General features: G+C 70.8%; 107 protein-coding genes, 3 tRNA genes and 1 riboswitch (2 of these 111 cut by a window edge). Of the genes, 62 read left to right on the top strand and 48 right to left on the bottom strand.

Annotated features, from left to right (window positions below; genetic code table 11):
• Both Q9R26_RS06010 and Q9R26_RS06015 read left to right on the top strand, forming a co-directional pair.
• Positions 1 to 282, top strand: the 3' portion of a protein-coding gene (locus Q9R26_RS06010; protein WP_311226790.1) for an ABC transporter permease subunit. It extends 633 nt beyond the left edge of the window; only the last 282 of its 915 coding nucleotides appear in the window; its start codon lies beyond the left edge, outside the window; its stop codon occupies positions 280 to 282.
• The gene (locus Q9R26_RS06015) at positions 279 to 1,349 is read left to right on the top strand and encodes an ABC transporter ATP-binding protein (protein ID WP_311226791.1); all 1,071 of its coding nucleotides are present in this window, start codon (positions 279 to 281) and stop codon (positions 1,347 to 1,349) included. Before Q9R26_RS06010 ends, Q9R26_RS06015 begins: the two co-directional genes overlap by 4 nt.
• Before the next feature lie 180 nt (positions 1,350 to 1,529).
• Here Q9R26_RS06015 and Q9R26_RS06020 read toward each other — a convergent pair whose 3' ends face one another.
• The gene (locus Q9R26_RS06020; protein ID WP_182066599.1) at positions 1,530 to 2,009 is read right to left on the bottom strand and encodes an NUDIX domain-containing protein; all 480 of its coding nucleotides are present in this window, start codon (positions 2,007 to 2,009) and stop codon (positions 1,530 to 1,532) included.
• Between the two features lie 60 nt (positions 2,010 to 2,069).
• On the opposite strand from Q9R26_RS06020, the gene nagB reads away from it, so the two are divergent.
• Positions 2,070 to 2,855: a glucosamine-6-phosphate deaminase gene (nagB, locus tag Q9R26_RS06025; RefSeq protein ID WP_259579072.1), complete on the top strand. Its 786-nt coding sequence runs from the start codon at positions 2,070 to 2,072 to the stop codon at positions 2,853 to 2,855.
• A 15-nt stretch (positions 2,856 to 2,870) separates the two neighbouring features.
• Here nagB and Q9R26_RS06030 read toward each other — a convergent pair whose 3' ends face one another.
• Entirely contained in the window at positions 2,871 to 4,046 is a 1,176-nt protein-coding gene (locus Q9R26_RS06030; protein WP_182066598.1) for a MalY/PatB family protein, read from the bottom strand.
• Positions 4,047 to 4,090: 44 nt separating this feature from the next.
• The gene (locus Q9R26_RS06035) at positions 4,091 to 4,663 is read right to left on the bottom strand and encodes a TetR family transcriptional regulator (RefSeq protein WP_311226792.1); all 573 of its coding nucleotides are present in this window, start codon (positions 4,661 to 4,663) and stop codon (positions 4,091 to 4,093) included.
• 77 nt (positions 4,664 to 4,740) lie between these two features.
• Between Q9R26_RS06035 and Q9R26_RS06040 the strand changes: the two genes are divergently transcribed.
• On the top strand, positions 4,741 to 5,631 hold the full coding sequence (locus Q9R26_RS06040; protein ID WP_220456626.1) for an SDR family NAD(P)-dependent oxidoreductase: 891 nt from the start codon (positions 4,741 to 4,743) through the stop codon (positions 5,629 to 5,631).
• Between the two features lie 101 nt (positions 5,632 to 5,732).
• Entirely contained in the window at positions 5,733 to 8,189 is a 2,457-nt protein-coding gene (locus Q9R26_RS06045; RefSeq protein WP_311226793.1) for a GH92 family glycosyl hydrolase, read from the top strand.
• 33 nt (positions 8,190 to 8,222) lie between these two features.
• Here the strand turns inward: Q9R26_RS06045 and nagA are convergent, their stop codons facing one another.
• The 7 genes from nagA to Q9R26_RS06080 all read right to left on the bottom strand — a co-directional run bounded on the left by nagA (position 8,223) and on the right by Q9R26_RS06080 (position 13,541).
• The gene (nagA, locus tag Q9R26_RS06050) at positions 8,223 to 9,389 is read right to left on the bottom strand and encodes an N-acetylglucosamine-6-phosphate deacetylase (protein ID WP_311226794.1); all 1,167 of its coding nucleotides are present in this window, start codon (positions 9,387 to 9,389) and stop codon (positions 8,223 to 8,225) included.
• Positions 9,386 to 9,793, bottom strand: a complete 408-nt coding sequence (locus tag Q9R26_RS06055; protein WP_182066594.1) for a YrdB family protein — start codon at positions 9,791 to 9,793, stop codon at positions 9,386 to 9,388. Before Q9R26_RS06055 ends, nagA begins: the two co-directional genes overlap by 4 nt.
• 8 nt (positions 9,794 to 9,801) lie before the next feature.
• Complete coding sequence (gene purU / locus Q9R26_RS06060; RefSeq protein ID WP_182066593.1) at positions 9,802 to 10,662, bottom strand: formyltetrahydrofolate deformylase; 861 nt, start codon at positions 10,660 to 10,662, stop codon at positions 9,802 to 9,804.
• Between the two features lie 125 nt (positions 10,663 to 10,787).
• A complete protein-coding gene (locus tag Q9R26_RS06065; RefSeq protein WP_311226795.1) occupies positions 10,788 to 11,000 on the bottom strand; it encodes a hypothetical protein in 213 nt (70 codons plus the stop codon).
• Between the two features lie 107 nt (positions 11,001 to 11,107).
• A complete protein-coding gene (locus Q9R26_RS06070; RefSeq protein WP_311226796.1) occupies positions 11,108 to 12,472 on the bottom strand; it encodes an MFS transporter in 1,365 nt (454 codons plus the stop codon).
• Between the two features lie 110 nt (positions 12,473 to 12,582).
• Entirely contained in the window at positions 12,583 to 13,017 is a 435-nt protein-coding gene (locus tag Q9R26_RS06075) for a MarR family winged helix-turn-helix transcriptional regulator (RefSeq protein ID WP_209135362.1), read from the bottom strand.
• Between the two features lie 56 nt (positions 13,018 to 13,073).
• Positions 13,074 to 13,541: a MarR family winged helix-turn-helix transcriptional regulator gene (locus Q9R26_RS06080; RefSeq protein WP_311226797.1), complete on the bottom strand. Its 468-nt coding sequence runs from the start codon at positions 13,539 to 13,541 to the stop codon at positions 13,074 to 13,076.
• A gap of 74 nt (positions 13,542 to 13,615) precedes the next feature.
• Between Q9R26_RS06080 and Q9R26_RS06085 the strand changes: the two genes are divergently transcribed.
• Positions 13,616 to 14,488, top strand: coding sequence for an NAD(P)H-binding protein (locus tag Q9R26_RS06085; RefSeq protein ID WP_311226798.1), 873 nt, complete (start codon positions 13,616 to 13,618; stop codon positions 14,486 to 14,488).
• 43 nt (positions 14,489 to 14,531) lie between these two features.
• Here Q9R26_RS06085 and Q9R26_RS06090 read toward each other — a convergent pair whose 3' ends face one another.
• Positions 14,532 to 15,005, bottom strand: coding sequence for a DUF2017 family protein (locus Q9R26_RS06090; protein WP_182066588.1), 474 nt, complete (start codon positions 15,003 to 15,005; stop codon positions 14,532 to 14,534).
• Entirely contained in the window at positions 15,002 to 15,307 is a 306-nt protein-coding gene (gene clpS, locus Q9R26_RS06095; protein ID WP_182066587.1) for an ATP-dependent Clp protease adapter ClpS, read from the bottom strand. Before clpS ends, Q9R26_RS06090 begins: the two co-directional genes overlap by 4 nt.
• Positions 15,308 to 15,345: 38 nt before the next feature.
• Positions 15,346 to 15,430: riboswitch (ZMP/ZTP riboswitch) on the top strand.
• A 78-nt stretch (positions 15,431 to 15,508) separates the two neighbouring features.
• On the opposite strand from clpS, the gene glyA reads away from it, so the two are divergent.
• The 4 genes from glyA to Q9R26_RS06115 all read left to right on the top strand — a co-directional run bounded on the left by glyA (position 15,509) and on the right by Q9R26_RS06115 (position 18,953).
• Positions 15,509 to 16,816, top strand: a complete 1,308-nt coding sequence (gene glyA / locus Q9R26_RS06100; protein WP_182066615.1) for a serine hydroxymethyltransferase — start codon at positions 15,509 to 15,511, stop codon at positions 16,814 to 16,816.
• Positions 16,817 to 16,839: 23 nt separating this feature from the next.
• Positions 16,840 to 17,751 (top strand): tetrahydrofolate dehydrogenase/cyclohydrolase catalytic domain-containing protein, encoded by a 912-nt coding sequence (locus Q9R26_RS06105; protein WP_182066614.1) that lies wholly within the window; start codon positions 16,840 to 16,842, stop codon positions 17,749 to 17,751.
• 216 nt (positions 17,752 to 17,967) lie between these two features.
• Positions 17,968 to 18,420, top strand: coding sequence for a hypothetical protein (locus tag Q9R26_RS06110; RefSeq protein ID WP_259579102.1), 453 nt, complete (start codon positions 17,968 to 17,970; stop codon positions 18,418 to 18,420).
• Positions 18,417 to 18,953, top strand: coding sequence for a hypothetical protein (locus Q9R26_RS06115; RefSeq protein WP_311226799.1), 537 nt, complete (start codon positions 18,417 to 18,419; stop codon positions 18,951 to 18,953). The genes Q9R26_RS06110 and Q9R26_RS06115 overlap by 4 nt, the downstream gene beginning before the upstream one ends.
• A 14-nt stretch (positions 18,954 to 18,967) precedes the next feature.
• Here Q9R26_RS06115 and galK read toward each other — a convergent pair whose 3' ends face one another.
• Together galK and galT are read right to left on the bottom strand one after the other, a co-directional pair.
• Complete coding sequence (gene galK / locus Q9R26_RS06120) at positions 18,968 to 20,107, bottom strand: galactokinase (protein WP_311226800.1); 1,140 nt, start codon at positions 20,105 to 20,107, stop codon at positions 18,968 to 18,970.
• The gene (gene galT, locus Q9R26_RS06125; protein WP_311226869.1) at positions 20,104 to 21,207 is read right to left on the bottom strand and encodes a galactose-1-phosphate uridylyltransferase; all 1,104 of its coding nucleotides are present in this window, start codon (positions 21,205 to 21,207) and stop codon (positions 20,104 to 20,106) included. Before galT ends, galK begins: the two co-directional genes overlap by 4 nt.
• 58 nt (positions 21,208 to 21,265) lie before the next feature.
• On the opposite strand from galT, the gene Q9R26_RS06130 reads away from it, so the two are divergent.
• Positions 21,266 to 22,120 (top strand): DeoR/GlpR family DNA-binding transcription regulator, encoded by an 855-nt coding sequence (locus tag Q9R26_RS06130; protein WP_311226801.1) that lies wholly within the window; start codon positions 21,266 to 21,268, stop codon positions 22,118 to 22,120.
• Positions 22,117 to 23,049, top strand: coding sequence for an aldose 1-epimerase family protein (locus Q9R26_RS06135; RefSeq protein WP_311226802.1), 933 nt, complete (start codon positions 22,117 to 22,119; stop codon positions 23,047 to 23,049). The genes Q9R26_RS06130 and Q9R26_RS06135 overlap by 4 nt, the downstream gene beginning before the upstream one ends.
• Positions 23,050 to 23,135: 86 nt before the next feature.
• On the opposite strand, the gene Q9R26_RS06140 is transcribed toward Q9R26_RS06135, so the two are convergent.
• The 4 genes from Q9R26_RS06140 to Q9R26_RS06155 all read right to left on the bottom strand — a co-directional run bounded on the left by Q9R26_RS06140 (position 23,136) and on the right by Q9R26_RS06155 (position 24,878).
• On the bottom strand, positions 23,136 to 23,456 hold the full coding sequence (locus Q9R26_RS06140; protein WP_027466636.1) for a hypothetical protein: 321 nt from the start codon (positions 23,454 to 23,456) through the stop codon (positions 23,136 to 23,138).
• A 176-nt stretch (positions 23,457 to 23,632) separates the two neighbouring features.
• Positions 23,633 to 24,469, bottom strand: a complete 837-nt coding sequence (locus Q9R26_RS06145; protein ID WP_311226803.1) for an SGNH/GDSL hydrolase family protein — start codon at positions 24,467 to 24,469, stop codon at positions 23,633 to 23,635.
• 121 nt (positions 24,470 to 24,590) lie between these two features.
• Positions 24,591 to 24,663, bottom strand: a tRNA-Lys gene (locus Q9R26_RS06150).
• A 53-nt stretch (positions 24,664 to 24,716) separates the two neighbouring features.
• The gene (locus Q9R26_RS06155; RefSeq protein ID WP_017888098.1) at positions 24,717 to 24,878 is read right to left on the bottom strand and encodes a hypothetical protein; all 162 of its coding nucleotides are present in this window, start codon (positions 24,876 to 24,878) and stop codon (positions 24,717 to 24,719) included.
• Positions 24,879 to 25,005: 127 nt separating this feature from the next.
• Here Q9R26_RS06155 and Q9R26_RS06160 point away from each other — a divergent pair, with 127 nt between their 5' ends.
• From Q9R26_RS06160 to Q9R26_RS06170, 3 genes are all read left to right on the top strand, one after another.
• Positions 25,006 to 25,635, top strand: a complete 630-nt coding sequence (locus Q9R26_RS06160; protein ID WP_311226804.1) for a DNA-directed RNA polymerase subunit beta — start codon at positions 25,006 to 25,008, stop codon at positions 25,633 to 25,635.
• A gap of 497 nt (positions 25,636 to 26,132) precedes the next feature.
• A complete protein-coding gene (sigK, locus tag Q9R26_RS06165; protein WP_027466633.1) occupies positions 26,133 to 26,732 on the top strand; it encodes an ECF RNA polymerase sigma factor SigK in 600 nt (199 codons plus the stop codon).
• On the top strand, positions 26,729 to 27,604 hold the full coding sequence (locus tag Q9R26_RS06170; protein ID WP_311226805.1) for an anti-sigma factor: 876 nt from the start codon (positions 26,729 to 26,731) through the stop codon (positions 27,602 to 27,604). The genes sigK and Q9R26_RS06170 overlap by 4 nt, the downstream gene beginning before the upstream one ends.
• Before the next feature lie 195 nt (positions 27,605 to 27,799).
• On the opposite strand, the gene pstB is transcribed toward Q9R26_RS06170, so the two are convergent.
• From pstB to Q9R26_RS06200, 6 genes are all read right to left on the bottom strand, one after another.
• On the bottom strand, positions 27,800 to 28,579 hold the full coding sequence (pstB, locus tag Q9R26_RS06175; protein WP_182066810.1) for a phosphate ABC transporter ATP-binding protein PstB: 780 nt from the start codon (positions 28,577 to 28,579) through the stop codon (positions 27,800 to 27,802).
• Positions 28,580 to 28,628: 49 nt separating this feature from the next.
• Positions 28,629 to 29,714, bottom strand: coding sequence for a phosphate ABC transporter permease PstA (gene pstA / locus Q9R26_RS06180; RefSeq protein ID WP_182066809.1), 1,086 nt, complete (start codon positions 29,712 to 29,714; stop codon positions 28,629 to 28,631).
• A gap of 13 nt (positions 29,715 to 29,727) precedes the next feature.
• The gene (pstC, locus tag Q9R26_RS06185; RefSeq protein WP_110861811.1) at positions 29,728 to 30,678 is read right to left on the bottom strand and encodes a phosphate ABC transporter permease subunit PstC; all 951 of its coding nucleotides are present in this window, start codon (positions 30,676 to 30,678) and stop codon (positions 29,728 to 29,730) included.
• Between the two features lie 142 nt (positions 30,679 to 30,820).
• Positions 30,821 to 31,927: a phosphate ABC transporter substrate-binding protein PstS gene (pstS, locus tag Q9R26_RS06190; RefSeq protein ID WP_182066808.1), complete on the bottom strand. Its 1,107-nt coding sequence runs from the start codon at positions 31,925 to 31,927 to the stop codon at positions 30,821 to 30,823.
• 368 nt (positions 31,928 to 32,295) lie between these two features.
• Entirely contained in the window at positions 32,296 to 33,243 is a 948-nt protein-coding gene (locus Q9R26_RS06195) for an NUDIX domain-containing protein (protein WP_311226806.1), read from the bottom strand.
• Positions 33,240 to 35,405: an RNA degradosome polyphosphate kinase gene (locus tag Q9R26_RS06200; protein WP_182066806.1), complete on the bottom strand. Its 2,166-nt coding sequence runs from the start codon at positions 35,403 to 35,405 to the stop codon at positions 33,240 to 33,242. The genes Q9R26_RS06195 and Q9R26_RS06200 overlap by 4 nt, the downstream gene beginning before the upstream one ends.
• Positions 35,406 to 35,612: 207 nt before the next feature.
• Here Q9R26_RS06200 and Q9R26_RS06205 point away from each other — a divergent pair, with 207 nt between their 5' ends.
• From Q9R26_RS06205 to Q9R26_RS06235, 7 genes are all read left to right on the top strand, one after another.
• On the top strand, positions 35,613 to 35,894 hold the full coding sequence (locus Q9R26_RS06205; protein WP_027466625.1) for a hypothetical protein: 282 nt from the start codon (positions 35,613 to 35,615) through the stop codon (positions 35,892 to 35,894).
• Between the two features lie 107 nt (positions 35,895 to 36,001).
• Complete coding sequence (locus Q9R26_RS06210; RefSeq protein WP_311226807.1) at positions 36,002 to 41,416, top strand: DUF6531 domain-containing protein; 5,415 nt, start codon at positions 36,002 to 36,004, stop codon at positions 41,414 to 41,416.
• 62 nt (positions 41,417 to 41,478) lie between these two features.
• Positions 41,479 to 41,739 (top strand): hypothetical protein, encoded by a 261-nt coding sequence (locus tag Q9R26_RS06215; protein ID WP_182066804.1) that lies wholly within the window; start codon positions 41,479 to 41,481, stop codon positions 41,737 to 41,739.
• Between the two features lie 42 nt (positions 41,740 to 41,781).
• On the top strand, positions 41,782 to 42,210 hold the full coding sequence (locus Q9R26_RS06220) for a hypothetical protein (RefSeq protein ID WP_311226808.1): 429 nt from the start codon (positions 41,782 to 41,784) through the stop codon (positions 42,208 to 42,210).
• Between the two features lie 406 nt (positions 42,211 to 42,616).
• Positions 42,617 to 43,057, top strand: a complete 441-nt coding sequence (locus tag Q9R26_RS06225) for a hypothetical protein (protein ID WP_311226809.1) — start codon at positions 42,617 to 42,619, stop codon at positions 43,055 to 43,057.
• A 575-nt stretch (positions 43,058 to 43,632) separates the two neighbouring features.
• Entirely contained in the window at positions 43,633 to 43,908 is a 276-nt protein-coding gene (locus tag Q9R26_RS06230) for a hypothetical protein (protein WP_311226810.1), read from the top strand.
• 39 nt (positions 43,909 to 43,947) lie between these two features.
• Positions 43,948 to 44,229 (top strand): hypothetical protein, encoded by a 282-nt coding sequence (locus tag Q9R26_RS06235; RefSeq protein ID WP_311226811.1) that lies wholly within the window; start codon positions 43,948 to 43,950, stop codon positions 44,227 to 44,229.
• Positions 44,230 to 44,547: 318 nt separating this feature from the next.
• On the opposite strand, the gene Q9R26_RS06240 is transcribed toward Q9R26_RS06235, so the two are convergent.
• Positions 44,548 to 45,099, bottom strand: a complete 552-nt coding sequence (locus Q9R26_RS06240) for a hypothetical protein (protein ID WP_311226812.1) — start codon at positions 45,097 to 45,099, stop codon at positions 44,548 to 44,550.
• A gap of 415 nt (positions 45,100 to 45,514) precedes the next feature.
• Here Q9R26_RS06240 and Q9R26_RS06245 point away from each other — a divergent pair, with 415 nt between their 5' ends.
• The 3 genes from Q9R26_RS06245 to Q9R26_RS06255 are packed head-to-tail and all read left to right on the top strand — an operon-like array spanning position 45,515 to position 53,875.
• Positions 45,515 to 48,151, top strand: a complete 2,637-nt coding sequence (locus Q9R26_RS06245; RefSeq protein WP_311226813.1) for a hypothetical protein — start codon at positions 45,515 to 45,517, stop codon at positions 48,149 to 48,151.
• Positions 48,148 to 49,566, top strand: a complete 1,419-nt coding sequence (locus Q9R26_RS06250) for a hypothetical protein (protein WP_182066797.1) — start codon at positions 48,148 to 48,150, stop codon at positions 49,564 to 49,566. The genes Q9R26_RS06245 and Q9R26_RS06250 overlap by 4 nt, the downstream gene beginning before the upstream one ends.
• Before the next feature lie 37 nt (positions 49,567 to 49,603).
• Complete coding sequence (locus Q9R26_RS06255) at positions 49,604 to 53,875, top strand: FtsK/SpoIIIE domain-containing protein (protein WP_311226814.1); 4,272 nt, start codon at positions 49,604 to 49,606, stop codon at positions 53,873 to 53,875.
• Positions 53,876 to 54,006: 131 nt separating this feature from the next.
• On the opposite strand, the gene Q9R26_RS06260 is transcribed toward Q9R26_RS06255, so the two are convergent.
• From Q9R26_RS06260 to Q9R26_RS06270, 3 genes are read right to left on the bottom strand one after another with little or no spacing between them, the layout of a single operon-like run.
• Positions 54,007 to 56,025 (bottom strand): serine/threonine-protein kinase, encoded by a 2,019-nt coding sequence (locus Q9R26_RS06260; RefSeq protein WP_311226815.1) that lies wholly within the window; start codon positions 56,023 to 56,025, stop codon positions 54,007 to 54,009.
• Positions 56,026 to 56,073: 48 nt separating this feature from the next.
• On the bottom strand, positions 56,074 to 56,895 hold the full coding sequence (gene mshD / locus Q9R26_RS06265; protein ID WP_311226816.1) for a mycothiol synthase: 822 nt from the start codon (positions 56,893 to 56,895) through the stop codon (positions 56,074 to 56,076).
• On the bottom strand, positions 56,895 to 57,578 hold the full coding sequence (locus Q9R26_RS06270) for a response regulator transcription factor (protein WP_017888078.1): 684 nt from the start codon (positions 57,576 to 57,578) through the stop codon (positions 56,895 to 56,897). The genes mshD and Q9R26_RS06270 overlap by 1 nt, the downstream gene beginning before the upstream one ends.
• Positions 57,579 to 57,707: 129 nt before the next feature.
• Here Q9R26_RS06270 and Q9R26_RS06275 point away from each other — a divergent pair, with 129 nt between their 5' ends.
• From Q9R26_RS06275 to Q9R26_RS06285, 3 genes are all read left to right on the top strand, one after another.
• A complete protein-coding gene (locus Q9R26_RS06275; protein ID WP_209135304.1) occupies positions 57,708 to 57,989 on the top strand; it encodes a hypothetical protein in 282 nt (93 codons plus the stop codon).
• A 136-nt stretch (positions 57,990 to 58,125) separates the two neighbouring features.
• Positions 58,126 to 58,728 (top strand): FABP family protein, encoded by a 603-nt coding sequence (locus Q9R26_RS06280; RefSeq protein ID WP_182065342.1) that lies wholly within the window; start codon positions 58,126 to 58,128, stop codon positions 58,726 to 58,728.
• A complete protein-coding gene (locus tag Q9R26_RS06285; RefSeq protein ID WP_182065341.1) occupies positions 58,728 to 59,810 on the top strand; it encodes a folate-binding protein YgfZ in 1,083 nt (360 codons plus the stop codon). Before Q9R26_RS06280 ends, Q9R26_RS06285 begins: the two co-directional genes overlap by 1 nt.
• A gap of 95 nt (positions 59,811 to 59,905) precedes the next feature.
• On the opposite strand, the gene Q9R26_RS06290 is transcribed toward Q9R26_RS06285, so the two are convergent.
• Positions 59,906 to 60,679, bottom strand: coding sequence for a class I SAM-dependent methyltransferase (locus Q9R26_RS06290; RefSeq protein WP_182065340.1), 774 nt, complete (start codon positions 60,677 to 60,679; stop codon positions 59,906 to 59,908).
• Positions 60,680 to 60,723: 44 nt separating this feature from the next.
• Between Q9R26_RS06290 and Q9R26_RS06295 the strand changes: the two genes are divergently transcribed.
• Positions 60,724 to 61,470 (top strand): phosphoglyceromutase, encoded by a 747-nt coding sequence (locus Q9R26_RS06295; RefSeq protein WP_182065339.1) that lies wholly within the window; start codon positions 60,724 to 60,726, stop codon positions 61,468 to 61,470.
• A 64-nt stretch (positions 61,471 to 61,534) separates the two neighbouring features.
• Here the strand turns inward: Q9R26_RS06295 and Q9R26_RS06300 are convergent, their stop codons facing one another.
• Together Q9R26_RS06300 and phoU are read right to left on the bottom strand one after the other, a co-directional pair.
• Positions 61,535 to 62,083, bottom strand: coding sequence for an AAA family ATPase (locus tag Q9R26_RS06300; protein WP_182065338.1), 549 nt, complete (start codon positions 62,081 to 62,083; stop codon positions 61,535 to 61,537).
• Positions 62,084 to 62,114: 31 nt separating this feature from the next.
• A complete protein-coding gene (gene phoU, locus Q9R26_RS06305; RefSeq protein WP_027466613.1) occupies positions 62,115 to 62,783 on the bottom strand; it encodes a phosphate signaling complex protein PhoU in 669 nt (222 codons plus the stop codon).
• Between the two features lie 146 nt (positions 62,784 to 62,929).
• On the opposite strand from phoU, the gene Q9R26_RS06310 reads away from it, so the two are divergent.
• Both Q9R26_RS06310 and Q9R26_RS06315 read left to right on the top strand, forming a co-directional pair.
• Complete coding sequence (locus Q9R26_RS06310) at positions 62,930 to 64,096, top strand: cell wall metabolism sensor histidine kinase WalK (protein WP_182065337.1); 1,167 nt, start codon at positions 62,930 to 62,932, stop codon at positions 64,094 to 64,096.
• Positions 64,093 to 64,773 (top strand): response regulator transcription factor, encoded by a 681-nt coding sequence (locus Q9R26_RS06315; protein WP_027466611.1) that lies wholly within the window; start codon positions 64,093 to 64,095, stop codon positions 64,771 to 64,773. The genes Q9R26_RS06310 and Q9R26_RS06315 overlap by 4 nt, the downstream gene beginning before the upstream one ends.
• Positions 64,774 to 64,897: 124 nt before the next feature.
• Here Q9R26_RS06315 and Q9R26_RS06320 read toward each other — a convergent pair whose 3' ends face one another.
• Positions 64,898 to 65,554, bottom strand: coding sequence for a hypothetical protein (locus Q9R26_RS06320; RefSeq protein ID WP_311226817.1), 657 nt, complete (start codon positions 65,552 to 65,554; stop codon positions 64,898 to 64,900).
• Between the two features lie 141 nt (positions 65,555 to 65,695).
• Here Q9R26_RS06320 and Q9R26_RS06325 point away from each other — a divergent pair, with 141 nt between their 5' ends.
• The 4 genes from Q9R26_RS06325 to rlmB are packed head-to-tail and all read left to right on the top strand — an operon-like array spanning position 65,696 to position 69,971.
• Positions 65,696 to 66,178, top strand: coding sequence for a CarD family transcriptional regulator (locus Q9R26_RS06325; RefSeq protein WP_017888066.1), 483 nt, complete (start codon positions 65,696 to 65,698; stop codon positions 66,176 to 66,178).
• Positions 66,179 to 66,194: 16 nt separating this feature from the next.
• The gene (gene ispD, locus Q9R26_RS06330; RefSeq protein WP_396136817.1) at positions 66,195 to 67,490 is read left to right on the top strand and encodes a 2-C-methyl-D-erythritol 4-phosphate cytidylyltransferase; all 1,296 of its coding nucleotides are present in this window, start codon (positions 66,195 to 66,197) and stop codon (positions 67,488 to 67,490) included.
• 32 nt (positions 67,491 to 67,522) lie between these two features.
• Positions 67,523 to 68,932, top strand: coding sequence for a cysteine--tRNA ligase (gene cysS, locus Q9R26_RS06335; protein WP_209135291.1), 1,410 nt, complete (start codon positions 67,523 to 67,525; stop codon positions 68,930 to 68,932).
• 28 nt (positions 68,933 to 68,960) lie between these two features.
• A complete protein-coding gene (gene rlmB, locus Q9R26_RS06340; RefSeq protein ID WP_182065333.1) occupies positions 68,961 to 69,971 on the top strand; it encodes a 23S rRNA (guanosine(2251)-2'-O)-methyltransferase RlmB in 1,011 nt (336 codons plus the stop codon).
• A gap of 285 nt (positions 69,972 to 70,256) precedes the next feature.
• Here rlmB and Q9R26_RS06345 read toward each other — a convergent pair whose 3' ends face one another.
• Both Q9R26_RS06345 and Q9R26_RS06350 read right to left on the bottom strand, forming a co-directional pair.
• Entirely contained in the window at positions 70,257 to 71,564 is a 1,308-nt protein-coding gene (locus tag Q9R26_RS06345) for a DUF4032 domain-containing protein (RefSeq protein WP_182065332.1), read from the bottom strand.
• 84 nt (positions 71,565 to 71,648) lie between these two features.
• Positions 71,649 to 72,749 (bottom strand): ABC transporter ATP-binding protein, encoded by a 1,101-nt coding sequence (locus Q9R26_RS06350; RefSeq protein WP_182065331.1) that lies wholly within the window; start codon positions 72,747 to 72,749, stop codon positions 71,649 to 71,651.
• A gap of 242 nt (positions 72,750 to 72,991) precedes the next feature.
• Between Q9R26_RS06350 and Q9R26_RS06355 the strand changes: the two genes are divergently transcribed.
• Positions 72,992 to 73,924, top strand: coding sequence for a DsbA family protein (locus tag Q9R26_RS06355; RefSeq protein ID WP_259579132.1), 933 nt, complete (start codon positions 72,992 to 72,994; stop codon positions 73,922 to 73,924).
• 216 nt (positions 73,925 to 74,140) lie between these two features.
• Here the strand turns inward: Q9R26_RS06355 and Q9R26_RS06360 are convergent, their stop codons facing one another.
• Positions 74,141 to 75,034, bottom strand: coding sequence for a neutral zinc metallopeptidase (locus tag Q9R26_RS06360; RefSeq protein ID WP_311226819.1), 894 nt, complete (start codon positions 75,032 to 75,034; stop codon positions 74,141 to 74,143).
• Positions 75,035 to 75,148: 114 nt separating this feature from the next.
• Here Q9R26_RS06360 and Q9R26_RS06365 point away from each other — a divergent pair, with 114 nt between their 5' ends.
• Positions 75,149 to 76,291, top strand: coding sequence for a glycerol dehydrogenase (locus Q9R26_RS06365; protein WP_311226820.1), 1,143 nt, complete (start codon positions 75,149 to 75,151; stop codon positions 76,289 to 76,291).
• A 19-nt stretch (positions 76,292 to 76,310) separates the two neighbouring features.
• On the opposite strand, the gene Q9R26_RS06370 is transcribed toward Q9R26_RS06365, so the two are convergent.
• The gene (locus tag Q9R26_RS06370; RefSeq protein ID WP_262139242.1) at positions 76,311 to 77,114 is read right to left on the bottom strand and encodes an NAD(P)H-hydrate epimerase; all 804 of its coding nucleotides are present in this window, start codon (positions 77,112 to 77,114) and stop codon (positions 76,311 to 76,313) included.
• Here Q9R26_RS06370 and Q9R26_RS06375 point away from each other — a divergent pair.
• Entirely contained in the window at positions 77,113 to 77,898 is a 786-nt protein-coding gene (locus tag Q9R26_RS06375; RefSeq protein ID WP_071244025.1) for an alpha/beta fold hydrolase, read from the top strand. The genes Q9R26_RS06370 and Q9R26_RS06375 overlap by 2 nt on opposite strands.
• Before the next feature lie 53 nt (positions 77,899 to 77,951).
• Positions 77,952 to 78,983 (top strand): aldo/keto reductase, encoded by a 1,032-nt coding sequence (locus Q9R26_RS06380; RefSeq protein ID WP_262139240.1) that lies wholly within the window; start codon positions 77,952 to 77,954, stop codon positions 78,981 to 78,983.
• 216 nt (positions 78,984 to 79,199) lie between these two features.
• On the opposite strand, the gene Q9R26_RS06385 is transcribed toward Q9R26_RS06380, so the two are convergent.
• Positions 79,200 to 79,275: transfer RNA gene (locus tag Q9R26_RS06385), tRNA-Thr, on the bottom strand.
• 37 nt (positions 79,276 to 79,312) lie between these two features.
• Positions 79,313 to 79,720 (bottom strand): peptide-methionine (R)-S-oxide reductase MsrB, encoded by a 408-nt coding sequence (gene msrB, locus Q9R26_RS06390; RefSeq protein WP_027466599.1) that lies wholly within the window; start codon positions 79,718 to 79,720, stop codon positions 79,313 to 79,315.
• Between the two features lie 65 nt (positions 79,721 to 79,785).
• Between msrB and Q9R26_RS06395 the strand changes: the two genes are divergently transcribed.
• The 7 genes from Q9R26_RS06395 (at position 79,786) to Q9R26_RS06425 (ending at position 85,709) form a co-directional block, all read left to right on the top strand.
• On the top strand, positions 79,786 to 80,259 hold the full coding sequence (locus Q9R26_RS06395; RefSeq protein WP_311226821.1) for a GNAT family N-acetyltransferase: 474 nt from the start codon (positions 79,786 to 79,788) through the stop codon (positions 80,257 to 80,259).
• A complete protein-coding gene (locus Q9R26_RS06400; RefSeq protein WP_311226822.1) occupies positions 80,259 to 81,260 on the top strand; it encodes a DUF2332 family protein in 1,002 nt (333 codons plus the stop codon). Before Q9R26_RS06395 ends, Q9R26_RS06400 begins: the two co-directional genes overlap by 1 nt.
• 96 nt (positions 81,261 to 81,356) lie before the next feature.
• Complete coding sequence (locus Q9R26_RS06405; RefSeq protein ID WP_259362763.1) at positions 81,357 to 81,698, top strand: DUF3263 domain-containing protein; 342 nt, start codon at positions 81,357 to 81,359, stop codon at positions 81,696 to 81,698.
• Positions 81,695 to 82,300: a LytR C-terminal domain-containing protein gene (locus tag Q9R26_RS06410; protein ID WP_111235678.1), complete on the top strand. Its 606-nt coding sequence runs from the start codon at positions 81,695 to 81,697 to the stop codon at positions 82,298 to 82,300. Before Q9R26_RS06405 ends, Q9R26_RS06410 begins: the two co-directional genes overlap by 4 nt.
• Positions 82,301 to 82,503: 203 nt before the next feature.
• A complete protein-coding gene (locus tag Q9R26_RS06415) occupies positions 82,504 to 82,707 on the top strand; it encodes a cold-shock protein (RefSeq protein ID WP_017888049.1) in 204 nt (67 codons plus the stop codon).
• Positions 82,708 to 82,964: 257 nt separating this feature from the next.
• A complete protein-coding gene (gene groL / locus Q9R26_RS06420; protein ID WP_071404070.1) occupies positions 82,965 to 84,587 on the top strand; it encodes a chaperonin GroEL in 1,623 nt (540 codons plus the stop codon).
• Positions 84,588 to 84,983: 396 nt separating this feature from the next.
• On the top strand, positions 84,984 to 85,709 hold the full coding sequence (locus Q9R26_RS06425; protein WP_311226823.1) for a DUF559 domain-containing protein: 726 nt from the start codon (positions 84,984 to 84,986) through the stop codon (positions 85,707 to 85,709).
• A 149-nt stretch (positions 85,710 to 85,858) separates the two neighbouring features.
• Here the strand turns inward: Q9R26_RS06425 and Q9R26_RS06430 are convergent, their stop codons facing one another.
• The 5 genes from Q9R26_RS06430 to Q9R26_RS06450 form a co-directional block, all read right to left on the bottom strand.
• Positions 85,859 to 87,559 (bottom strand): HAMP domain-containing sensor histidine kinase, encoded by a 1,701-nt coding sequence (locus tag Q9R26_RS06430; protein WP_311226824.1) that lies wholly within the window; start codon positions 87,557 to 87,559, stop codon positions 85,859 to 85,861.
• A gap of 79 nt (positions 87,560 to 87,638) precedes the next feature.
• A complete protein-coding gene (locus tag Q9R26_RS06435; protein WP_017888045.1) occupies positions 87,639 to 88,334 on the bottom strand; it encodes a response regulator transcription factor in 696 nt (231 codons plus the stop codon).
• Between the two features lie 51 nt (positions 88,335 to 88,385).
• On the bottom strand, positions 88,386 to 90,083 hold the full coding sequence (locus Q9R26_RS06440) for a DNA repair helicase XPB (protein WP_311226825.1): 1,698 nt from the start codon (positions 90,081 to 90,083) through the stop codon (positions 88,386 to 88,388).
• Positions 90,084 to 90,131: 48 nt separating this feature from the next.
• A complete protein-coding gene (locus Q9R26_RS06445; protein WP_311226826.1) occupies positions 90,132 to 91,898 on the bottom strand; it encodes a helicase-associated domain-containing protein in 1,767 nt (588 codons plus the stop codon).
• Positions 91,899 to 91,926: 28 nt separating this feature from the next.
• Positions 91,927 to 92,226 (bottom strand): multidrug ABC transporter ATPase, encoded by a 300-nt coding sequence (locus Q9R26_RS06450; RefSeq protein ID WP_182065320.1) that lies wholly within the window; start codon positions 92,224 to 92,226, stop codon positions 91,927 to 91,929.
• A 55-nt stretch (positions 92,227 to 92,281) separates the two neighbouring features.
• Here Q9R26_RS06450 and Q9R26_RS06455 point away from each other — a divergent pair, with 55 nt between their 5' ends.
• Positions 92,282 to 92,659: a cold-shock protein gene (locus tag Q9R26_RS06455; protein ID WP_017888041.1), complete on the top strand. Its 378-nt coding sequence runs from the start codon at positions 92,282 to 92,284 to the stop codon at positions 92,657 to 92,659.
• 4 nt (positions 92,660 to 92,663) lie between these two features.
• Positions 92,664 to 93,518: a DUF3027 domain-containing protein gene (locus tag Q9R26_RS06460; protein ID WP_311226827.1), complete on the top strand. Its 855-nt coding sequence runs from the start codon at positions 92,664 to 92,666 to the stop codon at positions 93,516 to 93,518.
• 82 nt (positions 93,519 to 93,600) lie between these two features.
• Here Q9R26_RS06460 and serC read toward each other — a convergent pair whose 3' ends face one another.
• Positions 93,601 to 94,716, bottom strand: a complete 1,116-nt coding sequence (serC, locus tag Q9R26_RS06465) for a phosphoserine transaminase (protein ID WP_209135260.1) — start codon at positions 94,714 to 94,716, stop codon at positions 93,601 to 93,603.
• 184 nt (positions 94,717 to 94,900) lie between these two features.
• On the opposite strand from serC, the gene Q9R26_RS06470 reads away from it, so the two are divergent.
• From Q9R26_RS06470 to Q9R26_RS06505, 8 genes are all read left to right on the top strand, one after another.
• A complete protein-coding gene (locus tag Q9R26_RS06470) occupies positions 94,901 to 95,596 on the top strand; it encodes a metal-dependent transcriptional regulator (RefSeq protein WP_182065317.1) in 696 nt (231 codons plus the stop codon).
• Between the two features lie 243 nt (positions 95,597 to 95,839).
• Positions 95,840 to 96,811 carry a C40 family peptidase gene (locus Q9R26_RS06475; RefSeq protein ID WP_182065316.1) on the top strand — a complete coding sequence of 324 codons (972 nt, stop codon included), beginning with the start codon at positions 95,840 to 95,842 and terminating at the stop codon, positions 96,809 to 96,811.
• Positions 96,812 to 97,163: 352 nt separating this feature from the next.
• Positions 97,164 to 97,658, top strand: coding sequence for an HNH endonuclease (locus Q9R26_RS06480; protein WP_027466591.1), 495 nt, complete (start codon positions 97,164 to 97,166; stop codon positions 97,656 to 97,658).
• A gap of 142 nt (positions 97,659 to 97,800) precedes the next feature.
• On the top strand, positions 97,801 to 98,904 hold the full coding sequence (locus Q9R26_RS06485) for an alpha/beta fold hydrolase (protein WP_311226828.1): 1,104 nt from the start codon (positions 97,801 to 97,803) through the stop codon (positions 98,902 to 98,904).
• A gap of 13 nt (positions 98,905 to 98,917) precedes the next feature.
• Positions 98,918 to 98,989: transfer RNA gene (locus Q9R26_RS06490), tRNA-Arg, on the top strand.
• A 73-nt stretch (positions 98,990 to 99,062) separates the two neighbouring features.
• The gene (argG, locus tag Q9R26_RS06495; protein WP_182065314.1) at positions 99,063 to 100,505 is read left to right on the top strand and encodes an argininosuccinate synthase; all 1,443 of its coding nucleotides are present in this window, start codon (positions 99,063 to 99,065) and stop codon (positions 100,503 to 100,505) included.
• A gap of 274 nt (positions 100,506 to 100,779) precedes the next feature.
• A complete protein-coding gene (locus Q9R26_RS06500; protein ID WP_182065313.1) occupies positions 100,780 to 100,947 on the top strand; it encodes a hypothetical protein in 168 nt (55 codons plus the stop codon).
• Between the two features lie 118 nt (positions 100,948 to 101,065).
• Positions 101,066 to 101,665, top strand: coding sequence for a copper resistance protein CopC (locus Q9R26_RS06505; protein WP_311226829.1), 600 nt, complete (start codon positions 101,066 to 101,068; stop codon positions 101,663 to 101,665).
• Positions 101,666 to 101,849: 184 nt separating this feature from the next.
• Here the strand turns inward: Q9R26_RS06505 and Q9R26_RS06510 are convergent, their stop codons facing one another.
• Both Q9R26_RS06510 and Q9R26_RS06515 read right to left on the bottom strand, forming a co-directional pair.
• A complete protein-coding gene (locus tag Q9R26_RS06510; protein WP_311226830.1) occupies positions 101,850 to 103,283 on the bottom strand; it encodes an MATE family efflux transporter in 1,434 nt (477 codons plus the stop codon).
• Positions 103,284 to 103,500: 217 nt separating this feature from the next.
• Positions 103,501 to 103,938 (bottom strand): MarR family winged helix-turn-helix transcriptional regulator, encoded by a 438-nt coding sequence (locus Q9R26_RS06515; RefSeq protein WP_027466582.1) that lies wholly within the window; start codon positions 103,936 to 103,938, stop codon positions 103,501 to 103,503.
• Positions 103,939 to 104,128: 190 nt separating this feature from the next.
• On the opposite strand from Q9R26_RS06515, the gene nadE reads away from it, so the two are divergent.
• Together nadE and Q9R26_RS06525 are read left to right on the top strand one after the other, a co-directional pair.
• Entirely contained in the window at positions 104,129 to 104,956 is an 828-nt protein-coding gene (nadE, locus tag Q9R26_RS06520) for an ammonia-dependent NAD(+) synthetase (protein ID WP_311226831.1), read from the top strand.
• 178 nt (positions 104,957 to 105,134) lie between these two features.
• Entirely contained in the window at positions 105,135 to 106,592 is a 1,458-nt protein-coding gene (locus tag Q9R26_RS06525) for an SPFH domain-containing protein (protein ID WP_311226832.1), read from the top strand.
• 34 nt (positions 106,593 to 106,626) lie between these two features.
• Here the strand turns inward: Q9R26_RS06525 and Q9R26_RS06530 are convergent, their stop codons facing one another.
• Both Q9R26_RS06530 and Q9R26_RS06535 read right to left on the bottom strand, forming a co-directional pair.
• Positions 106,627 to 107,016: a hypothetical protein gene (locus Q9R26_RS06530; RefSeq protein WP_209135248.1), complete on the bottom strand. Its 390-nt coding sequence runs from the start codon at positions 107,014 to 107,016 to the stop codon at positions 106,627 to 106,629.
• A 71-nt stretch (positions 107,017 to 107,087) separates the two neighbouring features.
• Positions 107,088 to 108,038: a phosphotransferase gene (locus Q9R26_RS06535; protein WP_311226833.1), complete on the bottom strand. Its 951-nt coding sequence runs from the start codon at positions 108,036 to 108,038 to the stop codon at positions 107,088 to 107,090.
• Between the two features lie 169 nt (positions 108,039 to 108,207).
• Between Q9R26_RS06535 and Q9R26_RS06540 the strand changes: the two genes are divergently transcribed.
• The 4 genes from Q9R26_RS06540 to Q9R26_RS06555 form a co-directional block, all read left to right on the top strand.
• Complete coding sequence (locus tag Q9R26_RS06540) at positions 108,208 to 110,268, top strand: MDR family MFS transporter (RefSeq protein WP_311226834.1); 2,061 nt, start codon at positions 108,208 to 108,210, stop codon at positions 110,266 to 110,268.
• A 77-nt stretch (positions 110,269 to 110,345) separates the two neighbouring features.
• Positions 110,346 to 110,939, top strand: a complete 594-nt coding sequence (locus tag Q9R26_RS06545) for a TetR/AcrR family transcriptional regulator (protein WP_209135242.1) — start codon at positions 110,346 to 110,348, stop codon at positions 110,937 to 110,939.
• 239 nt (positions 110,940 to 111,178) lie between these two features.
• Entirely contained in the window at positions 111,179 to 112,516 is a 1,338-nt protein-coding gene (locus Q9R26_RS06550) for an enolase C-terminal domain-like protein (RefSeq protein WP_311226835.1), read from the top strand.
• A gap of 45 nt (positions 112,517 to 112,561) precedes the next feature.
• On the top strand, positions 112,562 to 113,346 hold the 5' portion of the coding sequence (locus tag Q9R26_RS06555; protein WP_311226836.1) for a sugar ABC transporter substrate-binding protein. 451 nt of this gene lie beyond the right edge of the window; only the first 785 of its 1,236 coding nucleotides appear in the window; its start codon is at positions 112,562 to 112,564; its stop codon lies beyond the right edge, outside the window.

The following is a 113,346-nucleotide window of genomic DNA, read 5'->3' on the forward strand; positions in this document are numbered from 1 at the left end:
CTGCCGAACCTGCGCCGGGGCATCACCGCCGCGTGCTTCCTCACGATCACCGTGGTCCTCGGCGAGTACACCCTCGCCGCGTTCCTCTCCCGCAGCACGTTCCAGACCGGGCTCGTGCTCGTGCAGGGGACCGACCCGTACGTCGCCGCGATCTTCTCGGTCGCCGCGCTCGTGTTCGGCTTCGTGCTGCTCGTCCTCATCGGCCGCATCGGGACCCGTCGCACGGGCCGGGTCGGCCGCACCCGCACCACCCGTCGTCCCCGCACCCAGGAGTCCGCATGACCGTCACCGCTCCGGCAGCCCCGGCCTCCCTCGCCACCACCGGTGCCGTCGTCGAACTCCACGCCGTCGAGAAGCACTACGGCGCGCACCGGGCGCTCGCGGGACTGTCCCTCCGTGTCGAGCCGGGAGAGTTCGTGTCGCTGCTCGGCCCGTCCGGCTGCGGCAAGACGACGGCGCTCCGCGCGCTCGCGGGCCTCGAGGCGATCGACGCCGGTTCGATCCGCATCGACGGCCAGGACGTGGCCGACACCCCGGTCGACAAGCGCGACATCGGCATGGTGTTCCAGCAGTACTCGCTGTTCCCGCACATGACGGTCCGGCAGAACGTCGCCTTCGGCCTCGAGATGCGCCGGGTCCCCGCCGTCGAGCGCAGGAGCCGCGTGGTCGAGGCCCTCGACATGGTCCACCTCGGCGAGTTCGCCGAGCGCTACCCGCACCAGCTCTCCGGCGGGCAGCAGCAGCGCGTCGCCCTGGCTCGTGCCCTGGTCACCCGGCCCCGTGTGCTCCTGCTCGACGAGCCGCTGTCGGCCCTGGACGCGAAGGTCCGGGTCTCGCTGCGCGACGAGATCCGCCGCATCCAGAGCGACCTCGGCATCACCACGGTGTTCGTGACGCACGACCAAGAGGAGGCGCTCGCCGTCTCCGACCGGATCGCCGTGATGCGGGCGGGCGACATCGAGCAGATCGGCACGCCCGAGGAGCTCTACCGCACGCCGTCGTCGGCGTTCACGGCGGACTTCGTCGGTCAGTCGAACCGGCTGCAGGGCGATCTGCGCGGGGGCGACGTCTTCGTGTACGGGTTCCGGGTGCCTGCCCTCGACTCCTCGGCCGCTGACGGGCCGGTGCTCGCCTACGTCCGGCCGGAGGACATCGCCTTCGCCCCCGAGGGCATCACCGGCACCGTCGTCACCTCGAGCTTCCTCGGGTCGATCCGCCGGACGACCGTCCGCCTGGACGACGACACCGTCGTGACCGTCCAGCACGAGGTCGGCGACCGCCGGGTCCCCGGCGACCCCGTCGCCGTGCGCCTGCTCGGCGCACCGGTCGCGGTCGCACCGCTCGCGTAGTCGCGGCCCCGCCCCCGCGCGGAAGCGACAGTTCTCGCCGGCCTCGGCCCGTCCTCACTGTGAAGGCGACAGTTCCCCGCTGAAGGTTCGCGGCCTGCTGTCGCTCCCGCGGGGTGGCCACGACCGACTGCGGACGGGAGGCCCGTGGCGGTCCGGCACCGCGGCTCCAGGCCGGTGGGGTCAGCGCTGGAAGCGCGCCTCGCGCTCGTCCGCCAGCCCGGCCTCGACGCGTGCCCGCATGTTCTCGGACATGTCGGGCAGGGCGTCGACCCGAGCCCAGAACGCCTCGGTGTTCTCGCCGTCGGCGGGGTTCGGCGTCCCGGAGACGTACCGGCAGGCGAAGACCAGGTCGAGGTACTGCGACCGGTCGCCGTTCGGGTAGGTCATCTCGGGCAGCACCTGCACCCACGCCAGGCGTTCGGCGACGGCGACGACGTCCGCTTCCTCGAGGACCTCGCGCTCGGCGGCGACGGCGGGTTCCTCGCCCGGGTCGACGATCCCGGTGACCGGGGTGTACGCGCCCGTGTCGGCCCGTCGCACCACGAGCAGTTCGCGGTCGGCGCCGGAGCCGCGCGTCACGATCGCGCTCACGCCGGACAGCCAGAGCGGCGCCGTGCCGATCTTCTCGCGCAGGGACAGGACGAAGTCGGGGGTCGGCATGCCCCCACGCTACCCACACGACCCCTGTCGGAGACTGGTCATGACCAGTAGGCTGGCCGTGTGGAGATCATCATCCTGCCCACGCCGGACGAGGTCGGTCGCGTCGCCGCGGCCAAGATCGCGTCCGTCGTCGCCAAGAAGCCGTCCGCCGTCATCGGTCTCGCCACCGGATCCAGCCCGCAGGGCATCTACACCGACCTGCAGCGCCGGGTGCAGGCGGGCGAGATCTCGTTCGCCGAGGCCCGTGGGTTCGCCCTCGACGAGTACGTCGGCATCCCGCTCGAGCACCCCGAGTCGTACGCGGCCGTGATCGCCCGCGACGTCGTGGCACCGCTCGGTTTCGACGCCTCGCGCGTGCGGGTGCCGGACGGCCGTGCCGCCGACCTGGAGTTCGCGGCCAAGGAGTACGACGCAGCGATCCGTGCCGCGGGCGGTATCGACGTGCAGATCCTCGGCATCGGGGCCAACGGCCACATCGGGTTCAACGAGCCGACCTCGTCGTTCGCCTCGCGCACCCGCATCAAGACCCTCGCGCCGTCGACCCGTGACGCCAACGCGCGCTTCTTCGACTCGCCCGAGCAGGTCCCGACGCACTGCATGACGCAGGGGCTCGGCACCATCCTCGAGGCCCGCGAGCTCGTCCTCGTCGCCCAGGGCGCGTCGAAGGCGGCGGCCGTCGCCGCTGCGATCGAGGGCCCGCTCAGCTCCTTCGTGCCCGGTTCGGCCCTGCAGCTGCACGAGCACGCGACCGTCGTCGTCGACGAGGAAGCCGCCGCCGAGCTGCAGCTCGCCGACTACTACCGCTACACGTACGCGAACAAGCCGGCCTGGCAGCGGTTCGAGTAGGCCCCGGGCCCGAGTTCAGGCGCGCGCGGCTGCGGCGAGGCGGCTGAGTCCCTCGTCGAGGGTCTCCGCCGAGCACCCGAAGTTCAGCCGCGCGAACCCCCGGCCCTGTCGTCCGAACGCCGGGCCGGAGCCGAGCGCCACCTTCGCGCGGTCGACGAGCTCCGCCGCGGGGTCGTCGCCCCACGGCAGCGACCGCAGGTCGAGCCACGCCAGGTACGACGCCTGCGGCTGCCGGTACTCGGCGCCGGGCAGCACGTCACCGATCCGCTCGGCCAGGGTGCGCCGGTTCGCCGCGAGCTCGGTGAGCAGCGAAGCCAGCCACGGCCCGCCCTCGCCGAAGGCCGCGACGCTCGCGGTGTAGCCGAGGATGCCGGTGCGCTCGACGACCTCGGTGGGCAGTCCGTCGAACCAGGCGCGGGCCCGCTCCGAGGCGCCGATCATCAGCGCGCACTTGGTGCCGGCGAGGTTCCAGGCCTTGCTCGCACTCGTCAGGGCGACGCCGAGCGACGCGGCCTCGGGGCAGGACTCCAGGAACGGGGTGAACACCGCGTCGGCGTGCACGAGCGGCGCGTGGATCTCGTCGGACACCACGACGGCGTCCCACTCGGCGGCCAGCTTCGCGAGTGCGACGAGCGACGCGCGGTCGTGCACCAGGCCGAGGGGGTTGTGCGGGTTGCAGAGCAGCACCGTGCGGGCTCCGTCGGCGAACGCACGCGCGAGGCCGTCCAGGTCCATCCGCCAGCCGGCCGTGGTGTCGAAGGGGTCGGCCGGGCCTGCGGGGGCGAGCAGCGGGACCTCGGTGACGGTGCCGCCGGCCTCGGACACGTACTCCCAGAACGGCGGGTACACGGGCGGCATGATGACGACCTGGTCGCCCGGCTCGATGACCCGGCGCAGCACCTCGACCGCCGCGACCGACACGTCCGTGGTGGTGCGGACCAGGTCTGGGTCGACCCGCCATGCCCACCGGCTCTCCGCGAAGTCGGCGAACGCCTCGGGCAGGGCCCGCCCGTGCCCGACGTACCCGGTGTCGCCGTTCGTCACTGCCGTGACCAGGGCGTCGCGGATCGGTTCCGCGAGCATGCTGTCCATCTCGGCGACGAACATGGGGAGCACGTCCGGCGGGTAGGCCGTGTACTTCTCGCTCGTGCGGGACCGGTACGCATCGAAGACGGACACCATGACGCTCATGCGCCCATCCTGACAGCGAGGCACGCGGGGCGCGAGGGTGGTGGTCAGGCCGGGCGGAGGCCTGCCAGCAGCACCTCGACGTAGCGCTCGGGGTCGTGCACCCGGGAGCCACCCGCCACGGCGGCCGCCCGCATCCCGCACAGCAGCCGTCGCAGGTCGTCCGCGTCGACGTCCGCACGCACGAGCCCCTCGGCCCGCGCCCGCGCGAGCAGCGCGTCGACGGACTCGACCAGGTCGCCAGCGAGCGCCGCGGTGTCGGCGCACGAGAACCCGCCGTTCGTCAGCAGGTCGCCGAGGGCGGCATCGTCGACCATGCTCCGGAACGCAGCCGTCACGACCCCCCGGAGCGCGTCCGCCGCGTGGGGCAGTGCGACGGCGACACGGACGAGGTCGAGCATGTCCTCGAGCGCGTCGATCGCGATCGCCTCGAGCAGGTGCTGCTGCGACGGGAAGTGCCGGTAGGCGGTCCCGACACCCACACCGGCCTCGTGCGCGACGGCGTTGAGGAGCGGCTGCTCGCCCCGCTCGAGGTACGACCGGGCGACGTCGAGCAGCGCGGTCCGGTTGCGCTGCGCATCGGAGCGCAGCGCTTCGGGTCGGGCCATCGCGATCGTCATACGGACACTCTATCCGCTTGTGCTAGCGTTCCGGATGGATCATCCGATTCCAGACGACGAGTGAGCAGGAGACGAGCATGGACACCTTCGAGTGGGAACCGTCAGCGATGCCCGACCAGCACGGCCGGACCGTGGTGGTCACCGGCGCGACCGGCGGGCTCGGGCTGGTGGTCGCGACCCGGCTCGCTGCCGCCGGAGCGCGCGTCATCGCGGCGGTCCGCAACCCCGACAAGGCGGCTCGCGTCCTGCCCGTCGGCCTGGAGGCGCGGGTCGTCGACACCGCGTCGGTCGCCTCGGTCACGGCGTTCGCCCGGCAGCTCGTGGCGGAGGGCATCGTCGTGGACGCCCTCGTCAACAACGCTGGCGCGACGCTGGGCGCGTTCGGGCTGACCGACGAGGGCATCGAGCGCACCTGGGCCACCAACGTCGTCGGCCCGGCCGTGCTCGCCGACGCGATGCTCCCGGTGCTCGGCGGACCGTCGCCCCGGGTCGTCCTCGTCGGGTCGAACCTGTCGCAGCGCACCCGCCGCGTGCCCGCACCGGGCGGGGTGGACGATCCGAGCGACTACTCCCAGCTCGCCGTGTACACCGACTCGAAGACGGCGGCGACCGCGCTCGCGGTCGACCTCGGTGAGCGGCTCCGCGCGGCCGGCTCGGACGTCCGCTCGGTCATCGCACACCCCGGCATCGCGGCGACGGGGATGAACGACCAGGCCGAGACCCTCACGCAGCGCCTCGGCGGCGTGATCGCCCGCAGCATGGCGCGCACCGCGGAGGACGGCGCTCGCTCGACGCTCTGGTCGGCCACCGCGCCGGACGTCGCCGAGGGGGTGTTCGTGGGGCCGGCGCTGCGCCGGGGGGACCGGCGGCTGCACGTCGTGCCCGTCCGCGGGGCCGCCGCCGACCCGGTGTTCCGGCAGCGGGTCCGCACCTTCGTCGACGAGGTCGCCGCGCGTACCGTCGTCTGACCGGGCGGGGCCGGGCCCGTCGCCGAACCCGACGTGAACAGCGGGAGAGCGCTCGGTGACGCGGGCGGCGTCCCCCGTCCGAGGGGGCTAGCGTCACGGACGTGAACCGATCTCGCGTGCACCGTCGCCCGCTCGTCCGTCCGCTCCCGCTCGCCGCGGTGGCCACGATCGCCGCGCTGCTGGGGACGGGGATGGTCGCCGCTCCGGCGGTCGCCTCGCCCTCGGCGGATGCAGCGCCCGCGGGGAGGACCGTCGCCGACCCGGCGCGGTACGTCGACCCGTTCATCGGCACGAGCGGTGACGGCAACACGTGGCCCGGCGCCACCGCGCCGTTCGGCATGATGCAGTGGAGTCCGACCGGCACCGCGGGCGACCAGACCTCGACCCCGGTCGCGAACGGCTACTCGTACGACGTGAACCGGCTGCGCGGCTTCAGCCTGACCCACCTGAACGGTGCCGGGTGTGCGCCCGGGGCTGCCGGCGACGTGCCGATCATGCCCGTCACGACCCCCGTCACGACCTCGCCGTCGGCCGACTCGAAGGACGCCGTCTACGCCGCCGGGTACTCCCACGGCCAGGAGTCCGCGAGCCCCGGCCGCTACGGCGTCACGCTCGACAACGGCGTCCGCACCGACCTCGCCGTGACGACCCGTGCCGGCATCGGCGCGTTCACGTTCCCGGCCGGCGAGGACGCGAACCTGCTCTTCCGCACCTCGAACTCGATCAACGGCAGCGAGGCCGCGGTCACCCGCGTCGACCCGCGCACCCGCACGGTCAGCGGCAGCGTCCTGACGGGCGGCTTCTGCAGCCGTCGCGCGAACGGCGGCGGCGCCACCAACCCGGACCGCCGCAGCTACTACCGCCTCTACTTCACCGCGACCTTCGACACGGCGTTCGCGAGCACCGGCACCTGGAAGGACGGCACGGTCCAGCCTGGAGGCACGTCCTCCTCCGGCGGGGAAGGCTACCTGACCGGCGCCGACCGCGCCGGACGCGGCTCCGGCGCGTGGGTGGGCTTCGACGCGCGTCGCGGAGCGACGGTGCAGGCGAGGATCGGCATCTCGTACGTGAGCGCGGCCGGAGCGGTCGCCAACCGTGACGGCGAGGTGACCAAGCGCTCGACCGTCGCCACCGTGGCGGCCGGCACACGGGCCTCCTGGAACCGTGAACTGTCGCGCCTGCGCGTCGGTGGCGGCACGGCGGACCGGACCACCCAGCTGTACACCTCCGTGTACCACGCACTCATGCAGCCGAACACGCTGAACGACCGCGACGGGCGCTACCTCGGGCCCGACCTGCGGGTGCACCGGATGGACCGCGGACACCGGGCCGTCTACGGCACGTACTCCGGGTGGGACCAGTACCGGGCGCAGATCCAGCTGCTGGCCCTGCTGCGGCCGGACGTCGCCGGGGACATGGCGCAGTCGATGCTGCGGTTCGCCGAGCAGAACGGCGGGGTGTGGGACCGGTGGCTGCACCTCGGAGCGCCGACGCACGTGATGACCGGCGATCCCTCGGCCGCGACGCTCGCCACCTGGTACGCCATGGGCGTCCGGAACTTCGACGTCCGGGCCGCCTACGCCTCCCTGAAGCGCCAGGCGACGGTGGAGAACACCGACGCCGAGAGCGACATCGGGTGCCCGGGGCAGTGCCTGGCGCAGCGGCCCGCACTCGACGAGTACCTGGAGCGGCAGTACGCGGCGAACGACGACTGCTCCTGCTGGGGTGGGGCCGCCGAGACCCTCGAGGACTCGATCTCCGACAGTGCCCTCGGGTACTGGGCGGGTTCCCTCGGACTCCGCTCCGACGCCCGGATGTTCGCGGAGCGTGGGTCCTACTGGAAGAACACCTTCAACGCCGCGGTCGGACACCAGGCCGCTCGGCAGGCCGACGGTTCGTGGACGCCGGGCTGGTCGCCGTCGACGGGGACCGGGTTCGCGCAGGGCACCAGCGCGCAGTACACCTGGCTCGTGCCGCAGGACGTGCAGGGACTGTCGACCGCGCTCGGCGGTGACGACGCAGCGACCGCTCGGCTCGACGACTTCTTCCACGACAGCACCGGTGCGTTCGCGGTGACCGGTGGCGACGCCACGAAGTTCGACCCGACGAACGAGCCCGACATCCACACGCCGTGGATGTACAACGCGCTCGGCAAGCCCTGGAAGACGCAGGAGACCGTGCGGCAGGTCGTGGACGACGCCTACTCGACCGGCCCCGGCGGGCTGCCGGGCAACGACGACCTCGGCACGATGAGCGCCTGGTACGTCTTCGCCTCGATCGGCCTGTTCCCGCAGACGCCCGGTCGTGCCGACATGCTCATCGGCAGCCCGACGTTCAGCACGGTCGACATCCGGCGCTCCAGTGGCCAGCGCATCGTCATCCGGTCCTCGGGGACCGAGCCGTACGTGCAGGGCGCCCGATTGAACGGGTGGACACACGAGCGATCGTGGGTGCCGGCGTCGTTCGTGACCCGGGGCGGCACGCTGTCGCTCCGGGTCGGGGAGACGGCGGACACGTCGTGGGCGAGCGGCGAGCGGGGGCGCCCGGTCGACCGGTGAGTCTGGGTCCACCCGAGCGCGTGGCGCCGTTCCTCAGCGCAGCTCGCGCCCGCCGCCCCACACGCGCTGCACCTCGAGCGATGGCGACAGCGCCACCAGGTCGGCGGCGAACCCCGGCGCGAGCCGACCCAGGCGGTCGCCGAGCCCCAGCGCGGCGGCCGGCACGCTCGTCAGCGCCGCCACGGCCTCGGGCAGGGTCCGCCCGGCCAGCGATACCGCGTTGCGGAGCGCCACGTCCTGCGTCAGCGTCGACCCCGCGATGGTCTCCGTCCCCGCGACGTGCGCGACCCCGTCGGTGACCGTGACGTCCAGCGACCCGAGCCGGTAGGAGCCGTCCGCAGCGCCAGCGGCCCCCATCGCATCGGTGATCAGCGCCACACGACCCGGCGTCGCCCGGAAGAGCGTGTCCGCCACGACCGGGTGCACGTGCACGGCGTCCAGGATGAGTTCGAGCGTCACGCGCTCGTCGGCGACGGCGGCACCGATCGGCCCCGGTGCCCGGTGGTGCAGCCCGGGCATCGCGTTGCAGGCGTGGGTCAGGATCGTCGCGCCGACGTCGAACGCGGCACGGGCCTGGTCGTACGTGCCGACGGTGTGGCCGACGGCGACCGTGACGCCGGCGTCGACGAAGCGGCGGACGGCGTCGAGGGCTCCGGGCAGCTCGGGCGCGATCGTGACCTGGCGGATGACACCCTCGCCCGACTCGAGCAGGGCGTCGACCGCGGCGGGCGTCGGGTCGATCAGGAACGACTCGTTGTGCGCACCCTTGTTGTGCGGGGACAGGAACGGTCCCTCCAGGTGCACGCCGAGCACGAGCGGGTCGGTCGCCATCACGGCGCGGACGCGGGCCAGCGACGCCGCGAGTGCCGGGACCGGGTTCGCGACGAGCGACAGGACGGAGCGGGTCGTGCCGTGCGAACGGTGCATGGCGAGCGAACGGTCGAACGAGTCGTCCTCGTACGCCTCGGTGGCCCCACCGTGCCCGTGCAGGTCCACGAATCCGGGCGTCAGGACCGCGTCGCCCAGGTCGACGACCCGGTCGGCCGCGGGGGCCTCGGGGCCGGAGCCGGTCGCGTGGATCGTGTCGCCGACGACCAGGACCCAGCCGTCGGCCGTGGTGCCGGCCGCGTCGACGACGCGGGCTGCGCGGACCAGCGTGCGCTGGGCCTCCTGGCCGGTCTGGAGGCCCGTGGTGCTCATGCCGTCTCCTTGCGGAACGCGATCACGCCGCTCAGGGCGGCGATCACGATGAAGACGATCCCCACGACCGGGTGGCCGATGGAGATCCAGGTCGCGCCTGCGGCGACGACCAGCGCGACCTCGACGATGGTCTTGCCGACGATGTCGGTCTCGATCGGGGAGCGCGGCGACCGGAAGAAGTACCAGACGACCGCGGCGAACAGGGGAGCCCCGACCATGAACAGGTAGCCGGGGAGCGGGAGCTGCCACGACCAGTAGCCCCAGAAGGCCAGGGACAGCAGGCCGAACACCATCACGGCGATCCGCAGGACCATCCAGGCCTCGAACCGCCGTCGCGGCTGCCGGGCGGCGGCCGGGTCGGGGACCGATTCCCAGTCGACGGGGGACTGCGGGGCGTTGGTCATGGTGCTGCCTACTTGAAGATGATGGTGCGGGCGCCGTCGAGCAGGACGCGGTCCTCCGCGATCCAGCGCACCGCCTGGGTGAGCGTGCGGGACTCCTCGTCCTGCCCGATGGACACCAGTTCGGCCGGTTCCTTGGTGTGGTCGACGCGGACGACGTTCTGCTCGATGATCGGGCCCTCGTCGAGGTCGCTCGTCACGAAGTGCGCGGTCGCGCCGATCAGCTTCACCCCGCGGGCGTGCGCCTGCCGGTAGGGGTTCGCGCCCTTGAAGCCGGGCAGGAACGAGTGGTGGATGTTCACGGCACGGCCCTCGAGTGCCGTGCAGAGCTCGGGCGACAGGATCTGCATGTAGCGGGCGAGGACCACGAGCTCGATGTCGTGCTCCTCCACCGCCTGCAGCACGCGCCGCTCCATCTGCTCCTTCGACTCGGCGTCGGTGACCGGACGGTGCTCGAACGGCACGGAGTAGAACGCGGCGAGCTCGGACAGGTCCGCGTGGTTGGACAGCACGAGGGGGACCTCGATCGGCAGCTGTCCGCCGCGCTGCCGGTAGAGCAGGTCGTTCAGGCAGTGGCCCGCCTTCGACACGAGCACGAGGGTGCGCAGCGGACGACCGACGACGTCGAGCTGGACGCGGGCGTCGTAGCGGGCGGCGACAGGGGCGAGCGCTGCCTCGAAGGCGGCACGGTCGACCGGCGCCATCACCTGCAGGCGCATGAAGAACGTGTTCGTGTCGGCGCTGGAGAACTGCTGCGACTCGGTGATGTTGCCCTGGGCGGCGACGATCGCTCCGGAGACGGCGTGCACGATCCCGGGCTGGTCGTCGCAGACGAGCGTCAGGGTCCAGTGCGTGGGGGTCGGGTCGGTCACCGGATCAGGGTACCGGCCGCGGGGGACGTGCTTCGTGAGCAGGGATGGTCGAGTGGGCAGCGGCGACTCGACCGTTCCTGCTCACGAAGCGTCAGGCGGCAGTGACGGTGCCGGCGCGCTCGGCGTCAGCGCCGGTGCGCGAGCAGGCGGCGGACGAAGTAGACCTCCATGCACAGGGCCAGGACCGTCGCGGCGATGCCGATGCCGACGTACGCGGAACCCCGGTCGGCGTTGACGATCGCCGCGATCGGGATGCCGATGCAGAGGATTCCGCAGATCACCACGTTCCAGATCGCGCCTGCCTTGGTGTCGCTGCTGAACCCGCCGCCGTTCGCCATGCCTGCGACGCTACCGGTCCGCGGGTGGCGAGGTGCTCCAGGGCGTCCGGAGGCCGTCGAGTGAGCGGAAGACGTCGGATGCGGGCGTGCGACCCGTCATCTTCTGCTCACTCGGCGTCAGACGCGGATGCAGCGGCGGTGGCGCTCCCGGCGTCGGCGTCCCGCAGGCGACGGTCGGCCAGGGTCAGCACGGTCAGGAGCACCGCGACGCCGAGGATCACCCACGCCAACACGTGCAGGTCCGGCGTCGTCGGGGCCTGGCCGAACACACCGCCGATGAGCGAGGACGCCGCGATCGCCCCGATGTACACCGCGGTGCGGGACAGGCCGGCTGCGGTGCCGATGTACTCCGCGGGGACGAGCCGGTACAGCGCCGCCTGGTTCGACACCGACGCCAGGGCCTGCGGCACCCCGAACAGTGCCGGGGTCAGCGCGAGCAGGACGACGGGTGACCCGGTGTGCAGGAAGAGCAGGAGCACACCGCCGACGATCGGCACCAGCGCGGCGACGACGAGCGGCCCGCGGACCGCGGTCTTGCGTGCGACCACGAACGAGGCCACCCCGGCGACGATCGCGGCCGGCAGCTGGATGTACCCGGCGACGTCGCTCGGGTAGCCCGCGACGTCCTGCACCCACTGCGAGAACCCGTAGGTCATCGTGTAGGCGAGCAGGTACGTCAGGAACAGGCGGCCGTACGTCCGGGACAACGCGCCGTTCCGGGCGAGCAGCCGCACGTCGACGAACGGTCGCACGGCCCGCAGCTCCCACGCCACCAGGGCGACGAGCAGCACGACGGCCACCGCGAGCAGCCACCACAGCCCGGCGGACAGGTCGAGCAGGAAGACGAGCAGCGCCGAGACGGTCCCGGTCATCAGCACTATGCCGAGCGGGTCGAGCGCCTGCAGCACCGGCAGGGCGGCGTCGTCGCGCGGGCGCAGCCGGTCGGACGGCAGCCAGAGCGTCGCCACGACGATGCCGAACACCGCGAGCGGCACGTTCACCAGGAAGATCGCGTGCCAGCCGAACGCGGCGATGAGCGCCCCGCCGAGCGGTGGGCCGGCGGCGGCGGACACGAGCGACGTGATCGACAGCGCCCCGAGCACGAGCGGTGGCGTCGGTTTCCGGATCCGGGCGGAGTGCTGCCGGAGCGTGGTGAGCGCCGCCGGGTACGCCGACGACGTCCCGATGCCGATGAGCACCCGGGCGAACACCGCACCGCCGAACCCGGTCAGGACCTCGGGCACCACCCCGGCGACGCCGACGATGACGAGCCCGGTCAGGAACACCTTCTTCGGGCCGAACCGGTCGGCGAGCTTGCCCATCGTGGGCTGCGCGATCGCACTCGCCAGGTACAGCGCCGCGACGAGCCAGATCGCCTGCGCCGCACCGATGCCCAGGTCGCGGGAGATCGGGGTGAGGGCGACCGACACCATCGTGGTGTTGATCGGGTTGAGCAGGGGCCCGACGAGCACCGGGATGAGGAGCTTCGGGCCGAAGCCGCTGCCCGTGGTCGTGTCGGGGGTGGTGGTGGTGGACGTGAGGCGCTTCTTCCGGTTGCAGGACTGGGAGCGGGGTGCGCGGGTCAGGGGTCGACGATCGGCCCGAGCAGGTCCATCGCCCGCGCGACGACGCGACGGTCCGCCTCGGGCAGGGTCGCGAGTCGCTCGGTGAGCTCGCGGTTCCGCGCGGCCCAGGCGGCCTGGCGGGCGTCCCGACCGGCCGCCGTCGCGCTGACGATCGACCGCCGGCCGTCGGTCGGGTCGGGCTGCCGCTCGGCTAGGCCGAGGTCGACCAGGGCCTGGACGGTCGCGCCCATCGACTGCGGTCGGACCCCCTCGGCTCGGGCCAGGTCGGCGATGGTGGCCGGCCCGTACCGCAGCAGGCGTCCGAGAGCGGCGGTCTGCGACGCCGTGACGTCGTCCGACTTCGAGGCCAGCAACGACCGCCGCAGTCGTCCGTGCATCGTCAGCACGGCGTCGGCCAGGTCGGTCGGGTCGGTCTCCGGTGCGTCGGTCACGTCCCGGAGGCTAGTCCGTCACCAGCTCACCTTGCAAGTTTGCCTTCCGATATCGGTCACGGAACGGCGGCACCGTCATCACCCGTGTCCGGCTCGAGCAACGGGAGCAGGGTCGCCGAGATCGGTTCCGCTCCGTCGCCGAACCACGCGTTGCTCGCCCGGACGATCGGGTGCGCGCGTGCCAGCAGCGCCTCGCCCTGGTCGGTCAGCCGCATCCGGGAGGCCCGTCCCCGGCCTGGTGCGGCGCCCCGCTCCACGAGTCCCCGCGTCGCGAGCCCCCCGATGAGCGTCGTCATGCTCTGCGGTCGGACGCCGACCGCCCGCGCCAGGTCGGCCTGGCTGCGCTCCCCGGCCACCGCGAGCTGGATGAGCGCCCCGAACTCGACGGGCGTCAACCCGAGTGGTGCCAGCTCGGCCGCGAGTCGGCGGGAGAGTGTCCGTGCGGCCCGGATCACCGTCCACGCCACGATGCCGTCGACGTCGACGTCGACGTCGTCGCGCGGGGCTGGGAGTTCCTGGGGCACGGGGCGATCGTACCGGCGTACGTTCTGGTATCAGGAAACTGATACCGGAACGGGTCAGTGGGACGGGAGCAGAGATGGGCGAGATCGTGGCGGTCACCGGCGTGACCGGGGACGTCGGGGGCAAGACGGCGGAGCTGCTGCGGGCGGCCGGGGTGACGGTGCGTGCCGTGGTCCGTCGGCCCGAACAGGTCGACGCGCTCCGGGCCCGGGGCATCGACGGCCGCCTGGCCGACCTGGACGACGAGGACGCGCTCGCCGCGGCGCTCGACGGGGTCGACCGGTTCTTCCTCGTGACCCCGGTCAGTCAGCGGCAGCGCGAGCAGGGCGCCACCGGGGTCCGTGCGGCGCAGCGGGCCGGGGTCGGTCGGATCGTGCAGCTGTCCGGCGGGGACGCCGCCGAGCACTCCCCGATGACGTGGGCGAGCGCCGCCTGGCACATCGACCGGCAGGTGCGCGCGAGCGGACTGGCGTGGACGATCCTGCACCCCTCGTCGTTCATGACGAACGTGCAGCCCTCGGCGCCGGCGATCCGACGGGGGTGGTTCCCGCACACCACGGGCCGCGGGGTGATCGGCTGGATCGACACCGAGGACATCGCCCGGACCGCCGCCCGGGTGCTGACGGAGGACGGCCACGACGGCACCGAGCCGGTGCTCACCGGGCCGGACCTGCTCGACGCGCGAGGTGTCGCCGCCGCGCTCGCCGCAGGGCTCGGCCGACCCGTGCGCCCCCTGCACCTGCCGAGCCGGGTCTACGCCGGCGCGCTGCGCCTGAGCGGCGTGCCCGCGTGGCAGGCCGAGGGGCTCCGGCAGCAGTTCGGCCGGGTCGTGCGCCGCGGCCTCGACGGCGTCGACGTCATGAGCGACGACGTCCTGCGCATCACCGGCACCGCACCCCGGAGCCTGGCCGACTGGGCGCGAGCCCACCGCGACGACCTGCTGGGGTGACCCACCGCGCCGGAGGTGATCCGGGCCTCCAGGCCGCGGACCGTCAGCGCGACGTGAGCGTGAGGACCAGGTGCTCCTGCACGGAGCCGAGCCAGTCGTAGACGTCGCGCAGGCCGACGCCCGCGTCGGCCTCGACGGAGCGCTCCTCGTCGTCGGCGTCCTCGATGCCCAGCCGGTCGGCGATCGTCAGCCGCAGGTCGGTGAGGGTGCGGAGCCACGCCTGCTCGTCCTCGGCGTCGAGCGAACCGTCGCGGGTACCCGTCAGCCAGTCGTGCACGATCGAGGCGTTCGTCGTCTTCTGCACGAGCAGGTCGGACTGCGTGTACTTCCGGAACTCCGCGCTCGCCTCGTCGTCACCCGGGTAGGCGTCCGGGAACATCCGCTCGGCGACCGGGTCCGCCGACAGGTCGCCGTCGAGCACCTGCCGGAGCTGCTCGGTGAGCGAGGCGAGCAGCTCGCGCTCGCCGGAGGACAGGCCGAGGTGCACGCCGTCGGCGCGGCGGACGAACGGGATCACGCTTCGGGGGCCTTGTCGACGGTCGCCTGCAGCCCGTAGCCGTGCATGGACTGCACGTGAGCCTCCATCGACTCACGCGGACCCGTCGCCACGATCGCCCGACCGTCGTCGTTCACCTGGTGCATGAGCCGCTCGGCGTGCTCGCGCGAGAACCCGAAGTGCCGCTGGAAGACGTAGGTGACGTACGACATCAGGTTCACCGGGTCGTCCCACACCACGGTGACCCACGGGGTGTCCGCCCGCGCACTGGTCCGTTCGTCCGTGGTGGTCCGTTCGTCCACGTCGGGCGAGAGCAGCGTCATGCACCCAGGGTGACACAGGGCGGGGTCGCTCGGTACGATCGTCACGTCGCGACTGGCGTTGGATGGGTCACCATCGGGGAGCGACAAAGACACGGTGCGCGGCCGTACGCCTGGGCTGCACCGACCGACCGTCCGAGTGCGACCAGCTGGTCGTCCGCACACCGTAGGAGTCCCGTGTCCATTGCCGATCTGCCCCCGTTCGTGTCCGAGTCGGCGGAGGCCCCCGCTGGTGCCGTCGACCAGGCCGCGGCCCGCGCCGCCTTCAACGCCCCGCTCAGCGAGGTCGACCCCGAGATCGCCGCCGTCCTGCAGCAGGAGCTCGGCCGCCAGCGCGACACCCTCGAGATGATCGCGTCCGAGAACTTCGTGCCGCGCGCCGTCCTCGAGTCGCAGGGCTCCGTGCTCACCAACAAGTACGCCGAGGGCTACCCGGGCAAGCGCTACTACGGCGGCTGCGAGTTCGTCGACGTCGCCGAGCAGCTCGCCATCGACCGGGCGAAGGCCCTGTTCGGTGCCGCCTACGCCAACGTCCAGCCGCACTCCGGCGCCAGCGCGAACGCCGCGGTCCTGCACGCCATCGCCTCTGCCGGCGACACCATCCTCGGCCTCGAGCTCGCCCACGGCGGTCACCTGACCCACGGCATGAAGCTCAACTTCTCCGGCCGCATCTACAACGCCGTGTCGTACGGCGTCGACCCGGAGACCTTCGAGGTCGACTACGACGACATCCGCGCCAAGGCCATCGAGCACCAGCCGAAGGTCCTCATCGCCGGCTGGTCGGCCTACCCCCGCCAGCTCGACTTCGCGAAGTTCCGCGAGATCGCGGACGAGGTCGGCGCGACGCTCTGGGTCGACATGGCGCACTTCGCCGGGCTCGTCGCCGCGGGCCTGCACCCGTCGCCGCTGCCGCACGCCCACGTCGTGTCGTCGACGGTGCACAAGACGCTCGCCGGTCCGCGATCGGGCATCATCCTGTCCAACGAGGAGTCGCTCTTCAAGAAGCTGAACTCCGCTGTGTTCCCGGGCCAGCAGGGCGGCCCGCTCATGCACGTGATCGCTGCCAAGGCCACCGCGTTCCTGCTCGCCGGCCAGCCGGAGTTCAAGGACCGCCAGGAGCGCACGCTCCGCGGGGCGAAGGCGCTGGCCGACCGGCTCACGCAGGACGACGCCACGGCCGCGGGCATCGACGTCCTGACCGGTGGCACCGACGTGCACCTGGTGCTCGTCGACCTGCGCGAGTCCGAGGTCGACGGCAAGCAGGCAGAGGACCTGCTGCACGAGGTCGGCATCACCGTGAACCGCAACTCCGTGCCGTTCGACCCGCGCCCGCCGATGGTCACCTCGGGTGTCCGCATCGGCACCTCGGCGCTGGCGACCCGCGGCTTCGGCGACGCCGAGTTCGCCGAGGTGGCGGACATCATCGCGCTGACGCTCATGCCGAACCCCGACATCGACGCGCTCTCGGCCCGGGTCAAGGCCCTCACCGACGCGTTCCCCCTGTACGCGTGACCGCCACGTCCTCGCTCGCGCCGATGCCGCGTGAGCGCTGGGCGGGCGAGGGCAGTGCCGTCCGCATCGACGGCACCGCCCTCGCCGCCCGCACGCTCGACGACCTGAAGACCCGCATCGACCGGCTGCACGACCACGGCTTCCGCCCCGGGCTCGGCACGATCATGGTCGGTGAGAACCCGGGCTCGGTGTCCTACGTCGCCGGCAAGCACAAGGACTCGGCGCAGATCGGGCTCGACTCGGTCCGCATCGACCTGCCGTCGTCGGCGAGTGCTGCCGACATCCGAGCGGCGATCCTGCAGATGAACGACGACCCCCGGGTCACCGCGTTCATCGTGCAGCTCCCGCTGCCGCAGGGCATCGACCCGATCCCGATGCTCGAGCTGATGGACCCCGCGAAGGACGCCGACGGCCTGCACCCGACCAACCTCGGTGAGCTCGTCCTCGCCGTACCGGGCGGCGCGGGCACGATCGACGCCCCGCTGCCGTGCACGCCCCGGGGCATCGTTGCGATGCTCGAGGCGTACGAGGTCCCGATCCGGGGTGCCCACGTGACGATCATCGGGCAGGGCCTGACCGTCGGGCGCCCGCTCGGCCTGCTGCTCACCCGCCTCGAGGCGACCGCGACCCTGACGCACTCGCTGACCGCGGACGTCGCCGCGGAGTGCCGTCGCGCCGACATCATCGTCGCCGCGGCCGGGGTCGCCGGGCTCGTGGAGCCGGACTGGGTGCAGCCCGGCGCGGCCGTGATCGACGTGGGCATCACCCGCGTGGTGAACGAGGAGACCGGCAAGGCGAAGCTGCACGGCGACGTCGACCCCGCGGTGGCGTCGGTCGCGGGCTTCCTGTCGCCGACCCCGGGCGGCGTCGGGCCGATGACCCGCGCGATGCTCATGAAGAACGTGGTCGAGGCCGCCGAGCGGCACCTGCACTAGGCGCTGCGGGCGCGGCACGGGCGCTCCCTCGCCCCGCTTCGTGAGCAGGAATGGTCGGGTCCCGGTGTGCGACTCGACCATTCCTGCTCACGAAGGGCGGCCAGGAGGCGCGGCTCGCCCCCCGCCCCGTCGGTCCGGTCGCGGGGACGGCCGGGTCCGGGACCGCCCCTCGGACGGGCGGTTCTGCTGCGGGCCGTGCCGCGCTACGGTTCGAGCATGACCACGACCGCCGCGGAGCCACAGGGCCGCGAGACGTTGTTCACGACGGACGCCCGGAAGCTCGTCTGGATCACCCTGATCTGCCTGTTCCTGCAGGCGATCGGTCAGAACTGGTCGGCCGCTCCGCTGCTGCCGGGGAGCACGCCGGAGGCCTCTCCCGGGTCGGTGCAGTTCGAGGCGCGGCCGTGGATCGGCTGGGTCGTGCTCACGCTCGGCTTCGCCGTCGCCGGCTTCGTCGTCGGCGTCGCTCGACGCGGTGCTGCGCGCTGGGACCAGGACCGTGTGCTCGCCCTCGGTCTGGCCGGGGTCGTCGGCGTGACCGTGCTGGTGTGGGTGCTGTTCATCGTGCAGTACGAGTGGGTGTACTGGGCGGTCGCGCACGGCAACCTGCACCCGTTCACCATCGGGGACGTCTCGTCGTCGATCGAGCGTCCGGGGTACCAGCCGTGAGCGCCCCGCAAGGTGCTGGCGTCCCGACCACGGGGGACACCGTGCAGACCGCGCCCGTGATGGCGCCGACCGGTCGACGGCTCCGCCCGCGCGGGTGGGGACTGGCGGTCGTCGGCATCGGCGCCGTCGCGCTGTGGCCGAGCATCACCACGTGGTCGATCTCGGCCGACTACGGCGGGACGGACACCGCCGGCAATTGGATCGACAACGCCGGCAACCGGGTCGCCAGCGCGCCGCCCACCGTGCAGGTCGAGGGGCACACGGCGCCCGTCGCGCTCGCGGTCCTGTTGCTCGTCGTGGTGGTCGGCGTGTTCCTGCCGCCGACGCTCGAACGGCACGGCCAGCGAGCCCTCGGCGACGTCATCCGGTACGCGGCGTACCTCGCCGTCCCTGTGGTCGTCGTGGTCGGTGTGCTCGTCTACACGGTGTGGCAGGGTCACGTGGTGATGGACCAGGTGCAGCACGAGGTCCTGCGTCCACACGGGTTCCCGTGGGGCGGGGTCTCGGTCACGATGGGGCACATGACCCGCTGACTGGTCGCGGGCTGTCAGTCGCGGCGGGCGCCCTGCGCGGCGTGCACCGTGAAGACGGTCGGTTCGCGGTACCCGGCATCGGCGAAGGCGGCGGTGACGGCCGCGGCGATGCCGGTACGGGCCTCCCGGTCGACCAACGCGATCGCCGCGCCGCCGAAGCCGCCGCCGGTCATGCGTGCACCGACCGCGCCGTGCGCGACGGCCGTCGCGACGGCCAGGTCGAGCTCCGGCACGGAGATCTCGAAGTCGTCGCGCATCGACTCGTGCGAGGCGACGAGCAGCGATCCGATCGCCCGCGGACCCTGCTCGCGCAGCGTGCGCACGGTGTCGAGGACGCGCTGGTCCTCGGTCACGATGTGGCGGACGCGGCGGAAGGTCTCGTCGTCCAGGAGCTCCTGCGCACGCGGCAGGTCCTCGACGCTGACGTCACGCAGGGCCTCGACACCGAGCACCTGCGCACCCTTCTCGCACGAGGCCCGACGAGCCGCGTAGCCACCGGTCGCGTGGGCGTGCTCGACGCGGGTGTCGATGACCAAGACCTCGAGCCCGTTCGCCTCGAGCGCCAGGTCGACGACGGCGGTGTCGAGCGTGCGGCAATCGAGGAACACGACGGCGTCCTGCTCGCCGAGCAGCGAGGCGGACTGGTCCATGATCCCGGTGGGGGCACCGACGGCGTGGTTCTCCGAGTACTGCCCGACGCGCGCCAGGGTCTTCCGGTCGAGGCCGAGTTCCCACAGGTCGTTGAACGCCAGCGCGACACCGCACTCGATCGCGGCACTGGACGACAGACCTGCACCGACCGGCACGTCGGACTCGATGAAGACGTCGAAGCCGGTCTTGTCGCCCAGATCGGCTCCGGCCTGCTCGCGCAGGGCCCAGGCGATGCCGAAGACGTAGGCCGACCAGCCGTCCATGGCCTCCGGCGACAGGTCGTCGAGGGACAGCGCCACCGGCTCGCTCGCGGGGTCGAAGGCGGAGGCGACGCGGATGGTCCGGTCGTCGCGCTGCGCGATGGACGCGGTGGTGCGACGGTCGATCGCGAAGGGCAGCACGTAGCCGTCGTTGTAGTCGGTGTGCTCACCGATCAGGTTGACGCGACCCGGGGCGGAGTACCGCACGGTCGGCTCGTACCCGTAGACCTGCTGGAACGTCATGCGCGCTCGACTCCCTGTCGGATGAACTCGGCCGCCTGCTCGGGAACGAGGTCCCCGATCCAGGCGCCCATGGCGGCTTCGCTGCCGGCCAGGAACTTCAACTTGTCCGCCGCACGTCGCGGCGAGGTGATCTGCAGCATCAGCCGCACGGTGTCGCGGGCGGTGTGCACCGGCGCCTGGTGCCACGCGGCGATGTACGGGGTCGGGTCGCCGTAGAGCGCGTCGAGCCCACGCGTGAGCCGGAGGTGCATGTGGGCCAGCTCGTCCTTCTCGGCGTCGGTCAGGCCGGCGAAGTCGGGGACGTGGCGGTGCGGCAGCATGTGGATCTCGATGGGCCAGCGCGCGGCGAACGGGACGAAGGCGGTGAAGTGCTCGCCAGCGAGGACGACCCGCTCGGAACCCCGCTCGTTCGCGAGGTGCTGCTCGAACAGGTCCGGGCCGAACCGCTCGATGCTCGCGAGCAGGCGCTGGGTCCGCGGCGTGATGTACGGGTACGAGTAGATCTGCCCGTGCGGGTGGTGCAGCGTGACGCCGATCGCCTCACCCCGGTTCTCGAAGGGGAACACCTGCTGGATGCCCGGCATCGCCGAGAGCGCGGCGGTGCGATCCGCCCAGGCCTCGACGACGGTGCGGGCGCGCGACTCGGAGATGGAGGCGAAGGACCCGGAGGTCTCGGGCGAGAAGCACACGACCTCGCACCGGCCGACCGAGCGGAGCTGCCGGTTCAGGCCGACGTCGCTCAGGGACTCGAGCGACTCGGGAGCGTCGTCGGCTTCGAGCAGCGGGCCGAACGACGGCGAGCGGTTCTCGAACACGGCGACGTCGTAGCGGCTCGGGATCTCGGACGGGTTGGCCGGGCTCTGGGGTGCGAGCGGATCCTGGTCGGCCGGCGGCAGGAACACCCGGTTCTGGCGGGACGCTGCGATCGACACCCACTCGCCCGTCAAGACGTCCTGCCGCATCCGCGCCGTCTCGGGCCGCGGGTCGAGCACGCGCTCGTCGATGCTGCGTTCAGCGGGCAGCGTCGAGTCGGCGTCGTCGAAGTAGAAGAGGTCGCGGCCGTCCGCGAGCTTCGTCACGCGCTTGGTGATCACCGGAATAGCCTAGCGCCCGTACGAAGCGTTGCGAAAGGCATCGGAAGCAAGCGAAACTGTCCCCATGGCGGACGCCGACCTCTCGTTCCTCGCCGGCGCGCTGCCCGCGCCCCTGCGGCAGGACCGCATCGTCGCGATCGTCGACGGCGCCCCCGGGATGGTCCGGACGGCCGCGTTGGCCGCGTCCCTCGGCACCAGCGAGGTGACGGTCCGCCAGGACCTCGCCGTCCTCGACCAGGAGGCCCGGATCCGCCGGGTGCACGGGGGCGCGGTCCGCCTCGGGGCCGGGTCCACCGAGCGCCCCTTCGAGGAGACCGCCGTCGAGCACCAGGTGGCCAAGGCCGCCATCGGCCGTGCGGCCGCTGCGCTGGTGCGCCCGGGGGAGTGCGTCGTCCTCGACGTCGGCACCACGCCGGCCGCCGTCGCCGAGGCCCTCGTGGCGCGCACCGAGCTCACCGGCGTCACGGTCGTGACGAACTCCCTCACCACGGCGCTCGCGCTCGAGCGAGCTGTCCCGCGCTTCACCGTGATCGTCACCGGCGGCACCCTCCGGCCCCTGCAGCACTCGCTCGTCGCCCCCTTCAACGGCGCGGTCCTGCCGATGATCGCCGCGGACGTCGTGTTCCTCGGTGGCACCGGCCTCGACGTCGACCACGGCCTGACGAACGTGAACCTGCCCGAGACCGAGGCCAAGCGGATGCTCGCGGCGACGGCCCGGCGTACGGTCGTGGTCGCGGACGGGTCGAAGTTCGGCCGGGCCCACATCGGGGTCGTCCGCGCGCTCGAGGACATCGACGTCGTCGTCACCGCCGGGGCCGACGCCGCCGCGGTCGCCACGATCCGGGCGGCCGGGGCCCAGGTGGTCGTCGCCGACGGCGAGGACCGCACCGAACCAGCCGGAAGGAAGAACACCCCATGACCGCAGCACCCACGGGTGGCCAGTACCGCCTCCACCACGCCGGCCCCGACGGGGTCGTCGAAGCCGTGGTCACCGAGGTCGCCGCGGGCATCCGCGAGCTCCGCGTCGCCGGCTTCGACATCACCGAGCCGTTCCCCGTGACTGAGCAGCCGCCGGGGGCGAACGGCATCGTCCTGGCACCCTGGCCGAACCGCGTCGCCGGTGGTGTGTGGGAGCTCGACGGCGAGCGGCAGCAGCTCGACATCTCGGAGCCGAAGTACGGCAACGCCTCGCACGGGCTGCTCCGGTTCGCCCCGTACCGGGTGGTGTCGCAGACCGAGACGTCGATCCAGCAAGAAGCGACGATCCACCCGCAGCACGGGTGGCCCTTCACGCTCGAGACGCGCGTGCTGCACGAACTCGTCGACGACGGCATCCGTGTCACGCACGAGGTCACGAACCGCTCGGGCGTCCGCGCACCCTTCGCCGTCGGCGCGCACCCGTACCTGCGCGCCGGTGACACCCCCGCCGACGACCTGGTCGTCACGCTCGACGCCGCGACCGCCTTCACCGTCGACGAGCAGAAGGTCCCGAACGGTTCGGTGCCGGTCGAGGGGACGCCGTACGACCTGCGCCAGGGGCGGCGTGCCGGGGACTCGGACCTCGACACCGCGTACACGGACGTCACCCCGGACGCCGAGGGGATCCGCCGCACGACGATGCACGGGCCCGAGGGCGACGGGGTCGAGCTGTGGCAGGACGCCTCGTTCCCCTACGTGCAGGTCTTCACCTCGCGCGAGTACCCGCGGGGCGACGGGAAGGGTCTGGCCGTCGCGGTCGAACCGATGACGGCGCCCGCGAACGCCCTGAACTCGGGTGAGGGCCTGCGCTGGCTCGAGCCGGACGAGACCTGGACCGGTTCGTGGGGGATCCGTCGCGTCTGGTCCTGAGGATCCGGTCGGCGTGCACCGCCGACACGAGGAAGGCCCCGCCGGACACCGGCGGGGCCTTCTGTGTTCGCGTCGGACGCCGGGCGTCAGCCGCGGCGCATCCGGAGTGCCTCGACCGCGAGGGACTCGGTCGCGTACCGGCCGACCTCGTGCGCCCACGCCGGGTCGTCGCCACGGAGCGCGATGAAGTCCTTGCGCTGCCGGCAGACGTAGCCGAGGACGGCGGTGGCCGTCGCGACCTCGATGAAGTCCTTGCGGATGTGGCGGGTCGTGACCTGGGCGTTGCGGCGGAGCGTGTCGAGCAGGAGCTCGTTGCTCATCGTCGTGTTGGTCGCTGCTGCGAGCTCGACGATGCGGCGCGCGTCACCGGTGGTGCTGGTCTGCGTGGCTTCGATGGGCTCGATCACGGTGTACCCCGTTCGTTCGTGGTGGTGCTGTGCTGCAGGATCCGGTGATCGGATCCGGGAACGACACTATCGGCGGCAGCCCAACAGTCCGCTGAGGGCGGGCTGTGGTGGGCAGGGGATCTGCCATGAGCCCGCTGGGGACGGGTTGTACCCCATCCAGGAGTGGGTGATCTTCCTCAGACGCAGCGTGCGCTGCCGACGGGCGCGGCGAGGGCGTCGAGGGATTCGCTGACGCGGTCCGCCAGGTACTGGTAGCCGGCGTCGTTCGGGTGTCCGCCGTCGACGGCGGAGTACCCCGGGCTGTTGGTCGACGTGAACCACCTGCCGGCGAGGGCGTCGACGTAGGGCACGCCGGCGGCGGCGGCACCCGCGGAGACCGACGCGGCGACGCCGACGGTCGAGTTCGCCCACGGCAGCGGTGCTGACGGGCCGAGCGCGACGACGACGGCGTCCGGCCAGGTCTGCTGCGCCGTGCGGAGGGTCCGCTCGACGGTGGCGCGGAGGGTGTCCGCGTCGACGAGCCAGTCGTTCTGGCTGCCCTGCACGATCACGAGCTGGGGGTCGAACGAGGCGTGCCGCTCGAGGCGTGGCCCGTACGTGTAGTGCGACGAACCGGTCCGTCCGGTGTCGACGTAGCCCGTGCCCGGGTACCCGTCGATCTTGGCCGTCCACCCGCGGTCCTCGCTGAGGTCCTGCGCCCAGCCGCGGAGCCCGCTGGCCGAGCCCCGACCCGAGGTGTACGAGTCGCCCACGATCAGGACGCGTGACCCGGGCTCGATCGCCGCGGCGACGCGGTCGGCCGAGACGCCGGGGGCAGCGACGGCCGAGGCCGAGGTCGACGAGGACACCGGCTGGCAGGCACTCGAGACGCTCGGCAGGATCAGCAGGAGTCCGGAGACCCCGAGTGCCATCGCCCCGAGGGCGAGTGCCGGCACCAGCTTCCGGCGGCGTCGGCGCATCGTCGCCGGGCCGGTGGGGGTGCCCGGCCGCTCGCGCTGCGATCGTCGGCCCATCCGTCGCATTCTAGACAAGCGGCGAGGCGGAGTCTGTGAAGGCAGGCCGGGAGGGGTGGGCCCCGTGGGGCTCGAACCCACGACCCTCGGATGAAAAGCCGGCGTTCAGGAAGGTGTGGTGTGGGCCCCGTGGGGCTCGAACCCACGACCCTCGGATTAAAAGTCCGGTGCTCTACCAACTGAGCTAGAGGCCCTCACCCGCAAGGCTAGCGGGTGAGGGCCTCGGGAGCAGAACCGTCGGTTCGGGTCAGCCCCGGCGTCCGGTGAGCGTCCGCAGCAGCCACGCGATGACCGCGATGATCAGCAGCACGATGCCGACGTAGAGCAGGAACTTCAGGCTCGCGGCGAACCCACCGACGAACAGCAGGATGACTGCGATCACAGCCAGGATGATGAGCAGGGCGTTCATGGAAGATCCTCTCCTTCACGTGCAGGGAGGAGCGCCTCCCTGCCGCAACACGGTACGCGTGGCGCAGCCGTTGCGTTCTGGGCGAACGGGATGCGGGCGTGTCACCGGCCGCGCCTACACTGCTGCGGTGCCTCGCGATCACCACCGTCCCGTCCACTTCACCGACGCCGAGTTCGCTGCCATCCAGGGCGGTGAGGACCCGGCGCTCGTGAACCGTGTCGCGCACGAGACCGCGAACGCCCTGCTGCACCGGGTGCGCGAGGACCCGGACCCGGCCGTGGTCGAGCGACTCGTCACCTACACCGACGTGCACGGCATCGACGCCATCGCGGAACTGTGGGCACGGGTCGGGGCGCACACCCTGCCGGGGGCGCTCTGGCGGGTGTACCTGGTCCGCATCGTGATCCGGCAGAACCCGGAGGAGATCGCGTACCTGTTCGAACGGGGCACGGCGCAGATCGGCACGATCGACCAGGCGGTCGCGGGTGTCGAGGAGCCGACGGGCCCGGCCGAGATCCTGACGCTCGCCGACCGCATCCTGCACGGCCTGTACACGGGCGACCTCGCGGTGGCGCTCGACCGCGGGGCGTCGTTCTGCCGTCTGACCGCCGCCGGCGCGACCGCCGTGGCGGACGAGTCCGACCTGGTGGCGTCCGAGCGGGCGAGCGAACTCACGACGCGGGCGCTCCGCCTGACGGAGCTGGCGGCCGACCTGACCGAGGCGGCGGCGCTCTGGCGCCGCGACAGCCTGGCTTGAGCGAGCGGCGGGGCGGACCCGCACCGGGCCTCCAGGCCGAGCGCTGAAGGCAGAGAAAGACCGGGCCGCAGAAGCGCCTCTCGGCGCGAGGCCGCTCGAAGCGGCGAATTTTGGAGCCCGGGGCTTGCTGCGGCCCGGCGACACCAAGTCTACGAGACGTCGGCTGATCACTCGACCCTGTTCACTCATGGTGGACAGAACCGGCCCGGGCGTGCCCGCGCGCGTGCCGAGTGTGCCCGCGCCCCCCTGTGCCGACCCGCCGCGCCCATCCCGCCGAGAAATGCCGACCCCCATCCAATCCACAGCGGGGACCGCGCCGAATCATCTGCGTGACGGACGGAATGCCCGTCACGAAGCGAGAGGCCCGGTGTGACCCGGACCGGCACCGCCGGTCAATTCCCTGTGGGTCACGCCGGCCCCTCGTCTCGATCGCCCATGCGGGGGCTTCGTGCTCACCGCCTGGTCAACGAAAGCAACCGAGAGGAGGGAAACCTGCAATGCTTGCCCTTGTGGATAGCGACACCGAACGCTGGAGCTCGTCAGAGCCAGCTCAGGCATCGCCGGACGACCTCCTCGCCCGGGTCGCCGCCGGTGACCAAGCCGCCTTCGCGGACCTCTACGACGCACTCTCCGGTCGGGTCCTCGGTCTGATCACGCGACTCCTCCGGGACCGCGCGCAGTCGGAAGAGGTCACGCAGGAGGTCTTCCTGGAGGTCTGGCAGCAGGCCACCCGCTTCGACCGGAAGCGCGGCACGGCCGCCAGCTGGGTCCTCACCATGGCCCACCGCCGAGCGGTCGACCGGGTCCGTGCCTCGCAGTCGTCGCACGACCGCGACACCAAGATCGGCATCCGCGACCTCGAGGCCGGGTTCGACCAGGTCTCCGAGTCCGTCGAGATCCGCATCGAGCACGAGCGCGTCGGCCGAGCGCTGGCGAAGCTCACCGAGTTCCAGCGGCAGGCCGTGCAACTCGCGTACTACGGCGGTTACTCGCACAGCGAGATGGCCGAACACCTCGGTGTCCCCATCGGCACCGTCAAGACCCGTCTCCGTGACGGGATGATCCGACTCCGAGACGAGATGGGGGTGACCTCATGACCGAACGCCACGACGACCCCGCACTGATGACGGGTTCCCACGCACTCGACGCGCTGTCCGACGACGAGCGCGCACTCCTCGAGGACGCCCTCCGGACGTCCCCCGAGCTGCAGGCCGAGAACGACTCGCTGCGCGAGACCGCGCTGCAGCTCGCCTACGCCGTCGCACCGATCGAGCCCCCCGCGTCGCTCAAGGCGTCGCTGCTGGCCCAGATCGCCACGACCCCCCAGGCCGCACCCCTCGCCGACACGACGGTCGACCAGACCCCGGTCGCCGGGACCACCTCCGTCCAGGAGGCCCGTCCCGAGCCCGCCGGGCACGTCGCCTCGATCGCCGACGGTCCCACCGCCGGTGGCCGGGCATCGTCCGAGGCCCGCCGCCGCTGGTTCCAGCGTCCGACGGTCATGCTGACGGCCGCAGCCGCCGTCGCCGCGGTCTTCTTCGGCGGACTCGGCGTCGGGTCGATCTTCGACCCGAACGGGTCAGGCACCGGCACCACGCAGGCCTCGAGCGGCCTCGACCGCATCTACGCAGCCTCGGACTTCCAGCGCACCACGACCAAGGTCGCGGGCGGCGGATCCGCGACGGTCGTGTGGTCGAACGACCTCGGCAAGTCCGCGGTGATCCTCGACGGTGTCGAACAGGCGCCGAAGGGCAAGACGTACGAGCTCTGGTACATCGGCTCCGAGGAGCAGGGCGGCACCATCAAGTCGGCTGGCCTGGTCGACGGTGCGGCCGACGGTGTGCACTCCGCTGTGCTCAAGGGTGCGATGTCCGAGGGCGCGACGATCGGCATGACGGTCGAGCCCGAGGGCGGTTCCGAGCAGCCGACCACCTCGCCGATCATGGCGGTCCCCACCACCACGGCGTGACGCCTCGGCGGTCCCGCTGGACCGCCACCGACGCAGAACGACGAAGCCGCTGTCCCACGACAGCGGCTTCGTCGTTCCGCGTCCGCCTCGGCACGCTGCCGGCGCTCCGGCGTGACCACGGAGGCCCGGTGCGCGTCCGTGGCGGACGTGCACCGGGCCTCCAGGCAGTCCGTCAGCGCGACGGACGGATGCCGATCAACCGAAGCGACCCGAGACGTAGTCCTCGGTGGCCTGCACGGACGGGTTCGAGAACATCGTCGCGGTGTCGTCGAACTCGATGAGCTTGCCCGGGGCGCCGGTGCCGGCGATGTTGAAGAACGCCGTCTTGTCGCTGACCCGCGACGCCTGCTGCATGTTGTGGGTCACGATCACGATCGTGAACTCCTTCTTGAGGTCCTCGATCAGGTCCTCGATGGCCAGGGTCGAGATCGGGTCGAGGGCCGAGCAGGGCTCGTCCATCAGGAGCACGTCCGGCTCGACCGCGATTGCGCGGGCGATGCAGAGACGCTGCTGCTGCCCACCGGACAGACCCATACCGGGCTTGTCGAGGCGGTCCTTGACTTCGTTCCACAGGTTCGCACCCTGCAGCGAGCGCTCGACGATGTCGTCGGCCTCGGACTTCGAGACGCGCTTGTTGTTCAGCTTCACACCCGCCAGCACGTTGTCGCGGATCGACATCGTGGGGAACGGGTTCGGACGCTGGAAGACCATGCCGACCTGACGACGGACGAGCACGGGGTCGACGCCGGCGCCGTACAGGTCGTCGCCGTCGATCTTGACCGAGCCCTCGACCCATGCGCCGGGGATGACCTCGTGCATGCGGTTCAGGGTGCGGAGGAAGGTGGACTTGCCGCAGCCCGACGGGCCGATGAAGGCCGTGACGGTGCGGGGCTCGATGGTGATGTCGACACCCTCGACCGCCTTGAACTTCGAGTAGTAGACGTTGAGGCCGTCGACCTCGATGCGCTTGGACACGTTGATCCTTCTGGGTGGGTGGTGTCGCTGGTTCCGCGGGGGCGGAGGGTCAGCGGCTGAGCTTGGGGGCGAAGAGACGGGTGATGAACCGGGCGAGCAGGTTGAGCAGCATCACGATCAGGATGAGCACCAGGGCCGCGGTCCAGGCCCGGTCGACGAACGGCACCGGGTTGGCGCCCTGCTGCGAGTACTGCGTGTACGCGTACACCGGCAGGGTCATCATCGGGTCACGGAACAGGTTGTAGTTCATGCTCGCGGTGAAGCCGGCCGTGACGAGCAGCGGGGCGGTCTCACCGATGACGCGGGCGATCGAGAGCATGACACCGGTGGTGATGCCGGCGAGGCTGGTGGGGAGCACGACCTTGAGGATCGTGAGGTACTTCGGCACCCCGAGGGCGTACGAGGCCTCGCGGAGTTCCATCGGTACGATCTTCAGCACCTCTTCGGTGGAGCGCACGACGATCGGGATCATCAGCACCGACAGCGCGACGGAGCCGACCAGGCCGAAGCGGGCACCCGGGCCGAGGAACAGCGCGAAGAGCGCGTAGGCGAACAGACCGGCGACGATCGACGGGATGCCCGTCATGACGTCGACGAAGAACGTGATGCCCTTCGCCAGTGCGCCGCGACCGTACTCGACCAGGTAGATCGAGGTGAGCAGGCCGATCGGCACCGAGATGAGCGCCGCGAACAGCGTGATCTCGAGCGTGCCGATCAGGGCGTGGACCGCGCCGCCGCCCTCGGAGATGACCCCGCGCATCGAGTACGAGAAGAAGTTCGCGTCGAAGCGGGCGACGCCCTTGGCGATGACCGTCCAGAGCAGCGACACGAGCGGCAGGACCGCGATGACGAACGCCGTGACGACGAGCGAGGTGACCAGGCGGTCGACCGCCTTGCGGCCGCCCTCCACGATGCGCGAGATGACGACGATGAGGACGTCGAACAGGACCGTGCCGAGGAAGATCGCGGCCACGATGTTGAAGTCCTTGACGGCGCCACCGGCGTTGAGCAGGGCGAAGACCAGGACGAGGGCGACCCAGCTGCCGACGAGCAGCAGCCACGGGACGGAGGCGTGCAGCTTGCCGTTGGCGTAGACGTTGCCGGCGGTGCCGGTCTGACGGAGCGCGAGGGACATCGGGTGCGACCTCTCAGCTGACTCGGCTGCGGACGATGTACCGCGCGAGCATGTTGATGACCAGGGTGATGACGAAGAGGATCAGACCCGAGGCGATGAGCGCGTTCAGTGCCGTACCGGATGCCTCGGCGAACTGCAGGGCGATGTTCGCGGCGATCGTCGAGGGGTTCTGCGACGTCAGCATCTGGAACGTGACGTTCGTCGAGACCGACAGCACCAGCGCGATCGCCATCGTCTCGCCGAGCGCACGACCGAGGCCGAGCATGATCGCCGACACGATGCCGGACTTCGCGAACGGCAGGACCGACAGGCGGATCATCTCCCAGCGGGTCGCGCCGAGTGCCAGGGCCGCTTCCTCGTTGAGGGTCGGGGCCTGCAGGAAGATCTCACGCATGACCGCGGTCATGATCGGGATCGCCATGACGGCGAGGACGATCGACGCGGTCAGGATCGTGCGGCCGGTGCCGGACACCTGGCCGGAGAACAGCGGGAACCAGCCGAGGTACTCGTTCAGGAACACGTAGAACGGCTTCACCAGGGGCGCCAGCACGGCGATGCCCCAGAGGCCGTAGACGACCGACGGCACCGCGGCCAGCAGGTCGATCACGTAGCCGAGGACGGGCGCGAGTCGACGCGGCGCGAAGTGCGAGATGAACAGGGCGATCCCGAGGGACAGCGGCACGGCGATCACGAGCGCGATGAGCGCGGACCAGACGGTACCGAAGACCAGGGGGCCGACGAAGTCCCAGAAGTTCGTGGCCTTGCCCGGCAGCTCGCCGACCTTGGCGGAGAAGGCCGGGATGCTCTGCCAGACGAGGAACGCGGCGACGAGCACGAGCACGAAGAGGATGAGGCCGCCGGCGATGACCGAGGCTGCGGAGAAGACGCGGTCGCCGACACGGACGACGGCCTTCGGCTTGATCGGGGTGACGGTGGCCCCTGGCTGGGCCGGTGCGGTCGTCATGGGGTACTCCTGTCGGAGGAACGCCGGGGGAGGCGACGGGTTCTGGGGTGGTGGTGCGCGTCCGGGCGGGGTGGTCCTGGACGGCTGAGTGCCCGGACGCCGGTCAGGTGGGTGGGACCGGCGTCCGGGCGCTCAGGGGGCCTTACTTGATGGAAGCGACCGCGTCCTTGGCCTTCGACGCGAGGTCGGAGGAGAGGGCGGCCGACTTGGCCTCCTTGGCAGCGGCGTCCTGAGCGGCGCTCGAGACGACGTAGTCGAGGTAGCCCTTCACGAGCTCGGCCTTGTCGGCGTCCTTGTACTCCTGGCACGCGATGGCGTAGGAGACGAGGACCAGCGGCCAGGCACCGTCAGCGGTGTCCTTGCGGTCGATGTCGATCGCGAGGTCGTTGTCCTCACGGCCGGTCGCGATCTTCGAGTCGGCGACGACCTGCGCGGCACCGTCGGCCGAGAGCTCGGTCGCCTTGTCGCCGACCATCAGCTTCGCGCGGTCGAGGTCACCCGCACCGGAGTCGTCGATGTAGGTGATGGCGTTGGTGGCGTTGCCCATCGCGGAGGCGACACCGGAGGTGCCCTTCGCGCTGTCACCGACCGAGTACGGGAAGGTCTGGCTGGGCTCTTCGGTCCAGACGTCCGAGGCGTTCGCGGAGACGTACTCCGAGAAGTTCTGCGTGGTGCCCGAGTCGTCGGAGCGGTGGACGACCGTGATGTCGGCGTCCGGCAGCTTCGCGTCCTTGTTCAGGTCGGCGATCTGCGAGTCGTCCCACTTGGTGATCTTGCCCGAGAAGATGCCCGCGATGGTCTTCGCGTCGAGGGTCAGGTCGCTGACGCCGTCCACCTTGTACGCGATCGCGATCGGGGAGATGTAGACGGGGATGTCGATGCCCTTGGTGTCCGCCTTGCAGGACTCGAAGGTGCCCGAGAGCTCCTCGTCCTTCAGCGCGGCGTCGGAACCGGCGAAGTCCGCGGCACCCGACATGAAGTTCTCGCGGCCGGCGCCAGAGCCGTCCGGGGTGTAGTTCACCGTGACGCCCGAGGCCTCGTTCTGGAAACCGGCGGCCCAGGTGGCCTGCGCGGTCTGCTGTGCCGACGAGCCGGAGCCGGTCAGGGTGCCGGAGAGCTTCGAGTAGTCGCTGCCGCTGGTGGAGGAGGACTCGGTGCTGCCCGCGTCCTCGTTCGCCGCGCACGAGGAGAGCACGACTGCGCCGGCGATCGCGATTGCTGCGATCGAACCGATTCGCTTGATGTTCACAGGGGTCCCTTCGGGAATGGAATGCAGTGGGACCACTGCGGTCCCTGGGCCGGTGCCGACCCGGGAGCGACTGTAGGGACGCGAGGTGACCGCAATCACCCCCGCTGGTGAACGGAAGGTGAACGAGGGGTTGTCGACGTCGGGGCGGCGTGCGCCGCCTCCGCGCGGGGAGCAGGATCGGGGGCACTGTGCGCTCGTTCGGAAGATGCGCACGCATGGTCGCGGACGAGCGGTCGGGAGGCCCGGATCGCGTTCCCGGGCGCGGCGCGCCCCCGTCGTGTGGCCGGGTTCCGAGCGCGTCCGCTGCGGTCCGGCGCTGTGGTGCGTGGCGCTGCGGTGCGGTGGCGCTGCGGCCCGGCGGTGGCTGGCTACGCCGGGATCGTGTTGCGGTGCGTCTCGACCGCGACGAGGGTGTCCCCGGCGATGTGCATGACGGAGAAGTCCCCGACGGACAGCATCGCGGCGCGGCGCAGGTCGAAGCGGCCGGAGTCGTCGGCGGTCGCGGTGGCGATCCGGGCGATGATGTCGGGCAGCACCGGGCCGTGCGAGCACAACACAGCGGTCTTGCCCTTGTCGAGCCGGCGCCGGACGACGCCCTTGACGTCTGCGGCTCCGCGGTCGTGGGCGTCCTGGCTGATGTCGGGGGTGCTCGAGACCCCGAGCTTCGTCGCGGCGGACAGCGGTTCGACGGTCGCGAGGCACCGCGCTGCCGTGCTGCTCACGATCTTCTTCGGGCCGAACGCCGCGACCGGTGCGGCGGCGGCCTTGGCCTGCGAGCGGCCGACCGGCAGCAGCGGACGGGTGGCGTCGGGGCCGTCCCAGTCCGAGCCGGGCACCGTCTTGGCGTGGCGCAGGGTGATCAGGGCGAACGTGCGGTGCTGCCCGGCGGCGGCGCGTTCGGCGAACCGGTCGAGGATCGCGACGTCCCGCTCGTACGTCAGGCGGTTGCGGGCGTCGTCGATCGTGACCCACTCGACTGCGGCGACCTCGTGGTTCGGGACGAATGCACCGGCGCGGGCGTACTCCTTGGCCGAGACCCGGGCCGACCAGTAGTGCACGACCTTGTCGCGGCCGTTCGGCAGCACGTACTCGGCGGTGCCGAGCGGTGCGCCGAGGTGGACGCGGTAGCCGGTCTCCTCGTCGATCTCGCGCACGGCGGTCGTCGGGACGGCCTCGCCCGGGTCCACCTTGCCCTTGGGCAGGGAGACGTCCTTGTGGTGGTCGCGGTGGATGAGCAGCACGAGGGGTGTGCCGTCCTGTTCGCGCCAGACGACCGCACCCGCAGCGACGACGGGGCCCGAGGGACCGCCGCTCACCGAGTCGAGCGCTTCCGGGCCGAGATCTTCCGCATGGTCACATTCTGCACGTCCTCGAGCGGACGGCCCGCATCGTCGGTGGAGTGCCGCGTCCACTCGCCGTCGGACTCCAGGTGCCACGAGCTGGCGGTGTCGGCCATCGCCAGGTCGAACATCTCCTGGATCTCGTTGATGTGGTCCGGGGCCACCAGCCGCACGAGCGCCTCGACGCGACGGTCGAGGTTGCGGTGCATCATGTCGGCGCTGCCGATGAAGACCGCCGGGTCCCCGTCGTTGTGGAACGCGAAGGCACGGGAGTGCTCGAGGTACCGCCCGACGATGCTCCGCACGCGGATGGTGTCGCTGACGCCTTCCATCCCCGGCTTGAGCGAACAGATGCCGCGCACCCAGATGTCGATCGGCACCCCGGCCTGGCTCGCCAGGTACAGCGCGTCGATGATCTGCTCGTCGACCATCGAGTTGACCTTGATCCGGATCCCCGAGGGCTTGCCGGCACGGGCGTTCGCCGCCTCGGTCTGGATGCGCTTGAGCAGGCCCTTCCGCAGGTGCAGCGGTGCCACGAGCAGGCGCTTGAACTTCTTCTCGATGGCGTAGCCGGACAGCTCGTTGAACAGGCGGGTCAGGTCCTTGCCCACGGTGTCGTCCGAGGTGAAGAGGCCCATGTCCTCGTAGATGCGCGAGGTCTTCGGGTTGTAGTTGCCCGTGCCGATGTGGCTGTAGTGCTTGAGCGTCCCGCCCTCTTGTCGGATGACGAGCACCAGCTTCGAGTGCGTCTTCAGCCCCACCAGGCCGTAGACCACGTGGACACCGGCCTTCTCGAGTTTCCGGGCCCAGGTGATGTTGTTCTGCTCGTCGAAGCGCGCCTTGATCTCGACCAGCGCGAGGACCTGCTTGCCGGCTGCCGCGGCGTCGATGAGCGCCTCGACGATGGGGCTGTCCCCGGAGGTGCGGTAGAGCGTCTGCTTGATCGCCAGGACGTTCGGGTCGGCGGCCGCCTGCTCGAGGAACGCCTGCACGCTCGTGGCGAAGGACTCGTAGGGGTGGTGGACCAGGACGTCGTTCGCCTTGATCGCACGGAACAGGTCGGGCTTCGTGTTCGGCTCGCCCGGCTGGAACTGCACCGGGGTCGTCGGCACGTGCTTCGGGTAGTGCAGGTCAGGACGGCTGATCTTCGCGATCTCGAACAGGCCGCCCAGGTCGAGCGGCGACGGCAGCCGGAAGACCTCTTCTTCGGTGATGTCGAGTTCGCGGACGAGCAGATCGAGGGTCACCGGGTCCATGTCCTCGGTGATCTCGAGGCGGATCGGCGGACCGAACCGGCGGCGCAGCAGCTCACGTTCGAGGGCCTGGATGAGGTTCTCGGCCTCGTCCTCCTCGATCTCGACGTCCTCGTTGCGGGTCACACGGAACACGTGGTGCTCGAGGACCTCCATGCCGGGGAACAGGTCGTCGAGGTGGTTCGCGATGAGGTCTTCGAGCGGGATGAACCGCATCCGGCCGGAGTTGTCGTCGGGGAGCTTGATGAAGCGGGAGAAGTTCTGCGGCACCTTGAGGCGCGCGAACTCCTGCCGCTGCGACTTCGGGTTGCGGACCCGCACGGCCAGGTTCAGCGAGAGCCCGGAGATGTAGGGGAACGGGTGCGCCGGGTCGACGGCCAGGGGCATGAGCACCGGGAAGATCTGCTCATTGAAGTACTCCCGCATCCGCTGGCGGTCGGCCTCGTCGAGGTCGGACCAGTGCTCGATGTGGATGCCCGCGGCATCGAGGTCCGGCTTGAGCGACCCGATGAACGCCTGGGCGTGCCGGTCCTGCAGCTCGTGGGCCTTCTTCGCGATGTCCCGCAGCACGTCACTGGGGGCACGGCCGACGTTGGTCGGGACGGCGATGCCGGTGTCGATGCGGCGCTTCAGGCCGGCGACGCGGACCATGAAGAACTCGTCGAGGTTGGACGCGAAGATCGCCAGGAAGTTTGCACGCTCCAGCAGGGGCTGCGTGCGGTCTTCACCGAGCTCGAGCACGCGCTGGTTGAACCGCAGCCAGCTGAGCTCACGGTCGAAGTAGCGGTCCGTCGGCAGCGACTCGTGCTCGATCTCGACGACCTCGTCGAAGTCGTCGAGGTCGGGTGCGACGGATTCGCCGTCGAGCTGCGGTTCGGTGTCCATCCCCACATCCTGCCACCCGGCCCCCACGGTCGGAGGGGCCTCGGTGGCCGCTGTGGAAACCCGTGGTGAACCGTCGGTGTGTGGAGGAAACGTCACGGTATGCGGACGGTGACATCTCCCCGGCTTCGTGGGTATGGTGGGCCGTGTCAGAGCCTCCGGGGGGATTCCACTGCGCGGGGGTGCAGCTACGAATGAAAGAGGTTCATCATGTCGCGTGTCCTTTCGACCGAGCAGGCCAAGACCGCCATCCGTCAGGTCCAGTCGATCATCAACGGTGGTTTCACCGACCAGATCTCGCAGCTCGACGCCCAGGGCCGGATCCTGTCCGACTCGAACGTCTGGGACGGCCCGCTCGCGGCGACGTTCCGCGGGTCCACCTGGCCGGAGACCAAGGCTGCTCTCGACAAGGCGAAGACCGAGCTCGAGCAGCTCCGCACCCAGCTCGACAAGATCTCGCAGGACATCTTCACCGCAGGTGGCGGCGCGTAAGCACCAGCCTGTTCCCGCCCGGACCGTCGCAGTCGCGGCGGCCCGGGCGTTCGCGGTCGGTGGGGCCGCTTCACCAGCACGACCAGCACGATCTCGGGGGATGAACCATGGTGGACCTGCACGGCAACGAGCCGGTCAAGTTCGACAACGGCACGGCCGATGCGCTCAGCACGGCGCTGAACGGCGCGGCCGAGTCGATCGAGGGGCAGGCCGGTTCACGGCAGTCCTACGTCAACACCGCTTCGCAAGACTTCCGCGGGCACTTCTCGGAGCTCTTCGCGCAGAACGCCGGTACCGCGAAGAGCGACGCCGAGGACATCGCCACGAATCTCCGCACCGTCGCTGGCTGGGTCGACGAGATGAAGGCGGCCGCCGAGCGCGAGAACGCCCGTCGCAAGACCGCCCGCGACTGGTACGCCGAGAACGGTGATCGGAACTTCTTCGAGTGGGTGCACGACAAGGTCGCCGGGGCACCCGAGCCGCCCAAGGTCGAGCACGAAGACCCGCCGACCTTCGCGCCGGCGAGTGCCAAGTCGACCCCACGCCAGACCCCGAACCCCGGTGCGGGTGGTGGCGGTGGCGGCGGGACCTCCTCGGCCAAGCCGGAGGACCTCCGGTCGTTCGCCACCGGGTCGAAGGCACTCAACAGCGCCCTCTCCGGGAAGCCTGCCGCCCTGCGCGGAAAACTCTCCGACTTCGCGACCAAGTGCTCGTGGGGGACGATCAACGCCGACGGCCTCGTGACGGCCTTCGACAAGTGGCTCGATGCCAACGACCAGGACGTCAGGTGGGCGACCACCATCGCCGACGCCTTCGCGGCTGCCGGGGGCGAAGGAGCCGTTTCCACGGTCTCCGATGCTGCGCTCGCAGCCGCGCTCGCCGCGGCCGGCGTCTCGCAGACCCGCACCGATCTGCAGTTCGAGCCGCCGACCGCCTACGGCGCTCAGCCCACCACCGGCTTCTCGATGGACCCGGTGAACACCACGACGGGCAACTTCCTCGAGCCGGAGCTCGACCTGGCGTTCACCGGTGCATCTGCGGCGTTGCAGGTGACCCGCATGTACAACTCCCTCGACCAGCACGTCGGGCTCTTCGGACCGGGGTGGGCGTCGATCCTCGAGATCCGCCTGCTCCTCGACGACGAAGGTGCGTCGTTCGTCGGCGCCGACGGCCGCCAGGTCCGCTTCCCGCGCGACGGAGACGGCTGGGCCCGTGGCGTCGGCGAGAACCGCTGGCTCGCGGACGAGGGCGACCGGCTCGTCGTCCGCGACAACCAGGGCGAACGCATCGACTTCTCACCGTCCGGGCTGTGGCTCGGACAGCGCGGCGGCGCGGGTACCGCGGTCCGCGTCGAGCGGGACGCCGACGACGTCGTCGTCCGTCTGGTGCACGAGCGCGGTCGCTCGATCGACGTCGACCACGTCGACGGCCGGGTGGGGGTGCTCCGCGCCTCCGACGGCCGCCGGGTCGAGTACGGGTACGACGATCGCGGCCGACTCGTCTCGGTGACCGACGCCGTCGGCACCCGGACCTACGGCTGGAACGACGACGACCTGATCACGACGGTCACGAGTGCGGCCGGCGTCGTCGAGGTCGACAACACCTACGACGACCAGCGTCGCGTGGTCGAACAGATCAGCCCGCACGGCCGTACCGTGCGCTTCGCGTACCTGCCCGGCCGCGTCACGGTGGTGTCGGACCACGACGGCTCGCGGTCGAACTCCTACATCGCCGACGCCAAGGGGCGTCTGGTCGGGGTCATCGACTCCGACGACCGACGCCAGTCGATGAGCTACGACCGGCACGGCAACCTGGTGTCGGCGACCGAGCGCGACGGGTCGGTGACCGTCCACGCGTACGACGACCGCGGCCGGAAGACCCGGACCGTCACGCCCTCCGGCGGCGACCTGACCTACGGGTACGACGACCAGGACCGCGTGACGACGGTCGTCACCGAGGCCGGTGCCGTCGTCACCTACGAGTACGTGGGCGACGATCGCGACCCGTCGGTCATCGTCGACCCGGTCGGCGGCCGGACGGAGCTGACCTGGCAGGACGGCTCCCTCAACCACGTCGTCGACCCGACCGGCGTGGTCCTGACGCTTTCCCACGACGCGTTCGGTGAGCTCGTCTCGACCACCAACGCCGTCGGCGACACCGCTCGGATCGAGCGCGACGCAGCCGGGCACCCGGTCGCCGCGATCAGCCCCTCCGGCGCACGGAGCGAGTACCGCTACGACGCAGCCGGGCTCCTCGTCGAACGACGCGACGCCGACGGAGCAGTCTGGCGCTTCGAGTACACCTCGGGTGCCCGAATCGCCGCGATCACGGACCCGCTCGGAGCACGCACGACGCTCGAGTACGCCCCCAACGGCGAGCTCGCGACCACGACCGACCCGCTGGGTCGCCGCGTCTCGCGGACGTTCGACGACCAGGGGAACCTGGCGGAGCTCGCATTGCCGGGCGGCGCGGTCTGGACGTTCGCGCACGACGCCTTGTCGCGCCTCCAGGCCGTCACCGACCCCGTCGGCGCGACCTGGCGTCGCGAGTACGACGTCGTCGGCGAGCTGACGGCGACCGTCGACCCGACGGGCGTCCGTCAGGAGTTCTCGGACGACGTCGCGACCGGCGTCGCGACGCTGCGCGACGCCTTCGACACCGCGACCGTCCGGTTCGACGAGTACGGCCGACCCGTTGAGTCCACGTCTGACGAGACCGGTTCCGAACTCGTCACCTACGACGCCGCCGGTCGTCCCGTCGAACTCGTCGACGGTGAAGGCGGCCTGACACGGCTCGAGCGTGACCTCGCCGGTCGCGTCGTCGCGTTGGTCGCCCCCTCCGGCGCGCGCTCCACGTACGAGTACGACGCCTGCGGGCGTCCCGCCGCAGCCACCGACGCCGCGGGGGCGCGGACGACGCTCACCTACGACGCGGACTCCCGAGTCGTGGCCCGGACCCTGCCCACCGGCGAGGTCGAGGAGGTCACGTACGACCCTGTCGGACGCGTGGTCACACAGACGACTCCGGGTTCCGGCACCGCGCGGTTCCGGTACGACCAGGCCGGGAGGCTCGTCTCCAGCCACGACGCACGCTTCGGCCGTCGTCGGTTCCGCTACGACGCCGCCGGGCAGCTGATCCAGGTCGTCAACGGTCTCGACGGGGTCACCTCGTTCGAGTACGACGAGCGCGGGCGCCTGGTGACGATCACCGACCCTGCCGGCGGCACCACTCGACGGGAGTACGACGCCGCCGACCGCGTGGTCGCCGTCACCGACCCGCTCGGACGGACCATCACGGCGGCCTACGACCCGGCCGGTCGCCAGATCCGTCAGACGGATCCCGACGGCCACACCACCGAGTGGACGTACGACGCAGCCGGCCGCCAGCGGGCCGTGCTCGTCGACGGTGCTGTGCAGTCGGAGATCACCCGCGACGCCGTCCACCGCACCGTCGTCGTGTCGGACCACACTCGTGGCGCCGGTCGAACGATCGAGCACGAGCTGCAGCACGACCGCCGGGGCCTGCTCGTCCGTCGTGCCCGCGGCGGCCAGTCCGTCGCGTGGGAGTACGACGCCGACGGCAACCGCACTGCTCGGGTCGACCCGAACGGCACCCGCACCACCTACCGTCGCGACGCCGTCGGCCGGGTCGTCGGGGTGGACCGTGACGGCGCCGCTGCGGGCACGTTCTCCTACGACGCCTCGGGCCGGATCATCCAGGCAGCCACGGGCGACCTGGTGCAGTCGTGGTCGTACGAGGGTGGCGCCCTCGTGGCGCACACCTCGATCACGCTCGACGGTGCCACCAGCACGCGGATCGAGCGCGATGCCGATGCGCGGATCACCGCCGTCGACGGACCGTCGGGAGCGGTGTCGTACGAGTACGACGCCGCCGGACAGCTCGTGCGCGCCGGGGACTCGACGTGGGCCTACGACGACGGTGGGCGACTCGTCGCCGAGACCGTCGGCGGTGTCGAGACGCGCCACGAGTACGACGCTGCCGGACAGCTCATCGCGACGACCACCGAGGCCGGCCGCACCGAGTACGTCCACGACGGTCTCGGCCGCCGCATCCGGCGGACCGCAGCCGATGGTTCGACCACCGAGTACGCATGGTCCGATCTGGGGTACCTCGCTGCCGTCGTCGACCGCGACGCTTCGTACGCCGAGACCGGTCGGCTCGACGTCTGGGTCGACGCGCTCGGAGAGCTCGCCGAGGTGGGTGGGGTCGCCGCCTGGTGGGACTCCGCCGCGGTCGTGCCGTCACTCATCAGCATCGCCGAGACGTCGCTGCTCGATCTGCCCGGTGGTGTCACCGCCATCGGCGATGCCGTGACGCAGCCCGCTTGGCGCAGTGCTCGCGCGACCGATGCTGCGGACCCGTGGGCTGCGCTCGCTACCGTCACCGACGTCCGGCTACCCGCGGGGGTGACCTTGACCGGCTCCGGTGGGGTGTCCGTCGCGGGGCTGGAGTGGCTCGGGGCCCGCGTGTACGACCCTGCGGCGCGGGGCTTCCTGTCGGTCGACCCGCTCGCGCCGGTCCTGGGTGCTGCGTGGTCTGGGAACCCTTACTCGTACGCCGGCAACGACCCGATGCATGCTGTGGACCCGCTGGGGCTGAAGCCGGCAACGGACGCGGACATGCAGGCCTACCGGGATGCAAATCAGGGGTTCATCTCGTCGGCAGTGAACTGGACGAAGGACAACTGGGAGTACATCGTCGCGGGGGCGGCGATCGTGGCCGGGGTTGCGCTGATGTTCACCGGGGTGGGTGGTGTTGCAGGCTTGGCGCTGCTCGGAGCATCTGGTGCTCTGATGAGTGGCGGCATCTCGGTCGCGTCCCAGAAGGCGACGACCGGACGCGTCGACTGGGGGGAGGTCGGCAAGGAGACTGCGATCGGCGCTGTGACGGGCATGATCGGTGGCGGAACCGGCGCCGCGTTCACCCGGGGCCTCGGGTCAGGGATACTCAAGCGGGCGGCCGCCGGCGCCGGTTCCGGAGCGACTGAGGGAGGCGCGACAGGACTTGCGGACTACGCAACCTCGCCGGGGCCGCACACGGTCACCGGTGCGCTCGGGGCGATAACTTCTTCCGCAGTCGTCGGCGCAGCTACAGGAGGTGCGACTGCTGGAGGGCCGAAGTGGCTCAACTTTGACGACACAAAGAAGTTTGTCGGATGGTCGTACCACATGGGTCACGTTGATGAGAGCACCGTGCTACACCGGTCGGGTGACATCGACGGCCGTCACACCGGAAACTGGTGGTCAACGGATGCGCCAACGAGCATCGAGAAGGTCCGGAGTGAGAAGGCGCTTCCAGAGACATGGCCGGGCGGAAACGATTCAAAACAAAACTCGGGGTTCACGGCGCGATTCGACCAAAAGATGCCTGCGTATCGAGGATTTGCAGCACCTCAGCGTGATTTGAACGGTTCTGTGTACCGGGGCGGGGGAAATCAGACATATGTCCCAGACGGATGGTCCCATGCCGATGTCATCAACAGCTGGCCCTTGGCTCCGTAGAAGGATGGATGATGTCAAGAAGAAATGATCGGCGCGACAGGGTGGTGACTCTAAGTCGACAAATGGCCGCATTCTTGGGGCGCATGGATATGCATTCAGCGCAATCCTTCTACCTGCAGCATGCCGACGCATTGAGTGCGGAAGAGACCATGCTGGGGCGGAGGCGAATCTATCGCACGATCTATTCAGCGGCGAATACGGGAGCAGGAGGGATGAGCGATCTCTACGTGACCAAACCAGACGGGACCGGCGATGTGCCTGCGACCAAGGCCTTTGAAGCCTGCCTCCACGCGCTGCTGAAGGAAACTCGTACGTTCCCGTGATGGTTTTGGCCCTACGTCGCTCCATGACGAGAGGTGTACTGATTGAGCGAGCCAGCCGCCGCACCGAAGCCCCCGAAGAAGGGGAATCGGAGGGCTTGGGTCATCCTGGCTGTCTGGGCTTTCGGCGTCGTCGTGTCGCTCGTAGTGCTGCTGGTATGGCCGTATTGGATGAGCGCGTACGACGAAACGCACCGGAGAACCATCTCCTGCAGCGTTTCCAGCACAGAGGTTTACGCCGGGTCCACGGTGAGTCGTACTGGTTCGGGGGCACCGTTCTCCTACGTGAAGGTAGAGACACGAGACTGCGGTGTCTTCATCTTGCAGGGAGTGAGAAAGTCCTCACAGGAGCGCGTTGCGCGGGATTTGTCCGGAGGCGGGACGTTCCAGTTCTCGGTCGGCGCATCCTCGTGGTGGTTCCGAGATGAGCTCCAGGTGATAAATCGGTATCCGACGGCCTTCGAGTACAAGTGATGAGTTGCAGCCGTAAGGATCGCACTGTTGGAGGGTTCATCCAGACTGGAGCCACCGGATTCGCTACCGGCGCGGCTGTCAGCGTTGGTTCGTCTCGACTTGGGGGGGCGGACTCATTCGGCCCGACGAGCGGCCGGCATGTGATGCTTCCCGAGCCCAGCGGTCGACACGTCTTTGTTCCTGAGCACGCGGTGCGCGGGTCGACGGCGGCGTGCAACACGATCACGTCAGAGGCCATTGATCGGTCTGCTGGAGCGGGTGGTGCTGTCTTGAACGATGTCCTCACCGGGAAGGATCCAGGTGACTACATGAAGGATGCCATCAACGGCGCCGTTTCAGGCGCAGGCGGGCCTACAGATGGTCTCCACGCCCGCTGATGAGAAACACTGGAAATCAGGAGTCGTAGTTGACGAAGTCGGCGCTCGACCGAACAACGCAGAGAAAGCTTGCGCGTAGGAGGAGGGTCTTAGCTTCCATTGTCCTGGTGTTTGTCGTCCTGTTTCCATTGCTCGGCGTCTTCGTCGGGCCGATAACGTTGAAGGCGTACGACGCGGGACATCGGGTTCGCCCGATCTGTACCATCAGCTCGGCGCACAGCAGCGTTGATTCGTCTCGTTCATTGAAGGGCGTTGGATCGTCGACATCTCAGGTTGTGTTTGAGACTTCAGATTGTGGGACGCTCGTGTTGCAGTGGGGTGTCACGCGTGACAACGAGGACAAAATTGCCCAAAGCGTGGACAAGGGAGGGCGCTACAGATTCAATGTGGGCGAAGGGTCTTACAATATGCGAGAGTTCTTGAACACGATTCGTCAGGCCGTATATGTGAAGAGCTTCGAACCTGCTTGAGTTCCACTTCCTCCTTCTGGATCGGCTTCGTCAATCAGGCCATTTAGCTCTGCCTGCCGGGACCGCGCCTTTGCGATTGAGCGCGTTGCACAGGATAGGTGCAGAGGTGGGGCGTTCCAGTTTTCGCTTGGCGCATCTTCGTGGTGTTCCGAGGTGCGCTCTAGGCGACGAATCGGTATCCGACGGCCTTCGAGTGCAAACAATGACGTGTGGCAGTCGATGGCCGCTTCAAGCGGCGGAGACAAGGCATGAAGAATCAGGGCACTGGCGAATGTGGTGGGCGACGAGAGAAGGAGAGCGTACCCGTGCCGAATACGGAGATCCGGCTTGGGGTGGACATCGCCCGGCGGCGTGCGTCTGCGGTGGAACTAGGCGAGCGCTACCGATTCACGGTCGGTGGGGGCTCTTTCAAGCTGCGTTCCGGCCTCAAGATCCTGAAGGTAGCGCCGGAGATCTACAGCTACGCCGCAGTGGCCGCCTCGGAGGCGCCCCGGCGTGGATAGCGGGACAGCCCAAACGACGAGTGAGCCGGAGCGGTGATGTTGAGACGAAGGAGCACACGGGACGAGGTCGTCGTGCTGTGCAACGAGGTGGCCGGATTCCTCTGCCGGATGGGGGCTCGTGAGGCGGAGGGCTTTTACCTCCGCCAGGCCGAGGCGCTCCGCGTCGAGGAGGGGTGGCTTGCTCGGCGGCGGATCTACCGAAGGATCTACTCCGCGTCGAACACGGGGGCAGGGGGCATGGGCGACATGTTCGTGGTCACGCCTGACGGCGCGGGCGATGTCCCTGCGACCGAAGCGTTCCAGCGGTCACTCTCAGCGCTGCTTCGGGCGACGCGCACATTCCCGTGATGGACTCGCTGTTCCAGCGCTGAAGGGGCACGGCAGAACATGACCTTGTCGGAATTGCTCAAGCAACTCGACGATCACGCCGTCGAGGACGCCGCGTCGGCTGTGAAGATAGCCGCCGTACGATCTGCCCTCATTGCCGCATTCGAGCAGGCGCCCGACCATCCGGCGTACCGCAGCGGGATACAGGGCGCCGCCCGCCTTGTTGCCGACACCTGGCCCTACGAGAGCGAGCTGGGGGCGCTGGTGCTGGCCTTTTCCGAAGCGGTGCGACGCGACATTGCCCCGCACCGCACGACGGGCACCGGGGCTGCGGTCGAGTGATCCAGGACTGAACGACTCGCACCGTCAGCTCCGCGCACAGCACTGCGGGCTCGCTTCACTCCCTGACGGCCATCGGCTCGTCGACGTCGCAGGTCGTGTTCGAGACGTCCGACTGCGGGGCGCTTGCGCTGTCTGGGTTGCGGATCGTGACAAGAGGCTGACCTGGCCGAGAGGGAGCGCTACCGGTTGGACGGCGGCGAGGGTTCCTTCACGATGCGGGCATTCCTGAACACGATCCGCCGGGCGGTGTCCGTGAACATCTTCGGGACCGCGCGATCACGGTGCTTCCGTCTGCCCAGTGCAGCAGCAGCGCGCCGCTCAGCGCCCGAAGGCCCCGACGAACTCACCCCACTGCGCGGGCGCCCGCTGCTCGAGCCATGCACAGAGCTCGGGGTAGGCGGCGTCGATCGACAGGACGCTGATCACACCGCGTTGACCGTTCACCTTGATGTCCAGGCCACCGAACCGGTTGGTGGTGGGCCGGATGCGCTTGATCGCCGCCGGGTCGACGGTCCGCGCGGCACGGAACATCGGCGTCACGACCAGCTGCGAGTCGTACGCCTCGACGCGACGGCGCTTCTGCCCGACGCCGAGGTAGACGAACAGGAGCCCGAACAGCACCATGCCGACGCCGGCGATGAGCATGCCGATCGCGTCGGGGTCGTCGAGCAGGGTGAGCGTGGCCAGGAAGAAGAACCCGCCGACGACGATGAAGACGATCCCGATGATCCGGAGCAGCAGGTAGCTGAACCGGCGAGCACGGACGGTGAAGAGCACGCCGTACGCCTCGTCGCCCACGACGGTGGACGGTGGCCGCTTCCGGTCGTTTTGACGGACGAGCGCGCTGACGGCGGCCGGGATTGCGACCATCGCCGCCAGGGCTATCACCACCGGCGATAGGTTGATGTTCACTGGTCCGCCCCCGTTCGTGCGTTCGTGCGCCGTCGTTCAAAGGGCGTGACGCCCTGGTCCCCCTGGATCATGCGTGCAGAGTATCAGCGGGCTGCGGACAGAGAAGGGCCCGCCTGCGGATGCTCTATGTTGGATTTCAGTAGCGAGCTGTGGCCCGAACGGGGGTGGCTCCCGGGGAAGACCAGCCCGGACCCGACGCCGTTCAGCAACTAGCATCGATGTGCTCGACGATTCTCTTGGGGGGAAGACCGTGATCAACCAGCGTGCCGGGAACACCGGAACACGAAGCACCACTCGCAGGCTCGTAGGGGCGGTCGCCGTCACCGGCGTCGCCGCGCTGGTGCTCGCCGGGTGCACGTCCGACGACAAGCCGGTGGCTGACCCGTCACGGATCCTGCAGACCGTCGACACGCGCCTCGCCGCGGACGGTTCGATCACGTCGATCTCGGACACCGCGATCTCGGTCGCCGGCAAGGACTCGTCGTCCGCGACGACTGAGCACGACCCCGCGAAGGCGGCGAGTGACCTGCCGCTGCGCATCACGACGCAGTACTCGACCAAGAAGAAGACCGGCACGGACCTGGCCGACCTCGACGGGTACTCGGGTCGGGTGTCGATCGACCTGACGATCGAGAACCTGACGGTCACGTCGAAGAACCTGACCTACGACGTCGCCGGCACGTCGCGTTCGACCCCGGCACTCGTGGGCGCGCCCTTCAGCATCGCGGCGTCGACCGTGCTGGCGGGGACCGCCGCCGACCGCGTCGTCACGGACTCCGCCGACTCCGGCTCGTCGACCGACGGTGTCGTGAGCACCAACGGGGACGGCGACGCGGTCGTCCAGTGGGGCCGGTTGCTCGCTCCGCCGACCTCCGGCGCGAGCAGCACGCTGCACCTCGTCGCCGACGTCGAGGACTTCACCGCGCCGACCATCGACGTCGCCGCGCAGCCCGGGCTGTCCACGAACCTGTCCTCCACGGGCGTCGTCAACGCGGCCTTCGGGTCCGACAGCGACTCCGAACTCGCGCTCCAGCGCCGCACGATCGACCTGATCTCGCAGGTGAACGAGGTGCTGGCGCGTGCCGGTGGCACCATCACCGAGGTCCGGTCGAACCTCGAGACGACGTCGGAGACCCTCGGTGTCAGGACGGCGGAACGCCTGAAGGAGAGCAGCTCCTCACTGGCCAGCACGATGCAGTCCCTCTCCGGACAGCTCGGCTCCCTGAACAGCGACCTCGGCACCACGGTCAAGGCCACGCAGTCGACGGTGTTGCAGCAGCTCCAGCAGACGACGACGAGCCTCGATGGCCTGCTCGGCGACACGTCTGCGACCGCGCCGGCAACGGTGCTCGACGGCAACGGGTGCGCGGCGACGCCGAAGACCCCGTCCGCCGGAGGCAGTGTCTACGGCAACCTCCTCCGCGTCTCGGCGCAGCTCACCGGCTACGCCGACGCCAGCGAGGCGTGCAAGCAGCAGGTGAGCGCGCAGCTGGCGGGATCCGTCGGCCCGGCGTCGCCGGATGCGGCGACGTGCGCCCCTCAGGAGGCCCGTGGTTCGTTGACCTGCGCGCTCTGGGAGTCGTCGCGTGCGGTGAGCACCTCGTTGATCGGCCTGGTCAGCACCGGACAGCAGCTCGCCGACCAGCTCGACCCCAAGCTCGCCGACACGGCGATCGAGCAGTCCGACGCCCTCCGCGCCAAGCTCGGCGAGATCGACACCGCGGTGCAGGCCCTCGGCGCCGACGGCACCGGTGAGGTCGCCCGCACCCTGCAGGCGCTGCAGGACCTCCGCGACCAGACCGCCGACGACCTCGGCCCCGTCCGCGACGCCGTCACGACGGTGAACCGGCAGGCACTCGCAGCGCGCGGGCTGGTGGGCAACGCCGGGGACGGTCTCTTCAGTACCTCGATGCAGGCGCAGAACCGCGAGGTCGCGGACCAGCTCTGTGCCCTGGCGGCGACCGACCAGCTCGACGCGGAGCAGGTGGATGCGCTTCGTGGGTACCTGACCGCCACGCCGTGCCCCGGCGCTGAAGAGGGCACCACGCTGCAGCCCGGTGGCCGCTTCGACACCCCGATGGACGAACGCCTGACTGACCAGGCGGAGCAGTGGGACGCGGTGGTCGCGGCGACCGACCTCCGCTCCGAGACCGGGATCGGTGCCGCGGTCACGACGCTGTCCGACGACATCGACGCGCTCGACGACGGCATCGCCGAGGTCCGCCGGGCGGTGCGCAACGACGATGGTTCGGTCGAGGGAGCGGCGCAGGAGCTCCGGGAACTCGTCGAGCAGGCGACGAAGTCGAGCGCCGTGGTCGGGACGCAGCTGACGGCGATCAGCACGCAGCAGACCGAGCTGCAAGACGCCGTCCGCAAGGCCTTCGCCGACGCATCGACGCAGTCCGAGAAGGACGTCCAGAAGATCATCGACCAGCAGGTACGGCAGGTCAGCGAGACCGCGAAGGGCAGCCGTGACGCGGTCATCTCGGCCTTCGACAAGTCGATTGCCGGGCTCCGGTCCACCTCGGGCGAGGTCACGAAGGACTCGAAGGGCACGATCGACGAGCAGCGCGGGACGCTCGAGCAGGAAGGCTCGGAGCTCTCGTCCGCCGTCGACCGTCAGACGGCCTCGAGCCTCGAGCAGATCGCCGCGAGCACGAGCGCCTCGACGCGCGACGTGCAGGGCGCCTCGACGCTGCTGACCGGCGACCTCAACCGGGTGATGCTCGACCTGGGCGACCGCAAGGTCAACGGCTCCGGCATCCTCGGGGCGATGGCGACGAGCGCGGCGAAGTCCGACTCCGCGGACTACCAGCTCGCCCTGGCATCGCAGAACGCCGCGGGGTACGCGAACGTCCGCGCCGAGGACGTCGCCGGGATCCTGCTCCAGCAGGAACAGTTCCGAGCCTCCCTCGACGCCGCCACGACGTTGCCCGCCTTCCAGCTCAAGGTGCCGGCCAGCGCGACCTCGACCACGCTGTACACCTTCCGGATCGGGGCGGACCGATGAGCGACCAGGCGATCGACGAGACCGATGGCACCGAGGCGGGACGTCCGCGCAACCGACGTCCGCTGGTCATCGCCGCCATCGCGGTGCTCCTGATCGCCGCGGTGGTCGCCGCCGTCCTGACCTTCCGGGCGATCGGCGGCAGCACGCCGGCCGAGGCGGTCCCGGCCACGGTGCCGGTGGAGATCACCGTCAAGCACGTCCCCGACACCACGAAGATCGGCGTCGTCGTCACCCTGGGTGACGGTGAAGGATCCGAGTGGAACGAGGCGGCACAGGGTGCCCTGGTCGCCGAGCGACGACTGGCACTCGGCGGGACCGACATCACCCTCGTCACGAAGAACGACGGCGGGACGTCCGCGGGGGCGAAGACCGCGGTGGCGTCCCTGGCGAAGAGCGGCGTCGCGGGCATCGTCGTCGCGTCCTCCGGCAAGCACGTCTCCGGAGCGCTGACGGCGGCGGCCGAGCAGCACATCCCGGTGGTGGTGCCCTACGCCTCGGCCGAGAAGGACTCGTGGTCGACCGCCCCGACCGCCGAGTCGATCGGCGCCGCGATGACGACGGCGCTCGGCGACGCGAAGTCGCCGCTCCTGGTGGACCTCGGCGGTGGTGCGCCCGCAGGCCTCCGCGTGGCGCACGTCCTCGACGGCGACGACACCGCTGACACCGCTGAGCTCGCCGCGACCATCGCCTCGCGGACCGGTGCGACCGCCGCAGACGACGGCAGCGACGAGGCCTCGGCCGAGGCCGCGGACACCGATCCGAAGGCCGCGCCGGACTCGGACGCTGTCGTCGTCAGCGGGTCCGCGCAACGTCAGGGTGCCCTGGTGGCGGCGCTGCAGGCAGCAGACGTCACCGTGCCGGTCGTCCTCACCGCGGACGCGACGAGTCCCGCCTTCGGCGCCGCACTCGTCGATGCCGGCGGCAGCCTGAGCGGCTCCTTCCGCACCGTCGGGGTGGCCGCCGACGACGCACGCGCGCTCTCCTCGGACGCCGAAGGTCGGGCGATGTCCGCGTTCCTCGGTGGGGTCCGGGTGCTCGCCGACGATCCCGACGCCCAGAACCTGACGGGCGACCGGCCGTTCTCGGCCGTGGCCGGCGCAGCGGACTCCCGCAGCCACGATGCCGTCGTCGCCCTGGTCCGCGCGGTCGGCAAGGCCGGCAGCACGGAGCCGTCCGACGTGACCGATGCCCTCGCCGCGCTCGACCTCGACTCCGCAGCGGGCATCGCCGGTCCGGCGCTCGACTTCACGCGGCAGCAGGCGCTCGATGCGTCGGCGACGGTGTTGGCGGCCTCGGCGCAGCCACTCGGGCTCCGACCGGACACCGCGTCGAGCGGCGCCGGCGGCGACGACTCCGGATCCGATGCCGCACAGTCCACCGCACTGGTGTGGTTCGAGGACTCCACCGCACGCTGACCCACCCACGCACAACCCCGAGAAGGACACCGCGAGCATGCGCCTGCTGATCGAGCTCGACGACCGACGTGAAGCGGTCGAGGTCGACGGGTGGTCTGGCGCGTCCTCGCTGGGGGAGCTCATCGCGGCGGCGATCGGTGTCGAGCTCGCGGCCGAGACGCCCCTCGCGGTCGACGGCCACCGCACCAGCGCGGGCACCCCGCTGCGTGACCTCGTCCTGCTCGAGGGGTCCCGCATCGGCCGCGCACCGCAGGAGCGGCCGCAGACGATCGACGGGTGGAGCGTCACCCTCGCCGGCGGACTCGACGCGGGTCTCGTCGTACCGGTCCCGCGCAGCCGGGAGCTCGTCGTGGGTCGGGCACCGCAAGCCGATGTCGTGCTGCCCACCGAGAGCGCTTCGTGGGAACACTGCACGATCGAGCACGAGGACGACGGGGTCCGGGTGCGCGACGCAGGTTCGACGAACGGCACCGTGATCGCGGGTGAGCGCATCGACGCTGACGGCGTGCTGCTCACCGGCACCACGAGCGTCATCGTGGGCGGAGCCGTGCTGCTGGTCCGGCCGGCGCTGGACGAGGTCCCCGTGCCGGCAGCGGGGTCGCTGGCCAACCTGACGCCCGCGGCGACCGCGCCGTTCAACCGCCCGCCCCGTGCCGGGCGGAACACCGAGACCGAGACCGTCGACCCACCCGCCAAGCGCGAGGTCCCGCAGGCCTCGAAGTTCAGTTGGATCACCGTCGCGGCGCCACTGGTCCTCGCCGGCGCGATGGTGCTCCTGCTCGGCGACGCCCGGTTCGCCCTGTTCGCGCTGCTGTCGCCGGTCACCGCGATCGGAATGTGGTTCGAGCAGAAGCACCGTCGGGCGAAGAACCTGAAGGAGGAGGACACTCGCTTCGCCGAGGCGGTGGAGTCCTTCCGCGGTGAGATCGCCGAGGCCGCAGCGGTCGAGGCCGCCCGTCGGCAGGAACTCGTCCCCGACCCGGCCACCGTCGTCCGCTGGGCCGAGCTCCCCACCACCCTGCTGTGGCAGCGGCGCTCCGAGGACGCCGACTTCCTGAGCCTGCACGCCGGCACCGGTGACGCACCGTGGCGCCCCGAACTCGATCAGCGGGCGGCGTCGTCCAAGCTCGAGGACGAGGCGAAGGCCGCCATCGCCGACAGCCGCCTCACCGCTGCGCCCGTCGTGGCGGACCTGTCCGACGCCGGCGTCGTCGGGATCGTCGGCGACCGCGAGGGCGCGCTCGCACTGGCGCGGAGTCTGCTCACGCAGGCCACCGTGCACTGCGGGCCCGCGGACCTGACCGTGGGTGTCTTCTGCGACGCCGGTCGCGCGGACGACTGGGGCTGGGCCTCCTGGCTGCCGCACGCGCGCGTGGCGGGGAGCAGTACCGGTGCCCGGTGGATGTCGGCGCAGCGCGACCAGAGCGCGGCGATGCTCCGGGGACTGCGGGAGTCGCTCGACGAACTCCCGACCCCGAACCTGCTCGTCGTGGTCGACTCCGAAGTGCTCACCGAAGGCCGCGACGCACCTGCCCGGAACCTGCTCGGCGAAGGCCGCACCGTGCCCGGACAGTCGCTCCGTCCCGGCGAGCAGCCCCGACGGGTGAGCGGCATCGTCGTCGCGACCAACGAGCAGCAGCTCCCCGCAGCCTGCACGACGATCATCACGGTCGGTGCCGACGCCGCAGCGACGGTCTACCGGCCGGAGGACCGGACCCGCGTCGAGGACGTCGTGCTCGCCGGCCTCAGCGTCGAGACGGCCGAACGGAGCGCCCGCAGCGTGGCGCACTTCGACGATCCCGAACTGCTGGTGCCGGGTGCGTCGCTGCCGTCGCTCGTCCGCCTGCCGGAGCTGCTCGCGGGGGACGACACGGTTGTGCGAACCCCGACGGGCACGAGCCCCGCCGATGCGATCCGCGCGGCCTGGGACGCCCGCACCGGCTTCTCGACCCCGATCGGGTCGTCGGAGAGCGGCGTCCTCGAGATCGACCTCGTCCGCGACGGACCACACGGCCTGGTCGGTGGCACGACGGGTTCGGGCAAGAGCGAGTTCCTGCGGTCACTGGTTGCCGGGCTCGCTGCGCGGAACGACCCGACTCGCCTGAACTTCCTGCTCGTCGACTTCAAGGGCGGGGCCGCGTTCGCCGCCTGCGAGCGGCTGCCGCACACCATCGGCACGATCAGCAACCTCGACGAGCAGCTCGCCGACCGGGCGATCCGTGCGCTCGAGGCCGAGCTCGAGCGACGGCAGCGGGTGTTCGCCGCGGCCGGGGCGGACATCGACAACCTCGACGCCTACCTGGCGACGAAGCCGGTCGAGCCGATGCCGCGCCTGCTCCTCGTCGTGGACGAGTTCGCGATGCTGGCGAAGGACTTCCCCGACGTCCTGACCTCGCTCGTCGCCGTCGCGGCGGTCGGGCGCACACTCGGCGTCCACATGATCCTGGCCACCCAGCGGCCGGCCGGCGTGGTGAGCGAGGACATCCTGGCGAACACCAACATGCGTGTCGCGCTGCGGGTGCAGAGCCGCGAGGACTCCACCAACGTCATCGGCGTCCCCGCGGCCGCCGGCATCGGTCGCCAGCAGACCGGTCGCGCCTACGTGAAGCTGGGGCAGGACGACATCACCCCGGTGCAGACAGCCCTCGTCACCGGCCGCGCCCGTGACGAACGCGCCGAGCAGCCGGTGTCCGTCCGCCCGACGGACGTCTTCGGCGTTCCCGCGCCGATGCCCGCCCCGGCTCCGACGGCGTCCGACGTGACCGACCTCGACCAGCTCATCGAGTCGATCGGGCAGGCGAACGCCGCCGCCGGCCACGCCCCGCCGCGCCCGATCTGGCCCGAGGCGCTCGGCGACCGCGTCGAGCTGGGTGCGCTGGCAGCAGCCGACGCCGCTGACACGTCGCGGACGGTGCCCGTCGCCCTTGCGGACGACCCCGACCACCAGCGTCAGGTCACCACCGGATGGGACCTCGACGAGGGCAACCTCATGCTCATGGGCATCCCCGGCAGCGGGACGAGCACGGCGCTCGCCACCCTCGCTCTGCAGCTCGCCGCCGCGACGAGCCCGGAGGACCTCGACCTGCTGGTGCTCGACATGGGTCCAGGGGACCTCGCTCCGCTCGCCCGGCTGCCGCACACCACCGCCTACGTCGGCTCCGGGGCCGGCGCGGGGGAGTTGCAGGCGCGGTTCCTCCGCCACCTGCGCGTGGAGCTCGAGCGCCGCCGTGCCACTCCGGGCGGCCGCCGTGCCGTCGTGTTGATCGACGGTCTCGCGGCACTGCGCGACGAGTACCAGGACTTCGAGGGCCAGCTGCTGCTCGACGCCCTGTACCGCGTCTACGCCGAGGGGCCTGCGCTGGGCATCTCGTTCGCCGTCTCGACGACGCGGGCCAAGGCCGTGCCGTCCGCGATGGACGAAGTGACCACCCAGAAGTGGATGTTCCGCCTGGCGGACCCCTACGACTATGCCTCGATCGGTGTCCGCCCCAAGGACGTCCCACCGCCGGTGCCGGGTCGCTTCATCGACTCCGTCCTGCGCCTGCAGTCGCACGTGGCGACACCCGACGTCCCGCTCGCGCAGGCGGTCGAGCGCCTCGCGGAACGCTGGTCCGGCACCGCCCCGAAGGCGAGTGCGGTCGGCCGGCTGCCCGACGCGGTCCTGGTCGACGAACTCGGCGCAGGTGCGGTGTTCGCGGGCGAACCGTGGCGGCTGCCCATCGGGATCGCGGAGGACGACCTCCGACCAGCAGCACTCGAGGTCTACGACGGCGAACACGTGCTCGTCGCGGGCCCGGCCCGGTCCGGCAAGTCGACGGCGTTGCTGGCGCTCGCTGCACTCGCGCGTGCGGCCGAGGGGGTGCGGCCCGCGGTCTGGGCGATCTGCGATCGCCGCTCGCCCCTCGCCTCCGGTTCGTTCGACCGCATCGCCGTCGGGGCCGACGAGGTCCCCGCACTGCTGGCCGGGCTGCGGCTCGAGCGCGGTCCGGTCCTGCTGCTCATCGACGACGCCGAACGCTTCGACGACGGCGACCAGGCGATCGCCACCCTGCTCGCGACGGAGCGTCCCGGTCTGTGCGTGGTCGCCGCCGGGCGGTCCGCCGACCTCCGGTCGCTCTACAGCCACTGGACCCGCGCCGTCCGCAAGTCGCGGTGCGGTGTGCTCCTGCAGCCGGACGTCGACTACGACGGCGAGCTGCTCGGCGTCACCCTCCCGCGCCGTGCACCGGTCGCGATGACCGTGGGTCGCGGCTACGCGTCGTCCGGCGGGGCCGTCCGCCTGGTCCAGACCGCGTCCGCAGGCAGCTGACCCAACCGGCTCACGGACTGGAGGCCCGTGGCGACGCCGCCACGGGCCTCCAGTCCGTCTGCTGGTCACGCTCAGTCGCGCGATGGACGCGCGCTATGGACGCGCGCGATGGACGCGCGCGACGGACGCGCTCAGTCGCGCGTCGTGATCCCGAAGGGCGAGCTCTCGAGGTTCGTGAAGTTCCCCACCGTCGCCCGGACGGTGCACGACGGGGCGACGGAGAGTGCGGTGACCACGAGGCCGTCCGACGACACCGCCAGCGCGCCCGAGCAGCCGTCGGCGAACCGCACGCCGGACTCCCCTCCGGCAACGTCGACGAGCATCTGCGACGGGCGTCCGCTGCTCGGACTGCGGTAGAGCGGGTTGAGCTCGTCCGCACCGTTCGGCCAGACCGGCACCAGGGTCACCGGCAGTGCGGTCTGGCTGACCGTCCGGTCGGGTGTCCGGACCTCGACGCCCTGCAGCCGCTGGACGGGGTAGGCGGTCCCGCGCACGGCGTCGTCGGTCACGGCTGCGGTGGTCGCCTCGCCGACGCCGTCGAGCCAGGTCTGCAGCGCTGCGCCGTCCTTGACGGAGGAGAGCGGCACCGAGGCCTCGACCGTGACGTCTCCGCCGGCGGGGACCTCGACGCCGGACAGGCTCCACGCGCACGCGGTGTCCACGCCGGTCAGTGACGGCTGGTTGCGCTTCGCGGTGATGCCCTCGCCGGACCAGGTGACGGCGGGGCAGGAGGCTCCCGAGCGAGCACCCGGCAGCACCTCGAGGAACGGTCCGCTGAGGGTGGCCGCCTGCGCCGCGTACGTGACGCGCAGGTCCGCAATGCCCTTCGCCGGGTCGATGGTGGCGCGCCGTGTGGTCGCCAGCCCGGTGGGCAGTGGCCGGTCCTGCTGGTAGGCGTTGGCTGCCTCTGCGGTCGCGGTACCGGTGCCCGGCGTCTTCCGGAGGGCCCCGGGCAGCCACACGACGCCACCGACGACCAGCGCGGCGACGAGCACGACGCCGATGCCGCCGAACAGGAGCGCACGGTCGGTCAGCCACTCGGGGCGGGCGAACCGACGCGTCGGTTCGGGCGCAGCGGCCGGTGCGGCGGGCAGCGGCTGCCGCGCCATCGGCCGGATGACGGTCTGCGACCCGGCGGGGCCGAGCTCCGGGGCCGGCCCGACGACCGCTGCGTCGTCCCCGGTGGCGGTGGTCCGGGATCCCGTCGCGTTCTCGGGACGGACCCCACGGACGACGGTCGCCGGACGCTCGACCTCGTCGAACGAGTCCGGGTCGCTGGAAGCGGCCAGCGCGGGTGCCGACGCGAGGGAACGGGCGAGCCGACGCAGGGTCGCCGCAGCGTCTGCAGCGGACGGACGGGCGTTCGGGTCCTTCGCGAGCAGCGCGGACACCGCCGACCACAGGGCATCGGGCACGTCGAGCGGCGGCGGGTTCGAGGTGACGTGCCGGTAGGCCACGGCGAAGTCCGTGCCGGGGCCGGCGAAGGGTGTGCGGCCGGACAGCAGCTCGTAGAGCATGACCCCGGCGCCGTAGACGTCGGCGGCCGGGCCGGAGCGGCCGTGGCTGATCGACTCGGGCGCCATGTACTGCGGTGTGCCGAGGAGTCCGGTGGTCGTGCGTTCGCGTTCGGCGACGACCGACGCGATGCCGAAGTCGGTGACCCGGACGTCGCCGGTGGCGCCGGGAGCCCAGGTGGTCTGGAGCAGGACGTTGTCGGGCTTCACGTCACGGTGGGTGACGTCCTGCTCGTGCGCCGCGGTGAGTGCGTCGAGGGTCTCGGCGGTGATCGTCAGGGCGTCCCGCGGCAGGAGCGGACCGTTCGACGCGAGCAGGTCGCGGGCGGACCCACCCGGCACCAGGTCCATGACGATCGCGAGCCGGTCGCCCTCGACGACCAGGTCGCGGACGCGCACGATGGACGGGTGCTGCAGGGCGAGGAGCACCGAGCGTTCGCGGACGAAGCGCTCGACGATCTGCGGGTCGGCGGCGAGCTCGGCACGCAGGAGCTTGGCCGCGAAGGCCTCGCCGGTCGCGGAGTGCTCGACCCGCCAGACCTCTCCGGTGGCGCCGGTGCCGAGGAGCTCGACCAGTCGGTAGGACGCACCGAGCGGTTCGCCCTGGCCGTACTGCCCTTGCCGGTCCTGCGCCACGCGTTCCCCGATCCCCCCGTTGGCCGACCCCTCGCCGACCACGCAATGTTACCGGCCGGCGGCCTGCTCCGGCGCCGCGTACTGCACGTCGATCGCGTGCTGCGTGAAGCCCGACCGCCGGTACAGCGCCAGCGCCGGCTCGTTGTCCCCCTCGACGTACAGGGCGGCGGCGGTCAAGCCGCGGCCGCGCAGCCGAGCGGTGCCCGCGCGCATCAGCACACCGCCGAGGCGCTGCCCCTGCAGGTCGGGCCGCACGGCGACGGCGTAGAACTCGCCGATGCCGTCCTCGACCTTGAGCCAGCACGAGCCGGCCAGCTGCCCGGAGGCATCGCGGAGCAGCAGCAGGTCCTCGCCGGAGAACCAGGCGTCGGCCTCGCGTGCGTGCAGGTCGTCGAGCGTCATCCGCCCCTGCTCGGGGTGGTGCGCGAAGGCGGCGGCGTTGAGCGCGAGCCAGGCTGTCTCGTCGTCGGTGCCGGGGCGGAACGCGGACAGGCTGTACCCGGCCGGCACGTCGACAGACGGGGCGCCGGCCTCGTCGATCGGCGCTCGGAGCTGCAGCAGCGTGCGGACCGCACGCCAGCTGAACCGGTCGGCCAGCGCCCGTGCTGCCGGGTGGTCCCCGTGCGCCCAGGCGAGCCGAGGAGTGGCCCCGCCGCCCAGCGCGAGTGCCTGCGTGACGAGGGCCGTGCCGATGCCCTGGCCACGGGCCTCCTGGGCGACAACCATCTCGAGCTCACCGTCACGGACCACCGCGACCCCGTGATCGACGGTCAGGACGGTCGCGCGCCCCGCGCGGACGTCCACCAGGGTCTGGTCGGAGAACGGGGGAGCCTCGCCGGGGGCGACGAAGCTGCCGAGGTCGGGCAGCACTACTGCCCCATCAGGCGCTCGGCCTCGTCGTCGTAGACGTTGAAGCGGTACCCGACGTTGCGCACGGTGCCGATGAGCGACTCGAGGTCGCCGAGCTTGGCGCGCAGCCGTCGGACGTGCACGTCGACCGTGCGGGTGCCACCGAAGTAGTCGTAGCCCCAGACCTCGCTGAGCAGCTGCTCGCGGGTGAAGACGCGTGACGGGTGGGTGGCGAAGAAGCGCAGGAGCTCGAATTCCTTGAACGTCAGGTCGAGGGGCCGGCCGCGCACCTTGGCCGAGTAGCTGGCCTCGTCGATGACGACACCGGATGCCTGGATCTTCGAGCTCGTCTGGCCCTTCGCCGCACGACCGGCCGACAGCCGGATGCGGGCGTCGATCTCGGCCGGGCCGGCGCTCTCGAGCACGACGTCGTCGACGTTCCAGTCGCTGTTCACCGCGGTCAGCCCGCCCTCGGTGACGACGAGCACGATCGGCGTGGTCGACCCCGACGAGGCGAGGATCTTGCACAGGGCCTTCGCGCTGACCAGGTCGGTGCGGGCGTCCACGAACATCAGGTCGCTCTGCGGGGCGTTCACCAGCTGTGCGGCCTCGGCCGGCACGTGGCGGATCCGGTGGCTCAGGAGGCCCAGGCTCGGCAGGACGTCTCCGGGCGCGGTCGAGGTGAGTACCAGGAGCTGTGCCACAGGACCTCCGGAGGTGGATGACGTCGTGGACACATCCTAGTGATGCTCGGGAAGTCCTCATCCGGCCGGACGGTTTGCGCGGCAAGCCGCAAGCGCGCGCCGGGCGTCACCCCTGCCATGATGGAGCGCGTGACCGAGCCCGTGCCCCCCACCGACCAGCGTCGCCTGCGGCTGACGTCCGTCCTGCCGGTCTGGGTGCTGGCGGTCGTCGGGGCCGTGCTCGTGCTGACCCTGGCCGAGCGCGACGCGTTCGCCTGGCTGCTGCTCGTCTTCGTCGCCTGCGTGATGGTCAGCTTCGTGCTGCAGCTCATCACCGCCACCAAGGACGGCCTGGTCGAGCGCATCAGCATCGCGTCGTCCGGCGCGTTCGTCGTGGTCCTCGTCACCGCGGTGGTGCTCCTGGCGCGTTGAGCCGAGCCGCGTAGACTCCGAGCATGGATTCGCTGCTTGCGCTCGAGCTCTTCTACGTCGGCCTCCTCGGCCTGGCGTCGCTCGCGATCGCGTTCATCTCGGTGGTCGTCGTCGTGAAGCTGTTCAAGGGTCAGCGTTGATCGAGCTGCCCGAGGGCCTCGCCCCCGAACTGGTCCCGCTGTCGTGGCTGGTCGGCGTGTGGGAGGGCACCGGCGTGGTCGAGTACCCGGTCGGTGACGACGACGCGGTCCGGAACTACGAGTTCGGCCAGCGCGTCAGCTTCAGCCACGACGGCCTGCCGTACCTGAACTACTCGTCGACCACCTGGCTGCTCGACGACGACCACACCCCGCTCGCGGCCGAGATGGGCTACTGGCGGATCGACCGTCCGACGGAGCCCGGTGACCGGGGTCCAGCGATGCTCCTGGGTGAGGGCCCGACGCCGTTCAGCACGGTCGAGAGCGTCGAGGCACTCCGCAACACCACCGACGGCTTCGACGTCGAGGCCGCGATCATCCACCCGACGGGCGTCAACGAGCTCTACGTCGGCCGCGTGCTGAAGGGCCGGATCGACCTGTCGACCGACGCCGTGATGCGCTCGCCGAACGCGAAGGACTACTCCGCCGCGACCCGCCTGTACGGACTGGTCGAGGGCAAGCTCTTCTGGGCGTGGGACATCGCCGCGCTCGGTCGCGAACTCACCTCGCACGCCTCGGGGCAGCTCGCGAAGGTCGACTGATGTCGGTGTTCGCCGCGCGTGACGGCTTCGTCGCGGCCGACTCCGTCGCCGCACACTTCGGCAACCCGATCGGGGAGCAGCGCCTGCTGACCCGTGGGCGCGCCGTCGTCGAGCTCGGACTCGGTGTCGTCACCGTCTCCGGACCGGACCGGCTGTCGTGGCTCAACTCGATCACCTCGCAGCAGCTCAGCGGGTTGCCGACCGGCGTCAGCACCGAGACGCTCGTGCTCGACCAGGCCGGACGCGTCGAGCACGCGGCCCGCGTCGTCGACGATGGTGCGACGGTCTGGCTGCTCACCGAGCGCGCCGACGCTGCGCCGCTCGCCGGCTGGCTGGACTCGATGCGCTTCATGCTCCGGGTCGAGGTCGCCGACCGCTCCGCCGACTTCGTCACCCTCGGCTGGTTCGGCGCGGACGCCCCGTTCGCGTCCGTGGAACTGCCGGAACCGCCCGTCGCCGAGTGGGTCGACCCGTGGGGTGCCGTCACGCCGGGCGGATGGGGCTACGCCGATCTGGAGGCCCACCCCGGCTCCGACTGGACCCTCCGCATCGCCGTGGTCACCCCCGGTACCGCGGCCGCGATCGCCGCGTCGGACGTCCCCGTCGCGGGACTGCTCGCGTACGAGGCCCTGCGGATCGCCGCCTGGCGCCCGACCCTGTCCGACGTCGACGAACGGACGATCCCGCACGAGCTCGACTGGCTCCGTTCCGCGGTGCACCTGTCGAAGGGCTGCTACCGGGGGCAGGAGACCGTCGCGAAGGTCCACAACCTCGGGCACCCGCCGCGACGGGCCGTGCTGCTGCACCTCGACGGGTCCGACGGCGTGCTGCCGGCGCCGGGCACGCCCGTGCTGCTCGACGACAAGCAGGTCGGTCGACTGTCGGCGTCGGCGATCCACCACGAGCTCGGTCCGATCGGGCTCGCCGTGGTGAAGCGCTCCCTCGACCCCACCGCGACCCTGCGGCTCGAGGCCGACGACGTCGTGGTGACCGCGGCGCAGGAGACCATCGTCCCGCCCGAGGCCGGTGCGACGGCGAACGTCCCGCGCCTGCCCCGCCTCGGAGCCGTCAGACGCTCCTAGCTCCCCATCGACGATTGCAAAACACCGGTGTTCGCCGGTCGCACCGCGGTTTGCGCGTGTTCGGAGCGCGAACACCGGTGTTTTGCGTCGGAGGGTCAGGCGGGCTCGACGGCCGACCACGGGACGCTGAGCTCGCCGAGCCGCCAGCGCGTCACCCCGTGCAGCACCGGCCAGCCGCGGTCACGCATCCCGCGCACCGTGGCGATCCACCGCTGTCGGGGCCCGTACGTGCCGAGCGGTGCGGCGACCGCCCACGACAGGTCGAGGTCCCGCAGGAAGGCGTGCACCCGTTCGCCGGGGACGTTGCGGTGGATCAGGGCCTTCGGCAGCCGCTCGGCGACGATCGAGGGCACGTCGAGCCCGGCGAGCCGGAGCGACACCGTGAAGGTCCGCGGCGCGACGTCGTCGAGCGTCACCCACGAGGCCACCCGGCCGACCTCGTTGCAGGTCCCCTCGACGAGCGCACCGCCGGGCTGCAGCCGGTCCTGCATGATCCGCCACGACCCGATCACCGCGGACTCGTCGTACTGCCGCAGCACGTTGAACGCGCGGATGACGGCTGGTCGGCGCTGCCCGGGCGTCGGCGTCTCGAAGCCCCCCAGACGGAACGTCACGCCGTCGCGGGTCCCGGCGTTCGCGAGTGCGACCCGCGAGGGCTCGATCTCGATTCCCGTCACCTCGACGTCGGGTCGGACGGCGGCCAGCCGGTCGCGCAGTTCGAGGGTGGTGGTCGGCGACGCCCCGTAGCCGACGTCGGCGACGAGCGGGTCGTCCGTCCGGCGCAGCACCGGCAGGGTCGCGATCCACCGGTCGACGCGGCGGAGCCGGTTGTACCCGGTGGTCCCGCGCGTCACGTTCCCGATGGGCATGCGTCAAGGGTACGGGGCCGGTACCGCTCGGTAGACTCGGAGGCATGACCTCCACGCTCGTCCTGCTCCGTCACGGCAACAGTGACTGGAACCAGAAGAACCTGTTCACCGGTTGGGTCGACGTCCGGCTCAGCGAGCTGGGCGAGAAGGAGGCGAAGCGCGCCGGCGACCTCATCGCCGAGTCCGGCATCGTCCCCGACGTCCTGTACACCTCGCTCCTGACCCGGGCGATCCAGACGGCCGACATCGCGCTGCTGCAAGCCGACCTGGCCTGGCTGCCGGTGAAGCGCGACTGGCGCCTCAACGAGCGCCACTACGGCGACCTGCAGGGCAAGGACAAGGCCCAGACCCTCGCCGAGTACGGCGAGCAGCAGTTCATGGAGTGGCGCCGCTCGTTCGACGTCCCGCCGCCCCCCATCGCCGACGACGCCGAGTGGTCGCAGTTCGGTGACCGCCGCTACGCCGAACTCGGCGACCAGCTGCCCCGCACCGAGTCGCTCAAGCTCGTGATCGACCGTCTGCTGCCGTACTGGGAGTCGGACATCACGAAGGACCTCGCCGCCGGCAAGACCGTGCTGGTGACGGCCCACGGCAACTCGCTGCGTGCGCTCGTGAAGCACCTCGACGGCATCTCCGACGACGACATCGCCGGCCTGAACATCCCGACGGGCATCCCGCTGGTGTACGAGCTCGACGACGACTTCACGCCGACGAAGCCCGCCTCCTACCTGGACCCCGAGGCCGCCGCGGCCGGTGCCGCCGCCGTGGCCGCCCAGGGCGCCAAGAAGTAGCGGTACCCGCGAGAACGCCCCGTCCGGCATCCGGGCGGGGCGTTCGTCGTACCGGTCGCAGCGCTCAGACGAAGTGCGACGCGATCTCCTGCACCAGACCCCCGACGTCGTAGGGCTTCGTCGTGTCGACCCGGATCACCGGGACGCCGGGCAGCCCGACGGGGCGGGCGTCCTCGCCGTGTTCGTCCCAGAAGGCCAGCACGTCGGCCAGGTCCCCGTGCACCTCGTGCCGCACCGGCACGGTGCCCGGTTCGTACCGGTCGCGCAGCCGCTGCTCGGCGGTGGCGCGGTCCGTGTCGCACCACACCTCGACGGCGCGAGGCGACCCGGCGGACGCGAGTCCGGCCTCCAGGCGGTCCCGGTCACGGGACGGCAGCCACACCGCGTCGAGGACGACCCCGTTCTCCACGGCCCGCGCCATGGACCACATCGTGTCCATCGCGATGCCACCGAGCGGACGCGAGGCGATCATCGGGCCGACGACGTCGGCGAGGGGCTCCTTGATGCGGTCCTTCGACAGGAACGGGCAGCCGAGCACCTCGGCGAGGGCCGTGCCGATGCTGCTCTTGCCGGAACCGGGCATGCCGTTGACGATGATCGCGACCTGGGCCATGCCACGATCCTCGCAGACCGATCGGGTCGGGTCAGACCGCCGCGGTCGAGGTGGACGCGCCGGTCCAGTCGCCGGTCGCCAGGTACTCGACCTTCTTCGCGATCGAGACCGCGTGGTCGGCGAAGCGCTCGTGGTAGCGGGAGGCCAGCGTGGCGTCGACGGTGTCGATCGGACCGCCCTTCCAGGCCTCGCCGAGCACGAAGTCGAAGACGCTGGCGTGCAGCTCGTCGACGGCGTCGTCTTCGTCGCGGATCTCGGCCGACAGCGCGATGTCCTCGGTGGCGAGCAGCCGCGTGAGCTTCTGCGCCATCGCGACGTCGTGCCGGCCCATCTCCTTGAAGGTGCTGCGCAGGCCCTTCGGCACGACCTTCTCGGGGAAGCGCTGGCGGGCGAGCTGCGCGATGTGCTCGGCCATGTCGCCCATGCGCTCGAGCGAGGAGCTGACGCGCAGGGCGGTGACGACGACGCGCAGGTCACGGGCAACCGGTGCCTGGCGGGCGAGGATGTCGATCGCGATCTCGTCGAGGCTGTTCGCAGCGAGGTCGATCTTCTCGTCGTCGGCGATCACCTCTTCGGCGAGGGCGACGTCGGAGTCGCTGAAGGCCTGGGTGGCTCGGGTGATGGCGGACTCGACGAGCCCGGCGATCTCGGTCAGTCGCTCCTGGACGTCCTGGAGTTCCTGCTGGAAGACTTCGCGCATGGGGGAGTACCTCTCTCTGCGTACCGGACGAGTGTCGTCAGCCCAGGTGAACGAACGGTGACGCGGGGCTGAACGCTTCGCGTTCTGGCCTTCCGCAGACGGTGAACGGTACCGGAACCCCGCATGACCATCCCTACACTGGCGGCATGGACAACGCGTGGCTCGTGCCACTGTCGATGCTCCTCGGCGGGGTCTTCGGCGCGGGCGTCGTGGTGCTGATCATCACCGCCGAGCGGACGGCACGTGCTGCCGACGTGGCGGAGCGGACCCTGCCGGACGGCGTCGCAGCGGTCATCGCGACGATGCACAACCCGGCGGTCGTCATCGACCCGTCGAACACCGTCGTCGCGGCATCCCCCCAGGCCCTCACCGCCGGGCTCGTCGTGCGCCGACGCCTGGTGCACCACGAGCTGCTCGAGCTCATCGACCGGGTGCGCAAGAGCGGGGAGATGGGGTCGGAGGACCTCGAGCTGCCGCGCGGCCGCCACGGGGAGCTCATCGGCTACCTCAGCTTCCGTGCCGCCCAGCTCGGCAACCGGTACGTCCTGCTCACGGCGGACGACCTGACCGAGAGCCGGCGCATCGACGAGGTCCGCCGCGACTTCGTCGCCAACATCTCGCACGAGCTGAAGACGCCGATCGGCGCCATCGGCCTGCTGTCCGAGACCCTCGTCCTGGCCGCCGACGACCCCGTGCACGTGAAGAAGTTCGCCGCGCAGCTCATCACCGAGTCCGAGCGGCTCGGGGCGCTGACGAAGGACATCATCGAGCTGTCCCGGCTGCAGTCGGTCGACGCCCTCGAGAACAGCGAGGAGACCGGCATCGACAAGATCGTGCAGGCTGCGATCGATGCGAACGAGGTCGTCGCCCGAGCCCGCTCGATCGAGATCATCCGCGCCAAGAAGTCGAAGCTGCGGGTGATGGGCGACCGGGGACTGCTGCAGGTCGCGGTGTCGAACCTCATCGCCAACGCGGTGAAGTACTCGCCGGACAACACCCGCGTCGGCGTGGGCGTCCGGTCGTCGAAGGGATTCGTCGAGATCGCCGTCACCGACCAGGGCGTCGGCATCCCCGAGGCCGACCTCGACCGCGTCTTCGAACGGTTCTACCGTGTCGATCCCGCACGGTCGCGCGCCACCGGGGGCACCGGCCTCGGGCTCGCGATCGTCAAGCACGTCGTCAGCAACCACGGTGGTGACGTGCGCGTCTGGTCGCAGCCCGGCAAGGGCTCGACCTTCACCATCCGTCTGCCCGAGGCAGATCCCGAACTGACCACAGCACTCGAAGAGCAACTGGAAGAGCAGCCATCGTGACCAAGATCCTCATCGTCGACGACGAGCCGGCCCTGAGCGAGCCCCTGGAGTTCCTGCTGCAGCGTGAGGGGTACGAGACCTCCGTCGCTGCCGACGGTGTGACCGCGCTGTCGAAGTTCGACGCGGAGAACCCCGACCTGGTGCTCCTCGACCTCATGCTGCCGGGCCTGAGCGGCACCGAGGTGTGCCGGCAGATCCGGACCCGCTCGAACGCACCGATCATCATGCTGACCGCGAAGGACTCGGAGGTGGACATCGTCGTCGGGCTCGAGCTCGGCGCCGACGACTACGTGACGAAGCCGTACTCGACCCGGGAGCTCCTCGCCCGGATCCGTGCCGTGCTCCGTCGCCGCACCGAGGACGACCCGGCGGACAGCGGCATCCTGCAGGTCGGCGGCATCCGCATGGACGTCGAGCGGCACACGGTGTCGGTCGACGGGTCCGAGACCCCGATGCCGCTCAAGGAGTTCGAGCTCCTCGAGCTGCTGCTCCGGAACGCCGGCCGAGTGCTGACCCGCGGGCAGCTCATCGACCGGGTGTGGGGTTCCGACTACTTCGGCGACACCAAGACCCTCGACGTGCACATCAAGCGCATCCGCTCGAAGATCGAGCGGGTCCCGTCGACCCCCGAGATCCTGGTGACGGTGCGCGGTCTCGGGTACCGCATCGAGGCCTGATGCAGACGGCCTGATGCAGACGGCCTGAGACGCACGGACAGGAGGCCCGGTGCGAGTCCGTGGGACTCGCACCGGGCCTCCTGTGCGAACGGTCCGGGCGCGGTGTCAGCCGCGCCCGTCGGCGTCAGTTGGTGCCGTTGTCGCCCTCGGACGAGTCCGTCTGCGAGTCGGTCGGCTGCGTGCCGGGGACGGCCTCGCCGGTCGACTGCGCGCCGCTCTCGGACGGCGACGTCGAGGTGGGCGTCGGGGTCGGGCTCGGCGCGAGGGTCTGGTACTCCTCCTGCGAGCTCGTCAGCACCGGCACGTTGGCCGAGGTGCCCTCGGCGTCGGGGTAGCTGAAGTAGACCTTCACGAGCGAACCGGGCTCCGCATCCGCGTTGTCGAACACGATCGGCTCGGCGTCACCGGCGGTGGTGCCCTGCGTGGTGTCGCCCTCCTGCACGCTCGACTCGTCGTCGCTGCCCGCACCCGCGGCCATGGCGAGGTCGACGTGGGTGTTCGCCGGCACGTCGACGGTCTGGGTGTCGCCGCCGATCTCGATCGAGACGGTGTAGTCGTCCTGGTCGTCGTTGTTCACGAGCGTGCCGATGAAGCGGGCGCTCGCACCGTCGTCCGAGATCAGGAGCGCGTTCCGCACGTCGACCTTGCCGGTCGAGACGTCCACGCCGTCGGTGATCTGCTTGATGTCGACGGTGTGGGCCGGCGACATGAACTCGCACCCGGTGGCGCCGAGCGCGATGGTTGCCGCAACGGCGACGGACACGAGTACCCGAGGTCGCAAGAGATTCCTCCGTAAGTCACGATGGAGACCGGGCGGTCCCCGCGCCCATCCTAGCGATCACCGGGAGGGGTGAGCGTTGAGGGTCCCCTTACCGGAACGGCCCTTGTGGTAAACTGGACGTCTGGGAACGGAGCCTGATACATGCAATTCGAGGTCGGCGAGACCGTCGTCTACCCCCATCACGGGGCGGCAACCATCTCTGAAGTCAAGACTCGCGTCATCAAGGGCGAGGAAAAGGTCTACCTGAAACTGCGGGTGACGCAGGGTGACCTGACGATCGAGGTCCCGGCGGACAACGTCGACCTGGTCGGCGTCCGCGACGTGATCGGCAAGGAAGGACTCGACAAGGTCTTCGAGGTCCTCCGGGCGCCGTTCACGGAAGAGCCCACCAACTGGTCCCGCCGCTACAAGGCGAACCTCGAGAAGCTCGCTTCCGGTGACGTCATCAAGGTGTCCGAGGTCGTCCGCGACCTCTGGCGGCGCGATCAGGACCGCGGGCTCTCCGCGGGTGAGAAGCGGATGCTGGCCAAGGCCCGGCAGATCCTGATCTCCGAGCTCGCGCTGGCCGAGAAGACCGACGAGGACAAGGCATCGACCGTCCTCGACGAGGTCCTGGCTTCCTGAGCCTGACGACAGCGCACTGAACGCGACAGCACGAACGACGACCGCACGGTTCCCCGAAGGGGTGGACCGGGCGGTCGTCGTCGTTGCGGCGGGCTCCGGCACCCGGCTCGGCATCGGGACCGCGAAGGCGTTCGTGCCCGTGGCCGGTTCGCTGATGCTCGCACGGGCGCTCGAACCCCTGTTCGCGTTGCCGTCGCCGACGCTCGTCGTCGTGGTCGCACCGGCGTCGCACCTGGACGAGTGTCGGCAGGTGGTCGGTTCCGTCGCGGGTGCGGCTGCCGCGTACACGGCCGTCGTCCCAGGAGGCACGGATCGCCACGGTTCCGTCGAGGCCGGCCTGGCCGTCCTGCCGGACTCCGTCACCACGGTGCTCGTGCACGACGCGGCGCGGTGCCTCACGCCCGCCGCACAGTTCTCGCGGGTGTTCGAGGCCGTCGCCGCCGGTGACGGTGCGGGTGTCGTGCCGGCGCTCCCCGTCACGGACACGGTGAAGCGGGTCGACGGTGACGTCGTCGTCGAGACCGTCGACCGTGCGGCGCTCGTCGGGGTGCAGACGCCGCAGGGCTTCCCGCTCGCGGCACTGCGGCAGGCCTACGCCGTGTCGTCGCAGTCCGAGACGGACGACGCCGGGGTGTTCCAAGCCGTCGGGGGCACCGTCCGGTTCGTGCCGGGTGACGCCGACGCCTTCAAGATCACGACGCCGTGGGACCTCGGCCGGGCCGAGTCGATCGTGCGGGCGCGGACCGAGGCTGGTGCTGGTGCTGGTGCTGGTGCTGGTGCTGGTGCTGGTGCTGGTGCGGCTGCCGGAGCGGCGGCCGGTGCCAACCCGGCGGACGCTGTCGCCGCGGTCCGCCTCGGGCTCGGCGTCGACGTGCACGCCTTCGACGACGCCTCGCCCTGCCGTGTCGGGCTGCTCGACTTCCCCGGCGAACCCGGCCTCTCCGGGCACAGCGACGGTGACGCGGTGGCGCACGCGGTGTGCGACGCCCTGCTCTCCGCCGGGGGCCTCGGCGACATCGGCGGACGCTTCGGCACCGCTGATCCGCAGTACGCCGGCGCCACGGGCGACGTGTTCGTCCGCGGCGCGGTCGCGCTGCTCGCGGACGCCGGGCTCGTGCCGGTGTCCGTCACCGTGCAGGTCGTCGGCAACCGGCCGCGCATCGGTCGTCGCCGCGACGAGATGCAGGACGCCCTGTCCGCGGTCGTCGGCGCGCCCGTCGCCGTGTCCGGCACGACGACCGACGGGCTCGGGTTCACCGGCCGTGGCGACGGGCTCGCGGCGATCGCCACGGCACTCGTGCGTCCCTCCTGAAACCGCAGCCCCGCGCCGATTAGGGTTGAGGCGTGACCGTTCGCCTCTACGACTCCCGCGCCGCAGCCGTCGTCGACCTCGTGCCCCTGGTCGACGGACACGTGAGCGTCTACGTCTGTGGTCCGACGGTGCAGTCGTCGCCGCACATCGGGCACCTGCGGTCCGCGCTCGTCTACGACATCTGGCGCCGGTGGCTCACCCACCGCGGGTACCGGGTGACCCTGGTGCGCAACGTCACCGACATCGACGACAAGGTCCTCGACCTGGCCGCCGGCACGGACGAGGAGTGGTTCGCCCGCGCATACCGGGTCGAGCTCGAGTTCACGGCCGCGTACAACGCCCTCGGCATCCTGCCCCCGACGTACGAACCGCGGGCCACGGCGAGCGTGCCGCAGATGCACGAGATCATCCAGCGCCTCATCGACCGCGGGCACGCCTACGCCGCCGACGACGGCTCGGGTGACGTCTACTTCGACACCGGCAGCTGGGCCGACTACGGAGCGCTCACCCGGCAGCGGCGCGAGGACATGGTCGAGGCCGCCGACGCCGATCCGCGTGGCAAGCGCGACGCCCGTGACTTCGCGCTCTGGAAGGGTGCGAAGCCCGGCGAGCCGTCGACGGCCAACTGGGACTCCCCCTGGGGCGCCGGCCGCCCGGGCTGGCACATCGAGTGCTCGGCGATGTCGCGCCGGTACCTCGGCCCCGCGTTCGACATCCACGGCGGCGGGCTCGACCTGCGCTTCCCGCACCACGAGAACGAGCTGGCGCAGTCCACGGCCGCCGGGGACCCGTTCGCGTCGTACTGGCTGCACAACGGGCTGGTGACGGTCGAGGGGCAGAAGATGTCGAAGTCGCTCGGCAACTCGATCTTCGCCGCGGACTTCCTCGGATCCGCCCGTCCCGCCGTCGTCCGCTACTTCCTCGGTGCCGCCCACTACCGCTCGTCGATCGACCACCACGAGGGGTCCCTGGCCGAGGCCGAGGCGGCGTACGACCGCATCGCCGGGTTCCTCGAGCGCGCCGAGACCCGGCTCGAGGGCGTCCACCTCGCCGACGCCCCGGCCGTGCCCGAGGCCTTCGCCGCAGCCATGGACGACGACCTCTCCGTGCCCCAGGCCTTGGCCGTGCTGCACGAGACCGTGCGCACCGGCAACGCCGCCCTGGACGCCGACGATGCGGAAACGCTCGGGACCGCGTACCATCAGGTGGCTGCGATGGTGGAGGTGCTCGGCATCGACCCGCGAGCCGCCCACTGGTCGGGCGGTGGCCACGACACCTCGGCAGGCCCGCTCGCCGCCCTCGTCGAACGCCTCGTGCAGGAGCGCGCGGACGCCAGGGCAGCACGGGACTTCACCGCGGCCGACCGCGTGCGCGACGACCTCGCCGCCGCGGGCATCACGATCGAGGACACGCCGTCCGGAACACGCTGGAGCATCGCCTGAACACGGCAGTGCCGAACAGGAGCTACGCATGAAGAACGTCTCGGGAAGCAAGAAGGGTCGGCCCGGCGCCGTCCGTTCCGGTCGGAAGGGCAACAAGCAGGTCGGCTCCGGCGGCCAGGGCGCACAGGCCCTCGAGGGTCGCAAGCCGACCCCGAAGGCCGAGGACCGTCCGTACCACCCCGCCGGCAAGCGCAAGGCCGCGAAGGACCGCTTCGAAGCGGCCAAGGGCCGTCACGGTTCCTCGAGCACCCCGCAGGGCCGCACGGGCCGTCCGCCGGCACGCAAGACCGACGACTCCGAGCTGGTGACCGGACGCAACTCGGTGCTCGAGGCGCTCCGCACGAAGACCCCCTCGTCGACGCTCTACATCGCGTCCCGCATCGAGGTCGACGACCGCGTCAAGGAGATCCTGGCGCTCGCGAACCACCGCGGCGTGCCGATCATCGAGCTCATGCGTCCCGAGCTCGACCGCATCACCGGCCACGACAGCGTGCACCAGGGTGTCGCGCTCAAGGTGCCCGCGTACCAGTACGCCGTCGCCGAGGACATCGTCGAGCAGGCGTTCTCGCGTGACCAGGTGCCGCTGCTCGTCGCGCTCGACGGCATCACCGATCCGCGCAACCTCGGTGCGATCATCCGCTCGACCGCGGCCTTCGGCGGACACGGCGTCATCGTGCCGCAGCGACGTTCGGTCGGCGTGACGGCGTCGGCGTGGAAGACTTCGGCAGGTGCCGCGGCACGCACGCCCGTCGCGATGGCCCCGAACCTCACGCAGACCCTGAAGTCGCTCAAGTCGATGGGCCTGTTCGTCCTCGGCCTGGACGGCGACGGCGACGTCGAGCTCGACGGCCTCGAGCTCGCCGACCGGCCGATCGTGATCGTCGTCGGTTCCGAGGGCAAGGGCCTGTCGCGCCTGGTCACCGAGACCTGTGACGCCATCGTGTCGATCCCGATCTCGAGCGCCACCGAGTCCTTGAACGCCGGCATCGCCGCGAGCGTCACCCTGTGGGAGGTCGCGCGGCGCCGTCGCACCGCGTAGCCGCAGCACTTCGTGCGCAGGAATGGTCGCCTCCCCGAGCGGGAGGCGACCATTCCTGCTCACGGTGGCGTGCGGGGCTGGGCGTGACGGTCTGGAGGGCCGGTGCCGGTCTCCGGGACGTGGGCCGGGCCTCCAGGCGGTCGCGTTCTCGACCCCCAACGGTCAGGACACGTCGGATGGTGCCCGCCGTGTGGTCACGAGTCGTCGCTGCGCGACGCCCCAGGCGACGGTCCGCGACCAGTCAGCGTCCGCCCGGCGGGGCGTCGTGACCGAGCGGAGACCGCGTCAGACCGTGGCGCGCCAGTCGTCGACGTCGTCGGACTCGTCGGACACGTCGTCGTCCAGCACCGGGATCGGCACGGTGATCGACGAGGTCGGCGGGTTGATGAGCAGGCGCTCGTCACGACGGTGTCGGAGCACGTCGTTGATGTAGGCGGTCGTGGCCTCGGGCAGTGAGACGGAGCGCTCCTCTTGCTGGGACATGAACCAGCGGTGCTCGAGCAGCTCGTGGAACACCTCGGCGGGTTCGAGCCGGCCGCGCAGGTCACGGGGGATCGAGCGGACGACGGGCTCGAAGACCCGTGAGACCCACTCGTGCGCCACCATCTCCTCGTCGAGTTCGTCACGGCCGTTCCGGGCGCGGTACGAGTCGAGGTCGTTGAGCAGGCGCCGGGCCTGGTTCTCGCCGGCGTCGAGCCCGGTGAGCCGCAGCAGTCGTCGCTGGTGGTGCCCGGCGTCGACGACCTTCGGCTGGATCCGGACCTGTGAGCCGCCCTCGGTCGTGTGGATCGAGAGCTCCTCGATGTCGAAGCCGAGCCCGTTCAGGCGCTCCACGCGGTCGTTGATGCGCCAGCGTTCCTTGATGTCGAACTGCTCGGTGCCGGTGAGCTCGGTCCAGAGCGTCCGGTACTGGGCGACGATGCGGTTCGAGACGTCGACGGGGTCGGCGTTCTCGTCGAGCCGGCCGCCGGCCTCGAGGTCGAGCAGCTCGCCGGCGATGTTCACGCGGGCGACCTCGAGGTCGTTCTCGCGCTGGCCGTTCGACAGCCCGCCGGGGTAGAGCTTGCCGGTCTCGGCGTCGACCAGGTACGCGGCGAAGGCTCCGGCGTCGCGACGGAACAGCGTGTTCGACAGCGAAACGTCGCCCCAGTAGAACCCGATGACGTGCAGGCGGACGAGCAGCAGCGCGAGGGCGTCGACCAGACGGGTGGCGGTCTCGGGGCGCAGCGTCTGCGAGTAGAGCGCGCGGTAGGGCAGGGAGAACCGCAGGTGGCGGGTCACGAGCACGGGGTGCAGTGGTTCACCGTCGGCGTCGACGCGGTTCGTGATGACCGCGACCGGGTCCACGCACGGCACGTCCATGCGCTGCAGGGTCCGGAGCATCTCGTACTCGGACCGGGCGACCTCTTCGCCGGTCTCCTTCACCGCGGCGACGTACCCGCTCAGGTGCACGAACCGCACGAGGTGCCGCGAGATGCCCTTCGGCAGCGCGACGATCGTGTCGTCGGGCCAGTCGGCGAGCGGCAGGTCCCACGGCAGGTCGAGCAGGCCGGGGTCGACGGTGGCGGCGGTGATGGACATCGAGTCGGGCACGGTGGTTCCTCTGGTGTCGGGGACAGCCGAGAGCCCGCGTCCGCCCTTGTGAGGCGGGCGCGGGCTCTCGGGGGAGTGCGCTGGTTACGCGCTGACGACGGCCTTGTCGTCGAGGCGGTCGCCCGACTCGGTGTCGAAGGCGTGGACGTGGCCCTGCTTCGGCGTGACGACGATCGTGTCACCGATCGACGGGTGCGCACGGCCGTCGACACGGGCGACGATGTCGGCACGCTGGCCGTTCACGTCGGCGTGACCGTAGAGGTAGCCGTCGGCGCCGAGCTCCTCGACGACGTCGACCGTGACGGGCAGGCCCTCGCCGGACTGCGACACGATGACGTCCTCGGGGCGGATGCCGACCGTGATCTGTGCGGCACGGGCGTTCGACAGGGTGTCGCGGTCGATCGCGTGGTTGAGCGTGCCGAACTTGATGCCGCCCTCGATGACGTCGGCGGGCAGCAGGTTCATGGCCGGCGAACCGATGAAGCCGGCGACGAACACGTTGTTCGGCTTCTCGTACAGGTCGCGCGGCGTGCCGACCTGCTGCAGGATGCCGTCCTTGAGCACCGCGATGCGGTCACCCATGGTGAGGGCCTCGGTCTGGTCGTGCGTGACGTAGACCGTGGTGACGCCGAGGCGACGCTGCAGCGACGCGATCTGCGTACGGGTCTGGACGCGGAGCTTGGCGTCGAGGTTCGACAGCGGCTCGTCCATGAGGAACACCTGCGGCTGACGGACGATCGCACGGCCCATCGCGACGCGCTGACGCTGACCACCGGAGAGCGCCTTCGGCTTGCGGCCGAGGTAGTCCTCGAGGTCCAGGAGCTTGGCGGCCTCCTGCACGCGGGTCGCGCGCTCTTCCTTGCCGACACCGGCGATCTTGAGCGCGAAGCCCATGTTCTCGGCGACGGTCATGTGCGGGTACAGCGCGTAGTTCTGGAACACCATCGCGATGTCGCGGTCCTTCGGCGGGACGTCCGTGACGTCGCGGTCGCCGATGCGGATCTGACCGGAGTTGACCTCTTCGAGGCCGGCCAGCATGCGGAGCGAGGTGGACTTGCCGCAGCCCGAGGGGCCGACGAGCACGAGGAACTCGCCGTCGGCGACGTCCAGGTCGAGGGAGTCGACCGCGGGACGGCTGCCTCCGGGGTAGAGACGGGTTGCCTTGTCATAGGTGACGGACGCCATGAGCGTTCGGTCCTTCCTTCACCGGCAGGTACGTGCCGGACGATCCGAGTGAAGCGGTGTGCCCGGAGGGGCCCCGGACAGTCGCCGTCGACTGTCGGTGTTCATACAACACGAGTTCACCCGGGCGCGCCAGTGTTTTCCCCGTGGTCGGCGGCTTCCCAGAGCGCCCCACTACAATCGCCGGGTCCGTCCGCCGAGCAGGGGAACGCCGAGCGGACACCGATCAGGAGGACGACGCACCGATGAACAACCGCCCCGAGGGTGCCGCCCGCGCCGCGCGGAACGAGCGCCGTGAAGCCGCCCGCCAGCGAGCCCAGCGTGCCCGGACCCAGCAGAAGCGACGCCAGCGTGGTGTCCGGCTCGGCCTGCAGATCGGGCTCGGGGTCGTGCTCCTCGCCGCCGCGACGATCGTCACGCTCGTGCTGGTCGACTCCGTGAAGCCCGCCGGCCCCGGCCCGTCGACCATGTCGCAGGGCGGCATCACCATCGGGCAGGGCCTGGAGCCGGTGACGGCATCCGCGTCCGGATCGGCCTCCGCGTCGCCGAGCAGCGCCGCGACCGACGGCGCCGGCACCGTCCGGATCACCCTGTACGTCGACTACCTCTGCCCGGGCTGCGGTCAGTTCGAGCAGGCGAACGGCGACTACATCGAGGACCTGGTCGACTCCGGTGCAGCCACGGTCGACATCCACCCGGTCGCGATCCTGTCGAACCGCTCGCAGGGCACGAAGTACTCCCTCCGCGCCGCGAACGCCGCCGCCTGCGTGGCCGAGCACTCCCCGAACCAGTTCTACGCGGTGAACCAGGCGCTCTTCGCGAAGCAGCCGGACGAGGGCACCCCGGGCCTGACGGACGCCGAGCTCACCGACGTCGTCACGGGCGTCCAAGGGCTGCAGGAACGCAGCGCCGTCCGGAGCTGCATCGCCGACCAGGACTACGCCAAGTGGGTGGACGAGCAGACGACGGCGGTGTCCGACGGCACGATCCCCGGGTCGACGCTCAAGGAGTTCCCCGGCACGCCGCTGGTGCTCGTGAACGGGCAGCGCTACGAGCTGACCTCCCCGGTCACGAACGACGACTTCCGCACCTTCGTGGTGACGGCCGCCGGGGCGACCGACGCCACCCCGACGCCCACGCCGAGCGCGTCCCCGTCGCCCACGCCGACCAAGCGCTGACGTCCGGACGAGCGCTGACGTCCGGACGAGCGCTGACGTCCGGACGAGCGCTGACGCCTCGACGAGCGCTGATGTCCCGACGGGCGCCGACGCGCTGACCACGGACGGGAGGCCCGGTGCCAGCCGGCACCCCTCCCTCGCAGGCTCGGTCGGCGCGCCCCGCGCGACGCTCCGCGTCGCCGCTGAGCGGGTCGCGCCCGTCCGTCACCGGTGCGGCTAGAGGGCAGAACCCGGGATGCTCAGGGTGTCGCAGCTCGTCGCGCCCTGCTGGTAGCCCCGCAGGAACCAGCGCTGTCGCTGCTCGCTCGACCCGTGCGTGAACGAGTCCGGGTCGACGCGGCCGGTCGCACGCTCCTGGATGCTGTCGTCGCCCACGGCGCTCGCCGCCGACAGGGCGTCGGTGATCTGCGAGCGGGTGATCGGTTCGAAGAAGGTCTCGCCGTTCGCGTCCTCGGTGGTCGCGGCGTCGCCGACCCAGGCGCCGGCGTAGCAGTCCGCCTGCAGCTCGACGCGGACACTGCCCGACGAGGCACCCGTGCCGGAGCGGTCGGTGTTCGCGAACGACCCCTGCAACTGCTGCACGTGGTGGCCCCACTCGTGTGCGACGACGTACATCTGCGCGAGCGGACCGCCGGACGAGCCGTACTGCGACTGCAGGTCGTCGTAGAACGCGGTGTCCAGGAAGATCGCACGGTCCGGCGGGCAGTAGAACGGGCCGGTCGCGGCCGAGGCCTGCCCGCACGAGGTGTCGGTGGAGTCCTGGAACAGGAAGAACTCCGGTGACGTGTACGAGATGCCGAGCGACCGCGCCTCGGAGATCCAGTAGGCGTCGAGGGACTCGGCCGCGCCCTCCATCCGGCACTCGACGCGCAGGTTGGCGTCGCGGCCGGTCCGGCACTCGGGGGCGGCGTCGACCGACTCTCCGCCCTGCTGGATCGTCGTCAGGCCGTTGCCGCCACCGACGATCCCGCTCAGGTCGAAGCCGGTGAACTGCGCGATCAGGAACACCACGATGGCGCCGACGCCCACGGCACCTCCGCCGATCGCGGTGGTGCGACCCCGCCGCTTGACCTTGCCGCCCCGGAGTTGCGAGTCGTCGTTGAACGTCATGGTCCCGAACCTACCGATCGGCACCTCCCGATCAGCAGCCCCGCGTACCGTCGGCGGCGTCGGGCACCCCGACACCTGTCGTACACCTGTCGTACAACCGGAAGGAACCGCACGATGGCCACTCCCATCAGCACCGTGATGAGCCCCGCCCGCTACGTCCAGGGCAAGGACGCGATCACCCGCGTCGGCGAGTTCATCGCCCCGATCGGCAAGCGGCCCCTGATCGTCGCCGACGACGTGGTCTGGGGCATCGTCGAGACCGCCGTCTCCGAGAGCTTCCGGTCCGCCGACCTGCCCGTGGAGCGCGTCGGGTTCGGCCGCTTCGCCACCCCTGAAGCCGTCGACGAGCTCGTCGAACAGATCCGCGCGAAGGACGCCGACGTCATCGTGGGGCTCGGCGGTGGCTCCGCGATCGACGCCGCGAAGGCCGCGGGACACCTGGCCGGCATCCGGTGGGCCAGCGTGCCGACTGCCGCGTCCACGGACGCCCCGACCTCGGCGCTCGCCGTGATCTACACCGCCGAGGGTGAGTTCATCGAGTACCGCTTCTTCCCGCACAACCCGGACCTCGTGCTCATCGACACCAGGCTCGTCGCCAACGCGCCGGTGCGGTTCCTGGTCGCGGGCATCGGCGACGCGCTGGCGACCTGGGTCGAGGCCCGTGCCGCGAAGCGCGCCAACGCCGACACCATGGCCGGCGGCCTGCAGACCCAGACCGGTGTCGCGCTCGCCGAGCTGTCGTGGAAGCTCCTGCACGAGAACGCCCTGCAGGCCATCGAGGCAGTCAAGGCCGGGGTCGTCACCCCGGCGCTCGAGAAGGTCGTCGAGGCGAACACGCTGCTGTCGGGCCTGGGCTTCGAGTCCGGTGGACTCGCCGCCGCCCACGCGATCCACAACGGGCTGACCGCGGCTCCGCAGGCGCACGGCCTGGCGCACGGGCAGAAGGTGAACATCGGGACGATCGCGCAGCTGGTGCTCGAGGGTGCCTCGGCCGAGGAGATCGAGGACTTCGTCGTCTTCACCACGAAGGTCGGCCTGCCGAACACCCTCACCGAGATCGGCCTGACGGTGGACGACCGGGACGTGCTGCGCGCCGTGGCCGAGGCCGCGACGGCGGCGGGCGAGACCATCCACAACATGCCGTTCCCGGTGACGTCCGAGCTCGTGGTCGATGCCCTGGTCGCGATCGAGGGCATCGCACGCAGCGTCCGCGCCGAGCACGGTCTGCCGGAGCCCGTGCTGTACGAGCACCGCTGACGCACGGACGTTCGAGGGGTCAGGTGCGGATCAGCGGCTCCATCGTCGCCAGGTCCGCACCGATCCCGACGTCGACGAGTTCGATCCGCCCGGCGAGGGTGGCGGCGGGTCCGGTCAGCAGGCCGGCCTTCACCCCGCCGAAGGTGACGGTGACGTCGGCGTGCAGGACGTGGTCGTCGGCGACCCCGCCCGTGTCCACGTCGACGCCGCTCGGCACGTCCACCGCGACGACGAACGGCGCACGCTGGTCGCGGGCGAGCTCGCGGATGGCGTCCACGACCTCCCGCGCGGGGGACCGCAGTGCGGTCGCGCCGTGCACCCCGATGCCGAGGATGCCGTCGAGCACGAGGTCGGCCTCGAGTGCCGCCTCGGTCGCGACGTCCGCCAGCCGCTCGCCGTCGCTCCGGCCGGCGGCCCGCAGGATGTCCGCCGCCCCGCCCGCGTTCGGTCCCGAGGCGCCGGACGGGCCGTCCAGCAGACGCGCGCCGGCGTCCAGCGCCGCTGCCAGGCCGGCCTCGTGGACACGGGAACCGACGCGCAGGACCGTCACGTGCCTCCCGGCCGCTGCCAGGCGAGCACCGGCGAACAGCGCGTCACCGCCGTTGTCGCCGCTGCCGGCGAGCACGAGGACGGAACCCGGCCCGTCGACCGGCCGCACGGCCGGGTCGTCCAGCAGATCGCCGACGATGCGAGCGAGCCCCTCGGCGGCCCGCTGCATCAGGGGTTCCCCCGCGTCGAGGTGGGGGCGTTCCGCCGCCCGGATCTGATCGCCGCCGTAGCCGTCCATGGCCACCACACTGCCCCGGTACGCTGGAGAGGACATGTCACTCGTCCCCGAAGCGCCCCGCCCCCGGTTCGTGATGTCGCCCGACGGGCTGCGACTCGCGACCTACGACTTCGGTGACCCGGACGCCCCGGCCGTCATCGCGGTGCACGGTTTCGCCTCCGGTGCGGTGCTCAACTGGCACGCCTCGGGCTGGACACGACACCTGGTCCGTGCCGGGTACCGGGTCCTGGCGCTCGACCAGCGCGGACACGGCGCGAGCGCGAAGCCGCACGACCCGGGTGCGTACTCGATGGACCTGCTCGTCGCCGACGTCACCACGGTCATCGACACGTACCTGCTCGACGACGTCGCGTTCCTCGGCTACTCGCTCGGCGCACGGGTCGGCTGGCACACCGCCGAGCGGCTGCCCGGCCGGATCTCGCGCGCGGTGTTCGGCGGGATCCCGGACGCCGACCCGATGCGTCGTGTCCGCGTCGACCAGGCGAAGGCGTACATCGCCGACGGCACCCCCATCGAGGACCGCGTCACCAACGGGTACCTGACGATGGCGGGCAACGTCGAGGGCAACGACCTCGGCGCGCTCGTGGCCATGGTCGAGGGGATGCGGAACAGCATCGAGCCGACCCCGGAGAACGCACCGGCGCAGCCGCTCCTGATCGCCGCGGGCAGCGAGGACGGCATCCGGGACAGCGCGGTCCGGCTCGCCGAGGCCGCACCGGACGCCACGTTCTTCGAGATCCCGGGGCGCAACCACTTCAACGCCCCGACCTCGCGACCGTTCCGCGAGGCGGCGCTGCGGTTCCTGTCCGCCCCGCGCTGAGGGGTACTCGTGGGTCCCCTCGGTCGGACGGCACCGGGCGTACCGTCCCCGCCATGGACTACAGACTCCTCGGCAACAGCGGGACATCGGTGTCGACGCTGACCCTCGGCACCATGACGTTCGGCAGCGAAGCCGACGAACCCACCTCACACGCCATCCTCGACGCCTTCGTGGCCGCCGGTGGCACGCTCGTCGACACGGCGGACGTCTACTCCGGCAACGAGTCCGAGCGGATCATCGGCCGCTGGCTCGCAGCACACCCCACCGAGGCCGCGCAGGTCGTCCTCGCCACCAAGGGCCGGTTCCCGCAGGGCGACGGCCCGAACGACCTCGGCCTGTCCCGACGACACCTGCGCGTGGCCCTCGATGCCTCGCTCGAGCGGCTCGGCGTCGACCACATCGACCTGTACCAGATGCACGCGTGGGACGCCCTGACCCCCATCGACGAGACCCTGCGGTTCCTCGACGACGCCGTGTCCGCCGGCAAGATCGGCTCGTACGGGTTCTCGAACTACCTCGGCTACCAGGTCACCAAGGCCGTCTACGAGGCGAAGGCGCACGGCTGGGCACCGCCGGTCACCCTGCAGCCGCAGTACAACCTGCTCGTCCGCGACATCGAGCACGAGGTCGTCCCCGCCTGCCTCGACGCCGGCATCGGCCTGCTGCCCTGGTCCCCCCTGGCCGGCGGCTGGCTCTCCGGCAAGTACCAGCGCGACGAGGCCCCGTCCGGCGCCACCCGCCTTGGCGAGAACCCGCAGCGCGGCATGGAGGCCTGGGAAGCCCGCAACGGCGACGAGCGCACGTGGGAGGTGCTCGACGCCGTCTCCGAGGTCGCCGACGCCCACGACGCGTCGAAGTCGCAGGTCGCACTGGCCTGGCTGCTGTCCCGGCCCGCGGTCACGAGCGTGATCCTCGGCGTCCGCACCCTGTCGCAACTCGAGGACAACCTCGGCGCCGCGGACCTGGTGCTCACCGACGACGAACTCACCCGACTGACCGACGCCAGCGCTCCCCGCATCGACGACTACCCCTACGGCACCGCCGGCGTCGCGCAGCGAGAGCGGAAGATCACGGGCGGACGCTGAGCCGGCGGACGCTGAGCGGACAGGGCCGCTGCGCGTTCGTGCACATCGTGCGGATTCCCGCGGATGTGGGGTCAGGGTGTGGACGCGCAGGTCGGTGAGGTGTCATCCTCGTCGCACGACCGGCTGGTTACCGCGTCCAGCGCCCGGAACGCCCCCTGATCCGCGTTCCGTGTGCCGATGCCCCGGGCGAGACTTCGCCCGGGGCATCGCTTCGTGTGGGGCCGGCAGCGGGACTTGAACCCGCAACCCCCGTATTACAAGTACGGTGCGCTACCAATTGCGCCATGCCGGCTGACGCCGCTCATCTTACCGGTGAGGGCGTCCAGGGCTCACTCGCCCGACTTCTCCGAGAAGTTCAGCGAGATCGAGTTCATGCAGTACCGGTCACCCGTGGGGGTGCCGAACCCGTCCGGGAACACGTGGCCCAGGTGCGAACCGCAGTTCGCGCAGCGGACCTCGGTGCGGGCCATGCCGAGGGAGTTGTCCTCGATGAGCTGCACGGCGTCCGGGTTCACCGACTCGTAGAACGACGGCCAGCCGCAGCCGGAGTCGAACTTCGTGCCGCTCTTGAACAGCTCCGCGTTGCAGGCCGCACAGGTGTAGACGCCGGCACGCTCCTCGTCGAGGAGTTCACCGGTCCACGGTCGTTCGGTCCCCGCCTGGCGGAGGACGGCGTACTGGTCCGGGGAGAGCTCCTCGCGCCACTGGGCGTCGGACTTGTCGACGTTGTATGCCATTGGTTCCTCCTGCTTCCGGCCGGGCTCTTCCGGGCACTCCCGACCACTTCACTAAACTCGCCACGATGTCCGAGCATTCCGTGCACCACGCCCGCTGGACCCGTCTGACGACGGACGAACTGTACGGCATCGTCGTCCTGCGCAACCGCGTGTTCGCACTCGAGCAACGGGTCACCGCCGAGGACTTCGACGGCCGTGACCGCGAGCCCGAGACCGAGCACTGGTGGTTCGGTACCGACACCGATGCGGTTGGGTACCTGCGCCTCATCCGCCCGGCGGTCGACGAGGTCCACCCGGACGGCGAGGAGTCGCCGGCGTGGGTGATCGGCCGCGTCGCGACCGACCCGGAACACCGTGGGCAGGGGATCGCCGGCCGGCTCGTCGCCGCCGTGCTCGACGAACACGGACACGAGCCGTTCGTCCTGCACGCCCAGGAGTACGTCGCAGCCCTGTACGAGCGGTACGGCTTCGTGCGGTTCGGGGAGCCGTACGACGAGGCCGGTATCCGCCACGTGGGCATGCACCGGCCCGGGCGCTGATGGGCACCCGCGCCCGGTACGACGCGTTCGCGGACCGGATCCAGGCCGTCTCGCCGTCGTACGCCGCCTGGGCACGGTCGCTCGACGACTCCCTCGTCGCGCTCCTCGCCGAGGTCCCCGAGCAGCAGCGGCAGCCGGAACTGTTCTTCGCCGTCGCGCGGCGGCTGGGCGCGGACCCGTCGGACCCGGGTGCGCTGCGCGCGCTCGGCCTGGAGGCCCGCCCCGCGCTCGTCACGGCCCTCGCCTCCGCCACGGTGCAGGCCAACGACTCGCAGCGGCTCGCGCCGGTCGTCCCGCTGTTCGCGGCGCTCGCCGAACGGTCGACGCGTCCGCTCGGCCTGGTCGACGCCGGGGCCGCCGCCGGGCTGTGCTCGATCCCGGACCGGGTGACCCTGGACTACCGGGTCGGTTCCGGAGCCGCGGTCCTGCGGATGCACACGGCGGTCGCCGATCCCTCGGTCCGGCTGGTGGCGGATGCCTCCGGGGCCGTCCCCACACCGGCGGCCGTCCCGATCAGGGTCGGTGCCCGCGTGGCCCTCGACCCGAACCCGATCGACCTGTCGGTCCCCGGTGCGTTCGACCGGCTCGTCGAGGCCGTCCCACCCGAGGCGTCGGACCGGACCGCCCTGATGCGTCAGGCTGCGCGCGCGACGCTCGCCGTGCCTCCAGACCGGCTCGTCGGTGCCGTGCCAGGTGACCTCGACCGTGCACTGGACGCCCTGCCGGACGACGTCGAACCGGTCGTCCTGACCACCGGGACCCTGGTCTACGTGCCGGGCGCGGACCGGCAGCGGTTCGTCGACCGGATCCGTGAGCGGGGGGTGCACTGGATCGCCCTCGAACGCACCGGGATCCTGCGCGGGGTGGCGGCGACACTGCCCGACGACGTGGACGCGGCCGATCCGGACGCCTTCGCGACGGTCTCGCTCGACGGGGTCGCGGTGGCCGTCTCCGACCCGTTCGGGACACGAGTGCGCTGGTTCCGCGCGCCGGACCTGTGACCGGTGTTCGCGACAGTCCAGCGCCGTGCCAGGGTCCGGATCGACTCCACCCCTACGATGTGCGAGACCCGTTACCCGACCGTGATCGGAACCGCCGTGACCAGCCCCACCGACGAACGCAGCGTCGACGAGCGCAGCGCTGACCAGCTCAGTGCTGACCAGCTCAGTGAGCTCGCGAAGCACGTGCTGACGTTCGAGCAGGACCGGGCACGGCACGACCGCACGAAGGAAGCGGAGATCCGGGTGGAGTTCGAGATGTCGGCGGCGCGCTACTACCAGGTGCTGAACCGCGTGATCGACTCGCCCGCGGCACTCGCGTACGACCCGCAGCTCGTCAGCCGGCTGCAGCGGCTCCGTCACGCGCGCACCAGCGCCCGGGCGACGCGCAGCTTCGTCGCGCCCGGCGCAGCTCCCGAAGGACGTGAAGAGGAACGATGAGCACGAGATTCCCCCGAGACCGGTTCGACGACGTCGCCGACGGCCCGCGGGTCGGTGCGCACCGCGGTGCCCAGCGTCGCGGCCGTGGCTGGATCGCCTTCGCCTGGGCAGCACTCGCCACGGGTGTGCTCGTCGGCATCGGGGTGCTCGTCCTCGCACTGCTGAACGGCAGCTACTCGTTCAACGGATCCGACTCGCCCTCGGCCTCCACGTCGGCGTCGGCGACCGCGAAGCCCTCGGCGACGTCCAAGCCGTCGGCGTCCTCGTCCGCCGGTTCCGGCTCCGCGGGGTCGGGCAGCGCTGCGGCCGCGACGCCGGCACAGCAGGGCACCACCACCGTCGTCGTGCTGAACGGCACGACCACCACGGGCCTCGCAAGCCGGGCGAGCGCGGCGCTGACCGGCGCCGGCTGGCAGGTCGCCTCCACCGGTGACGCCGGGACGACCGGGTCGACGTCGACGATCGTCTACTACCAGCAGGCGTCGCAGGCGGCGGTCGCGCAGGGCATCGCGAAGCAGCTCGGCGTCACGGCGGTGCAGCAGTCGGCGGCGTTCCCGAACGCCGACGTGAGCGTCGTCCTCGGCGCCGACTACACCGGCTGATCGGCCGCCGCGGGGCGTCCTGCCGGTCGTCGAGCCGCGTTTTCCGCGCATTGTGTGACGGCTGTGTTTCGAGCACGTTGATTTCTGACGGAATCGACGTGAAACAACGTCACACCTCTTGCCTGATCGGACGGGTTCGGTCAGAGTCCCATGCAGACGACGATCACGTCGTTCCGCACTGCAGTACCAGGGAGCAAGAGATCATGGCCAACGGAACCGTGAAGTGGTTCAACGCTGAAAAGGGCTTCGGCTTCATCACCGTGGATGGAGGGGGCCAGGACGTGTTCGTGCACTACTCGGCCATCGACATGTCGGGTTACAAGGTCCTCGAGGAGGGCCAGGCCGTCGTGTTCGACGTCGGGACCGGGTCGAAGGGCCCGCAGGCAGAGTCCGTCCGCCCCGCCTGAGCACCACCACTTCCAGAACGCGCCGTCCCGCCAGGGGCGGCGCGTTCGTCGTGTGCGGGGACCGCGACCGGCGCGGGGAGCGCGACCGCGGCGGTGGTGCGGGGTCCGCCGGACGCGACGTGTCCTGGGAAGTCGTCACGAGCCTCCCGACTGTGTTGCACTCACACCCGTCGAGTGCCAGAATCGGCGTTGGCACTCGCTCACGCTGAGTGCCAGCACGACCCCCAAGACGACGTCCGGGAGGGACGAAAAACCACATGGCTAAGATCATTGCTTTCGACGAGGAGGCCCGCCGTGGCCTCGAGCGCGGCCTGAACCAGCTGGCCGACGCCGTGAAGGTGACGCTCGGCCCGCGCGGCCGCAACGTCGTCCTCGAGAAGAAGTGGGGTGCCCCCACGATCACGAACGACGGTGTCTCCATCGCCAAGGAGATCGAGCTCGACGACCCGTACGAGAAGATCGGCGCGGAGCTCGTCAAGGAGGTCGCCAAGAAGACCGACGACGTCGCCGGTGACGGGACGACCACCGCGACCGTCCTCGCCCAGGCGCTCGTCCGCGAGGGCCTCCGCAACGTCGCCGCCGGTGCCGACCCCGTGTCGCTCAAGCGCGGCATCGAGAAGGCCGTCGCCGCCGTCTCCGACCAGCTCCTCGCCAACGCGAAGGACATCGAGACCAAGGACCAGATCGCCGCGACCGCGTCGATCTCGGCCGCTGACCCGACCATCGGCGCGCTCATCGCCGAGGCCATCGACAAGGTCGGCAAGGAAGGCGTCGTCACCGTCGAGGAGTCGAACACCTTCGGCACCGAGCTCGAGCTGACCGAGGGCATGCGCTTCGACAAGGGCTACCTGTCGCAGTACTTCGTCACCGACCCCGAGCGTCAGGAAGCCGTCTTCGAGGACGCCTACATCCTGATCGTCAACTCGAAGATCTCGAACATCAAGGACCTCCTGCCGGTCGTCGACAAGGTGATCCAGGCGGGCAAGCAGCTCCTGATCATCGCCGAGGACGTCGACGGTGAGGCCCTGGCCACGCTCGTCGTGAACAAGATCCGCGGCATCTTCAAGTCCGTCGCCGTCAAGGCCCCGGGCTTCGGTGACCGCCGCAAGGCCATGCTGCAGGACATCGCGATCCTCACCGGTGGCCAGGTCATCTCGGAAGAGGTCGGCCTCAAGCTCGAGAACGCGACGCTCGACCTGCTCGGTCGCGCCCGCAAGGTCGTCATCACCAAGGACGAGACCACGATCGTCGAGGGTGCCGGCGACGCCGAGCAGATCGCCGGCCGTGTCCGCCAGATCCGTGCCGAGATCGAGGCGACCGACTCCGACTACGACCGCGAGAAGCTCCAGGAGCGCCTCGCGAAGCTCGCCGGTGGCGTCGCCGTCATCAAGGCGGGAGCCGCGACCGAGGTCGAGCTCAAGGAGCGCAAGCACCGCATCGAGGACGCCGTCCGCAACGCGAAGGCTGCCGTCGAAGAGGGCATCGTCGCCGGTGGTGGCGTCGCCCTCATCCAGGCCGGTGCCGTCGCACTCGAGGCCCTCGAGCTCGAGGGTGACGAGGCGACCGGTGCGAACATCGTCCGCGTGGCCATCGACGCGCCGCTCAAGCAGATCGCGCTGAACGCCGGTCTCGAGCCGGGCGTCGTCGCCGCCAAGGTCCGCGAGCTCGAGTCGGGTTGGGGCCTCAACGCCGCGACCGGCGAGTACGTCGACCTGATCGCCGCCGGCATCATCGACCCCGCCAAGGTCACGCGTTCGGCGCTGCAGAACGCTGCGTCGATCGCCGGTCTGTTCCTGACCACCGAGGCCGTCGTCGCCGAGAAGCCCGAGCGCACCCCTGCTGCTCCGGCTGGCGACCCGACGGGTGGCATGGACTTCTAGAGTCCGTCTGACGGAAGGGCCCCGCACGCTGCGCGTGCGGGGCCCTTCCGCGTGTGGGGCGTGTCGGTCGCGATCGCGCGAACTGCCGGTATGCGGAGGCCGTTCCGGCAGTTCGTGCGATCACGGTGTGCTGGACGCGGCATGTTGCGCGATCAGCATGAAGCGCACAGGGGGGCCCGGCACCGGTCGTTGTCCACAGATGCGTTTCAGAGGGGCTTGCCCTGGCGACCGGGTCGCGACACTCGGGACATGCCGAAGCCTCATCCGCTCCCCGAGATGCTCGACTCTGCCGGCTTCCTGGTCAGTGAGGCCCTCGGGTTCGGCGTCAATCCGGGCCGTCTCCGTCGACGTGATCTCGTCCGTCCCGTGCACGGTGTGCGATCGACCGACGCCGCGATGTCGATCGTCGCCGCAGTCGGCCTGGTGCTCCGTCCGGACCAGTACCTCAGCCACACGACGGCCGCCGCGCTGTGGGGAGCACCGCTCCCGCGCGGTACCGAAGTCCCCGTCCACGTCACGACCGACGGAACCGGCCCGGTGATGCGACGTCCGCAGGTCATGGGACACCGGCGCCGGTCCGGAGCCGCAAGTTGCGAGCGGCAGGGGATGCGGCTCAGTACTCCGGAGCTTGCATGGCGGGAGTGCGCCGGTCTGCTCAGCGTGGAGCAACTCGTCGCGGTGGGCGATTTCCTGGTGGGCAAGAGCGGACTCTGCACGATCGACACGCTCGCCAAGAGCATCGTGCCCGGATCTCGGTGGGTCGCGGTCGCTCGTGCCGCTCTCGCACGGGTGCGCGTCGGTGCCGAGTCACCGCTGGAAACCTGGCTTCGACTCGCCGTGGTCGACGCGGGGTTCCCGGAGCCGGAACTGCAGGTTGAGGTGTCGGATCACCACGGCCGGTTCCTCGGACGCGTGGACATGGCCTGGCCGGACCGTCGAATCGTGTTGGAGTACGACGGCGATCACCACCGTGAACGGGACACCTTTCAGTACGACCAGCGGCGTGACAACGGGATGGCGGTCAACGGCTGGCTCGTCCTGCATGCGACGCGGGCTGATGTCCGTCGCCCGGCTGTGCTGTTCGAGCGTCTGCGCCAGGCCTTCGTCTCGCGCTCGTCGTGACGTCGGCGGGGTGCCCCTCCGAAGGGTCGGACGCTCGCACGCGGTAATTGCACAACACGCCGTGCGTTCGTCACCGAGGTCGCACGTCGCGCCGTGATGGAGACCGATGGACGGCATTCAGCGCTACCTCGAGCAGCGGCCCGCTCGGGTCAGGCGGCGAAGTCGCGGGGGAGCAGGGGGAGCCAGACGCGGAAGGTGGCGCCGCCGCCCTCGGTGTCGAAGACCTCGACCGAGCCGTGGTGCGCCGCGACGATGCCGGAAACGATGGCGAGCCCGAGGCCCGAGCCGCCGGTGTCGCGGGCGCGGGAGGTGTCCGCACGCCAGAAGCGCTGGAAGATCTTCTCGCGCAGCTGCGGCGGGATGCCCTCACCGTGGTCGATCACGTCGAGGTGTGCCATGCCGCGCTCGTCGTCCACGCCGATGCCGATCTCGATCGGGTCGTCGTTCGCCGTGAACCGCATGGCGTTGCCCATCAGGTTCGTGACGATCTGGCGGATCTTGTTCTCTTCTGCCAGGACGATCGGTGGCCGCTTCGGCAACACGACCGTGGGCAGCGGCGTGGTCTCGTCGGTCGGCGCGGCACCGGCGTCGATGTTCATGGCGCGGGTGCGACGGGCGCGCAGACGTGCGATGGTCTGGCGCGAGAACGCGATCGGGCCGGTGGTGTTCGCCGAGGTGGGCGACACGGGCGGTGCCTCGCCGGAGTCCGGAGAGCCGATGGACGACGACGACGACGCCGACGGACGGACGGCCTGGGGCACGCTCTCGCCGGTCAGGGAGTCCTCGACGAGGACCTGGATCTCGCGGTCCGGGTTGGAGGCCATCGTGTCGAGCGCCGAGTCACGGGCGATGGCGACGAGGTCGACCGGGCCGAGCTCGAGCGGCTTCGACTCGTCGATGCGGGCGAGCTGCAGCAGGTCCTGCACGAGCAGGCCCATCCGCTGCGCTTCCTTCTCGATGCGCTCCATCGCCTGGGCGACGTCCTCTTCCTTGCGCAGGGCGCCCATGCGGTACAGCTCGGCGTACCCGCGCAGCGACACCAGCGGCGTGCGGAGCTCGTGCGAGGCGTCCCCGACGAACCGGCGCATCTGTGCGATGGTGCGCTCACGGTCCTCGAACGCCGAGTCGATCCGCTCGAGCATGACGTTGAGGGAGCGGTTGAGGCGCCCGACCTCGGTGTTCGGGGTGTCGGCCTCGAGGCGCTGGTTGAAGTCACCCGCGGCGAACCGGGCGGCGGTGTCCTCGACGTCCCGCAGCGGGTCGAAGGTCGCGGTGACGAGCAAGCGCGTGAGCATGGCGCCGAGCAGGATCACCGACGCACCGAACCCGAGGAAGATCGCGGTGAACTTGCCGATCGTCTCGTCGGTGCCGGCACTGGAGACCGCGATGAGCACGTAGCCGGTCTCGGTGGTGCCGTCGGACTGGTTCTGCAGCGACGCCGGGATGATCTGGGCGCGCCACTCGTGGTTGTGCTGGCTGTCGTAGAGCGAGATGCGCTGGTTCGCCTGCGAGGCCTCGACCAGGGTGGCTTCGCGGACGTCTGGCCGGCTCGACGCCTTCGTCTGGCAGATCCGATCCCCGTCGGCGTCGTACGCGGCGACGTAGGCACTCTGCGAGACCACGACGGACAACTTGCAGTACTGCTCACCGTCACTGATGTTCTGACCCTCGAGCTGCTCGGTCGTCTGCTTGACCGTGTTGTCGAGCTGCTGCATGAGGTAGGTGGACAGCACCGTCATCGTGCCGAGTCCGGCGACGAGCAGTCCGAGCGCGACGAGGAGCACCGTGATCCCGGTGATCTTGGTGCGCAGGGAGATCCCGTCCCACCAGTGGTTCATTCGCGTGTGCATGCTGCCCCAACGATAGACAGCGGCCGCCCGGTGAAACCGGACGACCGCCGTGAAGTCGAGTCCCGGAGGACTCTCGGGCCTAGGAAGCCTTGGACGCCTTCAGCATGTAGCCGAAGCCGCGCTTGGTCTGGATGATCGGCTCGGCGGAGTACTGATCGAGCTTGCGACGCAGGTACGAGATGTAGCTCTCGACGATGCCCGCGTCGCCGTTGAAGTCGTACTCCCACACGTGGTCGAGGATCTGCGCCTTCGACAGCACGCGGTTCGGGTTGAGCATGAGGTAGCGGAGCAGCTTGAACTCGGTGGGCGAGAGCTCGATCTGCGCGTCGCCGATCGTGACCTCGTGCGTGTCCTGGTCCATCGTGAGCTCGCCGGCGCGGATGATCGCGTCTTCCTCGTCGTTCATGGTGCGACGGAGGATCGCCTTGATGCGGGCGACGATCTCGTCGAGCGAGAACGGCTTGGTGACGTAGTCGTCGCCGCCGACGGTGAGGCCGGTGATCTTGTCCTCGGTGTCGTCCTTCGCCGTCAGGAACAGGATCGGCGAGGTGTAGCCCGAGGAACGCAGGCGCTTGGTCACGCCGAAGCCGTTCATGTCGGGCAGCATCACGTCGAGGATGATGAGGTCCGGCTCTTCCTCGAGCACGGCGGAGATCGCCTGTGCCCCGTTGCCCACTGCACGCACGGCGAAGCCGGCGAAGCGCAACGAGGTCGTCAGGAGGTCGCGGATGTTCGGCTCGTCGTCGACGATCAGGATCTTGGGGCCATCGCTCATGGTCCTATCTTCTGACCGTTCCCTCGGGGTTTCCTGAGAGCGGTTCGTGCGTCAGCCCACGGGCGTCTGGACCTGGTCGGCGTCCAGGATCGTGTACGAGTACCCCTGCTCCGCCAGGAACCGCTGCCGGTTCTGGGCGAAGTCCTGGTCCACGGTGTCCCGGGCCACGAGCGTGTAGAACGACGCGGGCAGGCCGTCCTTGTTCGGGCGGAGGAGCCGCCCGAGTCGCTGGGCTTCTTCCTGCCGGGAGCCGAACGAGCCGGAGACCTGGATGGCGACCGTCGCGTCGGGCAGGTCGATCGAGAAGTTCGCGACCTTCGAGACGACGAGCACGTCAATCTCGCCGGACCGGAACGCGTCGTAGAGCCGTTCCCGTTCGTCGACGGGGGTCGCTCCCGTGATCTCCGCGGCGTCGAGCGACGCGGCCAGTTCGTCGAGCTGGTCGATGTACTGCCCGATCACCAGGATCTGCTCACCGCGGTGCTTCTCGATGAGTTCCCGCACCACCGGCGTCTTCGCCGGCGACGTCGCGGCGAGCCGGTAGCGCTCGTCGTCGCTCGACGCCGCGTACTCCAGGCGGTCCTGGTGCGGCAGGTCGATGCGGACCTCGTAGCACGAGGCCGGCGAGATGTAGCCCTGCGCCTCGATCTCCTTCCACGGGGCGTCGTACCGCTTCGGCCCGATGAGCGAGAAGACGTCGCCCTCGCGGCCGTCCTCGCGCACGAGCGTCGCCGTCAGGCCCAGGCGTCGGCGAGCCTGCAGGTCGGCGGTCAGCTTGAACACCGGCGCCGGCAGCAGGTGCACCTCGTCGTAGACGATGAGGCCCCAGTCGAGGGCGTCGAGGAGCGACAGGTGCGTGTACTCGCCCTTCCGGCGGGCGGTGAGGATCTGGTAGGTCGCGATCGTGACCGGCCGGATCTCCTTGACGCTGCCCGAGTACTCGCCGATGTCCTCCGGCGTCAGGGTCGTGCGCTTGAGGAGCTCCGTGCGCCACTGCCGTGCCGAGACGGTGTTCGTGACGAGGATGAGCGTGGTCGCCTTGACGGTCGCCATCGCACCCGCGCCGACGAGCGTCTTGCCCGCGCCACAGGGCAGCACGACGACGCCGGAACCCTGGGCGAAGAACGTGTCGACCGCCTGCTCCTGGTACGGCCGCATGTGCCACTCGGCGGTGTCCAGGTCGATCGGGTGCGGCTGGCCCGGGGTGTAGCCCGCCAGGTCCTCCGCCGGCCAGCCGAGCTTGACGAGCTCCTGCTTGACCTGTCCGCGCGCCCACGGCTGCAGCTCGACCTCGGTCGGGGACCGCATGTCACCGAGCAACGGCTTGATGCGCTTCGACCGGATGACCTCGGCCAGCACCGATGGGTCCTCGGCGGTGAGGAGCAGGAGCGGCAGCCGCTCGAGTTCCTCGGTGGGGGAGTTCGCGATCACGGGGGCGTCGGGCCGTTCCTCGCGACGGATCACGAGTCGTCCGTAGCGCGAGACCGTGTCGCGGATGTCGATTGTGACGCTCTGCGGCACGGGGAACTTCGCGAAGCGTTCCAGGGTGTCGATCATGGCCTCGGCGTCGTGGCCCGCGGCGCGCGCGTTCCAGAGTCCGAGGCGGGTGATCCGGTAGGTGTGCACGTGCTCGGGAGCGCGTTCGAGCTCGGCGAAGGCCGCGAGCTCGTGGCGTGCGTCCTCGGCGTCGGGGTGCGCGACCTCGAGGAGCACGGTGCGGTCGCTCTGCACGATCAGCGGTCCGTTCATGACCTGCCAGCCTAGCCGTCGGCACCTGCGTGCGGGTGACCGCGCGGCTCAGGCGTCGCTCTCGACCGACACGACGAGCGACAGCGGCAGGGTGCGTTCCACGTCGACTGCCGTGTCCCGCCCACGGACGCGTCCGGCCGCGACCGAGGTCGGCACGATCGAGAACGGCCGCTCCGAACCGTCCGGCATCCGGACGGTCACACGGATCGGCGTGCGTCCGCGCACGGCCAGGTCGATCTGCCGACCGAGCCACTCCTGCTCCGGCTCCGCGTCGCCGCGCTGCGTCGTCAGGCGGAGCCGTTCGACGAGTGCGTGCGCCGACTGTTCCGGCGAGCGTCCGGTGGGGCTGCGCCGGCCGGGAGGCCCGTGGTGCGCCTCGGGACGGGCTGCCGTCGTCAGGACGGCCGGGTAGCGCTGGTCCTCGAGCGCGGTGTGCACGACGTGCGGCGGGTAGCGCGTGGTCAGCGTCGTCAGGTCCGGCCGCTCCCACGCGAGCTGCCGGAGCTCGGCGTCCACCCCGACGAGGTCGAGCTGGTCGGCGGTGCCGCGGACCTCGGTCCCGACGCCGCCCGGTCCCCGGTCGACGACGATGCTGCCGTCGCGTCCGGCCACCTGGTCGATCAGGTAGGCGAGGGGCTGCGGGATCCCGGTGGCCGACAGCCGCCCGAGCAGGGACAGCAGGTCGTCGCGGGAGTGTCCGGCCCGGAACGCCGTGCGCAGGGTGTCCTCGGAGATGCGGTAGCGCGCCGCGAGCCCCGGTGCCTCGAGCACGGCGACGGTGCGCAGGGCGTCGTCGTCCACCGGCGCGAGCGGCCCCGGTGCGATGACGGTGAGGTCGTGCTGCAGGTAGACCCGTTCGACGGTGCCCGGCAGGTCGTCGGCGGCCTGCTCGGCGTCGCCGTCGAGGAGCGCCCGACCGGTGCTCGTCACGGTGCCGTCGACCGCCAGGCCGAGCGACGCCGCGGTGCCGGCGACGTCGAGCAGCAGGGCGTCGAGCCAGCGGGACCCCGCCGGGTACGCCCAGCGCCCGAGCGGCACGAGGTCGCGCAGGTCCCCGTCGGCCAGCTCCAGCACCTGGTGCACGGCGGGCGGGAGCGTGTCCGACCACGCGGCCACCAGCGACACCCAGCGCTCCGGCCAACCGGCGAGCAACCACACGTGGCCGGCGTCGGTGACGATCCACCGCCCGGTGTCGCGGCCGGCGAACCCGATGTCGTCGAGCAGCGCCAGGCGACCGGCGACGAACTCGGCGTCGGTGCCGATGCGCTCGGCGAGGGTGCGGGCGAGCGGCATGCCGATCCCGCCCTTGACGAGTTCGCGGACCGCGCCGGCGTCGACCGCCCGCAGCAGTTCGGCGAGCACGGTCATCGTCGCGAACGCCTGCTCCGCGCCGGTGGTGCGCGCACGCTCGAGCGCCGCGGCGTCGAGGGCGGGAGCAGCGGGGCGGACCTGCTCCGGGCCTCCAGGCTGCTCGTCGAGCGAGGTGAGGTCGGGGTGGGCGGCCACGCGTGCGGCGACCGCGTCGTCGACCGCGCCGTCCTCGTCGGCGAGGCCGAGCTCGATCGCGGGGCCGAGCGCGTCGACGGCGCCGCCGTCACGCAACGCGAGGATCGTGGCGCGCGGCAGGTGCTCGACGGCGGCGTCCACGGCGTCCTCGCTGCGGAGCGCCTCGGCGAGGTCGAAGAAGTCGGTGATGCGCTGCGGGCCGGTCTCGGCGAGTGCAGCGGTGGGGAGTCGCCTCGCCGCGACGAGGCGCGCGAGCGCATCGTCCGGCATCGCCCGGAGTCGGGCGGCGAGGTCGGCGGTGGTCGTCATCGTCCGGTGCCAGCGTCCGGGCCGGACGTCAGCGAGCCGTCCGGTTCGCTCGTGCGCGACGCGTCCAGGTGATGCCGAGGAGCGTGAAGACCAGCACCATGGCGATCGGGAAGCCGTAGAGCGGGATCGCCATGACCACCGGCCACGGCATCGAACCCTGGGCGGCGGGGGCGGTGAGCCACATGATGATCATCGCGACGAAGCAGAGCAGGCCGAGGATGATGATCCCACCGATCATGAACGCCAGAGCGCGTTCGGTACGATTGAACGTCACCGGGGGTTCTGCGGAGTCCTGCGGGTTCCCGGTTGATCGGGTCGGCTTGGCCATCGACCCAGGATATCCGACGCACCACGGCCGTACCACGACCTCGAGGAGTCCACGCATGCCCACCGGCAAGGTCAAGTTCTACGACGACGACAAGGGCTTCGGCTTCATCACCGGAGACGACGGCGACCAGGTGTTCCTGCACGCGTCCTCGCTGCCCGACGGCGTCGTGACCGTCAAGGCCGGCACGCGGCTCGAGTACGGCGTCGTCCAGGGCAAGAAGGGGTCGCAGGCGTTGTCCGTGCGGCTGCTCGAGCCCCAGCCGTCGCTGTCGCGGATGACCCGTCGCTCCGCGGACGACATGGCCGTGATCGTCGAGGACCTGGTGAAGGAACTCGACCGGATCAGCGGAGACCTCCGCCACGGCCGCTACCCGAAGAACGGCGATCGCATCGCCGCCATCCTGCGGCACGTCGCAGACCAGTTGGAGGCGTGACCCCATGACCGAGTCCGAGACAGCAGGGGCCGAGACGGCTCCTGACGCAGCGTCCGTCGACGCAGCGTCCATCGACGCAGCGTCAGTTGACGCAGCGTCCATCGACGCAGCGTCCATCGACTACACCGACCTGGCGCGCGAGGCGTTGCTCGAGGTCACCCCGGAGTCGACCGTCGGTGCCCCCGTCGGCACGGTGGACGAAGGGGACGGCGTCGTGTCCGTCCTGTTCGCCAACCGGCTGCCCGGCTACCCCGGGTGGCGGTGGACCGTCAGCGTCGCCAAGGTCGGCGACGACGAACCGACCGTGCTCGAGGTCGAGCTGATGCCCGGGGACGGCTCGCTCGTCGCGCCGGAGTGGGTGCCGTGGTCCGAGCGGCTGGCCGAGTACCGGGCCGCGCAGGAGCACGAGGGCGAGGACGGCACCGGGGACGCGTCGGACGAGGACTCGGACGAGGACTACGACGACGAGTCGGATGACGACGAAGACGACGACGAGTCCGACGATGACGATGACGATGAGGACTCGGACGAGGACGAGGACTACGACGACTCGGACGACGACGAGGACGACGACGACTCGGACGAGGACGACGACGACGAGTTCGACGCGGACGAGGACGACCTCGACGAGTCGGACGACGACGACATCGAGGGTGTGGACGTCGATGCGCTCGCCGACGTGAGCGACACCGGCGCCGGCACCGACAGCGCCGCCGCTGCATCGGCAGCCGAGGACGAGGCCCCGCAACCGCCCCGTCGCCGCCGTGCCCGTCGCGTGCAGCCGTTCGAGCCCGACGCCGATCTCGAGGTCGACCAGCTCGACGCCGGCGAGACCGACCCGGGCTTCCACCGCGCCTGATCCACCCGGACCGACGAACGGGCCCGGCACCACCGATCCGGTGGTGCCGGGCCCGTTCTGGTTCCGGCGGGTGTCCCCGGGATCAGCGCAGGGCGTCGATCGTGAAGTCGATCGCGCGCACGAGCTTCGCGACGTCGTCCGGGTCGATCGCGGTGAACGTCGCGACGCGCAGCTGGTTGCGGCCCAGCTTCCGGTACGGCTCGGTGTCGACGATGCCGTTCGCACGCAGGGTCGCGGCCACGGCCTTGGCGTCGATCGAGTCGTCGAGGTCGATCGTGGCGACGACCTGGGACCGAGCGGCGGGGTCGGAGACGAACGGGGTCGCGGAGTCGCTGGCCTCGGCCCAGTCGTAGATGGTCGACGACGAGGTCTTCGTGCGGAGGTCCGCCCACGCCAGGCCGCCGGACTCGTTCATCCACCGCACCTGCTCGTCGAGGAGCAGCAGCGTGGAGATCGCGGGGGTGTTCAGGGTCTGGTCCAGGCGGGAGTTGTCGACGGCGTTCTTGAGCGACAGGAACTCCGGGATGTACCGGTCGGAGGCGGCGATCCGCTCGATCCGCTCGATCGCTGCGGGGGAGAGCAGCGCGAGCCACAGGCCGCCGTCCGAGGCGAAGTTCTTCTGCGGGGCGAAGTAGTAGACGTCGGTGGCGCTGACGTCGAACAGGGCACCGCCGGCGGCGCTGGTCGCGTCGACGACGGTGAGGGCGCCGGCGTCACCGGTCGCGCGGACGACCGGGGCCATGACGCCCGTCGAGGTCTCGTTGTGCGGGTAGGCGTAGACGTCCACGCCCTCCACCGGCTCGAGTGCGGCGAGGGAACCACCGGGTGCCTCGACGACGTGCGGGGCCTCGAGCCACGGGGCGGCTGCGGCCTTGGCGAACTTCGACCCGAACTCGCCGAAGGACAGGTTCTCGGCACGGCGTTCGATCAGGCCGAACGCGGCGGCGTCCCAGAACGCGGTCGAACCGCCGTTGCCGAGGACGACCTCGTAGCCCTCGGGGATCTGGAACAGGTCGGCGAGGCCGGAGCGGACGCTGCCGACCAGGTCCTTCACGGGCTTCTGGCGGTGCGAGGTGCCGAGGATCGTGGCGCCGCGCGTCACGAGGGACTCGAGCTGGGCACCGCGGATCTTCGACGGACCGCAGCCGAAGCGACCGTCGGTGGGGAGGAGTTCGGCCGGGATGACGATGTCTGCCATGCACCGATCCTACCGACGAGGATCCGCCTGCCCGAGCCCGTGTACCGGCCGGACGGGGAGGGTTCGGCCCACCCGACCACCGCGTCGGATGACCCTTTCTCAGGTGCACCCGGGCGCCGGTCGGTGTTCGTCGGTGCGAACAAGTAGTGTGGTCGGCGCTGGGCCCAGACATGAGAGGCGGACCGTGACCGATCTCGTCGACACCACGGAGATGTACCTTCGCACCATCCTCGACCTCGAGGAAGAGGCGATCGTGCCGCTGCGCGCGCGCATCTCCGAGCGCCTCGGACACTCGGGCCCGACGGTCTCGCAGACCATCGCCCGCATGGAGCGCGACGGTCTGGTCGTCGTCTCCGGTGACCGCCACCTGGAGCTCACCGACGAAGGTCGTTCCCGCGCCACCCACGTGATGCGCAAGCACCGCCTGGCCGAACGCCTGCTGGCCGACGTCATCGGACTCGACTGGGCTTTCGTGCACGACGAGGCCTGCCGGTGGGAGCACGTCATGAGCGAGCAGGTCGAGGTCCGCCTGCTCGAGATGCTCGGCAACCCGACCGAGTCGCCGTACGGCAACCCGATCCCCGGACTGGCCGAGATCGGTGGCCCCGCGGCAGCCGGCTTCCTCGACGGCGTCCAGAACATCGTCGCCGCGACCGAGGGCACCGACGCCGTCACGACCGGCGTGGTCCGACGCCTGGGCGAGCCCGTGCAGTTCGAACCGGAGCTCCTGCACCAGCTCCGCACCGCGGGCGTCATGCCCGGACGCATCGCGAGCGTGCAGCGGGCGGGCGCCTACGTCGCGGTCCGCGTCGAGGGCGAGGACTCGGGCATCGAGCTGCCCATCGAGGTCGCGCAGCACGTCTACATCGAGCGCGACTGACGCTTCGCGGGTCCTCCCTGAGAGTCTTTACCGATTCGTTACCCACGGGGCGTTTGGTCTCGACACGGTAACGGTGCCTCCGTACACTCGTCCGAGTCGCCGCGCTGCCCCTGAGCCGGTGACCCGTGGCAGGACGTCTCGAACCCGTCTCCTGCCTCGATCGGAAACGATGACGAACGGATGGGGTTGCACACCGCCGGACACCCACGGCGGCGTGATGACGAGACGTTGGAGACACACCTCTTGACGCAGACCGGTACCGCCGCGGACGACCAGACGCCCGCGAACCCGACGAACACCGAGAACGCAACCACCGCCCCGCTCACCCGGCGGGCCGTACGCGAGACCGAGGGCCGCCCGGTCCGCACGGTCGTGCCGGTGCGCTCCGCCCCGCTGCCCGGTGGTCGCCGTGCCGCGCAGGCCGCCGCAGCCGCGAGCACGGCGAAGGCCAGCTCGTCGTCGCGCAAGCGCAAGTTCCTCGCGCCGGTCGTCCTCACCGTGGCCGCGGGCATGTTCGGCACGGTCGCGGTCGCCCCGGCCTTCGCCGCGACGACCTCCAGCAACTCGACGGCCGTCGCCGACGCCCAGCGGCAGGCCCGTGCCACGCAGAGCCAGGAGCTGTCGGTCTCCGACGCCGTGGCGCTGGCCGACACGAGCCGTGACGGCTACGGCGCGACGTCGACCGCGACGCTCGACGCCGAGAAGGCCGCGAAGCAGGCCGCCGCCGACCAGGCAGCCGCAGCGAAGGAAGCCGCCGAGCAGGCCGAACAGACGGAGACCGCCCGCGCCGCGACCGCGAAGCAGTACTCCTCGTACACCGGGCCCACGGCCGCCGAGTACGCGGCCAGCTCCTCCGCCGCCGACACCCCGTTCTCGCTGCCGGCCGTGGTCGCCACCGGCAAGCAGTACATCGGCACCCCGTACGTCTTCGGTGGCGCGGACCCGTCGGGCTTCGACTGCTCCGGCTTCATCATGTTCGTGTACGCCCAGTACGGCATCAACCTCGCGCACTCCGTGCCGCTGCAGGACCAGGCGGGCACCACGATCCCCGAGTCCGAGGCGCAGCCCGGTGACGTCGTCATCTTCAACAACGAGGCGCACGACGGCTTCTACATGGGGAACGGCATGATCATGGACGCCCCGAAGCCCGGAGGCACGGTGCAGATCCGTCCGATCTGGACCAGCGACTACCACATCGTCCGTTTCGGCATCTAGCGACCACTGCCCCTCCGGCGTGTGAACTTCACCGGAACCGGCCCGCGCACCCTCGTGCCGGGCCGGTTTCTGGGTTAACCTGACGCTGCACCGGTCCGCACCGGCGCGAACAGGAGACCCTCATGTCGATGTTCCGCACGACCCGCACCATGGGTCGGCGCGCGCGCGTCGACATATGGTCGAGCACAGCCTGCGTGCACGAGCACGCCCCTGCATGACGAGAGCACTGCCCATCCGGGTGGTGCTCTTCGTGGTTCCAGGGGTGTGAACAGGTCGTCCTCACCCGTTCGCGTCGTCGGTCCGACGCACCCGCAGCGCCTGGAAGCCGTCCAGGCACGTCGGAAGGGAACCCATGCGCACTCTCGTCCTCAACGCCGGTTACGAGCCACTCGCGGTGATCTCGTTCCGACGAGCCCTCGTGCTGGTCATGAACCAGAAGGCCGCCATCGTCGCCGCCGACGTCGAACACCCGGTCACCGGGTCGACGTCGAGCTACGACCGTCCGTCCGTCATCATCCTCACCCGCTACGTGCGCATCCCGCACTCCAGGCTCGTGCCGGTGTCCCGTCGCGGTGTGCTGCGTCGGGACGGCAACCACTGTGCCTACTGCGGCCGGCACGCCACCACGATCGACCACGTGCAGCCGCGGTCGCGCGGTGGGCAGGACTCGTGGGAGAACCTCGTCGCCTGCTGCCTGGCCTGCAACAACACCAAGGGTGACCGCACCCCGCAGGAGATGGGGTGGCGCCTCCGGTTCCCGCCGAAGGTGCCGCACGGGTCCTCGTGGGTCGTGCGCGGCATCGAGCGCCCGCAGGCGGAGTGGGACGAGTACCTCGTGGCCGCGTAGCGGCCGCAACCGGTGAGCAGAAGACGCCGGGTCGCCGTCTGCCACCCGGCATCTTCTGCTCACGCGACGGACTGGAGGCCCGTGGTGACGCCGCCACGGGCCTCCAGTCCGCCTGTCGGCGGCGCCGACTAGCGTCGCCGGCATGGGCGAGACACCGCACATCGACGACGCGACCATCGACGACCTGCGCGCTCGGCTGCGCGCGACGCGCTGGCCGGACGCGCCCGCCGGGGTCGGCTGGTCGCTCGGCGTGGACCTCGACGTCCTCCGCCCACTCGTCGAGTACTGGGCCGACGGGTTCGACTTCGACGCGCACCGTGCCGAGCTCGCCGCCCTGCCCTCTCGTCGTGTCGTCGTCGACGGCATCGGCATCCACGTGCTGCACGCTCGCGCTTCCCAGCCCGACGCGCTGCCGGTCCTGCTCGCGCACGGCTGGCCGGACTCCGGGTGGCGGTACCGGAAGGTACTGCCGATGCTCGTCGACGCCGGGTTCGACGTCGTCGTGCCGGACATGCCCGGGTACGGCTTCTCTGAGGCACCACCGCAGGTGCTCGACGCCCGGCAGGTGGCCGACATGTGGGCGACACTGATGACGGACCTCGGGTACGAGGGGTTCGCAGTGTCCGGCGGCGACATCGGCACGCACGTCGCCCGCTACCTGGCGCTCGACCACCCCGATCGGGTCGTCGCCGTGCACCGGATCGACGGCGGGCTCGCCTGGCCGGGGCTGGACGTGTCGACGCTGTCGGCAGCGGAGCGGGAGTTCGTCGCCGCGACCGGCCGCTGGCGCACCGCCGAGGGCGCCTACGCGATGCTGCACCGGACCAAGCCGCAGACCGCGGCCGTCGGGCTGAACGACTCACCCGCGGGGCTGGCCGCCTGGATCGTCGAGAAGCTCCGGGCGTGGAGCGACTGCGACGGGGACCTGTGGTCGGTCTACACGCGCGACGAGGTCCTGGCGCTGCTCACCGAGTACTGGGCCACCGCCACGATCGGCTCGGCGATGCGGATGTACCACGCGAACGCGGCGATCCCGGCGGATCAGTTGGAACGACGGGTCGAGGTGCCGTCCGGGTTCTCGATCTTCCCCGGTGACATCGTGCGGGCGCCGCGCGAGTGGCTCGAGCGCACCACGAACCTCGTGTTCCACCACGAACTCGACCGCGGCGGGCACTTCGCGCCGTTCGAGCAACCCGACCTGTTCGTCGACGAACTGCACGCGTTCCTGCAGGGCTTCCGCCGCTAGAGTGGACGGGCCAGCCTCTGTAGCTCAATGGAAGAGCAGTTCCGTCCTAAGGAAACGGTTGGGGGTTCGAGTCCCTCCAGGGGCACTTTGCAGGGGAGTTCTCCACAACCGTCGCGCTGGACGGTAGGGATCCCCGGTCTCCCCGTACGATTGACCCCGTGTCCAAGGTCCTGAGCAGTCTCCCCGTCGGCGAACGAGTCGGCATCGCGTTCTCAGGGGGTCTCGACACCTCCTGCGCCGTTGCCTGGATGCGCGAGAAGGGAGCGATCCCCTGCACGTACACGGCCGACATCGGCCAGTACGACGAGCCGGACATCGACGCCGTCCCGAGCCGCGCCCACGAGTACGGCGCGGAGATCGCGCGACTGGTCGACGCGAAGAGCGCCCTGGTCGAAGAAGGCCTGGTCGCCCTGCAGACCGGCGCGTTCCACATCCGCTCCGGCGGCAAGACCTACTTCAACACGACGCCGCTCGGCCGCGCGGTCACGGGCACGATGCTCGTCCGCGCCATGAAGGAAGACGGCGTCGACATCTGGGGCGACGGCTCCACCTACAAGGGCAACGACATCGAGCGGTTCTACCGCTACGGCCTGATGGCCAACCCGCGTCTGCGCGTCTACAAGCCATGGCTCGACTCCGAGTTCGTCGAGGAGCTCGGCGGCCGCAAGGAGATGAGCGAGTGGCTCGTCGCCCGCGGGTTCCCGTACCGCGACTCCACCGAGAAGGCGTACTCGACCGACGCGAACATCTGGGGTGCGACGCACGAGGCGAAGAGCCTCGAAGAGCTGTCGAGCGGCCTGGACATCGTCGAGCCGATCATGGGCGTCGCCGCCTGGCGTGACGACGTCGAGGTCGCGACCGAGATCGTGAGCGTCCGGTTCGAGGCCGGTCGCCCCGTCGCGATCAACGGTGTCGAGTACACGGATGCCGTCGCCCTGGTCTACGAAGCGAACGCCATCGGTGGCCGCCACGGCCTGGGTGCGTCCGACCAGATCGAGAACCGCATCATCGAGGCGAAGAGCCGCGGCATCTACGAGGCACCCGGCATGGCGCTGCTGCACATCGCCTACGAGCGCCTGCTCAACGCGATCCACAACGAGGACACGGTCGCCTCGTACCACAACGAGGGCCGCCGTCTCGGTCGCCTGATGTACGAGGGCCGCTGGCTCGACCCGCAGTCCCTCATGCTCCGCGAGTCGCTGCAGCGCTGGGTCGCCTCCGCCGTCACCGGCGAGGTCACGCTGCGCCTGCGTCGCGGTGACGACTACACGATCCTCGACACGACGGGTCCGGCGCTGTCCTACCACCCGGACAAGCTGTCGATGGAACGCGTCGGCGACGCCGCGTTCGGCCCGGACGACCGCATCGGCCAGCTCACCATGCGCAACCTCGACATCGCGGACTCCCGTTCGCGGCTCGAGCAGTACGCCGCCTCCGGTCTCATCGGTGGCGCGACGGCCGAGCTCGTCGGTGAGCTCGAGGCTGGCGAGGCCGAGGAGATCCTCGGCGGTGCCATCGTCGCGTCCGACGCTGAGGACGCCATGGGCCGTCGCACCGACCTGGCCTCCGAGGGCGCGGCCTTCGACTCGGGCACCGACTGACCGAGCGGAACCGCGCCGTGGGCGCGACTCCTTGATGACGGGAGGCTCGGCGCCAGCTGGCACCGAGCCTCCCGTCCGCCGTCGGCGGGTGACCCCGTCGGCCGAGAAGCGCACTGCGTTCGACGCCGTGCTCCCCAGCCCCTAGCGTGGAGGAACCGGGTCGGTCATCAGGGATCCGTCGTCACGATGCTCCTCACGTCCTGTGAGGTCTGGCACAGCGGGTCGACCCGGTCGGATCCGAGATGCGCATCATCTCGACGAAGGGCTGGTCGTCATGACCGCCAGAATGCCGATCGACTGGCACCGCCACGGACTCCGTTCGCCCGAAGACCTCGCCGCGCTCGTCGCCGAACGCCTCGAGGGCACGGGCCACCAGCTGATGAGCGTCGGCGACGTCCGCTGGGAGCCGTCCTACGCCGACTTCCTCGGCGAGCAGCTCTGACCGCGAGCAGCTCTGACCGCGAGCAGCTCTGACCGCGAACAGCTCTGACCGCGAACAACGCTGACCCTCGGGTTCCGACCCCAGCTGGTCGTCGCTTCACCATCGGTAGAGTCTGCGCATGCGCACAGCCCGAACCACGGCAGCGGCACTGGCGATCGTCGCGGCGGGACTGCTGACGCTCGTCGGTGTCCAGCCCGCGTCGGCCCACTCGGCCCTGACCAGCAGCACCCCGGCGGACGGGGCGGTCGTCACCGAACCGCTCGAGTCCGTCGATCTCACCTTCTCCGAGGCGCCGCTCGCCGGCCTCGACGCCGGACTCCGGATCCAGGTGACCGACGCTTCCGGCACCGAGGTCGCCACGGGTGACGTGACGGTCTCCGGGACGACCATGCGCCGCGCGGTCGACCTCGACCAGGGGGCCTACACGGTGCTCTGGCGGTACGTGTCGCCCGACGGCCATCCGATCGAGGGCACGCTCGCGTTCGAGTACCGGGCCGCAGCGCCCGTGTCGACCCCGAGCGCGAGCGTCACCCCGACCCCGACGGCGAGCAGCACGCCGACTCCGAGTGCCACCGCGACGGCCACCGGAGCCTCGGACGGTGCTCCGTCCTCGTCGCCGGGGATCGCGCCGGGCGTGTGGATCGGCCTCGGCGCCGGAGCCGTCCTGGTGGCCGGCGCGGTCGTCGTGCTGCTGCTGCGGCACGGCCGCAGCGCGTAGCGCGCGGCGCCAGCCCACTTCATGAGCAGAAGCGGTCGGGTCGCAGGCGCGCACCCGACCGTTCCTGCTCACGAAGCGCGCGCGGCGCACGGAACGCGACCACGGGACGGACGGGAGGCCCGGTGCCGGACCGGCACCGGGCCTCCCGTCCGCACGTGGTCCCTGACGCCGGGGGCGACGCGCCTCACGCCACGGGGGCGGCCTCCGGCTCGGCGTCGGCGCGCGCCGGGCTGCCCTCGGCCAGGCCTCGGGCGATGCGGCCCCGCGTCGCCAGCCAGAGGACGACGGCGGCGACGAACACGACGCCCTCGGTGACGGTGAGTGCCCAGATGATCCCGGCGAGCCCGAACCACACGTTGCCGGCGATCACGATCGGGATGAACAGCACACCCTGCGCCATCGACAGCACCATCGCGGGCATGACCATCCCGGTCGCCTGGAACAGCGAGGTGAGCAGTCCCGTGAACCCGTTGACGACGGCGGCGACGAGCTGTGCCGTCAGGATCGTCATGCCGATCGCGAGCACCGAGTGGTCACCGGAGAAGATCGTGAAGACCTGCTCGCGGAACACGAACACGGTGCCGGAGAAGACGAGCACGATGCCGCCGACGGTCAGGGCCGCGGCGCGCAGTCCGGAGCGCAGTCGGACGGCGTCACCCGCTCCGAACGCGTAGGCCAGCAGCGGCAGCACGCCGACGGTCACCCCCATCACCAGGAACTCCGGCACCTGGGCGATGCGGACCGCGACGCCCATCGCCGCCAGTGGGTCGTCACCGTAGGCAGCGGCGAGGTTGTTGAGGACGAGTGTCGTGACGATGAGGAACGCGGACTGCAGCAGCTCGCCGACGCCGATGCCGAACACGGGCTTCAGGATGTCCGCACGCAGGGTGAACCACTTCGGCGCGAAGCTGACGTTCTCGCTGTTCCGCTGCAGCCAGGTGACCCAGTAGACGATCGAGACCACGTTGGCCAGGCCCACCGCCAGTGCGGCGCCGCCGACGCCCCAGTGCAGCCCCAGGATGAACAGGACGTCGAACACCAGGTTGCCGACCGTGGACAGGACCAGGCCGATCATCGCCTGCCGAGCGGCGCCCTCGGAGCGGACGATCTGCTCGAGCGCGAAGGACGCGGCGAGGACGGGGACGAACGCGAGCATCACGGCGACGTACTCGCTCGTGGCGGGGACCGCTGCCGCGTCGGCACCGAGGACGGCGACGAGCGGGCGGAGCAGCAGGAGTCCGACGACGCCGAGCACGGCACCGGTCACGACCGCTCCCCACAGCGCGAACGAGGCGACGTGCTTGATGTCCCGTGCCTTGTCGGGGTCGTGTTCCGATGCGCCGAGCAACCGGGACATCAAGGCGCTGCCGCCGACGCCGAACACCCCGCCCACGGCCATCACCAATCCGAGCAGCGGCGTGCCGAAGGTGATCGCGGCGAGCAGGGACGTGTCGTGCTGGGCGCCGATGAAGCCCGCGTTGATGACGTTGTACAGGGCGCTGACGACCATCGCGGCGGCCATCGGCACGCACAGGTGCACCAGGGCTCGAGCGATCGGGGCAGTGGAGAGGTACCAGCGGTTCGTCGCCGCAGCGGTGGTGGTGGTGGTGGTGGACATGACGGTTCCCTTCCGGGCATGGCGGTGGGCGCGCCGACGGACGCCGGCACGGCAGGGGGGAGCGCGCGACCGACAGGGTCGCGGGGTCGCGAGGGTGCGGGATCGCGGGGTCGCGAGGGCGCGCCGGCGGATCCGGCCGGGAGGCGCGTGGTGCGTGGAGCGGGTCGGTGCGGTGACGCGGGTGGTGCGGGTTGTGCGGGTTGTGCGGGTGGTCCGGCTAGCGGGTCGGCGGCGCGAGTTCCGCGGTCACCTTCTGCAGCAGTCGCCGCAGGGTGGCGCGTTCGTCCGCGTCGAGTGGTGCGAGCAGGGAGTCGTCGAGGGCGACCATCGCGTCGGTGAACCCGGCGATGAGGTCGATGCCCGCCTGGGTGGCGTGCACCGTCTTCGTCCGCCCGTTCGTGGCGTCCGGTCGTCGTTCGATCAGGCCACGCCGCTCGAGCCCCTGCAGGAGACTCGAGACGCTGGCCGCGCTGGTCCGTGTGGCCTCGGCGATGTCCCGCTGGATGGCGCCAGGGTGTTCCTGCAGGTACCCGAGCACGAACGACTGTTCGTGGGTGAGGTCGCGCTCACGGACCCACTCCTCGGCGCCCTTGCGCTGCGCCCATCCGATCCACCGCATGAGCTGGAGCGGTGTCGTGAAGTCCGGTGCCTGCATGATCAGGACCCTAACTGTTAGCCATCGAACTGTCAACGATCCCGGTCCGAGCGGTGACCGGATCGGGTTCGGGGGTCGCCGGTTCCCGTGGTGATGGGGTCACCGCCGCCCCGGGACCTCCCGGTCGATCGGATGGACGTCTTCGGGAACCCGCCGGTCCACGGAGCCGGATCGGCGCGATACTGGGGTGGTGCGTGAACTCCAAGCCGCCATCGCAGCGGATCTCAACGTCCAGCCGACCATCGACCCGGAGCGGGAGGTCGCCCGTCGTGTCGGGTTCCTGCGCGACTACCTGCTGACGACCGGGGCGAAGGGGTACCTCCTGGCCATCAGCGGCGGGCAGGACTCCACCCTTGCCGGCCGCCTGACCCAGCTCGCGGTCGAGTCGCTCCGCGCCGAGGGGCACCCTGCCGAGTTCACGACCGTCCGCATGCCCTACCGTGTGCAGGCCGACGAGGACGACGCTCAGCTCGCCCTGCAGTTCATCGCGGCCGACCCGGGCATCACCGTGAACATCGAGCACGGGGTCGACGGGGTCATGGAGGACACCGCGGCCTCGGGCGTCGAGCTGAGCGACTTCGTGAAGGGCAACGTCAAGGCGCGCATGCGCATGGTCGCCCAGTACGCGGTCGCCGGGCAGCGCGGCCTGCTGGTGGTCGGCACGGACCACGCGGCCGAAGCCGTCACGGGCTTCTTCACCAAGTACGGCGACGGCGGAGTCGACCTCACCCCGCTCACCGGGCTGTCGAAGAGCCAGGGTCGGCAGCTGCTCGAACACCTCGGTGCACCGGCCCGCCTGTACGAGAAGGCGCCCACCGCTGACCTGCTCGACGAGCTGCCCGGGCAGACCGACGAGGCGAACCTCGGACTCACCTACGCCGAGATCGACGCGTACCTGCAGGGCCACGACGTGCCGGTCGAGGTCGCCGAGGCGATCGAGTCGCGCTACCGCGCGACCGAGCACAAGCGTCAGGTCCCGGCGACGCCCTTCGACGACTGGTGGCGTGCGGCTGCGTAGACGCTGACGCGACCCCGGACGGGAGGCGCGGTGCAGGAGGTCCTGCACCGCGCCTCCCGTCTGTTCTCCCCAACGCCTCCCCGCACGCTCCGGCTGTCCACGTTCGCTCCTAGGATGGGAGTCAACGGAAACAACAGATGCGGAATCCAGGTTGGCGCCTGGTCCTCAAGGGGGAGTCATGGAAGTCCTGTTCGCGCTCGGAGCTGTCCCGCTGATCATCGTGGGGCTCATCGTCCTCGCCGTGATCGCGCTGATCTACGCCAAGGTCGTGTACCGCAACGCCGGTGCCGACGAAGCGCTCATCATCACCGGCAAGCGCTCCCGCAAGGTGAAGAACGCCGACGGCACCGAGACCGTCGAGTCCGGCATCAAGGTCGTGCTCGGCGCCGGCGTGCTCGTCCGCCCCTTCTTCGAGAAGGTCGCGAAGCTGTCGCTCAGCTCGCGTGCGATCGACATCAACGTCAACGCGCAGGACTCTCGCGGCGTCACCATCGACGTCGAGGCCGTCGCGCTCGTCAAGGTCGGCGAGACCGATGCCTCGATCCGGGCGGCCGCACAGCGGTTCCTCGGGCAGGAGAAGAAGATCGACGACTTCGCGCGCGAGGTCCTGTCCGGTTCGCTCCGCGCCTCGATCGGCGCGACCGACGTGTCGACCATCATCCGCAAGCGCGACCAGCTCACCGTCGCCGTGCTCGACGTCGCGAAGGACGCACTGCACAGCCAGGGGCTCGACGTCGACTCGTTCGAGATCAAGGGCATCTCGGACCGCAACGAGTACATCAGCGACCTCGGCCGTGCGGAGCGTGCACGCGTGCGACTCGAAGCCGAGAACGCCGAGGCCCAGGCCGATCGTGAGGCTCGAGAGGCCCGCGCGACCGCAGACCAGGCGATCGCCGAGGCCGAGAACACCCTCGCCATCCGTCGTGCCGCGCTGCAACTCGACGCCGACCGCGCCTCCGCAGAAGCCGCTGCCGCCGGCCCGCTCGCCCAGGCGCGTGCGTCCCAGGGTGTCGTCGAGCAGGAGCAGATCACCGCGCAGAAGCGTGCCGAGCTGCGCCGTGCCGAGCTCGAGTCCGAGGTCTCCGCGGTCGCCGAGGCCCAGGCGCGCAAGACACGCGTCGAGGCCGAAGCCGCTGCTGCGGCCCAGGTCGAGACCGCACGCGCCCAGGCCGAGGCCCGTCGGATCTCCGCGGAGGCCGTCGCGGCCGAGGCGAAGGCCGAGGCGGACGCCCGCAAGCTCGCCGCCGACGCATCACGCGCCGAGGGTGAAGCCGCCGCCGACGCGATCCGTGCGAAGGGTCAGGCCGAGGCCGATGCGACCAAGGCGCAGGCCGACGCGCTCGCGCAGCACTCCGAGGCCGTCCTGCGGGTCAAGGCGATCGAGACCCTGCCGAGCATCGCCCGCGAGCTCGCCGCCCCGATGGGCAACATCGACACGCTCACCGTGGTGTCCTCCGACGGCGCGGGTGCGCTGTCGAAGAGTGTCGTCAGTCAGTTCAGCGAGGTCGATGCGTTGCTCGGTGCCACTGCCGGGTTCACCCTGAGCGACATCGTGAAGAGCACCACGACGGGCCAGGCGGCTGCCCGTGCCGTCGTGCGCGAGCAGTCGGTGCCACAGGTCGAACCGGCCGAGTAGCCGAGCGGGTGCCTGCAGCGGGCGCGTCGGGGGATCAGCCCTCGTCGCGCCCGTTGCCGTTCTGCGGGTCGCGCTGCTGTGCGCCGGCGTCCTCACGCGCGTCCGCGAGCCGCTGCTGCCAGACGACGCTGCGGGCCGCGCCCTCGAGCACGTCGTCGACGCTGCGACCGGTCTGGGCGGCGAGGGCGCCGCTGAGTCCGGCGGTCAGGGTGCCGCCGGCCGAGGCGAGTCGCTCGACGACCTCCTCCTGCCGCGGGGTCAGGGGCTCGTCGACCAGTTCGTCGAGGGTGTCGCGGATGTTCTGCTCGCTCGCGTCCAGTGCCGCCTCGTCGCCGGACTGCAGGGCTGCTGCCTCTCCGACGACGACGAGACCGAGGCGCGCGGCGTCGTCTTCGGGACGCGGGGTGCGGTGCTCATCAGTCATGCGGTGGACCGTACGCTCCGGCGCGCTGCGCTCCCTGGACAGACGCGTCCCCCGCTCGGGCGGGCACGCTGTCACTCGGCCCAGCGCCGGAGCAGCCACTCGGCGGCCGCCACACCCTCGCGCCGCTGGAAGTCGCGGATCGTGGGCATGTTCGGCGGCGCCGGCGGCAGGGCGTGCTCGAAGAACAACCCGGCGAGCCCGGCCAGCACGGCGTCGATCGTGTCGGCCGGTACCTCGGCGAACACCGGGTGCGTGGCGAGGTGACGCTCGACGTCGGCGTCCTCGCCGCGGACGAGCGTGTCGAGCAGGTAGGTCAGCGGGTCGAGCCAGTGCGCGCCCACGCTCGCCCAGGGCCAGTCGACCACCCAGACGAGCCCCGCGTCGTCGACGAGCAGGTTGTCCGCTCGACAGTCGGCGTGCACGAGGTGGTCGCCGTCGACGAGCGCTGCTGCCCCGGAAGCCGCGCGCGCGATCGCGGTGCCGGCGTCGAGGACGTGCGGCGGGATGACCTCTGCGACGCGAGCGGCGTCCGCGTCGTCGGCCAGCATCCGGTCCCAGGCGCCGAACTCGCCGCGCAGGTCCTCGGCGATGCGGGGGAGTGTCGCCAGCCCACCGGTCGCGGGCGGCAGCGTGTGGAGCGCGTCGAGCACGGCCGCCGTGTCCGATCCGTCGAGGTGCCGACCCGGGTGCTGGCCCGCGACGTCGTCGAGCACGAGCGCGACCCAGTCGTCGCCGTCGACCGTGGTGTGCAGTGCGTCGAGCAGCTGCGGCGCCTGCACGGTCGTCGGCAGTTGTGCCATGACCGCGGCTTCGCGACGGTGCAGCTCGAGCGCGTCCTCGTTGCGCGAGCGCGACACCGTCTTCACGAAGGCTCGTCGCCCCGCCGCGGTCGTCACCCGGTCGGCGCTGCCGGGAGACCACCCGCTCGCCTGGGACTCGGCGGTCACGACCGGACCGCCCAGCACCCACGCCACCCGCTGCCGCAGCGTCGTGGGTACGTCGGTCCAGCTGGTTCGCCCCATGCGCCGACGCTACCTGAGAACCCGTACACGAACATGCATGCACGGCAACTTTGCGCTGGCGGCAAAGGTGCTCGCAATGTAAACTTGCATAGCCTGCAAGGTTGCTACCCGTTCGGGGTCCCGACCAGGCCGACGACCACCACGCCACATCCCCTGTGAGGAACCCCGCATGTCCACTGCCACCGCACCCGTCGAGGTGTCGCGCGGACGACAGGACTCCCCGGCGAGCACGCCGGGCAAGCCGATCATGTCGCACCGCCAGATCCTGCTCGTCATCTACGGCCTGATGGCGGGCATGTTCCTGTCGTCCCTCGACCAGACCATCGTCGGCACGGCGATCCGCACGATCGGTGACGACCTGCACGGCCTCGACCAGCAGGCCTGGGTCACGACGGCCTACCTGATCGCGTCGACCATCACCACGCCGATCTACGGCAAGCTCTCCGACGTCTTCGGTCGTCGCCCGCTCTACATCTTCGGCATCGCGGTCTTCATCCTCGGGTCGCTGCTCTCGACCCTGTCGACGTCGATGACCATGCTCGCTGCCTTCCGCGCGTTCCAGGGCATCGGTGCCGGTGCGCTGATGTCGCTGCCGCTCGCGATCATGGGCGACATCCTCGCGCCCCGCGAACGGGCGAAGTACCAGGGCTACTTCCTGGCGGTCTTCGGCATCTCGTCCGTGATCGGCCCGCTGATCGGCGGCCTGTTCGCCGGTGCGAGCTCGATCGTCGGCATCACCGGCTGGCGCTGGGTGTTCCTGATCAACGTGCCGATCGGCGTCGCCGCGCTCCTCATGGTGATCGCGTTCCTGCACCTGCCGAAGTTCGGCGAGGCCAAGGCCAAGCCGCGCATCGACTGGTGGGGCGCGACCTCGGTCATCGTCACGCTCGCGCCGCTGCTCCTCGTCGCGGAGCAGGGCCGCACGTGGGGCTGGGGTTCGGCCAGCGCGATCGCCTGCTACGTCATCGGTGCGCTCGGCCTCGTCGCCTTCCTGGTGATCGAGACCCGCATGCAGGACGACGCGATCATCCCGCTCAAGCTCTTCCGCTCGAGCACGTTCTCGATGGCGACCATCCTGGGCTTCCTGGTCGGCTTTGCGATGTTCGGCGCGATGCTCACCATCCCGCTGTACCTGCAGATCGTCACCGGCCTGACGCCGACCGAGTCCGGCTTCGCGACGCTGCCGATGATCGGTGGCCTGATGGTCGCCTCGATCGCTTCGGGGCAGATCGTGGCCCGCACCGGCCGGTACCGGATCTTCCCGGTCATCGGCACGGCCCTGGTGTCGCTCGGCTACGTCGTCCTGACGTTCATGACGATCGACAAGCCGCTGTGGTTCCTGATGATCGGCATGTTCCTCATCGGCCTCGGGCTCGGCCAGCTCATGCAGAGCATCACCCTGGCCTCCCAGAACTCGGTGCAGCCGCGTGACATGGGTGTGGCGACGTCGTCCGCCACGTTCTTCCGCCAGATCGGTGGCACGCTCGGCACCGCTGTCCTGCTGTCCGTCCTGTTCTCGCTCATGCCGACGAACATCCTGCACGCCACGGCGGACGAGTCGAACCTCAAGCCCGCCCTCAGCGCGGCGCTCGACCCGGAGGTCGCCGGCGCGAAGGCGAACCAGGGCGTCATGGACCAGATCTGGGACCCGATCGTCACCCCGCTCCAGCAGCAGGTGCAGTCCGGTCTCGACACCGCCACCGACCAGGTGACCCAGGCCACCGCCGGGGCTCCCGACGCCGTGCAGCAGCAGGCGCTCACCGCCGCCGCCGACAAGGCGCACGCCAGCGTGCAGGACGGCCGGCTCGTCGTCGACTGGTCGGACTCGGGGCAGCGCACCTACTGGGTGGACCAGCTCGCACCGGAGCTGTCGAAGCAGATCGACACGGGCGCGAACGACCCGAGCGACTCGAACGCCGAGACGAGCGACACGTCGTACCTGAACGGTGCGGACGCCGCCCTGACCCGGCCGTTCATGTCCGGGTTCAACGCCTCGGCCGTGACCGTCTACTGGGTCGGCTTCGCGGTGATCCTGCTCGCGTTCGTCCTGAGCTTCTTCTTCAAGGCGCCGCCGCTCCGCAAGAGCTCGGCCCTGCAGGAGCAGGCGGACGACGCCGGCACCGCCGACGACCTCGAGGCGCAGGCTGTGCGGGCCGCGGACACGATGGGCTCGCCCACCGCCCCGGTCACCGGTTCGATCCCCGTCCAGGGCGGTCGGTCGCAGGTCTGAGTCACGCCGGGCCTCCCCGTCACACGACGCGGAGGCCCGGCGTCGCACGGACCCGAGAGCAGGACGGAGCGCAGCACGTGCACCAGCCCACCACCACCGAGGACCTCGTCGCGACCGACTGCGGACTGCGGGAACGCAAGAAGCAGCAGACCCGGTCCGCCATCCATCGGTCGGCACTCGCACTGGTCACCGACCGCGGGCTCGCCGGGGTGACGGTCGAGCAGATCTGCGCGGACGCCGGCGTCTCCCCGCGGACGTTCTTCAACTACTTCCCGTCGAAGGCCGAAGCGGCGCTCGGACTGCCGGCGACGACGGTCCCGGACACGGCGCGTGCAGCGTTCCTCGGATCCACCGCTCCGCTCGTGTCGGACCTCTGCGACCTCGTCGCGCAGACGGTCACCCTGCCGCAGGACCGGCGGCGCATGAAGGAGCTCGTCCAGGCCCGCCCCGAGATGGTCCCGGCGATGATGCAGTGGATGGCGCACGCGCGCCAGACCGTGCTGGCGGTCGCCGCCGAGCGCGTCGACGAGGACACCGCACGGACCGCGACCACTCTCGTGATGGCGGCTGTGATCGAGTCGGCCCACCGATCGGCGGACGGCTCCCGCGACGAGCTCGCGGCGCGGCTTCGTGCGGTCGTCGCCGAGATGGGGCGGCTCGCCACCGCCTGACCAGCGTGACCATCGCGTCGCCGCCGGCGCGGGGCGACCACGGCCTGGAGGCGCGGTGCGGGTCCGACCCGCACCTCGCCTCCAGGCCGTTGTGCGTCCATGCCGTCGCGCCGTCAGTCATCGGACGGTTGCGCGACCACATCCGCAATGACAGCAAGAACAAGCCTCTTGACGCGCAAGACATCGGATGTTTTGATTGCACCGTTCGGTCGACGGCGACCGGACGGCAGGAGACACAGATGAGCCGCATCACCGGTCTGCACGTGCACGACATCCGGTTCCCGACCTCGCGAGAGCACGACGGGTCCGACGCCATGAACCCTGCGCCCGACTACTCCGCCGCCTACGTCGAGATCACCACCGACGCGCTCGACGGCCTGGTCGGAACCGGCTTCGTCTTCACCATCGGCCGCGGCAACGAGGTGCAGGAATCGGCGATCGCGGCGCTTCGTGGTCACGTCGTCGGTGCCGATGCCGAGGCCGTCCTCGCCGACATGGGCGGCACCTGGCGCGCGATGGTGCACGACTCGCAGCTGCGGTGGCTCGGCCCGGAGAAGGGCGTCATGCACATGGCGATCGGCGCCGTCGTCAACGCCCTGTGGGACCTCCGGGCGAAGCGGACGGGGCAGCCGCTCTGGGCACTGCTCGCCGACCTGAGCCCCGAGGAGCTCGTCGACCTGGTGGACTTCCGCTACCTGACCGATGCGATCACCCCGGCCGAGGCGCTCGACCTGTTCCGCGCCGCCGGACCGATGCGTGCCGAACGCCGGGCCCGCCTAGAGCGCGAGGGATACCGCGCTTACACGACGACTCCGGGTTGGCTCGGCTACGACGACGAGAAGCTCGCGCGGCTGTGCCGGGAAGCCGTGGACGACGGGTTCACCCAGATCAAGCTCAAGGTCGGCGGCGACGTGGACGAGGACGTCCGCCGGATGGGCATTGCCCGCGCCAGCGTCGGCCCGGACGTCCGGATCGCGATCGACGCGAACCAGCGTTGGGACGTCGACGAGGCCGTGGCGTGGATCGACCGGCTCCGCCCCTTCGACGTCGCGTGGGTCGAGGAACCGACGAGCCCGGACGACATCCTCGCCCACGCCGAGATCGCCCGACGCATCGCCCCGATCCCGGTCGCGACGGGGGAGCACATGGCGAACCGGGTGATCGCGAAGCAGCTGATCCAGGCCGGCTCGATGTCGGTGCTGCAGATCGACGCCACCCGGGTCGCCGGGGTGAACGAGAACCTGGCGATCCTGCTCCTCGCCGCCAAGCACGGCGTCCGTGTCTGCCCGCACGCCGGCGGGGTCGGCCTCTGCGAGGCGGTGCAGCACCTGTCGATGTTCGACGCGGTCGCCCTGACCGGGGACCTCGACACCCGGTGCATCGAGTTCGTCGACCACTTGCACGAGCACTTCGTGACCCCGGTCGACGTCCACGACGGCCGCTACTGGCCGCCGACCGCGCCCGGCGCCGGCACCGAGCTGCGTGCCGACACCCTGACCACCCACGCGTTCCCGGACGGCCCGGTCTGGGCCGAGTCCGATCCCGATCGGGTCCCGGACGCCGTCCAGGTCGCCTGAACACCCCACCGCACACCCCATCACCACGACGAAGTGGAGACACCGATGCAACGACGACGCACCGCCGGGCTGGCGGCAGCAGCAGCTGCCGTGCTCGTGCTCACCGGCTGTTCCGCTGGCAGCAGCGCCAGCGACGGCCAGTCGGAGGATTCCCTCACCTGGGCCATGTGGATCGCCGGGAAGGAGGACAAGGCCGCGTGGCAGAAGGTCGCCGACACGGTCAAGACCGACGACGACGTGGACGTCTCGATCCAGGGCTCACCCTTCAACGACTACTGGACCAAGCTCCGCACCCAGTTGTCCACCGGCACCGCACCCTGCATCGTGAGCATCCAGTCGCTCCGCGCCGCGAACTACACCGACGTGCTCGTCCCGATCGACGACATGGCGAAGCAGGCAGACCTCGACCTGAGCGAGTACGACCAGACCGGGCTCGACGGCATGAAGGTCGACGGCAAGCTCTACGGACTGCCGTACGACACCGGCCCCATGGTCATGTTCTACAACAAGGACGTCTTCGAGCAGGCGGGCGTCGACGAGCCGAAGCCGGGCTGGACGGTCGACGAGTTCGAGGACGCCGCGAAGCAGCTCAAGGCCGCGGGCACACCGATCTGGGGCACGAGCGTCGAGGACATCCCCCTCGAGTCGATGATCCTCGGCTACAACGGCGGTCGGGTCATCGACGAGGACGGCACGCTCGACGCCTCGAACGCAGAGTTCGCCGAGGGGCTCGACTGGATCGGCGGTCTGGTGAAGGACGGCTACGCCACACAGGCGAGCACCGACGGCTCCACCGACGACAACGCGTTCGTGTCCGGTGACGTCGCGAT

Source organism: Curtobacterium sp. BRB10 (assembly GCF_031844325.1).
Classification (GTDB): Bacteria; Actinomycetota; Actinomycetes; order Actinomycetales; family Microbacteriaceae; genus Curtobacterium; species Curtobacterium poinsettiae_A.

What these genes read in the sequence shown, in the direction of transcription:
- Q9R26_RS06210 (WP_311226807.1), top strand. Translation starts at nt 36,002, where the DNA reads ATGGTGGACCTGCACGGCAACGAGCCGGTCAAGTTCGACAACGGCACG.
- groL (WP_071404070.1), top strand. Translation starts at nt 82,965, where the DNA reads ATGGCTAAGATCATTGCTTTCGACGAGGAGGCCCGCCGTGGCCTCGAG.
- Q9R26_RS06285 (WP_182065341.1), top strand. Translation starts at nt 58,728, where the DNA reads ATGTCGGTGTTCGCCGCGCGTGACGGCTTCGTCGCGGCCGACTCCGTC.
- serC (WP_209135260.1), bottom strand. Translation starts at nt 94,716, where the DNA reads ATGGCAGACATCGTCATCCCGGCCGAACTCCTCCCCACCGACGGTCGC.
- Q9R26_RS06200 (WP_182066806.1), bottom strand. Translation starts at nt 35,405, where the DNA reads ATGGACACCGAACCGCAGCTCGACGGCGAATCCGTCGCACCCGACCTC.
- msrB (WP_027466599.1), bottom strand. Translation starts at nt 79,720, where the DNA reads ATGGCATACAACGTCGACAAGTCCGACGCCCAGTGGCGCGAGGAGCTC.
- Q9R26_RS06480 (WP_027466591.1), top strand. Translation starts at nt 97,164, where the DNA reads ATGCGCACTCTCGTCCTCAACGCCGGTTACGAGCCACTCGCGGTGATC.
- Q9R26_RS06015 (WP_311226791.1), top strand. Translation starts at nt 279, where the DNA reads ATGACCGTCACCGCTCCGGCAGCCCCGGCCTCCCTCGCCACCACCGGT.
- Q9R26_RS06205 (WP_027466625.1), top strand. Translation starts at nt 35,613, where the DNA reads ATGTCGCGTGTCCTTTCGACCGAGCAGGCCAAGACCGCCATCCGTCAG.
- Q9R26_RS06255 (WP_311226814.1), top strand. Translation starts at nt 49,604, where the DNA reads ATGCGCCTGCTGATCGAGCTCGACGACCGACGTGAAGCGGTCGAGGTC.
- Q9R26_RS06370 (WP_262139242.1), bottom strand. Translation starts at nt 77,114, where the DNA reads ATGTCCTCTCCAGCGTACCGGGGCAGTGTGGTGGCCATGGACGGCTAC.
- Q9R26_RS06395 (WP_311226821.1), top strand. Translation starts at nt 79,786, where the DNA reads ATGTCCGAGCATTCCGTGCACCACGCCCGCTGGACCCGTCTGACGACG.
- Q9R26_RS06130 (WP_311226801.1), top strand. Translation starts at nt 21,266, where the DNA reads ATGGCGGACGCCGACCTCTCGTTCCTCGCCGGCGCGCTGCCCGCGCCC.
- Q9R26_RS06445 (WP_311226826.1), bottom strand. Translation starts at nt 91,898, where the DNA reads ATGACGACCACCGCCGACCTCGCCGCCCGACTCCGGGCGATGCCGGAC.
- Q9R26_RS06435 (WP_017888045.1), bottom strand. Translation starts at nt 88,334, where the DNA reads ATGAGCGATGGCCCCAAGATCCTGATCGTCGACGACGAGCCGAACATC.
- Q9R26_RS06085 (WP_311226798.1), top strand. Translation starts at nt 13,616, where the DNA reads ATGGGCGAGATCGTGGCGGTCACCGGCGTGACCGGGGACGTCGGGGGC.
- Q9R26_RS06360 (WP_311226819.1), bottom strand. Translation starts at nt 75,034, where the DNA reads ATGACGTTCAACGACGACTCGCAACTCCGGGGCGGCAAGGTCAAGCGG.
- Q9R26_RS06525 (WP_311226832.1), top strand. Translation starts at nt 105,135, where the DNA reads ATGGAAGTCCTGTTCGCGCTCGGAGCTGTCCCGCTGATCATCGTGGGG.
- Q9R26_RS06055 (WP_182066594.1), bottom strand. Translation starts at nt 9,793, where the DNA reads ATGACCAACGCCCCGCAGTCCCCCGTCGACTGGGAATCGGTCCCCGAC.
- Q9R26_RS06110 (WP_259579102.1), top strand. Translation starts at nt 17,968, where the DNA reads ATGACCACGACCGCCGCGGAGCCACAGGGCCGCGAGACGTTGTTCACG.
- Q9R26_RS06235 (WP_311226811.1), top strand. Translation starts at nt 43,948, where the DNA reads ATGACCTTGTCGGAATTGCTCAAGCAACTCGACGATCACGCCGTCGAG.
- Q9R26_RS06040 (WP_220456626.1), top strand. Translation starts at nt 4,741, where the DNA reads ATGGACACCTTCGAGTGGGAACCGTCAGCGATGCCCGACCAGCACGGC.
- Q9R26_RS06300 (WP_182065338.1), bottom strand. Translation starts at nt 62,083, where the DNA reads ATGGCCCAGGTCGCGATCATCGTCAACGGCATGCCCGGTTCCGGCAAG.
- Q9R26_RS06400 (WP_311226822.1), top strand. Translation starts at nt 80,259, where the DNA reads ATGGGCACCCGCGCCCGGTACGACGCGTTCGCGGACCGGATCCAGGCC.
- Q9R26_RS06410 (WP_111235678.1), top strand. Translation starts at nt 81,695, where the DNA reads ATGAGCACGAGATTCCCCCGAGACCGGTTCGACGACGTCGCCGACGGC.
- rlmB (WP_182065333.1), top strand. Translation starts at nt 68,961, where the DNA reads ATGAAGAACGTCTCGGGAAGCAAGAAGGGTCGGCCCGGCGCCGTCCGT.
- Q9R26_RS06415 (WP_017888049.1), top strand. Translation starts at nt 82,504, where the DNA reads ATGGCCAACGGAACCGTGAAGTGGTTCAACGCTGAAAAGGGCTTCGGC.
- Q9R26_RS06500 (WP_182065313.1), top strand. Translation starts at nt 100,780, where the DNA reads ATGACCGCCAGAATGCCGATCGACTGGCACCGCCACGGACTCCGTTCG.
- Q9R26_RS06145 (WP_311226803.1), bottom strand. Translation starts at nt 24,469, where the DNA reads ATGGGCCGACGATCGCAGCGCGAGCGGCCGGGCACCCCCACCGGCCCG.
- Q9R26_RS06530 (WP_209135248.1), bottom strand. Translation starts at nt 107,016, where the DNA reads ATGACTGATGAGCACCGCACCCCGCGTCCCGAAGACGACGCCGCGCGC.
- Q9R26_RS06170 (WP_311226805.1), top strand. Translation starts at nt 26,729, where the DNA reads ATGACCGAACGCCACGACGACCCCGCACTGATGACGGGTTCCCACGCA.
- Q9R26_RS06430 (WP_311226824.1), bottom strand. Translation starts at nt 87,559, where the DNA reads ATGCACACGCGAATGAACCACTGGTGGGACGGGATCTCCCTGCGCACC.
- Q9R26_RS06240 (WP_311226812.1), bottom strand. Translation starts at nt 45,099, where the DNA reads ATGGTCGCAATCCCGGCCGCCGTCAGCGCGCTCGTCCGTCAAAACGAC.
- Q9R26_RS06425 (WP_311226823.1), top strand. Translation starts at nt 84,984, where the DNA reads ATGTCGATCGTCGCCGCAGTCGGCCTGGTGCTCCGTCCGGACCAGTAC.
- phoU (WP_027466613.1), bottom strand. Translation starts at nt 62,783, where the DNA reads ATGCGCGAAGTCTTCCAGCAGGAACTCCAGGACGTCCAGGAGCGACTG.
- Q9R26_RS06365 (WP_311226820.1), top strand. Translation starts at nt 75,149, where the DNA reads ATGGCCACTCCCATCAGCACCGTGATGAGCCCCGCCCGCTACGTCCAG.
- Q9R26_RS06065 (WP_311226795.1), bottom strand. Translation starts at nt 11,000, where the DNA reads ATGGCGAACGGCGGCGGGTTCAGCAGCGACACCAAGGCAGGCGCGATC.
- Q9R26_RS06035 (WP_311226792.1), bottom strand. Translation starts at nt 4,663, where the DNA reads ATGACGATCGCGATGGCCCGACCCGAAGCGCTGCGCTCCGATGCGCAG.
- Q9R26_RS06515 (WP_027466582.1), bottom strand. Translation starts at nt 103,938, where the DNA reads ATGCAGGCACCGGACTTCACGACACCGCTCCAGCTCATGCGGTGGATC.
- sigK (WP_027466633.1), top strand. Translation starts at nt 26,133, where the DNA reads ATGCTTGCCCTTGTGGATAGCGACACCGAACGCTGGAGCTCGTCAGAG.
- Q9R26_RS06325 (WP_017888066.1), top strand. Translation starts at nt 65,696, where the DNA reads ATGCAATTCGAGGTCGGCGAGACCGTCGTCTACCCCCATCACGGGGCG.
- galK (WP_311226800.1), bottom strand. Translation starts at nt 20,107, where the DNA reads ATGACGTTCCAGCAGGTCTACGGGTACGAGCCGACCGTGCGGTACTCC.
- Q9R26_RS06375 (WP_071244025.1), top strand. Translation starts at nt 77,113, where the DNA reads ATGTCACTCGTCCCCGAAGCGCCCCGCCCCCGGTTCGTGATGTCGCCC.
- Q9R26_RS06250 (WP_182066797.1), top strand. Translation starts at nt 48,148, where the DNA reads ATGAGCGACCAGGCGATCGACGAGACCGATGGCACCGAGGCGGGACGT.
- Q9R26_RS06510 (WP_311226830.1), bottom strand. Translation starts at nt 103,283, where the DNA reads ATGTCCACCACCACCACCACCACCGCTGCGGCGACGAACCGCTGGTAC.
- clpS (WP_182066587.1), bottom strand. Translation starts at nt 15,307, where the DNA reads ATGACGCTGCTCTCGCCCGACGTGGACGAACGGACCACCACGGACGAA.
- Q9R26_RS06155 (WP_017888098.1), bottom strand. Translation starts at nt 24,878, where the DNA reads ATGAACGCCCTGCTCATCATCCTGGCTGTGATCGCAGTCATCCTGCTG.
- Q9R26_RS06460 (WP_311226827.1), top strand. Translation starts at nt 92,664, where the DNA reads ATGACCGAGTCCGAGACAGCAGGGGCCGAGACGGCTCCTGACGCAGCG.
- Q9R26_RS06135 (WP_311226802.1), top strand. Translation starts at nt 22,117, where the DNA reads ATGACCGCAGCACCCACGGGTGGCCAGTACCGCCTCCACCACGCCGGC.
- pstA (WP_182066809.1), bottom strand. Translation starts at nt 29,714, where the DNA reads ATGTCCCTCGCGCTCCGTCAGACCGGCACCGCCGGCAACGTCTACGCC.
- Q9R26_RS06380 (WP_262139240.1), top strand. Translation starts at nt 77,952, where the DNA reads ATGGACTACAGACTCCTCGGCAACAGCGGGACATCGGTGTCGACGCTG.
- Q9R26_RS06355 (WP_259579132.1), top strand. Translation starts at nt 72,992, where the DNA reads ATGAACAACCGCCCCGAGGGTGCCGCCCGCGCCGCGCGGAACGAGCGC.
- Q9R26_RS06310 (WP_182065337.1), top strand. Translation starts at nt 62,930, where the DNA reads ATGGACAACGCGTGGCTCGTGCCACTGTCGATGCTCCTCGGCGGGGTC.
- Q9R26_RS06295 (WP_182065339.1), top strand. Translation starts at nt 60,724, where the DNA reads ATGACCTCCACGCTCGTCCTGCTCCGTCACGGCAACAGTGACTGGAAC.
- Q9R26_RS06550 (WP_311226835.1), top strand. Translation starts at nt 111,179, where the DNA reads ATGAGCCGCATCACCGGTCTGCACGTGCACGACATCCGGTTCCCGACC.
- Q9R26_RS06485 (WP_311226828.1), top strand. Translation starts at nt 97,801, where the DNA reads ATGGGCGAGACACCGCACATCGACGACGCGACCATCGACGACCTGCGC.
- Q9R26_RS06020 (WP_182066599.1), bottom strand. Translation starts at nt 2,009, where the DNA reads ATGCCGACCCCCGACTTCGTCCTGTCCCTGCGCGAGAAGATCGGCACG.
- Q9R26_RS06535 (WP_311226833.1), bottom strand. Translation starts at nt 108,038, where the DNA reads ATGGGGCGAACCAGCTGGACCGACGTACCCACGACGCTGCGGCAGCGG.
- Q9R26_RS06350 (WP_182065331.1), bottom strand. Translation starts at nt 72,749, where the DNA reads ATGGCGTCCGTCACCTATGACAAGGCAACCCGTCTCTACCCCGGAGGC.
- Q9R26_RS06440 (WP_311226825.1), bottom strand. Translation starts at nt 90,083, where the DNA reads ATGAACGGACCGCTGATCGTGCAGAGCGACCGCACCGTGCTCCTCGAG.
- Q9R26_RS06450 (WP_182065320.1), bottom strand. Translation starts at nt 92,226, where the DNA reads ATGGCCAAGCCGACCCGATCAACCGGGAACCCGCAGGACTCCGCAGAA.
- Q9R26_RS06105 (WP_182066614.1), top strand. Translation starts at nt 16,840, where the DNA reads ATGCCGCGTGAGCGCTGGGCGGGCGAGGGCAGTGCCGTCCGCATCGAC.
- Q9R26_RS06540 (WP_311226834.1), top strand. Translation starts at nt 108,208, where the DNA reads ATGTCCACTGCCACCGCACCCGTCGAGGTGTCGCGCGGACGACAGGAC.
- pstC (WP_110861811.1), bottom strand. Translation starts at nt 30,678, where the DNA reads ATGACGACCGCACCGGCCCAGCCAGGGGCCACCGTCACCCCGATCAAG.
- Q9R26_RS06455 (WP_017888041.1), top strand. Translation starts at nt 92,282, where the DNA reads ATGCCCACCGGCAAGGTCAAGTTCTACGACGACGACAAGGGCTTCGGC.
- Q9R26_RS06290 (WP_182065340.1), bottom strand. Translation starts at nt 60,679, where the DNA reads ATGCCCATCGGGAACGTGACGCGCGGGACCACCGGGTACAACCGGCTC.
- nagA (WP_311226794.1), bottom strand. Translation starts at nt 9,389, where the DNA reads ATGAGCACCACGGGCCTCCAGACCGGCCAGGAGGCCCAGCGCACGCTG.
- Q9R26_RS06030 (WP_182066598.1), bottom strand. Translation starts at nt 4,046, where the DNA reads ATGAGCGTCATGGTGTCCGTCTTCGATGCGTACCGGTCCCGCACGAGC.
- Q9R26_RS06215 (WP_182066804.1), top strand. Translation starts at nt 41,479, where the DNA reads ATGGCCGCATTCTTGGGGCGCATGGATATGCATTCAGCGCAATCCTTC.
- Q9R26_RS06505 (WP_311226829.1), top strand. Translation starts at nt 101,066, where the DNA reads ATGCGCACAGCCCGAACCACGGCAGCGGCACTGGCGATCGTCGCGGCG.